The organism is Mesorhizobium sp. (genome assembly GCF_004962245.1).
Taxonomy (GTDB): Bacteria; Pseudomonadota; Alphaproteobacteria; order Rhizobiales; family Rhizobiaceae; genus Mesorhizobium.
Window position 1 is genome coordinate 1 of the sequence record NZ_SUHQ01000022.1, and the last position, 114,278, is coordinate 114,278.

The window sequence follows — 114,278 nt, forward strand, 5'->3', positions numbered from 1 at the left end:
CGGAGAGCACGGCGACCAATGCCGTTACCTACACCACGCCATGGGGCACGATCCTTCCCGCAACGCAAAACCGATCAAGGCAGAGAGTCGTGATCGAGTCAGTAGGTAGGATTTTGATACGCATCAAGGCGCCGGGCGCCGGCCGATGCATTTCATTGTTGCACTCAACCGCTCCATAGAAAGGCGTCCGCAATGTCCTACAAGTCAATCATCATGAACCTCGCCGTGGACGCGCCTCCTGCAGCCATGGTGAACGTGGGGGTTGAGCTTGCCGAACGGTTTGGAGCCCATCTTATCGGCCTGGCGGCAGCGGATGTCCCACCGCTGGTCGCGACAGGCGATGGCATGGTCTATGAAGGCGAGATCATGCAGATCCAGCGAACCGAAATCGAAAAGCGGCTTGCCGAACTGCGTGCAGAATTCGAGAGGCTGGTCCCGGCCTCGATCACGAGCGAATGGAGGCAAGCCATTTGCGGCCCGACTCGCCTCCTCAGCGTTTTCGCCCGGGCAGCCGACCTCATCGTTACCGGCAGCGGGGAAGGAGAAAATATCTATCGCGCGGTGGATATCGGCAGCCTTGCACTCGGCGCCGGCCGGCCGGTCTTGGTCGCGGCGAGCGATATCGAACACGTTCCGGCGAAAACCGTGCTTGTCGCCTGGAAAGACACCAGGGAGGCGCGGCGGGCGATGGCGGATGCACTGCCTTTTCTGGCCAAGGCCAACGAGGTCGTCGTCGCCACGATAGATACCGACCGCGACGGGAGCATTCGCAACAGCCTTGTCGACGTCGCGGTCTATCTTGAACACCACGGCATCAAGGCGCGAACCGAATTGATCTCCGGCGAGGCCGATGGCGACCGGCTGTTGACATTCGCGCGCTCGATTCATGCGGACCTGATCGTCTCCGGTGCCTATGGTCATAGTCGCCTGCGGGAATGGGCATTCGGCGGCGTCACGCGTACGCTGATCGAAGAGAGCGGCATCAGTCGCTTCATGTCGTATTGACGGCTGTCGCATCGCGCTCAGCGAAGTCGAGTCCATGCAGCGGGACGGGCCGATCAAAGGAAACACAATGCAACCCGTTTCCGCATCGATGGGCGTGGTTGGCGAAGACCCCTATTGGTCGATCGAGACCCGCGAACTCCTGCAACGCCTGACGACGTCGCCCTCGGGGCTTACTGTCTCCGAGGCCGCATCAAGGCTTGCAAAATTCGGTCGAAATACACCGGCGTCGCGCTCCGGCACGTCGGCTTTGACCCTGTTTGTCCGACAGTTCCGTAGCCCACTGGTCATCATCCTCATTTTTGCAGCCATTGTGTCGGCTTTCGTCGGTGAGGGCCATGAGGCCATGATCATCGGCGCGATCGTTCTGGCCAGCTGTGTCTTGGGTTTTACCCAGGAGTACGGTGCCTCACGCGCGATGGAAGCGCTGAAACAGCGCATCTCGCGCAAGGCTATCGTCCTGCGCGACGGCGCCGAATGCTCAGTCGATGCCGAAGATATCGTGCCTGGCGACGTAATCCGCCTTTGGGCCGGAAACCTCGTTCCCGCGGACGGCGTCATTTTGGATGCGCGCGATTTCAACGTCAGCGAGGCTGTGCTGACCGGCGAGACTTTCCCTGTTGTGAAGGCGCCGGGCAGATCGGCACCAGAGGCCGTGGTCGCACAGCGCACCAACGCGGTCTTCACCGGCACATCGGTCCGTAGCGGCACCGCGACCGTGCTCGTCGCGGTGACCGGCGCTCGCACCGAGTTTGCATCCATTGCCGCGGCCTTGGAGCGACGCATCCCTGAAACAGAGTTTGCTCGCGGCATCAGACTGTTCGGTTATCTGATGACGGAGATCATGCTGGCGATTGTCATCATGGTGTTCTTCGCCAATCTGATGCTCCATCGACCGCTGATCGAATCGCTGCTGTTTTCGCTGGCGCTCGCGGTTGGCCTCACGCCGGAGCTTCTTCCGGCCGTCATCAGTGTGACCCTGTCTCGAGGCGCCCGGACAATGGCAGCCAGCGGCGTCATAGTGCGCCGCCTCGATGCGATCGAGAATTTGGGCAGCTTGGATCTGCTTTGCACCGACAAGACCGGGACGTTGACAGAAGGCGTCATCCACCTTGATGGATGGCTCGATGTCGACGGCAATCCGTCGACGGACATCTTGCGTTGGGCACGTCTCAACGCAACCATGCAGACCGGGTTGAGGAACCCGCTGGACGAAGCGATAGCGGGTGCTCAAGGCGAGGGCGCAACGTTGACCGCCTTCGCAAAGGTCGATGAGATTCCCTATGATTTCGTCCGCAAACGGCTGTCGGTTGTTGTCCGGACCAGCGCAGAAGACGTCATGATCTGCAAGGGCGCAGTGCAAAATGTCATCGAGGCCTGTGGTTTCGTTCGAACTGCGGACGGACTGGAGCCTCTGAATGACGCGCATCGTGCGGCGATCGATGAGAAATTCCGGCGCTGGAGTGCGGATGGCTATCGCGTTCTGGGCCTGGCAATCCGTCGTTTCGACAACCGGATCGCGTTTGGCAGGAGGGACGAGACGGATCTCGCTTTTGCGGGATTCCTGCTTTTCCTCGATCCGCCGAAGAAGGGCGTCAAGGAGACGCTTTCCGAACTCGCCCAACGCGGCATCGCGGTAAAGGTGATTTCTGGCGACAATCGCTATGTCGCCGCGCATCTCGCTGAGGCCGTGGGTCTGCGCCACGACCGCATCATGACTGGCGAGGACCTGTCGAAATTGACCAAGAGCGCGCTCTTCGCACGCGTGCAGCATACCGATCTCTTTGCCGAGATCGATCCAAACCAGAAGGAACGCATCGTTCAGGCGCTCCGCAGTCGCGGCCATGTCGTCGGCTATCTCGGCGATGGCATCAATGATGCACCGGCCCTCCATGAGGCTGACATTGGTATCTCTGTCGATAGCGCCGTCGATGTCGCCCGCGAGGCTGCGGACATCATCCTTCTCAGGCGGGATCTGGGTGTGCTGGTGCGTGGCGTCGACGACGGTCGCAAGACCTTCGCCAACACGATGAAATACATCTCCATCACCACGAGCGCCAATTTCGGCAACATGATCAGCATGGCTGTCGCCTCGCTGTTTCTGCCTTTCCTTCCGCTGCTGGCAAAGCAGATACTGCTCAACAATTTCCTTTCGGACGTTCCCTCGCTGGCCATCGCAAGCGACAACGTCGACGCAGATCAACTGCGCCGACCCCGCCGCTGGGACATCCGTTTCGTCCGGCGGTTCATGGTCAGCTTTGGCCTGGTCAGCTCACTTTTCGATTTCGCGACCTTCGCCTTTCTGCTGCTCTTCGCGCATGCAACCGCCGCCACGTTCCAGACGGCATGGTTCATCGAATCGCTGCTGACAGAGCTCGCAATCGTGCTCATCGTGCGTACGCGCAAGGCGTTCTGGGCGAGCCGTCCAAGTCCGTTGCTTGCCTGGCTTACCCTGGGTGTAGGGGTCGTCGCGATCATCATCCCCTTCGCGCCCTTCGCAGCATGGTTCGGCTTCGTGCCGCTGCCGCTGCCCATACTTGCCGGGCTCATCGCGATCACCGTGCTCTATCTGGCGGCTTCAGAGGTAACCAAGCGCTGGTTCTTCGGACAGGAGAACCGCCGGTCGCAACGACACAGGGCAGGCCACGTCGCCGACACGGGGAACATGTCCCGTTCAGGACACCCGTATTGACAAGCCGACCACAATGAAATGCAGCATGACGGAGGCGTGAGCGGTGGCGAAAAGAAGTGCGGGCATCCTGCCTTACCGCAGGTCGACGAACGGGTTGCGGGTGTTGCTTGTCCACCCGGGTGGTCCGTTCTGGCAAAACCGCGATCTCGGTGCCTGGTCCATCGCCAAGGGCGAGTATGGTGATGACGAACAGCCGGAAGCTGCGGCGCGGCGCGAATTTGTCGAGGAAACCGGCTGGGAGCTCAAGGGAGGACTATTTCCCTTGGGAGAACTGCGCCAGCGCGGAGGCAAGCTCATTACAGCCTTCGGCGTCGAAGGCGATTTCGACACCGGCACTTTGCGAAGCAATATGTTCGAGATGGAATGGCCGCCGCGCAGCGGCCGCATGCAGTTTTTTCCGGAGATCGATCGCGCAGAGTGGTTCGGCCTCGACGTGGCTCGGGAAAAGATGCTTGTCGGCCAGCGGCCCTTTCTCGACCGGCTTGTGGTGTCTGTCTAGAGACCGGCCCCAAACCCGACAGCTATCGTCGGCTTGGTCGTGTTGATCGCAACACCTAAGAAACCAAGATGACGGACAGCGGCCCGGCGCAGAAGAGATTGTCTTTCACGGCTTTGACGCCCGGCACGTTTTCGGCCGCGACTATGGCTGCCTGGCGCTCGCGTTCGTCGAAGATGGCGCCGCTCAGTTCCACGACCCCTTTGTCCACAGTGACGCTGATCATCTCAGTGCTCGCCCATTTGCGAGCCGCCAGTTCGGTAACAATGTTCTGGCGAATCTGTTCGTCGCCTATGGCCGTCGAGGCCGGGCTCGGCAGGACGCGTAGCAAGGCACGCAGAAGATCGGAGTGGGCGATGATGCCGACAACTTTCCCACCATCGACGACCGGAATGCGTTTGACATGATGGCGCGTCATCAGGTCGACGATCTCTCCGAGCGATGCGCTGGGGGATGCCGTGACGACGTCGTCTGACATCACCTCCTCGACCCGCCGCCCATTGGCGTGGACATATTCATCGGCGACCCTTCCAGGGCTGACGAAAAACTCCAGCCAGCGCGAGCGCTTGCGTTGCGTACCCAGTTCTCCCCGGCGCAGGAAATCGCCCTCGCTGACAATCCCCACCAGTGCGCCGTCATTACGAATGACGGGAAGGCCGCTGATATTTTTCGAAAGCATCAGCCCTGCCGCATCGGCGACCGACGCCGACGGTTCGATCCCGATAACCGGTGTTGTCATTATGGCTTCGGCTTGCACGCCAACCTCCACAGATGTCTTCCGGTTGTTTATCGAGGTCTTGTGCCCGACGTGCCTTGATCTGAGTCATTTCAGGATCGGCCGACGACACAATCAGGCGAGTGGAGGCCGGTCTCACAGGACAGCCTCGCTCCTTAGCTCGGCCTGTCATCCCGGTCGATGAGGATCCGCTCGGCGGCTCCGTCAAGATCCTCGTATTGACCACTCCTCAAGGCCCACAGGAAGCCAAACAGCCCAAGCGCGCCGAGAAACAGAGCCACCGGTATGAGATAGACAAGCGTCGTCATGAGAATTGTGCCAATGAGTTGACGTTGGAGTATCTGTCCTGCGGCGCAATCCTTTCCGGTGCGCTTGGCGCAAAGCCTTGCAGGCGCAGTGCATTTCCGATGACCAGCAGCGACGAGGCGGACATCGCGATCGCGGCGATCAACGGCGTGACATGCCCCAGAATGGCGATCGGCACGGCAACAGCGTTGTAGACGATCGCGATGGCGATGTTCTGGCGGATCAGCCCTCCGGCCTTGCGCGAGACGTCCACGGCAAGGGGTACTGCCAGAAGGCTTTCGCGCAGGAACACGAAATCCGCGGCGTTGCGGCCAATGTCGGCGGCGGTGGCTGGAGCGATGGAGACATGTGCAGCGCCCAGTGCGGGCGTATCGTTTAGCCCGTCGCCAACCATCAGAACCTTGTGCCCGGCTCGCGCCAGCGCTTCGATGCGGTCGACCTTGCCGGAGGGAAGCAGTGCTGGAACAAAGCGGTCGATACCCAATATTTCCGCGACTTCGCCACAGGCGGCCGCGGTGTCGCCCGACAGCATTTCTACCGACACTTGAGCGTCGTTCAACTGCGCCAAGGCGGTCCCGGCATAGGCACGCAGCGCATCCTCGAAAACAAAGGATGCCACAATGATCCCGTCTTTCGTCAGGACTGTTCCGCCATGCCCGCTTTCGCCATCGGTTCGAGCCTTCCATCCAGCCCAGCCGCGCCGGCCAAGCCGCCAAGTGCTACCCGCGGCGGTGGCTTCGATCCCGAAACCGGGGTGCTCGCTGACGGACTCGAGGTTCGGCTGACCGACAAAGCCCGCAGAGCCGGCTATGGCCCTTGAAAACGGGTGGCGGGAATGCGCGGCCATCGCAGCCGCGATTGCCAGCATGGCCGGATCGATGGATGCCACGTTGACGAGCCGGGGCTGTCCGAGCGTAAGCGTTCCTGTCTTGTCGAACACCGCCGTATCGATCGTCGCCAGGCGCTCCATGGCCGAACCGTCCTTGACCATGACGCCGCTTTCGAACAGACGCCGCGCAGCGACCACCTGCACGATCGGCACGGCGAGGCCGAGCGCACATGGGCATGTGATGATGAGAACGGCGATGGCGATCGTCATCGCCCGGTGCCAGTCGCCGGTGGCCATCATCCAGCCAAGGAACGTCACGAAGGCGGTCAGATGGACGACTGGAGCATAGAGCGCTGAAACGCGGTCGGCGATACGGCGATAATGCGCGCGACCGCCTTCGGCGGCTTCCATGAGCCGAACCATTTCGGCCAGGAAGGAATCCTTCGCGGCGGCTGTGGCCTCGATGGTCAGTGGGCCGGTGATATTGAGCGTGCCGGCCTGCACGGTTTCCCCCGACGCCACGGTTCTGGGTGTGCTCTCACCGGAAACCAGGGAACAGTCGAGATCCGAAGTGCCCCGAATGATCTTGCCGTCGACGGGAATCCTTTCGCCGGCCGCGATCAGCAGATGCATGCCCGGTTCGATCTCGTCAACCGGCAGGTAATCGCGCGAACCATCGTCGCGCAGCACCATGGCGCCGCGCGCCGCCAGCCGTGACAGGCCGTTGACCGCGGTCCGGGCACGCTCCCGCATCACGTGATCCAGTGTGCGGCCGATCAACAGGAAGAACAGCAGCGATACCGACGCGTCGAAATAGGCGTGGTCGCCATGGTTGATGGTTTCGTAGAGGCTCATCGTGTAGGCAAGCGAGACTCCAACCGCAATCGGCACGTCCATGTTCATGCGGCCGTGGCTCAACGCATTCCAAGCCGAGCGGAAATAGATGCCGCCGGCGAAGGCGAGCGCCGGGATGGCGATCAGCGCCGAGACCCAGTGGAACAGGTCGCGGGTCGCGCCTTCAGCGCCGGACCAGACCGAGACCGAAAGCAGCATGATGTTGCCTGCCGCAAAGCCGGCGACCGCCACGGCCCGGATCAGCTCCGAAAGCGTTTTATCCTTCTCGCCAATCTCGGGGTCGAACAGATGCGCCGGGTAGCCCAGCCGTCCAAGTGCGGCGACGAATGGCGGAACCTCATCCCCACGCCACCGGACCGATACCCGTTTCGTCGACAGGTTGACACGAGCGCCCTCCACGCGATCAAGCTTCCCAAGAGCCGTCTCGATCGTCTGGATGCAAGCTGCGCAGTGAACCGTCGGTACTGACAGATCGGTCTGGCGAAGGTCGCCGCCAAGCGAGCGGCTTGCCAGCCTGATCTCCTGGCTCGACGGCAGGGCGGATGTAATCCCGTTCAGATCCAGCGCTATTTCAGCGCCCGGCGCACAGCAGCTCATTGCAGCACTCCTTGCGAAATCATGATCCGGCGAACGTCGCGATAGGGCTCTGCCAGACCGGCATCGGCGTCGACTTCGACGATCCAGACGCCATCCCTTGGCAAGTGCTGCGCGGCAAACTCCTGGTCCGAGGCGAGGGCGAGAGTGACGGCCTTGTCCCCGCCCTCGTAGGCGGGATGACGAAACAGTATCTTCACGCCACGCAAGGGGACCGGCTTGCCGGTGGCATCGCTGAGACTGTAGCGGACCTCGCCCGAAGCGATCGTCAGTTTGCCGGTCCAGCCGAGTGCCGCCTGCGCGCGCCCTTCCTCGGCCTTTCGGTTGAATTGCTGGCTGGCCACATAGGTGTTCTCGACGACGAGGCCGGTCCAGCTCGTGCTGGCAAGTGTCGCCATCGTCAGATTGACCGCGATGATCACGCCGAAAAAGGCGAGAATGGTGACCAACATGTGCCTGCCGGTGAATTCGCGGGATTTTTGCGTATTGGCACTCATCTGGCGATCTCCGGCGCGTTGAAAGTGGCTGTGTATTCGTCCGTTTCGAAACTCGCCTTGTCCTCGACGCGGAATTTGAACGTTTGCGTTGCGCCTCCGACCTGGTCCGCCGGCTGGCGCACGAAAACCTTCAGCGTCTTCAGCCGGTCGGGTTCGGCCGCGACGGCGAAGGACCGGTCTGCGGGAAGGTCGACACCAACGACGCTCATTTCGGCTCCCTGCAATCCCTGCATCGTGACGACGATCGTCCTCGGCTCGGGGATCATGTTGAGCAGCTTGACGGTGTAGCCGTTGCGGATCGAACCGTCTGACAGCGTGACGAATTGCGGGTTGCGGTCATGCAGAACATTGACCTCGAGCCGGTCGCGGGTCAGCAGCGAATAGAGCAGCGCAAGGCCGACCGCCGACCATGCGCCCATGTAGATGAAGGTGCGCAGCCGAAATATCTTGCGGATATGGAAATGGGCTAGTTTGTCGGAGAAAGCGCCGCCGTCGGTCCGAACGAGCGACGGGTTCACCGAGCAAGAGCCGCCTGCGGTCGCCACAGCCATGTTGGCGTTGTAATCGGACAGCGTCGCGTAGGAGATCAGCCCGCGCTCCTTGCCGAGTTTGTCCATGACACTGTCGCAGGCATCGATGCAGAGCGCGCAAGTGATGCATTCGAGCTGCTGGCCGTCGCGAATATCGATCCCCATCGGGCAGACGGCGACACAGGCGTTGCAATCGACGCAATCTCCGACCGGCTGCCCCGCGGCCTGTACCTTCTTGGCGTGACGCGACCGAGGTTCGCCGCGCCAGTCATTGTAGGTCACGGTGAGCGAATTTTCGTCGAGCATGGCCGCCTGGATGCGCGGCCATGGGCACATGTAGGTGCAGACCTGCTCGCGCATCAGCCCGCCGAATGTGTAGGTGGTCGCCGTCAGCACCGCGATGGTGAAGTAGGCCACGGGCGCGGCAGTGCCGGTGAAGACCTCGCCAATCAGCGTTGGCGCATCGGCGAAATAGAAGATCCAGGCGCCGCCGGTCGCTACCGCTATGACCAGCCAGATGGTGTGTTTCGATACACGCAGCGCAAGCTTGCGCGCGGTCCATGGTCCGGCGTCGAGCTTCATGCGGGCGTTACGATCTCCCTCGATCGCGCGCTCCACAACCAGAAACAGATCGACCCATACGGTTTGCGGGCAGGTATAGCCGCACCAGGCTCTGCCAACCGTGGATGTGATCAGGAAAAGGCCGATGCCGGCCATGACCAGAAGGCCGGCCACATAATAGAATTCCTGCGGCCAAATCTCGATAAAGAAGAAATAGAAGCGGCGGTTGGCAAGATCGATCAGCACGGCCTGATCGGGAGCAAACGGACCTCGATCCCAGCGCAGCCAGGGCGTCAGATAGTAGATGCCCAGCGTGATCGCCATCACCAGCCACTTGAAGCTGCGAAAACTGCCCGAAGCCCGCTTGGGGAAGATCTTCTTGCGAGGTGCGTACAGCGGCTGGCGGACCTTTGCGGAGTTGACCGCCTCGGCTTCGAGCCGTTCTACCTGCGTGTTGTCCAGCACGAGCATCTCCAGTCGCGCAGCTTATGATTTCGGGGCGCGCAGTCGGATCTTGGCCGGTGCGCGAAATGCTGCGTTGGACAAGCCTTGCCGCAGGGCAGGCTGTCGCGCGTTGATGCAAGTCAATCGCCGACGCCGGAACGCAGTCGAGGCCCGGGCAAGCCGGGCCTCGTCGCCTTCGGTGGTGAAGGGCCGAGAATAGGCCCCCCTTTTTCTATTCTCCACCACCAAGCGAATGAATGTAGACCGCGAGTTCCTTGACCTTGGTTTCGCCGAGACGCTCAATCCAGGCCGGCATCACTCCGTGTTTGGGTGCGCGGATCTGCGCGGCGATGGCTGTTTCGCCGGATCCGTAGAGCCAGATCGCATCGGTCAGATCGGGCGCGCCGAACTCTTTGTTGCCTTTTGCATTATCGCCGTGGCAGGCCACGCAGTTCTCCGCAAAAACCTGAGCCCCGGGCTCAACCAGACTTGCATTTTGAACCGGGCCGGACAGGCTGGTGACATAGGCGCTGACCTGTGCGATCTGGTCGCCGGTGATGACCTCGCCAAAAGCCGGCATTTCCGACAGGCGTGTATCCGGGGCGGATGCGAAGCGGATGCCGTGTGTGATCGTTTGCTGGATCTGCTCGGCCGTGCCGCCCCACAGCCAGTCGTCGTCATTGAGGTTGGGAAAGCCCTTGGATCCTTGGGCTCCGGAGGCGTGGCACTGCACGCAATTGACCTTGTACGCAGCGCTGCCGGCGGCAACAGCGAATTCGCGCAATGCATCGTCGCCGGCAATCTCCGAGACGGTTTTCGACTGTATCGCCGCGGCATATTTGGCCTTGGCGACCTCAGCAGCGGCAAGCTCGGTCTTGACGTCATTGCGGCTCGAATAGCCGAGCACGCCCTTGGTCGCCGAGGTCAGCATCGGCCATGCCGGATAGGCGATAGTGTAGCCGATCGCCCATACAATGGTGATATAGAACGTTATGACCCACCAGCGCGGAAGTGGGTTGTTGAGCTCCCTGATACCATCCCACTCGTGGCCGGTGGTGGAGATGCCCGACACTTCGTCAATATGCTCGTTGCTCATGATCAGTCGTCCTTGAGGGGGATCCGGGCGGCTTCATCGGCCTGCTTGCGGCTCCCGGGGCGGAACGCGAAGGCGACCGTTCCGACGAAGAAAAGTGCCATGGCGAGCAGGCCCCAACTGTCGGCGAACTCCCGCATCAAACTGTAGTCCATCGTCATTCTCCTCAGCGGTAGCCGGCGGCTTCGTCGTAGGTCTTGAAATCGACCAGCGTGCCGAGCATCTGCAGGTAAGCGACCAGGGCGTCCATCTCGGTGACCTGTTGCGGGTTGCCGTCGAAGTCGCCGAGCTTGGCCTTCGGATAGCGGCCCTCCAGGTCGGATGTGTCGGCATTGGGATTGGCCTGCGCCGTCAGGTCATCTCCGGCGCGAGCGATCATGTCATCGGAGTAGGGGACGCCGACGCGCCGGTTTGCGATAAGGTGCGTCGAGAAGTCCTTCACGTCGATCGCCGTATCCTTCAGGAAGGCATAGCTCGGCATGATCGATTCCGGCACCACCGAGCGCGGCTCGACAAGGTGCTGAACGTGCCACTCATTCGAGTAGCGATCGCCAACCCTGGCGAGGTCCGGCCCCGTGCGCTTCGATCCCCACTGGAACGGGTGATCGTACATCGACTCGGCCGCCAGGCTGTAGTGACCATAGCGCTCGACCTCGTCGCGGAACGGCCTGATCATCTGGCTGTGGCAGAGATAGCAGCCCTCACGCACATAGATGTTGCGACCGGCGAGTTCGAGCGGCGAATAGGGCCGCATGCCTTCGACCTTCTCGATCGTGTTGTCGAGATAGAAGAGCGGTGCGATTTCGACGATGCCGCCGACCGTCACCACCAGGAGGGAACCAACGAGAAGAAGCGTGGCGTTCTTCTCGATGATCGCGTGTTTGTCCATCAAGCCCATTCTCTGGCTCCTTATTGTGCAGGCTGAAGGGCGGGGACGGAGCCCGGCATCGGTTCTTCCTCGCGCTGGTAGCCGAGGATGGTCATGGTGATGTTCCAGGCCATGATCACGGCGCCGGCGAGATACATCGCGCCACCCACTGCGCGCATGACGTAGTAGGGATGCATGGCGGCCACGGTCTCGGCGAACGAGTAGACCAGGAAGCCCTGCTCGTCGTATTCGCGCCACATCAGGCCCTGCATGATGCCGGAAACCCACATCACCGCGGCGTAGACGACGATCCCGAGGGTCGCCAGCCAGAAGTGCCAGGTGACGAGCCGCAGCGAATAGAGACGTTCACGGTTCCAGAGCTTAGGCACCATGTAATAGATCGCGCCGAACGAGATCATGCCTACCCAGCCGAGGGCGCCGGAATGGACATGCCCGATGGTCCAGTCCGTGTAGTGCGACAGCGAATTGACTGCCTTGATCGACATCATCGGACCTTCGAAGGTCGACATGCCGTAGAAGGCGATTGCCATCACCATCATGCGGACGATCGGATCGGTGCGCAGCTTGTCCCAGGCGCCGGACAGCGTCATCAGGCCGTTGATCATGCCTCCCCAGGAGGGCATCCAAAGCATGATCGAAAACACCATGCCGAGCGTCTGCGCCCAGTCGGGCAGGGCGGTGTAGTGGAGGTGGTGCGGACCTGCCCAGATGTAGAGGAAGATCAGCGCCCAGAAATGGATGATCGAGAGGCGGTAGGAGTAGACCGGCCGGTTCACCTGCTTGGGCACGAAGTAATACATCATGCCGAGGAAGCCGGCCGTGAGGAAGAAGCCGACCGCATTGTGGCCGTACCACCATTGCGTCAGGGCGTCCTGTACGCCGGAGAAGGCGGAGTAGCTCTTGGAGCCCAGGAGAGAGGCCGGCATCGACAGGTTGTTGATCAGGTGCAGCATCGCGATTGTCACGATGAACGACAGATAGAACCAGTTGGCGACGTAGATATGCGGTTCCTTGCGCTTCAGGATGGTGCCGAGGAACAGCACGAGGTAGGCGACCCAGACGATGGTGAGCCATATATCCACATACCATTCGGGCTCGGCATATTCGCGGCTCTCGGTGATGCCGAGCAGGTAACCGGTCGCGGCCATGACGATGAAAAGCTGATAACCCCAGAACACGAACCAGGCGAGATTGCCGCCGAACAGCCGGGCGCGGCTGGTGCGCTGCACGACGTACATGGACGTGCAGATGAGCGCATTACCGCCGAAGGCAAAAACGACGCCGGACGTATGCAATGGCCGCAGGCGGCCGAGGTTGAACCACGGCTCGATGTTGAGGTCCGGGTAGGCAAGCTGCAGCGCGATGATCACGCCGACGAGCATGCCGACAACACCCCAGAACATGGTGGCGATGGCGCCGTAGCGGACTGGCCCATCCATGTAGGCGGAAGGATCGACCGGTGCCGCCGGCGCAAAGCTGGTGTTGCGCAGAAGGACGATGACAAAGCCAAGCAGCACGAAGAAAAGCACCCACATGTGCTGGCGAAACGGCTCGTCCACACCAAAGCCTGCCGCCACGAGCGCCAGGAAAGTGAAGACGCACATTACGACGATTTCCGTGCCAAATTTCATGACATGTCCCCGACCTCGGATTCCGATGCGCGGACGCCAATCCGCAGTAACACCAATTCCGCGCCCACATCGTCGCCGCCTTGATCCAAATCAAAGATGCACGGTTTTGGATTGGGCAGCGTCGATCTAACGAACGAAAGGGAGGCGGCCATTGAATGAAGAGAAAGAGCGGGGATCGACGCCGGTCGAGGAACGCTGTGAGAATTCGATGCCAGCTGGCCGATCCGGCAGAGCGGCAGTCCCGAGCGTGGTGATGAAGCGCGCGTATGAGGAGAAACTAAAGCTCTGTGATGCTCTGGAGAAAATCGCGGACGCCCTGCCGAACGTCGATCGATTGAAGTGCCTTGGCACAGCCAACGCAATCGTCCCGCTGCTGCGCAATATTCATCAATATGAGGAGACGATTATCTTCCCCGCTTATGAGGCGGCCACGGGCGGCAGCAATGCCAACCTTGCCTCAATCAGGCGATTGCGCGCCGAACACGTGGAAGATGAATGCTTTGCTGGCGAGGTGACTGAGATCCTGCTGGCGATCGGCCACGGCGAGACAGTCGGGAATGCCGAAGCCGTCGGCTTCATGCTGCGCGGTTTTTTCGAAAGCATGCGTCGGCACATCGCGTTCGAACGCGAGCACGTCTTGCCGGCGATCGGAATCACCGATCAGGGCTAAGGCCGGATTTTCCCAAAACCGGTACCCACTTTGTGTCCGATGCTCTAGGTGCCGGAGCGTCGCTCCAGCCGGCTCAGGCTGTCGACCGTCACATGCCGGTTGTTCTCGATCCGGATCACGCCGTCCGTTCTTAGCCTGGTCATCTGGCGGCTCACCGTCTCGATCGTCAGGCCGAGGAAATCGGCGATGTCGGCGCGTGTCAGCGGCAGATCGAAGGTCGCCGACTTGGCGGTGGGATCAGCCGTGGGGTCGATATTCCTGGCGATCATCAGGAGAAAGCTCGCCACCTTTTCCGAAGCGGTCTTGCGTCCCAGCGTCACCATCCACTCGCGTGCTTCGTCGAGTTCGTTCAGCGTTTGCTTGAGCAGACGATGCTCGAGCTCCGGTGATTCCTTCATCATCCGGTCTATGGTCGCTTTCGGAAACGTGCACAGGGAAACGGCGGTCGCGGCCTCCGCATTGATCGCGCTTTCCATCTTGAACGGCCGTCCAAGAAAATCCGGCGCGAACTGCAGTCCGACGATCTGCTGGCGGCCGTCCGAAAGGCTCTTTGTCAGCTTCACCACACCTGAAAGCACGTTCGAATAGCTGTCGACGGCCTCGGCGTCGCCTATCAGCTCTATCCCCGGCTCGATCTTGTGCCTCGACGAGGTCTTGGCGAGTCCGACCAGTTGGTCGGGATCGAGCGCACCGCAGACGCCGCGATGACGTGCCTCGCAAGACTGGCAAAGCACAGGAATGCCGGCGCTGTGAACGTCCTGCCGCACTGTCATCATGATCGTCCCGACGGAGCCAAAGTGCCGGCAAGATAGCATCGGCTGCTGAAAAATCCTTGCGGCAGTTTGTCCGCAGCTCAGGGCTTTGACCGAAATCAAGGTTTCGGGTCGCCAAATGCGACCAAAGTTCCGGCGATGCAAACACAGTGGATGGCGACATGCGACCACAATTAGCTGCAAGGCTTGGCGAGAATGTCCCGCGCTACACCAGCTACCCGACCGCACCGCATTTCCATTCGGGTGTCGACGCCGCCGTTTACCGAGGCTGGTTGGAGGCGCTCGAAAACGGTGACGAGATTTCGCTGTACCTGCACATCCCTTACTGCGACAGGCTCTGCTGGTTCTGTGCCTGCCATACCAAGCAGACGCGTCAGTATGAGCCGGTGACCGCATATCTCCGCTCACTGCATGCGGAAATCGCGACGGTTGCCCGTCTTGTGAACGGCAAGGGCCGTGTCCGCGCCGTCCATTTCGGTGGCGGCTCGCCGACCATGCTGAAGCCCGAGGATATGACGGCGCTGGGCACTGTCTTGCGGGACAGCTTCGATTTTCTTGCGGACGCCAAGATCAGCGTCGAAATCGACCCCAACGACATGGATGAGGCACGCCTCGACGCACTCGCCGAAATCGGCATGACGCGGGCCAGCCTCGGCGTGCAGGATTTCGATCCAAAGGTGCAGAAGGCGATCAACCGCGAGCAGAGCTTTTTGCAGACCAAGGCGGTTGTCGACGGAGTTCGCTCACGCGGCGTAGGGTCCGTGAACCTCGATCTGCTTTACGGCCTGCCGCATCAGACCAGGGAGAGCGTCTGTTCCACCGTGGCGCAGGCGTTGACCCTGGAACCGGATCGGGTGGCGCTTTTCGGCTACGCGCATGTGCCTTGGTTCAAGAAGCATCAGACGATGATCGACGAGGCATGGTTGCCGGGACCGGCCGAACGGTTCGCTCAATCGCAACTTGCCGCCTGCCTGATGTTGAACGCGGGATACGAAGCCGTTGGCTTCGACCATTTTGCCAAGCCGGGCGATGTGCTGGCGGTTGCATCCCGCAGTGGCGCCTTGCATCGCAACTTTCAGGGCTACACCGAGGATCGCTGCGAGACATTGATCGGACTTGGCCCTTCGTCCATCGGCCGTTTTCGCCAAGGCTATGTACAGAACATGCCTTCGACCGCCGAATACGGACGCATGGTCGCAGATGACGGGCTGGCCGCTGTCCGCGGCATCGCGTTCTCCGATGATGATCGCGTTCGCGGCTGGGTCATCGAGCGGCTGATGTGCGATTTCGCCTTTTCCGGCCGCGAGGCGATCGCCCGTTTTGGCAATGCGGCAGTGTCCGTGATTGGTGACGCGGTCGCCGTTGCCCAAGCCGATCAGGATGGGCTGTTTGAGCGTTCCGGCGACGTTTTCCTGGTGACCGACAGCGGCCGTCCGTTAGTCAGGTCGATCGCGGCCAAGTTCGATCATTATCTCGCGGTCGGCCAAGCCAGGCATTCGGCGGCTGTTTGAGCGCGTCTCCGATTCAGAAATGCTCCCCGGCCTTGAACGGGCCGATCCGGGTTCCCGCCGCTACCAGATAGGCGGTCGACCAGCCTATGAGCAGGAAGCCGTTCACGCCCTCGAGGGCCGCCAGCACGCGCCATCCGTGTGCGGGTACGATGTCGCCATAGCCGACGGTCGAGAAGGTAATGGTCGAGAAGTACAGGGCGGTTTCGAAGTCGGCAAAGATATCGAGCGCCAGGTAAAGCCCGGCCCAGAGCCATACCTCCGTTGTCATGACGGCGAAGAGGCCCATCACCACGCTGATCATCGCGACTGTGCGGCTGCGCCGTCCATGCATGCGAAACCGCGCAACAAGAAGCCCCATCACATGCGTGACGGCGATCAGGCCAAAGGTGTGGACCAGGACCGTCAGACTTATGACCACGGTGCCGATGAGCAGGTTGAGAACCATGCACAAAAAGTAGCAATCGCAACAGTGCCTTCCTTGCGCAAAATCAAACCTGGCCGGTGAACGCCGGCGGCCATGCAGCTTTGGCAGGCAGCACCCGACGACCAAAATAAACATATATTGACAATATATCTTTTACATGGGATGCCGGCTGAACCGCGAACAGGACATTCCTCGAAAGCAAGTTCACCGATCGCGGTCGCAGGACTTGACTGCAGGCACATCAGGAGCACGCACATGACCGTGAATGGTCTCAGCAGGAGAACGATCATTGTCGACGGGGGTCCGTTGCCGGACGTGCTTGATGAGACCATGATCCGCTGCGTGGTTCACGGCTTCTATGACGAGATTCGCCGCGACGAACTTCTCGGCCCAATCTTCCACGACAGGATCGAGCCCAACGACTGGCCGCGCCATCTCGCGAAGATGTGCGACTTCTGGTCCGCGACACTGCTCCGGACGTCCCGATATGACGGCCGGCCGTTACCGCCACACCTGGCGATTTCCGGCCTTGGCGAGGCGCATTTCCGGCGTTGGCTGAAGCTGTTTCGCGCAACGGTGCGCCGTATCTGCCCACCCGAGGTTGCGGCGCTGTTCATGGATCGCGCCCTGCGCATCGCGCACAGTTTCCGCCTCGCGGTCGCCTTCAACCGTGGCGAGACCACGATGGGCATAGAACCAATCGTCGAGAAAGACCTGTGATGCCGAAATGGAGTGGCCTCTGTAAAGGCGTCGTGATTCATCGGAGGAACCATTTGTGCGGCTGACCAACTTCTCGGACTACGCCTTGAGGATGCTGATGTATGCGGCCTCTGCCGACAATCGCCTGATCACGATCGAGGAGGTCGCACGCACGTTCAACGTGTCCAAGACGCACCTCAACAAGGTCGCCAATACCCTGACGCGCAGCGGCTACCTGAAAGCGGTCCGCGGCCGTTCGGGCGGGCTTGCCCTCGGGCGTCGGCCCGAGATGATCCGCATAGGCGATATCGTGCGCCTAACCGAGCCGGATTTCGCGCTTGTGGAGTGCTTCGCCACTGGAAACCAATGCGTGGTCACCGGCTCCTGCAAGCTTTCAGGCATGTTTGGCGAAGCGATGACCGCCTTCCAGAACGTCCTCGACGGTTACACGCTGGCCGACATCACCCTGATGCCCCACGACTTTCTCGGCGGGCCGCCCGCGTCCCGCAGTGCCGGCATGGCGCTAAACGGCGGCTAAGGGGGCTCGACCTGCAACCTCAGCGCCACGCGCTTCACCCGCTACCAATCCGCTTTCCTCGAATGGAGACGAGCCATGACTGAGCCGAAGAAGGACGATATGCCGATAACCAACCATTTCGAGTCGGGCATCGACCTGGACAATACGCTGCTCCCGATGCTGATCGGCGGGCTCGTTCTGATTGTCGTCGGGGCGATAGCGGTCATGGCGTTTGTCTAGTCCGCAATCAGCCGCATGCTTCGGGTTCGCAACGAAGGCGACGTCGGGGAGCCATGATGACGCTTGCAATCGAGGAGGCTCGATCGTGAAGGAGCGCGGTTCGATCGATCCCGACATGGTCGTTGACGAGATCATGAGGAAATGGCCGGCAACGGTGGCCGTGGTGCTGAGATACAGGATGCATTGCGTCGGTTGCCCAATCGGTACCTTCCATACGGTGGCTGAGGCGTGCCGCGAACATCAGATCAACGAGACGGATTTCCTGTTGGATCTGGAATCGGCTGTTCGAGCGGGGAGGTGACGGTCAGCCCTTGGTTCGGGGACCACAAGCCGATGCGCATCCTTGACTGTGACTTCTGGCGTCCGCTGACAATTACCCCCATTCTCTTCCCATTTGCTGAGCAAGCGGCTGACGGTGTGCAGGGTCGTTCCCGTCATTTCGGCAATGTCCTGCCGCGAAATCGGGAAGTCGATTTCGACGCCGCTGTCGGTCTTCCGGCCAGTCTGGTTTGCCAACCGCAACAGCGCGTGAGCGACCCGCTGCTCCACCTCCGTCGACATCTCCAGCACCGCGCCTGCGTCGTGCTGAGGCCTTCTTACCCGAGTTTGCGCAAGCGCAAATTCTCCCGGGGCAGATCAGGCTAAATGGCATGGAACGGCCAAATGCCGCGAAGACGCAACAAAGGACAAATCGATGAAACTTTCTATCCTGGCTGCCGCAATCTCCATTCTCGCGCTCTCCGGCGGCGCAAGCGCGGAGGAGCACGTGGTGCAGATGCTCAACAAGGGCGAAAAAGGCGCAATGGTCTTCCAGCCGGCCTTCGTCCAGGCTGCGCCCGGCGACACCGTCAAGTTCGTACCGACCGACAAGACCCACGACGCCCAGTCGATCAAGGGCATGATTCCGGATGGCGCAGAGCCGTTCAAGGGCAAAACGAACGAGGAAATCACCGTCACGCTGACCCAGGAGGGTGTCTACGGCGTCAAATGCGCGCCTCACTACGGCATGGGCATGGTCGCGCTGATCGCTGTCGGCAAGCCGGTCAACCTCGATGCAGCCACGGCGGTCAAGCACACCGGGAAAGCAAAGAAGGTGTTCGCGGATCTGCTCAGCCAGCTTCCGGCCAACTGATCAGTCACCGATATACAGCCATGCCTGCCCGACGTGAGGGTAGGTTCGGGTCGGACGGACCGAGGGCGGCGGTTCATCCGGCCCTTTTTTATCTGGAGTCACAATCATGGGAATTCCACGTCTGCGGGCCTACTCCGGGCCTGCGTTTCTTTCTTACGGGTTCAGGCCTTTCTTTTTCCTCGGGGCCCTTCAGGCCGGGCTCTCCGTCATGCTTTGGCTGCCGATGTATGCTGGTGAGCTCGATGCTCACAGTGCGCTTGTTCCGGTCGACTGGCATGTGCACGAGATGCTGTTCGGCTACCTGCCGGCGATCGTTACCGGGTTCCTGCTGACCGCGATCCCGAACTGGACCGGCCGGCTGCCCGTGCAAGGTCCGCCATTGCTGGCACTGACTATCCTCTGGATTGCCGGGCGCGCTGCTGTCTTCTTCTCGGCGGATATCGGCTGGGCAGCAGCCGCTGTGATCGACGTGGCTTTTCTGCTTGCGGTCACGGCTGCGGCGGCCCGCGAAATCGTCGCGGGAAGGAACTGGCGCAATCTCAAAGTGTTGCTGCCGCTGGCCGTTCTGGCCTGCGCCAACGGTGCGTTCCATATGGAGGCGCATCTTCAGGGCATATCGGACATCAGCCGCAGGCTCGGCATTGCCGCGGCGATCGTCCTCATCTCGCTCATCGGCGGGCGCATCATTCCGAGCTTCACGCGCAACTGGCTCGTCCGCGAAAACCCGGGCAGGCTTCCGGCGCCCTTCGATCGTTTCGACATGGCGTCGATAGCCGTCACCGTCGCTGCGCTGGGAGCATGGACGGTCATCCCGGACAGCAATATCTCCGGACTGCTCATGGCGATCGCCGCAATCTGCCAGGCATGGCGTTTGTCGCGCTGGGCCGGAGAGCGCACCACACGGGATCCGCTCGTGCTCGTGCTCCATGCCGCATACGCCTTTGTGCCGGTCGGTCTTGCCTTGGTCTCGGCGTCGATATTCTTTCCAGGCGCGGTGCCTGCTGCGGCGGGATTCCACGCTCTTGGCGCCGGCGCGATCGGCTCGATGACGCTCGCCGTGATGGCCCGCGCAACGCTCGGACACACTGGGCGAGCGCTCAAGGCTGGAAGAGGAGCGTCGTTTGTCTTCGCAGCCATCCTTCTCGCAGGATCGCTGAGAACCTTGGGCGCCTTCGTTCCCTATGACGGGGTGATCCATCTGGCCGGCGCCGCATGGGTGGCGGCATTTGCCGGCTTCATCCTGGTCTATGGAACCGCGTTGATGACACCAAGGGCGCGGTGAAGCAGGCGGGAAGCAGGCACGGGCGGCCACGATGGAAAAGGCGCGGCCGCCGCTTTCCTATCTGTCAGATAAGCCCTAGGCGGCTGAGAATCCTTTTCGCCCACCCTGGTCGGTCCCGCACCAGCCTGAACCCCAGATTGTCGGGAGGTGTCCCAACGGCGCAGCCCCCGCTTTTGCCGTCGCTGACGAAGTTCGACATGTAGGTCCGGTGAAATCCCTCGACGACATGGACGCCGCAATTGTCGATCGAACTCGCAACACCAATTCCGTCTGCCGCCAACGTCGCGCGGACATAGCATGTCGATGTCCACTCCCAGACGTTGCCGGAAAGATCGGCGAGGCCACGGGAGTTAACGCCGAAGGAGCCTCGGCTCCTCGGCAATGGGTCCGGCCTGCGGTTGAGTGCGACCTCGGCCTTGTAGCTGGTAAGCCAACGCCTGGCGGGATTGTCGGCGTCGTCTTCTACCCCCTCGAATTCGCCCGTGAAGCGCTCCGCCGCGGCAAACGCCCACTCCTCGTCGGATGGCAGCCGCCAGTGATCGCCGGTCGCCTCCGAATACCACCGCGCGTAGGCATTGGCATCGAGATAGCTCACTCCGGTCACCGGAGCATCGTCCGGGATCGCGCGTGCCTCCTGTGGCGGTTGGCATCCGCCAGCCGCCACGCAGTCCGCGTAGTCTGCCGCGCTGACCTGATAGGTCATGATCTCGAGAGGCTTGTTGAACTGTCGGCTGAGGCGGGGATTGCGTTGCGGACGCCCGTCCTTCAGAAACTCGCCCGGCATGGGATAGACGATCGAACCGGGAAGCAGGGAAACGGTCATGGCCGCGGGAGGGGCCGCAGAGTAGGGCTGTCGATCTCCACCCCGATCGCCGACGGCTTGCATCGACAAGCCCACCGGAATCACTGCGGCCGCCATGGCGACCGATGCAAACCTTGGGATGTGGAGTGGCATGGCATTTGTCCATGCCCGGACAGCGTCGCTGTCCGGGCAAATTAGGGCATCGTCAGTTCGTGGCGACGGGCTTCGGCGCCTCGACCTGCGTCATCAGGTCGTCATTCCACTCGCCCTCGACCATGAAATGAGCGGTCGCTCCAAGTTCCACGGCCTCGATTAAATTGTGGTTGACGTAGGCGTAGACGCCCGGCTGCAGGAAAGTGTAGAGCGCCGCGCCCGCCGATCCGCCGCGAATGAACCAGGTTTCCAGATCCTTGGCCGGCGGGTTGGCGAATTTGCCCTCTTCCCAGACGTAGTCGCCGTGTCCGCCGATCAGGTGCGGGCGCGTATCGCGATTGGCCTGCGAATGGACGATCAATACCGTTTCGCCAACCTTCGCCTTCATCGCGTTGTCGCCGGTCAGCGATCCGGCCTTGCCGTTGAACACCACATGCGTCGGGATCAGTCCGCGCATCACTTTAATCACGTCGTCGTAACCGTCGCCGGCCGTTTCATAGCTCTTGAAGTTGCCCTTCTCATCACGCGGGATGTAGAAGTCGTTCTCGCCGATATAGAAGATACTGTCGTATTTGACCGGCTTACCCTTGTCGTCCTTCAGGCCATCTCGCGGCAGGACCATGATCGCGCCGCTCATGCCGGATACGACATGCCAAGGGATCATCGAGCCGCCGGGCGCGCAGTGATAAACGAACGTTCCCGTTCGGGTTGCCTTGAAGCGCAGGGTTACCTGTTCGCCGGGATTGACCAGCGTGAGCTCGCCGCCGCCCAGCGCTCCGGTTGCGGCATGGAAATCGATGTTGTGGGCGAGCGTGTTGGTATCCGGATTGATGAGCGTCAGTTCGACGTAATCGTCCTGGTGCACAACCATGAGCGGGCCAGGAACCGAGCCGTTATAGGTCATCGCATTGAGCGTCGTGCCGTCGGCGTCGATGACAACAGGCTTCTCTTCGATCGTCATGGTGAATTCGATGATCTTCGGGGCCCCTTTGGCAACCTGGTCGTGCGGATGGACGAACGGCGGCGCCACGAGCTTGATCCTTTCGCGGGCAAGCGTGCCGATGTTCGCCTGGGCGGCCGTTGTGGAAAATGCGGGCATCGCCGCCACGGCGGCAGCGCCAATCGCTGCGCCGAAGAGGGCTTCGCGTCGCGTGAGCATTTTAGTCTCCTATCTCTCAATCGTTGCTGATGAGGGGAAACTACCGGACGTGAGGCGCCTTTTCTTTGCGCTGGCGCAAACTGGATGAAGGCATGTCGCAGGACGGCGGGCGCCGTTCGAATTTGCGCCGCGCCTTTGAGGGTTCCAGGTGCGTAGCGAGTTTCGGGAACCGCTAAGTATTTGTTTTTTCTGGTCGGAGTGGCAGGATTTGAACCTGCGACCCCATCGTCCCGAACGATGTGCGCTACCAGGCTGCGCTACACTCCGTGACCAGACCGCGGGCTTATAGCCGCCGCACTTCGTTCCTGCAAGCGCCAATGGCGGTGCTTCTGTCGCATTTCTTGCGCTTTCGCCTTAAGGTCATGCAGGTTTCAGTTTCCCGAGGGATGAACACGGCTTAAAGGCTCGTGTAATACGCATCGGCCACCTGCCTTGAAACACTTGGTTCCAGTCACTTGGAGTTGCTGTCTTGCCCCTGAAGATCGTTAGCGAAGCCCGTCCCAACACCTTCGAGTTTGAAACCTCGGCGCTGATCAAGCCGTCCGGCTTTCGTGAATATGATGCGCGCTGGTGGTTCGGCCATCCGGCCTCGGCGGAGCCGCCAGAGCTCAACCTGATTGGTGTCCAGGCGCTCGGCATGGGGCTCGGCACGCTGATCCGGCGCCTGGGCGCCGGGCCGGATATCGTGACCGGACATGATTTCCGTTCCTATTCGCTGGCGATCAAGCTGGCGCTGGTTTCCGGGCTGATGGCCGCCGGCGCGCGGGTCAGGGATATCGGGCTGGCGCTGTCGCCGATGGCCTATTTCGCCCAGTTCGCGCTCGATGCGCCGTCCGTCGCGATGGTCACCGCCTCGCACAACGAGAACGGCTGGAGCGGCGTCAAGATGGGGGCTGCGCGTCCCCTGACCTTCGGTCCGGAGGAAATGAGCGCATTGAAGACGATCGTGCTTGCGGGCGACTTCGACCTTGTCGGCGGCGGCTCGTATGACTTCATTCCGGATTTCCGCAAAACCTACCTGGACGACCTGACCCGGGACAAGCGCATATCGAGAAAGCTCAGGGTGGTTGCCGCCTGCGGTAACGGCACCGCCGGCGCGTTTGCGCCTGAGGCGCTGGAACGGATCGGCTGCGAGGTGATCCCGCTCGATGTCGAGCTCGATCATACGTTTCCGAACTACAATCCCAACCCCGAAGACATGAAGATGCTGCACGCGATCCGCGACAAGGTGCTGGAAACGGGAGCCGATGTCGGACTCGGCTTCGACGGCGACGGCGACCGCTGCGGCGTGGTCGACAATGAGGGCAACGAGATCTTCGCCGACAAGGTCGGCGTCATGCTCGCACGCGACATTGCGCACCTTTATCCGGGCTCGACCTTCGTCGTCGACGTCAAGTCGACCGGATTGTTCAACACCGACGCCGCGTTGCGCGCCGATGGCGCCGTCACCGACTACTGGAAGACCGGCCACTCATACATAAAGCGGCGCGTGGCCGAGCTCGGCGCCATCGCCGGTTTCGAGAAATCCGGTCATTTCTTCTTCAACCCGCCGATCGGGCGCGGTTATGACGATGGTCTCATCACAGCCATCGCCATCTGCCAGATGCTCGATCGCAGCCCGACAAGCAGCATGGCCGATCTCTATCGCGCTCTGCCGCTGACCTTCGGCACGCCGACCATGTCGCCGCACTGCGCCGACGAGCTGAAGTATGGCGTGGTCGAGCGGGTCGTGTCCGACTTCCAGGCAATGAAGCAGGAAGGCGCCATCTTCGCCGGCCAGAAGATCGCCGAGCTGATCACCGTCAATGGCGTTCGCGTCGTTGCCGAGGACGGCACCTGGGGCCTGGTGCGGGCGTCGTCGAACAAGCCGGAGCTTGTCGTGGTGGTGGAGAGCCCGGTGTCGTCCGAGCGGCGTCGGCAGATGTTCGAAGCCGTCGATGCGGTGCTGCGCCGCAGCCCGGAGGTCGGCGCCTACAATCAGACGTTCTAGATATGCCCTTCGTCGCATCGCGAGGAAAGGCATATGAAAGGCGGACCCAGCATCTGCAGTGCTCAGCCTCCGGATTCCATCGACCCAGTCGCCCAAGTGAACTCAGGTGGCTGACTGCACAAGCACGCTCCAGTCGAACGCTCTCGCCCAGTCGGCAAAACTGTGCCAGCGAACCTCCTGGAAATCGCGGTGCAAGGCGGCGATATCGACGTCGTAACCGACGCGGTCGAACCACTCGAACATGAGTGCTGCATCCTCGCTCTGCTGGCGAGCCGCAGCGATCGGGATTTCGTGGTAGCCGATCGGGCGGCCAATGGCTTGCGACAGGATCTTGGCTTGGTCTTCGCCGGACAATTCGTCCCCGGCGAAGTCGAAGCGCTTGCCGAACACGCGCTCGCGCCGCTCGACCAGGGCGGCAACGAAGGCTCCGATGTCGGCCAGGGCGACCAGCTGGAGGACACGTTTGGCAGGCATCGCAAAGGCATGCGTGCCTCGGCTGAGCGCGCCGATCGACCACGGCGCCACGATATTCTCCATGAAGGCAACCGGCGCGCTGATCGTGTAGGGGATGCCGAGCCCGGCGACATGTTGCTCGACAAGATATTTGCTTTCGAAATGCGGGATGCCGGTATTCTTGTCGGCGTCGGCAACGGATGAATAGATCAAATGCCCGACGCCGGCAGCCTTCGCCGCGTCGGCGGCAAGAATGCCCTGGCGGGTTTCCTCTGCCATGCCAGCCTCGTAGCTGTTGCCCATCAGGAACATGGTGTCGACGTCGCTTGCCGCTTCCACGACGGAAGCCGAGTCACCGAGATCGCCAGCCACGATTTCGACACCCGCCGACGCCAGCTGCCGTGCGCTATCGCTGTCCGGCTTGCGGGTCAGTGCCTTGACGCGATGTCCCTTCGACAGCAAGGCGCGCGCAACCGCGCCGCCCTGCTGGCCCGTGGCACCGGTAACCAGAATGCTTCGCTTGGTGATCATCTTGTTTGCTCCTTTTCGTTTCGCTGGAGCAGAATTAGGCTCTGTCGCATTGGTGCATAATTGCCTATAATTGGAAAACTTTGTCCCAATCTTGGATACAATGATCGACCTCAACGACATCGTCGTGTTCACTCGCGTCGTCGAAGCCGGCAGTTTCACCGCCGCCGCGCGACTGCTCGCCATGCCCAAGACGACGGTCAGCCGCCGCATTGCCGCGCTCGAGCGCGAGGTCGGGGTTCGCCTGCTGCAGCGCACGACACGCAGCCTCAACATGACGGACGCCGGGCGCCTCTATTACGAGCAGAGCAGCCAGGCGCTGCGGACGCTCGAGGACGCAAATCTGCGCCTCGCCGAAGCAAGAGCGGAGCCATCGGGCACGATCCGCATTTCGGCTCCCGTCGGCTTCAGCGGCTATTTCCTCACCCAGGCCGTGGTCGATTTTCTTGCGATGTTTCCGAAAACCAAGGTCGAGCTGCGCCTGACCGACGACAAGCTCAATCTGGTCGAGGACGGTATTGACCTCGCTTTCCGCACTGGGGTCCTTCAGGATTCCACGCTGATCGCCCGCAAACTCGGCTCCACGCACAGGCTGCTCTGCGCCAGCCCAGACTATCTCGCGCGCCACGGGGTACCGGAAGCGCCTGCGGACCTCACCGGCCACCAGTGCGTCATTGCAGGCTCCTCGACATCAGGTGCTCACTGGCTGCTGGACGGGCCGCACGGGCAGGAAACGGTCACGGTGGCCGGACGCTTCGCCGCCAATGAGATGCAGGCGGTTGTCGCCGCTGCTGCTGCAGGCTTCGGCATCGCCCAATTGCCTCATTCGATCGCCGAGACGTTGATCTATGAGCGGCGGTTGCAGCACGTCCTCAAGGATTACGCGACGCCAGCCGGTGGCCTCTACGTTCTCTACCCGAGCAGCCGGCACCTCTCGCCCTTGGTCAAGGCTTTCATCGAGCTGGCGGCCGAGCGGATTTCCAATCGAATAAACGCCGCTTAAAGGCATGCATGGCGCCTAATCCACCAACGTCTGCGCCCTAACGCAGTATCTGGATCTGACTGCCGACGGCTTAGCAGCCAGCCGTCTCAGTACGGGCTCGCCACGTCACCCGTCTCGACATAAACCGACTTCAACTGCGAATAGAGTGCCAGCGCCGCAAGCGAGTTCTCCCGCCCGATGCCCGACTGCTTGAAGCCGCCGAACGGGATCTCGACCGGCGTCAGATTGTAGGCGTTGATCCAGCACGTGCCGGCCTGCAGCTCGGCGATGACGCGGTGTGCGCGCGGCAGGTCGCGCGTGAAGACGCCCGCGGCAAGGCCGAATTCCGTGTTGTTGGCGCGGTCGATCACCTCGTCCTCGCTGTCGAATTTCAGCACGCTCATGACAGGCCCGAAAATCTCCTCGCGCGCGATGCGCATGGTGTCGGTGACGCCGGTGAAGACCGTCGGCTCGATGAAGAAGCCGCCCTGGAAACCCTGCAGCGAAGGCACATTGCCGCCGCAGGCGAGCACGGCACCCTCCTGCTTGCCCGCCTCGATATAGCCGATGACCTTCTCCTGCTGCGCCTTGCTGACCAGCGGCCCCATCTGCGTTTCCTGGTCGAGCGGATCGCCGATGCGGATCTTCTTTGTCCGCTCGACGAGCCGTTCGACGAAGCGGTCATGGATGCCCTTCTGGACGAAGACCCGCGTGCCGTTGGAGCAGATCTGGCCGGTGGAGTAAAAGTTGCCGAGCATGGCGCCGCCAATGGCGTTTTCGAGATCAGCATCCTCGAATACGATCAGCGGCGACTTGCCGCCGAGCTCCATGGTGGCGTGCTTCATCTTCGAGCCGGCGAGCGACAGCACCTTGCGGCCGGTCGGCACCGAGCCGGTCACCGAGACCTTGGCGACGACATCGTGCCCGACGAGGCCGGCACCGACATCGCCATAGCCCTGCACCACGTTGAACAGCCCGTCGGGCAGGCCGGCCTCGGTATAGATCTCGGCCAAGGCCAGCGCTGACAGTGGCGTGTTCTCCGACGGCTTGAACACCATGGCGTTGCCCATGGCCAGTGCCGGTGCCGATTTCCAGCCTGCGATCTGGATCGGGTAGTTCCAGGCGCCGATGCCGACGCAGACACCAAGCGCCTCGCGCCGCGTATAGGCAAAGGGTCCGCCGAGGTCGACGGCCTCGCCATTGTAGGCTGCGACCGCGCCACCGAAATACTCCAGGCAATCCGCGGCCGAGGGGGCATCCGCCACCAGTGTTTCCTGGATCGCCTTGCCGGTATCCAGCGTCTCGATGCGCGCCAGGTCGGCGTTGCGCGCACGCAATATGTCGGCGGCGCGGCGCAGGATGCGTCCGCGCTCGACCGGCTTCAGCCGCGCCCAGGCCGGTTGTGCAGCACGCGCTGCTTCGATCGCGAGTTCCAGCACATTCGGCGTCGCCGAACGCAGCATCGCGATGGTCTCGCCGGTTGCCGGATAGATGACCGGCAGCGGCGCACCCTGCTCGTCGTCGATGTAGCGTCCGTTGACATAGTGCGATGCGGTCGGCTGCGCGCGCATGGCTGTTCTCCAATGTCTTCGCTAGGGCGGAGCAGGCCGCCCGATCATGGCCTATCTGTCCGACACCTGCCAGCGCGGATTGATCCAGGGTTCCTGGTTGGACGGCGCCAGCGGCGTGCGGCCGAGAATGTGGTCGGCGGCCTTTTCGCCGGTCATGATCGACGGCGCGTTGAGATTGCCGTTGGTGACTCGCGGGAAGATCGAGGAATCGGCGACCCGCAGCCCTTCGACGCCGATGACACGGCATTCCGGATCGACGACGCTCATCGGGTCATCGGTGCGGCCCATCTTGCAGGTGCCGCAGGGATGATAGGCGCTTTCGGCATGATCGCGGATGAAGGCGTCGAGATCGTCGTCCGACTGGACGTGCGAGCCCGGCGAAATCTCCCTGCCGCGATAAGGGTCGAATGCCGACTGGCCGAAGATCTCCCGGGTCAGCCGGATGCAGTGGCGGAACTCGGTCCAGTCGTCCGGATGCGACATGTAGTTGAAGCGGATCACCGGCTTCGATTTGGGATCGGGCGAGCGCAGCGTGACGGAACCGCGCGACTTCGATCGCATCGGTCCGACATGCGCCTGGAAACCGTGCGCCTTCGCCGCCGCCTTGCCGTCATAGCGAACCGCAGCCGGGATGAAATGATACTGGATGTCGGGATAGTCGACACCGGCGCGCGAGCGCACGAAGGCAGCCGCCTCGAAATGATTGGTCGCGCCGAGACCCGACTTGAAGAACAGCCATTGCGCGCCGATCATTGCCTTGGAGAAGGGGTTGAGCACCGAATTCAGCGTGATCGGCAGCGTCGATTCCTGCTGGATATAAAGCTCCAAATGGTCCTGCAGGTTGCGGCCGACGCCGGGCCGGTCGGCCACGATGGGGATGCCGTATTCCCTGAGATGTTCGGCCGGGCCGATGCCGGACAGCATCAGGATCTTGGGCGAATTGATCGAGGAGGCGGCAATGATCACCTCACGTCGCGCCTTGACCACCTGAATCCGTTTGCGCGCTTCGATCTCGACGCCGGTGGCGCGTTGATTCTCGATGATCACCCGCCGGGCGAAACCCTTGACCAGGCTAACATTTTTCCGCCTGAGCGCCGGCCTGAGATAGGCGCTCGCCGCCGACCAGCGGCGTCCGCCGCGAATGGTCTGCTCCATCGGCCCAAAGCCTTCCTGCTTCGCGCCGTTGTAGTCGTCGGTCAGTTCGAAGCCGGCCTGACGGCCTGCCTCGACGAAGGCGCCGTAGAGTGGGTTCGTCCTTGAGCCGCGCTGCACGGTCAGCGGGCCGCCGTGGCCGCGCCAGCTATTCTCGCCGCCGTTGCTGTCCTCCATGCGCTTGAAGTAGGGGAGCACGTCGGCAAACCCCCAGCCAGCCGCGCCCTGTTCGGCCCAATGGTCGAAATCGCGTGCGTGGCCACGCACATAGACCATGCCGTTGATCGAGGACGAGCCGCCGATGACCTTGCCGCGCGGCGTCGCCAGCACGCGGCCGCCGAGATGCGGCTCCGGCTCGCTGGCAAAGCCCCAGTCGTAGAGGCTCATGTTGAGCGGGATCGACAGCGCCGACGGCATCTGGATCAGCGGACCGATGTCGCTGCCGCCAAATTCGATGACGATCACCGAATGCTTGCCATCCTCTGAAAGCCGGTAGGCCATGGCCGAGCCGGCCGAGCCGGAGCCGATGATGACGAAATCCGCCTCAAGCATGGTTCACATACGCCATGAAGGTAGCGAGCAAGGGAACACGACCGTCTGCCATCATTCGCCTCGCGGAAAGCGCTTCTGCTCTTCGAGCAGGTCGAGATTCATGTGGTTACGCATGTAGCGTTCCGAGGCCTTCTGCAGCGGCTGGAATTCCCAGGGGTAGTGGGTGCCGTTGCGCAGCGCCGGATAAACCACCCAGCGGCGCGCCTGGCTGGCGCGCACGGCGGCGTCGAAGCCGGCCATGTCCCAGCGCGCCCGGACCTTGCCGGTGAATGCAGCCAGCAGGCAGGCATGCGCCGGATCGGCGGCGAGATTGGTCAGCTCGAGCGGATCCGATTCAAGATCAAACAGTTGCGGCGGATCGATCTCGCAATGGATGAATTTGTAGCGGCCCTCGCGGATCGCTACCATCGGCGCGTTGGAGCCTTCCGCCGCATATTCCATCAGCACAGGTGCGGTGCGTTCCTCGCCGTCGAGCAACGGCAGCAGCGACTGGCCGTCCGTCCACGGCGCAATGGCGCTCATGTCGATGCCGGCGAGGTCGCAAAGCGTCGGCGTCACGTCGAGATTGGAGACCGGCGCCTCGACCAGGGCGGCCGGGATGTCCTTGCCGGCGATCATCAGCGGCACCCGCGCCGAGCCCTCGAAGAAGCACATCTTGAACCACAGGCCGCGCTCGCCGAGCATGTCGCCGTGATCCGAGCAGAACAGGATGGTCGTGTCGTCGAGCATTCGCGTGCGCTCGAGCACCGACAGCAATTCGCCGACCTTGTCGTCGAGATAGGAGATGTTGGCGAAATAGCCGCGCCGCGCGCGGCGGATCTGCTCCGAGGTGATGTCGAAGCTGTCGTAGTCGCTGGCCCGGTAGAGCCGCTGCGAATGCGGATCCTGATCGCTATAGGTGATGAAGCCCACTTCAGGCTCGAGCGCCGGGCAGTTTTCGTAGAGATCCCAATAGCGCCGCCGGGCGACGTAGGGGTCGTGCGGATGGGTGAAGGAAACCGTCAGGCACCAGGGCCGGCGCGCCGCATCGTCGGAGACGCGGGCGAAATCATAGAGCTTCTGCGCCGCATGGAAGGCGACCTCGTCGTCATATTCCATCTGGTTGGTGATCTCGGCGACGCCGGCGCCGCTCACCGAACCGAGATTGTGGTACCACCAGTCGATCCGTTCGCCGGGCTTGCGATAATCCGGCGTCCAGCCGAAATCGGCCGGATAGATGTCGGTGGTCAGCCGTTCTTCGAAGCCATGCAACTGGTCCGGCCCGACGAAATGCATCTTGCCGGACAGGCAGGTGTGGTAGCCGGCGGCGCGCAGATGATGCGCATAGGTCGGGATCGACGACGCGAACTCGGCGGCATTGTCATAGACCTCGGTGCGCGACGGCAACTGGCCGCTCATGAACGAGGCCCGGCCCGGCGCGCAGAGCGGCGAGGCGGTGTAGTTGTTTTTGAAGCGCGCCGAACGCGCGGCCAGCGCCTTCAGATGCGGCGCATGCAGGAAGTCCGCCGGCCCATCCGGAAACAGCGTGCCGTTGAGTTGATCGACCATGACGATCAGGAAATTGGGTCGCTTGGACGTCACTGCGCGCTCCGCCGGCTGAGTTTCGTTTCGAGATAATCCTCGATCAGGGCGATCGCGGTCGCGGCATTGGGCACGCCATCCTTCAGCGCGCGCCTGATATAGAGCCCGTCGATCAGTGCAGCTGTCGCCTCGGCGACGCGGTCGGCTTCGCTTCTCGGCAGGATGCCGGTCAATCCGCTCAACAGATTGGAATGCAGGCGCCGCGCATAGACCTTGAGCAGCCGGCGCAGCGCCGACGATTTCTGCGCCTCGACATAGAAGGCAAGCCAGGCGGCGATCGTTTCCGGCTGGAACTGGGCGTCGGAGAAATTGACGGCGACCACGGCCGAAACGCGCTGGCGTGCCGTGCTGGCCGATCGCAGCGCGCGCCGCATATCGGCGGTCAGCTCGGCCAGGATATGCCGCATCGTCGCCAGCAAAAGCTCGTCCTTGGCGCCGAAATAGTGATGGGCAAGCGCCGAGGACACGCCGGCGCGCCCGGCGATCTCCGACATGGTCACATCAAGCGAGCCGCGCTCGCCGATCGCCGAGATCGTCGCGTCGATGAGCGCCCTGCGGCGCAACGGCTCCATTCCGACTTTCGGCATTCTTGCTCCCGTCTCTCGCGGCGAGTTTATTTTTTATTGACGGATCAATCAACAAAAAATCCAGTCCGATTTCCATGACCCGAGGTCGGCACTGGGGACAAAGGCCGGCCGGATCAACCGATTGTGTGTCTCTGGCCCTTCACAGGATCTGGAAAGCGGTTCATAGTTGAACAATATTGATGGAATGCGCCGTGACGCCACGAACCGGCCGGCGCGGAAGATGGAGATCGCCATGACAGCATGCATCGTCGGCTGGGCGCATTCGCGCTTCGGCAAGCTCGAAGGCGAGACGCTGGAGGGCCTGATCACCAAGGTTGCAGCAGACGCACTCGATCATGCCGGCATCGGTCCGGACGAGGTCGACGAGATCATGCTTGGCCACTTCAATGCCGGCTTTTCCGCGCAGGATTTCACCGCAAGCCTGGTCCTGCAGGCCGACGACCGGCTGCGCTTCAAGCCGGCGACGCGCGTCGAGAACGCCTGCGCCACCGGCTCGGCGGCGGTCAGGCAAGGCATCCGGGCCATAGACGCCAATGCGGCGCGCATCGTGCTGGTGGTCGGCGCCGAGCAGATGACGACGACACCAGGTCCGGAAATCGGCAAGAACCTTCTCAAGGCCTCGTATCTGCCCGAGGAGGGCGATACGCCGGCAGGCTTCGCCGGCGTTTTCGGCAAGATCGCGCAGGCCTATTTCCAGCGCTATGGCGACCAGTCGGACGCGCTGGCGATGATCGCTGCCAAGAACCACAAGAACGGCGTCGACAATCCCTACGCGCAGATGCGCAAGGATTTCGGCTACGAGTTCTGCCGGCACGAGAGCGAGAAGAACCCCTTCGTCGCCGGCCCGCTGAAACGCACCGACTGCTCGCTGGTTTCCGACGGCGCCGCCGCCCTTGTCCTTGCCGACACGGCGACGGCGCTGAAGATGCGCCGCGCCGTCGCCTTCCGCGCCAATGAACATGTGCAGGATTTCCTGCCGATGTCGAAGCGCGACATCCTGGCGTTCGAAGGCTGCGAGCAGGCCTGGAATCAGGCGCTGAAGAATGCCGGTGTGACGCTCGACGATCTGTCCTTCGTCGAGACGCATGACTGCTTCACCATCGCCGAGCTGATCGAATATGAGGCGATGGGGCTGGCCAAACCCGGCGAGGGTGCCAGACTGGCGCTGGACGGCGAGACGGCGAAGGACGGCCGGCTGCCGGTCAATCCGTCCGGCGGGCTGAAGTCGAAGGGGCACCCGATCGGGGCCACCGGCGTGTCGATGCATGTGCTGAGCGCCATGCAGCTTGTCGGCGAGGCCGGTGGCATCCAGGTGCCGGGCGCAAAGCTCGGCGGCATCTTCAACATGGGCGGTGCCGCGGTCGCCAACTACGTTTCCATTCTCGACCGGATCAGATAAAAGCGGCCCGCATTACAGCGCCGCGCGCCCTTGGGCGCGCAAGGACGCTGTAGCACTTTGATTTTGCGCATGATCTTTTTCGAAAATCGATTCCGATTTTCGAGGTCATACGCTAGAGCATTTTTCAGCCAAGTGGAACACTTGGCGTCGCAGAAATGCGGCTAAAAACAAAGAGATAGAGCGGGATGCTAAGTTCCATCAGACGCATCGCGCTCTAGCGGGGAATTCATGACAAATCCGGTTCTGGTCGAGGTTTTGCGCGGCGCGGTGGTCGAGAGCGCCCATCGTGGCGCCATTGCGGTCTTCGATGCCGACGGCAAGCCGTTCCTGGAGATCGGCGATACGGCACGCCCGGTGTTCCCGCGCTCGGCCGTCAAGGCGATCCAGGCGCTGCCGCTGGTCGAAAGCGGTGCCGCCGATGCGTTTGGCTTCGGCGACCGGGAACTGGCGCTGGCCTGCGCTTCGCATTCCGGCGAACCCGCGCATGTCGACTTGGCGCGGGCAATGCTGGCGAAGGCCGGCCTCGACCAGACCGCGCTGGAGTGCGGCGCGCATTGGCCGTCGAGCCATGAAGCGACAATTGCGCTTGCCCGTGCCGGCAACTTGCCAAACGCGCTGCACAACAATTGTTCGGGCAAGCATGCGGGTTTCCTCTGCACCTGCGTCCACGCCGGCATCGCACATCGCGGCTATGTCAAATCAGGCCATGCCCTGCAGGAGATGGTGCGCGATGCGATGCAGGCCGTAACCGGTGCTGCCCATGACGTCCATCATTGCGGCACCGACGGCTGCTCGATCCCAACCTATGCCGTGCCACTGCGCAGCTTCGCGCTCGGCTTTGCCCGCATGGCAACCGGTGTCGGCTTCGAACCGGCACGCGCCAAGGCCGCAAAGCGGCTGCTTTCAGCCTGCATGGCCGAGCCCTTTCTGGTCGCCGGCACGGGCAGGGCCGATGTTGCGCTGATGGAAGCCGCGCCAGGCCGGATTTTTGTGAAGGTGGGGGCCGAGGGCGTCTATTGCGCGGCTCTTCCCGAGCTTGGCCTTGGCATTGCGCTTAAATGCGATGATGGCGCCGGCCGTGCGGCTGAAGTCATGGTCGCGGCATGCATTGCCAGGCTTTTGCACACCGACGAGGCGCTGGCGGCGAAACTGATCGAACAGGCAAATCCGCCCATCGAAAGCCGGATCGGCGCCAAGGTCGGCGCCCTCCGCCTCACCGCCGCCGCGCTGAGCTGAGAGCGGCATTCAGCTCACATGATTGCGCTCGATGGTCAGATGCGCATAGCCGGCATTGCCTGCTGCGGCGAGGTCGCCGGTCACCGGCTCGGCCCAGCGGTGGCCGACGATCGCGCCGTTTTGGGCGCCGTCGATAACATTGTCGGAGATGACCGCCGTCCCGGCGCCCTCGACCACGGTGACGGCGATGCCGGTTCCGGCCTTGCGGATGATGTTTGCGGTGGCGACCACGTTGCGCATGAATGGTCCCCAGCCGATGTGCATGCCGTAGAGCGGCGCATTCTCGACGACATTGCCGGAGACGGTGGTATCCGCCTCGACGCTGATCCCGACGCCGAAACCGGGCGCATCGGCAGGGTAGGGGCCGCTGGTCGAGAGGTTGCGGACGACGTTTCCGGAACACACGCCCATGCGGCCGCCTTCGTTGAAATTGACGAACGAGATGCCGTTGGCGGCGCCATCGACGATGTTGTTGCTGACGATCGCTCCTTCGAAGGAGAATTCGGAATAGAGCGCCGTTTCGCCCGACCGCGAGCAGGTGTTGCCGGTGACGTGCAGATTGCTTGCGCTGTTGGCGCGGATTGCCGAAAACGCGCAGTCCGCGACGATATTGCCCGAGATGATGACATTGCCGGCGCGGAACGTATTGATGCCGTTGCCGTTCTGGCCGGTTCCACCGCTGCGCGCCTGGATGCGCTCGACGCGGTTGCCGCTGACGATGGTGCCGTCCTCGGCGGCCTGCCAGCGGTGCACGAGGATGCCGCCATTGCCGCAGTCGGACACCGTGTTATCTGATATCTCCAGGCCGGCGGCTTCGATCGAATAGATGCCCGCGTCAGCCGCGCCTGATATTTCCGAGCGCTCGATGCGGCCCGAAGCGTGCTCGAGTGCCAGGCCGTTCTTGCCGCTGCCGGTGATCTGGCAATTGTCGATGACGAGATGGTTGACGCGGCGGAGATCGAGCAGGCCTTGCGCGTAGTCGCCCAGCCAGCGGTTGGTGCCGTCGAACACCAGTCCGGTGAATTCGATGTGCTCGGCCTGTTCAGCCATGAGCAGATGGCCGTTGCCGCCATAGACGATCCGCGATGCCCCCGGCACGCCGGAAAGTCTGATACGGCTGGGCAGCGACAGGTTGGATACGACATAGGTTCCCGGCGGCAGGAACACCGGCATGTCGCGGTCGTTTGCATCGCGCAGCAGCCTGGCGAAGGCCTTGCTCTGGTCGTCAAGCGCGCCGGGCTGCACGCCGAGGTCGGCAGCGTTGATCGAGCCGCGCATCGAGGCATTCTCGACGCCGGGCAGGCTGGCCGCCGCTGCCTTGCCGAGCGAGAGGCCCATGACGGCAAAGCCGGCGGTTTGCATAAGCAATTTTCGTCTGTTCAACATCGGCACAGATTCCCAGCGTTCGGCCGTCGTGCCGCAGGAATCGTGCCAGACGGCATCGGCCCCAATTCGGTTTGCCGGCAATGGCTTGTGAAGTCGCCGCGCGAGGCATAAGTTCGACCAATGAGCAGAGCCTTCACGCGCGAAGAGGATAGCGAAAACGCCATCGCCGGCATCGGCGAGCGGCCGATCAGTCCGCACCGCAATCTGGTCACGGAGCGCGGCCTGGCGCTGATCGACGCCGAACTGGCCACCCTGCGCGATGACCTGGCCAGGGCGGAGAAAAGGGCCGACCGCGAGCGCATCGCGCTCATCTCGCGCGACCTGCGCTACTGGACCGCACGGCGTGAAAGCGCAGAGCTTTCCGTGCCGGAACCGGGCAGCGATCTGGTTCGCTTTGGCATGGGTGTCACGCTGGAAGGCGATAACGGCAGGAAGGTACACTGGAAGATCGTCGGCGAGGATGAGGCCGATCCGGCCAAGGGCACAATTTCCCATGTGTCGCCGATGGCCTTGGCCTTGTACGGCAAGAGGGTCGGCGAAATTGCCGTGGTGAACGGCAAGGAATGGGAGATCGTCAAGCTCTCGGACAATTAGTCCTCGACCTTGACGACATGGTCGCGGAAGAATGCCGCCGCGCCGGTCTCGTCGATCTCGCCGGCTGCGACGCCCATGACGAATTCGTAGATCGTGCCGTTGTCAGCGGTCAAAGCATAGCCGTTCACAATCAGAAACGCGCCGGCCGCGACCATTGCCGTGCGTTTATTGCCGTCGACAAAGGCATGGTTTCTGGCAATACCGAAGACATAGGCGGCTGCGAGATTTTCAACTGACGGATCTCCGTAATTGGCCTTGTTCTCGGCGCGGGCGAGCGCCGATTCGAGGGCATTTTCATCCCTCAAACCTTGCGCTCCGCCATGTCGACGCAGCTGCTCGGCGTGCATCGCTTCAATTGCACGCCGCGTCAGGAACTCCCAGCTCATTCGGCGAGCTTCTGAAGCGCGACCTTGTATTTGTCCATGATCTCGCGAGCGGCCTTCATCTGTCGCTCGAAGCTGTCATCCACCGGCTTTAGCGCAAGGCCGTCACCTGTTTCAACGATTTGAAGCTGGTCACCCGCTTTCAGGTTCAGGCGGTCGAGAATTTCCTTGGGCAGGATCACGCCTTCGGAGTTACCGATCTTGCGAATGGTCGTGTTCATGACGGCATATCCTGTTGCAACACCAATTATAAATCGACCTATCAATTGTTGCAACAGATATTATAACGGAGTCACATGGCCTGCAGCAGCCGGTCCATCAGCCGTTCCGCGGCTTCCGGGATGACGGTGCCCGGCGGGAAGATTTCCGCCGCACCCGCCTGCCGCACGGCGTCGTAATCCTGTGGCGGGATGACGCCGCCGGCGACGATCAGCATGTCGCTGCGGCCGAGCTTCTTCAGCGCGTCCTTGAGTTCGGGAATGAGCGTCAGGTGCCCCGCTGCCAGCGACGAAGCGCCGACGATATGCACATTTTGCTCGACCGCGAGCCTGGCGATCTCTTCCGGCGTCTGGAACATCGCCCCGACGGTGACGTCGAAGCCGAGATCGGCAAAGGCGGTGGCGATGACCTTCTGGCCGCGGTCATGGCCGTCCTGTCCCATCTTGGCAACCAGGATGCGCGGCTTGCCGCCGGACTTCTCCTCGAACGCCACGATCTTGTCCTGCAGCCGGTCGACCACCGGATTGTCGCCAAGCGCCTTGCGGTAGACGCCGGAGATCGTCTGCACCGAGGCGACATGGCGGCCGAAGACCTTTTCCAGCGCCAGCGAAATCTCACCGACCGTGGCATTGGCACGCGCGGCGCGGATGGCGAATTCCAGCAGGTTCTCGCCGCTCTCCGCAGCGCGGGTCAGCGCATCGAGCGCGCTTTCGACCGTGGCGACATCGCGCGTGCCTTTCAGCCGTTGCAGCTTCGACAATTGCCGGGCCCTGACTTCGGCATTGTCGATCTTCAGCACGTCGACTTCGATGTCAGTGCCGGGCCGATGAGCGTTGACGCCGACCAGGATCTGCTCGCCGGAATCGATGCGCGCCTGCGTGCGCGCGGCGGCTTCCTCTATGCGCAGTTTGGGTATGCCTTTTTCGATCGCCGCGGCCATGCCGCCGAGGCTCTCGACCTCCTCGATATGGGCAAGCGCCCGCGCCGCCAGATCATGCGTCAGCCGTTCGAGATAGGCTGAGCCGCCCCACGGGTCGATGATGCGCGTGGTGCCGGATTCCTTCTGCAGGATGAGCTGCGTATTGCGGGCGATGCGGGCCGAATGATCGGTCGGCAGTGCCATCGCCTCGTCGAAGGAGTTGGTGTGCAGCGATTGCGTATGACCCTGCGTGGCCGCCATCGCCTCGATCATGGTGCGGATGATGTTGTTGTAAGGGTCCTGCGCCGTCAGCGACCAGCCCGAGGTCTGGCAATGGGTGCGCAGCGACAGCGAGCGCTCGTCCTTCGGCGAAAAATTCTTCCGCATCAGGCTGGTCCACAACAGGCGCGCCGCCCTCAGCTTGGCCACTTCCATGAAGAAGTTCATGCCGATCGCCCAGAAGAACGAAAGGCGCGGTGCGAAACGGTCGATATCGAGACCCGCCGCGACGCCGGCGCGGGCATATTCGATGCCGTCGGCAATCGTGTAGGCAAGCTCGAGGTCTGCGGTCGCTCCTGCCTCCTGCATGTGATAGCCGGAGATCGAAATCGAATTGAACTTCGGCATATGCTGAGAGGTGTAGGAAAAAATGTCCGACACGATCCGCATCGAAGGCTTGGGCGGATAGATGTAGGTGTTACGCACCATGAACTCTTTCAGGATGTCGTTCTGAATGGTTCCAGCGAGATCCTTCTGCGCAACGCCCTGTTCTTCCGCCGCCACGATGTAGAGCGCCATGATCGGCAGCACAGCACCGTTCATGGTCATCGACACCGTCATCTCGCCGAGCGGGATGCCGTCGAACAGCTGGCGCATGTCGAGGATGGAATCGATGGCGACGCCGGCCATGCCGACATCGCCGGCAACACGCGGATGGTCGCTGTCGTAGCCGCGATGCGTGGCGAGGTCGAAAGCGACCGACAGCCCCTTCTGGCCGGCCGCAAGGTTGCGCCGGTAGAAGGCGTTCGACTCTTCCGCCGTCGAGAAGCCGGCATATTGCCGGATCGTCCAGGGCTGCTGGACATACATGGTCGGGTAGGGGCCGCGCACGAACGGCGGCAGGCCCGGATAGGTATCGAGATGCGGCAATCCCTTGAGGTCGCCCTGACTGTACAGGTGCTTGACGGCGATGCCTTCCGGCGTCATCCGCTGCCCCTTGACCTCGACCGGCGCCCGGCGCGGCGGCAACCAGCCGATCTGGCTGAAATCCGGGATCATGGTGCTGCTCCGATCGATTGATCGATGCGGATCGGAAACAGCGGCTCGCACACCGCCACGCTCTCGGTGACGGCGGGCCGCCGCTCCGCCACCAGCGTTTCGACCGGACGTTCGGTCTTCGACGGGTAAAGTGTCGTGCCGATGATGGCCCGCTCGCCGGCCCGATAGGCGGCATTGCGGTGGGCGGAGGCCGCTTGAACCCGTTTCTGGATGTGTCCTTGCTGCAGGCTGGACAGCACGCCGCCTTCCGCCTCGATCCGCTGGAATTCTTCCCAGGCCACTTCGCAAAGGTCCGCAGTCAGCGCTTCGACGGCGCCCGAACCGCAAGCAGGGTCGGCGACATGATCGATATGGCTTTCGTTGGCCATGATCAGTTGCGTATTGCGGGCGACACGGCGGGCAAAGCCCGCTGGCAGACCATGCGCGATCGTATGCGGCAGGATGGAGATCGAATCCGCGCCGCCGGCTGCCGCGGCAAAACCGGCGATCGCGGTGCGCAGGATGTTTGTCTCCGGATCCGCCGAAGTCATCATGCGGAAGGACGTCTCGGCATGGATGTTGGCGGTGGCGGCGGGGATCGAGCAGGCCTCCTGAACACGCGCCCACAGCCTGCGCAAGGCCCTGACCTTGGCCATCGACACGAACTGGTCCTGGTCGATGCTCAGGGCAAAGCCGATATGGGGCGCCGCATAGACAAGCGGCTGGCGCGCCTCCTCGAACATCCGAAGATAGGAGACCGCAGAAGCCATCATGGTGCCCAGCTCCTGCGCTTCGGTGGCGCCGGCATTGTGGAAGACGCGTCCGTCTGCCTCCAGCAGAACCCCGGGCACGCCCATCGAGAAAAAATGCGCCAGGGACTGCGGCATCGACGCCTGCAGGGCCTCGATAGACATGCGCAACCGGCCGGTTCCGGCAAAGATCGCCGCCGGATCGATGCCGAAGGAAAGGTTGAGCTTTGCCGGGTCGGATCGGCGCTTGGTCAGGAACGCTACCAGCCAGTCGGCCACGGCGCGGCTCCATGGATGCGCATCGATGCGCACTTGGATGCGGTTGAGCGGCACGCCGTCCAGCACGGTCTCCAGTGCCTCGGCAGTTCTCGGCAGGCCGTAGCCGAACGCATTCGGCGCGCCTTCGAAGACAAGTGACAATCCGGTGGCGCCCTGTGCGACGTCGTCAAGGGCCTGGGCCTTGGCCCGGCCGACATCCGGATCGTCGATACGCTGGCTGACGATCCACGGCGATCTGGGATTTGCCCGCGCGAGCGGCTCAGCGGTGACCGAACGATCATAGAGCGGTTCGATGCGGATGGCATCGTCCGTATGGGATACGAGCTTTTCCTCGAAGGATCCGCCGGCCAGGGCTTTTTCCACAAGGGCCAGCCACCGCTGCCGGTCAGGGTTTGGAACTTCAGTATCCTGGATCAAGGCACCGGCGCCCATCCGCTTTTCCTCGCCTACAGCGCCGCGCGTCCTTTGGACGGCAAAGGACGCTGTAGCACTTTTGATCTTGTCGGCCGCATCGGCCTGTAACGTCAGTCTACGGTTCCCCGTCCCATATCACAATGCAACACGCGTCCTGCGACGATGAACCGCCAACCGATTGCCAAACACGCGCAAAATCCGCAAGCGCCAAAAACCCATTTTCGGCCATGGCCATTGTCGCTGCGCAATGACGTCATTATACCTGCGGCGAGCCCCGTTACTTTCAATACATCAGGGCTTTCAACACTTCAGGTTTGCGGAGAACCCGACACATGGCTGACGACACCAGTATTTTCTTAGGAGCCAGCCGCAAGCCCGATGACAGCTACCAGCGCGCTGAGAATCTGCTGCTTCAGTACGGCAATCGCCATGGCCTGGTCACCGGCGCGACCGGCACCGGCAAGACCGTGAGCTTGCAGATTCTGGCGGAAGGCTTCTCCAATGCCGGCGTGCCGGTCTTCTGTGCCGACATCAAGGGCGACCTGTCGGGTATCGCCATGATGGGCACGGCGCAGGATTTCCTGGTCAAGCGAGCCGAGCAGGTCAAGCTCGATCCCTACGATTTCCAGGAATTTCCGGTCATCTTCTGGGATCTTTTCGGCGAGCAGGGCCATCCGATCCGCGCCACCGTCTCGGAAATGGGGCCGCTGCTTCTGTCGCGCCTGATGAACCTCTCCGAGGCGCAGGAAGGCATCATGAACATCGCCTTCCGCATCGCCGACGAGGAAGGCTTGTTGCTGCTGGACCTGAAGGACCTGCAAGCGCTTCTTGCCAACATCGCTGAACGCGCCGAAGAAATCGGAGCTCGCTACGGCAATGTCACAAAGCCTTCGGTCGGCGCGATCCAGCGCACGCTGCTGGTTCTGGAGCAGCAGGGAGCGACGAATTTCTTCGGCGAGCCGGCGTTGCGGATCGCCGACATCATGCGCACCACCCGCGACGGACGCGGCGCCATCAGCGTGCTGGCCGCCGACAAGCTGATGATGAATCCCCGGCTCTATGCGACATTCCTCTTGTGGCTGATGTCGGAACTGTTCGAGGAGCTCCCCGAAGTCGGCGACCCCGATAAGCCAAAGCTGGTCTTCTTCTTCGACGAGGCGCACCTTCTGTTCGACGATGCGCCGAAGGTGCTGATCGACCGGGTCGAGCAGGTGGTCCGGCTGATCCGTTCGAAGGGCGTCGGCGTCTACTTCGTCACCCAGAATCCGCTGGATATCCCTGAAACGGTCCTGGCCCAGCTCGGCAACCGGGTGCAGCACGCCCTGCGCGCCTATACGCCGCGGGAGCAGAAGGCAGTGAGAACGGCCGCCGAGACGTTCAGGCCCAATCCCGACTTCGATTGTGCGACCGTGATCACGCAGCTCGGCACCGGCGAGGCGCTGGTCTCGACGCTGGAAGCCAAAGGGGCTCCGTCCATGGTCCAGCGGACGTTGATTCGCCCGCCGTCTTCGCGTCTTGGCCCGATCACGCCCGACGAGCGCCGCAAGCTGATCACCGAAAGCCCGGTTGCGGGACAGTACGACCAGACCATCGATCGTGAATCAGCCTTTGAGATGCTGCAGAAAAAAGCCAAGGCCGCTCAGGACGCGGAGGCGCAGGCACAGCAGGAGAGTGGCCGCTGGACCATCCCCGGCTTCGGCAACGACGATCCGGCTCCGCAGCCCGGCGGCAGGCGCGCACCGGCGCCAAGACCGTCCAATCGCCAGACGGTGGCGGAGGCGGCGATCAAATCGGTGGTTCGTTCGGTCGGCTCGTCCGTGGGACGGGCGATCGTGCGCGGTATTCTCGGCAGCCTGGCAAGGGGACGATAAGGGGCATCAGGCTTAAAGTGGGCACCGATGCTCGGGCGCAAAAATATAGGGCGCCAAAATGGCGCCGGCTCTGGAAAAATCCCGGTACTGTGTAGCAGGTGCACCAGCCTGATTTGAGGTTGCCAATGGTAGCTTTGCGCCGCATCGTTGCCGTTTAGGTCGGTGTTTGCCGATCACGGAAGCTGCTATCCTTGTTGATGCGCGGCCAACCTCCTCTGAACGTCTTCGCCTCGTGGTTTACGGGCGGCTACCGGACCCAAAAGCCAACAAAACTGCCAGTGCCACCGCCCGGCCGTTTTCTTAAATGCCCTTGATGAGGCCATCAGCGCGTCCACGGAGCCGCCATTTCGGCCCTTACTTCACCGTGATGCTCATACCGCTGAGATCGGCATTGACTTGCAGGCCTACCTGCCTGCCTGAGAGTTCGAGTTGGGCGCCCTTGTCATTAGTCATGACGATCACCTGGGCCCCTTTGCCGAGCGCGCCGCCACCCCCCGCTGCACCGTACACCCCCGTCACATCTCGGGCGCGGCGTATGTGGCGCACGGTACCGTGGAAATAGGTCTTAGAGGCCCCGAAGGCGAGGCCGCCCGAGATGCCGCCGACCGAGATGGGATATCGGCGACCATGGAAGGTCAGCGTGCCCTCGCCTCCGGCGCCACCGATGAAGAAGGCCGCCTTGTAGATGGTGAAGCGGATCGTACCGCTGTCGGCATGCGCGGCGCTGGCAAAGCTAACTCCCGCGACGGCGATGACGGCAACCGCGACTGAACGAAATCTGGACAAAATCTTCATCATGAGAGCTCCTCAAGATCGCCGCTTATCAAAGTCATAGCTGAACAGTCTCGCCCGTCATTAGTTCCAAGCACGCGGCCTGAATCCGGCCGCGGGAAGACCGCTACGAAACGAGGCCGGTGGCGAACATAGTCTTGGCTGGTGCCACGACAACGGCGTTCGTGCATTCACGATTTTGGAACAACCCTAACGCCTATTCCTCCGATCGACAGTTGACCGTCTTTAAGGAACGCGATGTCGGCTTTTCGACACCAAGTACGCGCGCGAGGCCGGTGACAACCCGCCAAAGCTTAGGCGAGCTGGCTGGTGGAGCCCGGGGTCCGCTCTCCTTTCTCGGCGCCCGCAACCTTCCGCTTTCGGCCCATATCAACTCGTTCAATACGTCGCTGCTGTGCGTCGGCTCCTGGCGCCAAAGGCGGACGTTCCTCGGCGGGCGGACGAACGGCCGCTTTAGGCCGATGATCAGGCAAGCCGACGGAGCTCTTTTTTGCGTCCTGGATGGTATAAGGGCGCTGAAGGTCGGCCGCGAAACAAAGGTCAAGGCAGTCCAAGCACCAGCCGCGGCAGCGCCATCGACAGGCTTGGGACGAAGGTGGTGAGAAGCACCACCGGCATATAGGCGAAGAACACGAAAACCAGCGTCGGCGTCAGCATCCGCGCCAGCGGCACCTTGCCGATCAGCGCGGCGAAATAGAGGATCGGCGCAGTCGGCGGCGTGATCAGCCCCATACCGAGATTGGTGGCGACGATCGCGGAAAAGTGGATCGGGTCGACGCCGGCTTGCGTCATCACCGGCATCAGCAGCGGCGAGGCGAGTAGTATGCCGCTGACATCTTCCATGAACATGCCGACGATCATCAGGAAGAGATTGGCGAGCAGCAACAGGATGATCGGGTTCTCGCTGATGGTGAGAAAGCCCTCCATGATCTGTTGCGGCACGTTCTCCAGCGTCCAAACCCGGCCGAGCATGGCGGCAAAGAAAATCAAAAGCAGGAGCACGCCCGTCGTCTGGCCGGCTCGCCAGAACACTTCGCCCAAATCGCGCCAATTGATGTCCTTGTAAAGGTAGATCGAAACCGGGATGGCATAGACGACGGCGACTGCCGCGGCTTCGGTCGGCGTGGTGACGCCGCCATAGATGAAGCCGAGGATCAACACCGGCATCACCAGCCCGAGGCTGGCCCGCTTGGTACGCCGCGCAACCTCTCGGGCGAATTGGCGCGCGCCGGTCTTTTCAGGCCCGGCGATCGGCATGCTACGCGTCAGCACGAAATTCCAAAAACCCAGGAAAAGGCAAAGCAGCAGGCCAGGAACCACCGGCGCCAGGAAACAGGCGAGGATCGAGGTGCCGGTGACCCAGCCATACAGGATCATCGAGGCGCTGGGCGGGATGAGCAGCGCCAGCACCGAGGATGCTGAGACCAACGCGGTTGCATAGCCACGGTCGTAGCCGCGCGCCTCCATGCGCGGGATCATGATGGTGCCGATGGCGGCGACCGCCGATGACGCCATTCCGGAAATCGCGCCAAATACGGCGGTCGTCAGGATGACGACGATGCCGAGCCCGCCGCTCATACGCCCGAACAGGCTGTCAGCGAGGTCGACGAGGCGCGCGGCGATGCCGCCCTGGCTCATGATGCCACCGGCGAGGATGTAAAGCGGGATAGCGATGATCACCAGCGACGATATTTTCGAATAGCCAGCGCCGACCAGGAAGGTCGCGGCGCCGAGATCGCCGAACGTCATCAGCAGCAGCACCGCGCCGGCGAAGCAGAATGGAACCGGGACACCGATGACCAGGAGGAACGTAAGCAGCAGCGCGTCGGCGATGATCAGTATGCTCATCTGCCGCCGCCCCTGCCGAAGCGGCGGAGATGGTCGAGGAGTTCGACCGCGAAGTAGACCGTCATCAATGTAAGGCACACCGGCATGACGCCGTGCACCCACACCATCGGAATGCCGGTTTCGAGCGACATCGTCCCGCGCTTCAGCGTGAAGGCCAGATACTGCCAGGCCCACAGCGTCATCCAGCCGCACAGTAGGAGCGTGATGAGGCTTGCGAAGGCCGCGATCGCTTCGCGCGTTCTGCCTTCAGGCACAACGAGTTCGACCAGGCTGGCCGAGATGTGGCCGCGTTCCCAGGCGCCATGCGAGGCGCCTATGAAGTAGAGATAGACGGCGACGAAGCTTGCCAGTTCCTCGATGCCGAAGAGAGAGATGCTCATCACGTAGCGGGTGAAGACCTGGACCGTGATCAATACCGTCAGGACCGCGCCGCACAGGAGCAGCAGGAAGCGCTGCAGCTGCAGCTTGGCGTTCCAGATGGAAAGCGCCGTTCCCGATAGGAAGAGGGGCGTGTTGATTCCGGAATGAATGCTTCCGGGCACTGCCACCGCGACGGTCGTTTCGTCGTCCTTCAACGGATCGCCCTCCCAGCGAAACAACGCGAGCGGAATGGTCCCGGCCGATCGAGCGGCCGGGACCTACCTCGGATCAGTTGATGCCGAGCGAGGACTTGAGCTGGCCGAGCGTCTCGGCGCCGAGCTCGTCGGCGATCTGTGGCCACACATCCTTGCGCGCCACGGTGGCGAGCTTTTCCAGCGTCGCGTCGTCGAACGTCACCACCTCGATGCCGGCGGCCTTCATCGTCTCGAGATGCTTGGCGTCCGCCGCCTTGACCTGCTCGAACCGCTCCGCGCTAACCTCCTGGGCCGCCCCGAGCAGGATCTTCTGATCGGCTTCCGGCAGCGATGCGTATTTCTCAGAATTCACAATGAACCAGTCGCCTTCGAAATGGTCGTTGTACTGGACCCAGGTCTTGGTGATGTCCTTGAACGACTCCAGCGCCATGCCGGCGGTACCTCCGATCTGCCCGTCGACCACGCCGGTCTGCATGCCGGTATAGAGCTCTGCCCATGGCAGTGTCGCGGTGTTGAAGCCGAAGCGTTCCAGAAGCACACGATGCGTCGTGCCGCCCGGCCACACCCGGATCTTCAAATTGCGCTTCAATTCCGGATCGGCCGGATTCTCGACCGGCTTCGCGAAACCGGCGCCGCCCATGCCTTCGCCGTAGACGCCGAGCGGCGTCAAGCCTTTGGAGGAGATTGCCTCGCTGACGATGCCGAACACCGCGCCACCCGGCGACAGCGATTCCTTGGCTGTGTCATAGTTGGTGAAGGCGTACGGGAACCAGGTGATCGCCAGCCGCTTGTCATCGGCGGTCGCCAGCGGCTGCATAGCCATGTCGACCGCGCCTTGCATGACCTGTTCGTAGACCTCGGTCCAGTCACCGAGCTGGCTGGCCGGATAGACCTTGACCTCGATGCGACCTTCTGTGCGTTCGCCGACCAACTTGGCGAACTTCAGCGCGGCTGCTTCGCCTTCCGAGCCAGGCTGTTTCAGCGTTGAAAGCCGCAGCGTTTCGGCGTGGGCGGCGCCGGCGAGCAGGAGAGCCGACGTGATAGTCAGGATTCGTGCCGTCAGTTTCAGGGCATGCAATGTCATCGTCGTTCTCCTCTTTTTGTTGGTCGCTTGGGCTGCGCCCAGCTTCATTTTGTATGACCATACAATTCAATATTCTTACGCTAACACCCATTCGCGAACGTCGTCAACGGCGTTTCTCCCGCATAAAACAACTTATATGTCATACAATATGCAAAATCTGCGTGATTGCATGACGGCGTACCTTGTGGCACTAAATGGCAGACAAAGAGGATTCGCCCCAGCGCATGTTCGAAAAATCGCAGTTCACGACAGGCGACGTGCCGATCTATCGTCAGATCGCTGACCTGATCGCTGACAAGATCGCCGAAGGGAGGCTGGCCGCCGGCGACCGGCTGCCGCCGCAGCGCGACATCGCCCGCATGGCTGGCGTCAACCTGACAACCGTGACACGCGCCTTTGCATCCCTGCAGGAGCGCGGGCTGGTCGAAAGCCGGCCGGGGCGTGGCTCGATCATCGCCGACCCCGCCATGACGGCGAGCTTCCAATCCGCGCCGGTCGACGAGCAAGGTTTCATCGATCTCTCCGTCAATCGCCCTGCAACCACCGGCTATCTGCAGGCGCTGGCGACACTGATGCCCCAACTGCCGGTCGACCGTCGCTACCCGGCGTTGCAGGATTTCCACGCGCCGGAGGGACCTGGCTGGGCGCGCGAGGCGATGGCCGGCTGGTTTTCGGCAATGGCCGGTGTGAACGAACCGGCGCAGATCGTCATGACCAATGGAGCCCAGCACGGCCTGGCTTGCGTACTTGGCGCAGTGGCCCGGCCCGGCGATACCATCCTTGCTGACGCGGTCACCTATCAAGGAATCGGCGCGCTCTGCCGCTCGCTCGACCTTACGCTTAGGCCCGTCGGCATGGATCGCGGCGGCATGCGCCCGGATGTGCTCGAGGCGATGTGCGCAAAACATAAGCCGCGGGCGGTTTTTCTGGTGCCGACACTGCACAATCCAACAACCATCACGCTTGATCCCGGGCGACGCCAGGCCATCGCGGAGATCGCGCGCAAGCATGATGTGCTGATTATCGAGGACGACGTCTATCGCCCGCTGAAGGAACTGTCGCCGCCTGCCTTCGTCGCAACCGATCCCGACATCACCATCCATATCGGCGGTCTGTCCAAATGTGTGGCGCCAGGCTTGCGGCTTGGTGCGGTGCTGGCGCCGAAATCAATGATCGCCGACATCGCGGCGATGCTGCGCATCAATTGCTGGAGCACCAGTCCGCTCAACGCGCTGATCGCCACGCGCATGATCGAGGACGGTCTGGTCGACAGCGTGATCGCCGGCCAGCGCAAAGAGTTCGCGCATAGACAGGCGATTGTCAGGGAGGTCCTGTCAGGCTTCGACGTCATGACCGACGATGTCGCGACCCATGCATGGCTGCAACTGCCGGAACCATGGAACGGCAACGCGTTCTCGCGTGCGGCGCATCAGAGCGGCGTTGGCGTGCTTTCGGGGGAAGCTTTCGCGGTGGGGCGCGATTCGGTACCGCACGCGGTTCGTATCAATGTCGGTGCTGCGCGCTCTCGCGAAGATCTCCGCCGCGCCTTGGAAAGTCTGCGCGCCATCCTTTCGGGCGATCGCCGCCTCTTCGATACGATGATCTGAATCGATGGCACGGGATTCGACCGAGATTGCCATCATAGGTGGCGGCGTCATCGGGCTGGCGACCGCAATGCGGTTGGCGGCTGAAGGACGCGAGGTGACGCTTGTCGAACCAAACGAACCGGGTTCGGGCGCGTCCTACGGCAATGCCGGCACGATTGCCGATTATGCGGTGATCCCGGTCGGCACGCCAGCTGTGCTGCGCAACCTTCCGTCGCTGCTGTTTAAACGCGACAGCCCGCTGTCGATCCGCCGTTCGGCGCTGCCGGCGCTGATGCCGTGGCTCTTGCGCTTTGCCTGGCAGTCGCTGCCACAAAATGCGGAAAAGAACGCTGCGGCGATCGCCGCACTGCTTATGGATTCGCTTTCAGGGTGGCGCGAATTGGCCTCGCAGATCGGCGCCGACGACCTGCTGAAGCAGAACGGCTGCCTTTATCTCTATACCTCGAAACTGGAGTTCGCCTCAGCTTCCGCCGACATCGGCCTGCGCCGGCAGCACGGCATCGCACAGGAATTCATGACCGCCGACGAGGTGGCTGCCCTCGAACCGAAGCTGCCGCCTTTCGAGGGCGGCGGTGTGCTTTTTCCTAACGCCGTCAATCTCACCGATCCGGGCGCGATGATGAAACGCCTGGCCAAAGCCGCGGCAGCAGCGGGCGTCCGTTTCATCACCGCAAGAACTGAGCGGATCGAGCGTGGCGAGCGTCAAGTCCATGTCAAGGGCGCAGCGCTCGATCTCCTGGCTAAAACCATCGTCATTGCCGCCGGAGCGCATTCGAGGATGCTGGCTGCACAGGCCGGCGACCACATAGCGCTCGACACCGAGCGCGGTTACCACGTCGAGTTCGACATGCAGACGCCGCCGCTCTCGCGTCCGGTCTGCCCAACCGCACGCGGCTTCTATCTGGTGCCGATGGCCGGCCGGCTGCGAGTAGCTGGAACCGTCGAGTTGGGCGGGCTGACCGCACCGCTCAATCCGCGTCGGATCGAGCTTCTGGAACGCGGCGCGCAGGCGATCTTTCCGACACTGGGCAAACCGGACCGCACATGGCTCGGCTTTCGGCCTTCCGTGCCTGACTCAGTGCCAGTTATCCGCGCGTCGCGTGGCGGCAGCAACATCATACTTGCTTTCGGCCACGGCCATCTCGGCCTGACGTTGGCACCGGTGACGGCTCGCATGGTCAGCGCCATCATTGATGGGCGTCCAAACGCACTGTCCCACCGTAAGTGACTGGCAAGGACACGATTCGCCGATTCCGGCGGTCTTGGATCAGGACCGTTTGATCGCCTTTCGCCAGATCAGAAGATCGTGTCCGAGATCGTTCTTGCCGCGCCGAGCAGGATCGATCCTTCCGGCACGCCGTCATCGATCGGAATGGCCTTCCGGTTTGCCGGGGCATCCATCGGCTGACCGACGCCGGCGGTAACGATCACCGGCGTCTTGCCGGGCACACGGTCGTAGAGATCGATGATGTCCTGGTTTATCAAGCGAACACAGCCTGATGATACCGATTTGCCTATGGAGTTCCACTCCGGCGAGCCGTGCAGCCGGTAAAGCGTGTCCTGGTTGCCCTGGAAGAGATACAGCGCCCGCGCGCCGAGCGGATTCGTGAGCCCGCCGGGCTGGCCGCCATTGTCGGCGCTGTATTTTGCAAGCTCGGGCTGCCGGGCGATCATATCGTCCGGCGGGGTCCATTTCGGCCATTTCTGCTTCCACTGGACGACGGCGTCTCCCGACCATTCGAAACCGGCGCGACCGAGCCCGACACCATAACGGATGGCCTGTCCGCCCGGACGCACGAGATAGAGGTGGTGGCCGGCCGTATCGACGACGATGGTGCCGGGCTTCTGGCCGGTCGGATCGGGAACGATCTGACGCAGGAATTGCGGGTCAATTTTCTCGAACGGTATGCCCGGGAGGTCGAACCCGCTGTCGCTCATCGGCGCGTACATCGTTGCATAGTCCAGGAGCGGCGGCTCGACATTGGCTGGAGGCGGAGGCTCGAACGGCCGCCGTGCCATCGTGGTGCAGGCGGAAACCGCAATCGAGGCGGCGCCGAGCGCGGCGGCGTTGAGAAAGCCGCGACGGCTCAGGCGACGGGATTCGATTTCGGTTGTGAACATGGTTGCCTTTTTTAAGTCTCAAGTCGAAACAAAACATGAATACGCCGATCGGTACGGCGCCAGCCCTATCAATGCCCGGCGCGATAGGCGGTTCCGATTCTGGCCTGAGGGTGGACAAACAAAGGCAAAGCTGTGACGGCGCCATCGCTGTTGCGCCGGGGCAACAGGCCTATAGCACCGCGCGTCCATTTGGACGCGCAAAGGACGCTGTAGCATTTTTACCTTGCGCATGATTCCTTTCCAAAAATCGATTCCGATTTTTGGGGTCATCGGTCAGCCTCCGGCCAGCAGGCCTTCGAGCGAGGGCAGGATCAGGGCCGGCGGAAAGTCCTGGTATTCCTCGGGCTGGTTGGAGCGGTTGATCCAGACTGTCCGGAAGCCGAATTTGGTGGCGCCGGCGACGTCCCAGCGGTTGGACGACTGAAAGGACACAGCATCCGGATAGAGGCGCCAGCCTGTCGTGACCATGTCGTAGACCGACGGATCGGTCTTGAAGCGCTTGACGGCATCGACGGAATAGATGTCGTCCAGAACCTGGTCGAGCGCCGCGGATTTGACCGCCGCCTCCAGCATTTCAGGCGAGCCGTTGGAGAGGATAGCCAGTTTCGCGCCCGATGCCTTGAGCGCCTTGAGGACGGCCGGCACCTCCGGATAGCAGTCCAGCCGCCAATAGGCGTCGAGCAGCTTGGCCCTGAGCCCCTTGTCCGCGGAGGGAACCTTGCGCAGGGCGAAATCGAGCGCCTGTTCGGTGAGTTGCCAGAAATCGGCATAGGCGCCCATCAGCGTCCTCACCCAGGAATATTCCAATTGCTTGGCGCGCCAGATCTCCGACAGGAGCTGGCCGTCCGGTCCGATCTGGTCCGCATGCCGGCGTACGGCGGCATGCACGTCGAACAGCGTGCCGTAGGCATCGAAAACGTAAGCCGCGTGGTGCATGGTGACAGTTTTGCGGCGCGGCAAGGCAAGGCGCAAGCACAGATTGCAATTCACATGCCGCTGGCCTCAATAAATCTCGGCCATGCCGGTTGACGGCAGACGCCAAAGCATCTTCCAATGGCGATACGGGACAGTTCTAAAAACGCGGAACCAAGCGATGACACTGGCGACTGCGGCGCAATCCGCGACATGGACCTTCGTGGATGGCGATTGGTATGAAGGCAACGTCGCCATTCTGGGGCCGCGCAGCCATGCCATGTGGCTCGGTACCAGCGTGTTCGACGGCGCCCGCTGGTTCGAGGGCGTCGCCCCCGACCTCGACCGCCACGCCGCAAGGGTGAACGCCTCGGCGATCGCGCTTGGTCTCAAGCCGTCCATGAGCACCGAAAAGATCGTCGGACTGACCTGGGACGGTTTGAAGAAGTTCGACGGCAAGACGGCGGTTTACATAAGGCCGATGTACTGGGCCGAGCATGGTGGCTATATGGGCGTGCCGGCAGATCCGGCCTCGACCCGTTTCTGCCTTTGCCTCTACGAATCGCCGATGATCTCGCCGGCGGGCTTTTCGGTCACCGTCTCGCCCTTCCGGCGCCCGACCATCGAAACCATGCCGACCAACGCCAAGGCCGGCTGCCTCTATCCCAACAACGGTCGTGCCATCCTCGAAGCCAAGATGCGTGGCTTCGACAACGCCCTGGTGCTCGACATGCTGGGCAATGTCGCCGAGACCGGAACCTCGAACATTTTCCTGGTCAAGGACGGCCATGTCCTGACGCCGGCGCCGAACGGCACGTTCTTGTCCGGCATCACCCGCTCGCGGACGATGACGCTGCTTGACGAGTATGGGTTCAAGACCACCGAAAAGGCGCTGTCGGTGCGCGAATTCCTCGAAGCGGACGAGATATTCTCGACGGGAAACCATTCGAAAGTCGTGCCGGTCACCCGCATCGAGGACCGCAATCTCCAGCCTGGGCCGGTAGCCAAGAAGGCGCGCGAACTCTATTGGGATTGGGCGCATTCGACTTCGGCCGGCTGACTGGCTAAAAGGGGAACCGGCGCTTCATTCCGGAGTTGTTCCACATCAATCCAGACCTATGTTAGTCCGGTATCGACACCGGATTTTTTTCCACGAGGAGTACGACCGATGGCTTTTGAATTGCCCGCCTTGCCCTATGACTACGAGGCCCTGCAGCCTTACATGTCGAAGGAGACGCTGGAGTACCATCACGACAAGCACCACAAGGCCTATGTCGACAACGGCAATAAGCTGGCTGCCGAAGCTGGCCTGGGCGACTTGTCGGTCGAAGACGTTGTAAAACAGTCCTTCGGCAAAAACGCCGGGCTCTTCAACAACGCCGCCCAGCACTACAATCACGTCCATTTCTGGAAGTGGATGAAGAAGGGCGGCGGCGGCAACAAATTGCCGGGCGCGCTGCAAAAGGCATTCGACAGCGACCTTGGCGGCTACGACAAGTTCAAGGCGGATTTCATCGCCGCCGGAACAACCCAGTTCGGTTCGGGCTGGGCCTGGGTTTCGGTCAAGGACGGCAAGCTGGCGATTTCGAAGACGCCGAACGGCGAGAACCCGCTGGTCCATGGTGCGACGCCGATCCTGGGCGTCGATGTCTGGGAGCACTCCTATTACATCGACTACCGCAACGCCCGGCCGAAATATCTCGAAGCCTTCGTCGACAGTCTCATCAACTGGGACCATGTCCTTGAGCTTTACGAAAAAGCCAGCGTATGACCCCGAAAATCGGAATCGATTTTCGGAAAGGATCATGCGCAAAATCAAAGTGTTACAGCGTCATTTGCGCGCCGGAAAGGCGCGCGGCGCTGTAATCGCTCGATCGAGTTGCAGAAAAGCCCCGGCAAAACCGGGGCTTTTCTTTTGGCTCGAGATCGGCCGCCCTTTTCCAGCACAGAACGACTGTCGCAAAAATTCACACAAGCGTGAGGCGAATTTCCGGAATTTTTAAGCCACCTTTGCCGTTATCGATGAGTTCGGAAATGCCTTCACCCCGAAACATCTTCACCATGGAGCCAATGAATGAGAAAGCTTATCCTCGCCATCTCGATGCTCGCCTTCGCCGGTTCGGCGGCGTTTGCCGATCCGATCCTGGACCGACAGGCCCTGATGAAGGAACGTGGAAAGATCGCCGGCGGATTGTCGAAAGTGGTCAAGGGCGAAAACCCTTTCGATGCCGCAGCTGTGATGACGTCGTTGCAGGCGCTTCAGGCTAATGCCGAAAAACTCGATATCGACGCGCTTTTCCCGGCCGGCAGCGACACCGGCGACACCACGGCTGCTCCCAAGATCTGGCAAGACATGGCCGGTTTCAAGGCAACTCACGACAAGTATCTCGCCGACGTCAAGGCTGCGGTCGCCGCCGCCCCTGCCGACGTCGATGCCTTGAAGGCGCAATTCAACACCATCGGCGGCGATTGCGGCACTTGCCATGAGACCTATCGGATAAAAAAGGACTGATAGCGGGCGATGCGCCTGCTGAAAAGAATCGTCGGCGCCGCCCTCGTTCTGGGGGCCGCCGGCGCGGTTGCCGGTTGGTTCCTGTCGGCGCCGGCCAGGCTCGACGCTGAGACCCTGGCGCAACTCGGCTCCGGTGATGCGGCCAGGGGCAAGCGCATTTTTTATGCTGGCGGCTGCACGTCCTGTCATGCCAAACCAGGTTCGCAAGGCGATGCCCGTCTTCAACTGGCCGGCGGTCTCGAACTCAAGACGCCGTTCGGCACCTTCGTGCCGCCGAACATCTCGCAGGATGCCAAGGACGGTATCGGCGCCTGGTCGGTCGAAGACCTTGCCAACGCCATGCTGAAGGGTGTGTCGCCGAGCGGCGAGCATTTCTATCCGGCGTTTCCCTATGCATCCTACGCGCGCATGAAGCCGGCCGACATTGCCGATCTCCATGCCTTCCTGAAGACACTTCCCGCTGTCGCCGGCAAGACACGCGCGAATTCTCTGAGATTCCCGTTCAACATCCGTCGCGGCATCGGGCTGTGGAAACGTCTCTATCTGGGTGACCAGCCGGTGGTTTCCTTCCCCAATGGCACACCGGATCCGGTGATGGCCGGCCGCTACCTGGTCGAAGGGCCAGGACATTGCGGCGAATGCCACACACCGCGCGCGTTCACCGGCGGCACCAAGAAGAGCGAGTGGCTGGCCGGGGCCACGGCCGCCGAGGGCAGCGGCATCGTGCCGAACATCACCTCGGGCGAAGGCGGGCTCAGTGACTGGTCGGAGGCCGACATCGCCTACTATCTCGAAACCGGCTTCACGCCGGATTTCGATTCCGTGGGTGGCGCCATGGTCGACGTGCAGAGAAATATGGCCGAGCTGACGCCCGGGGACCGGGCGGCGATATCAGCCTATCTGAAGGCCATACCGCCGCATCCCAACGGCTATCCGGCGCGCAAACAGCCTTCGAGCTGAACGCCGGACGCCTCCAATCGATAGCGCATGATCTTCGGTTCGGATCACGCGCCAAGTCAAAGTGCTACAGCGTCCTCTACGCGTCCGAAAGGACGCTTGGCGCTGTGGGGGCAAAGTCGGCCTTGCCCGCCACCTTCAGCGCAAAGGCATAGGTGAAAGCGATTTCCTCGAGCCTGGAAAATCGGCCGGATGCGCCGGCATGGCCGGAGTCCATATTGATCTTGAACAGCACCGGATTGTCGCCTCGCTTGCGGTCGCGCAGCCGCGCCACCCATTTGGCCGGCTCCCAATAGGTGACGCGCGGGTCGGTAAGGCCGGCAAGCGCCAGGATCGGCGGATAGTCGAGCGCTGCGACATTGTCATAGGGCGAGTAGGCGGCGATCGTCTGGTAGTCTTCCTCCGAGGCGATCGGATTGCCCCATTCAGGCCATTCCGGGGGCGTCAGCGGCAAGGTCGCATCCAGCATGGTGGTGAGCACGTCGACGAACGGAACCTCGGCGACGATGCCGCCGAAGCATTCCGGCGCCATGTTGGCGATCGCGCCCATCAGCATGCCGCCAGCCGAGCCGCCCTGAGCGACGATGCGGTCATGGGCCGTGTAGCGCTCGGCGACGAGGTGGTGTGCGACTGCGATGAAATCGGTGAACGTGTTCATCTTGTGCGCCCGCTTGCCGTCGTCATACCAGCCATAGCCCTTGTCCTTGCCGCCGCGGACATGGGCGATGGCGTAGACGAAGCCGCGATCGACCAGTGAAAGGCAATTGGTGTTGAACGCGGCCGGCACCGTGATGCCATAGGATCCATAGCCGTAGAGCAGGCAAGGCGCTGTTCCGTCGAGCGGCGTTTCGCGGTGGTGGATGAGCGAGATCGGCACCAACTCGCCGTCGCTGGCAGGCGCCATCAGCCGCCGGGTGACGTAGTGGTCCGGGTCGTGACCGGACGGAACTTCCTGGGTCTTCAGCAGCACGCGCTCGCGGGTGCGCATATTGTAGTCGAAGACCTGCGCCGGCGTCGTCATCGACGAGTAGGAAAAGCGCATGATCTCGGTGTCGTATTCATACGATCCCGACAGGCCAAGCGAGAAGGCTTCCTCGTCGAAAGAGATGAGGTGTTCCTCGCCGCTCTTGCGGTCGCGCACGACGATGCGCGGCAGGCCTTCCTTGCGTTCAAGCCTGACCATATGGTCCTTGAAACCGATCACCGAGAGGATCAGCCGGCCCGCTTCGTGCGGCACCAGTTCCTGCCAGTTGGCGCGCACCGGGTCGCTCGCCGGCGCCGTCATGATCTTGAAATCCTTGGCGCCGTCGGCGTTGGTGAGAATGAAGAAGATGTCGCCGCCTTCTTCGAGGTCGTATTGCAGGCCGGTCTCGCGCGGCGAAACCAGCTTTGGTTCAGCGAACGGCTCGCTGGCGCTCATCAGGCGGTATTCCGAGGTTTCGTGATCGTTGATGCCGATCATGATCCACTCGTTGGAGCGCGTGCCGCCGACATTCATGAAGAAGCCGGGATCGGTTTCCTCATAGATCAGCCGGTCATTCTGCGGGTTGTCGCCAAGGGCGTGGAACAGCACCTTGGAGGGGCGATGGTTGGAATCGAGGCGGGTGTAGAAGAACCCGTCATTGCCGGCATCCCACACGCCGCCGCCACCTGTGTCCGGAATCTGGTCCGTCAACTCGTTGCCGCTGGCGAGATCGCGCACACGAAGCGTGAAGAATTCGGAGCCCTTGTCGTCGAACGCCCACAGCAGCTTGCCGTGATCGGCCGAATGGTCGACGCCACCGAGGCGGAAATAGGCCTTGCCCTCGGCTTCGAGGTCGCCATCGAGCAGGATCTGTTGGTCGCCGCCATCGCGCGGCATGCGGAAATAACGCGGCTGCTCGCCGCCAAGCTTGAAGGATGACCCATAGGCATAGGGCCCATCCTTCATCGGCACGGAAGAATCGTCTTCCTTGATGCGGCCTTTCATCTCCTTGAAAAGCTGCTTCCGCAACTGGGCGGTGTCGGCCATCAGCGCCGCCTGATAGGCGTTCTCGGCTTCGAGATGGGTGCGGATCCGGCTGTCGAGCAGGGATGGATCCCTGAACACCTCTTGCCAATTGTCGGCTCGCAGCCAGGCATAGTCGTCCGTCCGGGTTACTCCATGATGTATGTCGAAAACCGGTCGCTTCTCTGGCTGCGGTGGGCTGACAGTTGGAAATACTGGGGTTCTGGTCATTGCGCCTCGCTGTGGAAGTTATTTGAACGGCGAATGAACACGCCGATCAGCGCGGGTTCAAGAGCCGGAACGTATGTTTCGCCGGGCTCTACCGCATCGGCCCGAAAATCGGGATCGATTTTCGGAAAGCACGATGCGTCAATCAAAAGTGCTGGAGCGTCCTTTTGCACGTCCAAAAGGACGCGCGGCGCTCCAGAAGATGAGCCGGAGGAGAGAGAAAGATGAAATTCCGTTTTCACGCTGCCGCGGCTCTCGCCGTCGCTTCGACAGTTTTGGTCTTTACCGGCCAGTCTCATGCAACCGTGTTCGCAGCTTGGCAAGTGACCAACGTGCCGTTTGGCGACACGCTCAACGTGCGCAAGTATCCGGCGGGGTCATCCCAGAAGCAGGCCGCCTATCCCAACGGTGCCGTTTTGCAGATGACCGGGAAATGCACCGGCGGCACAAACCTGCTCGACATCGCCAATCAGCCAGCCTGGAAGCAGAAACAGAAAATCCGCTATCGCTGGTGCGAAGTCTGGCACGATCCGGCACGGAACGGCGATTTCGTTACCGGCTGGGTTTATGGAAAATACATCACTCCATATTGATGGATCGGTGCCTATCCGCAGCGCTGATTTCTGGCTTGCTCGCAGACGAGAGATAAGCCGCAACCTATGGTTTCGCGGATTGTGAAAACAACCAGATAGCCTGCGTCGCAACCAAGCATAGCCAAGCATTGAGATCTTTTTACTGGCCATCACGGATGTAACGGAAGCGTGACGCAGCGTCAGCCGTTGCTGGTCTGACCAGAAAATATCGCAAAGTTACAGAGTGCACGAAAGATTGAAGCTGATCGTGGAATATTTGATTAACATCGATGAATATAGCGCAAGAAGCGAATTGACTTACTTGGTTCACTGCCTCATTAGGATACCGCGACGCGAATCGCAGAGGCTCTTTCCTGCAAAAATTTCGCGCAATGCCCGACCTATCAAAAATAGGGCGCAGATAGAAACAACTCTCGTTGGGGCCATGAAGCCATGGATATTGTCGAAACACCTTCCAGAAATAGTGATGCGCTGATCGAATTGACGGCCGACGTCGTCGCCGCCTATGTCAGCAACAATCCGGTGCCGGTCGGCGAGCTGCCGAGCCTTATCGCCGATGTCCATGCTGCCCTCGGGCGCGTGGGCGGCGCCAGTGAACAACCTCCAGCCGACAAGCAGAAGCCGGCTGTAAACCCGAAACGCTCCGTCCATGACGACTACATCGTCTGCCTTGAGGACGGCAAGAAGTTCAAGTCGCTGAAGCGTCATTTGATGACCCACTACGGTCTGACGCCCGACGAGTACCGTGAAAAATGGGGCCTGGACGCGAGCTATCCGATGGTTGCTCCCAACTATGCTGCTGCCCGCTCGCAGCTTGCCAAGAAGATGGGTCTCGGCCGCAAGCGCAAGGGGCGCTGATACCGGCTCTCGTCCCAACCTGGGTCAAACAACAACCTGGGTCAAACAATAAACGGCGCCTCCGGGCGCCGTTTTGCGTTTGGGCATTGCTGGAGCAATCGATATGCGTTGCGCCATATGCAAGATTCCGCAGTGCGGGGGCAATCGCGCGCAGGTCGTCTAATCAGGCGGTCTGCCTCAAGGCCGCCTCGGCGTCGCGCTTGATGCGCTTGACCATCGAACGAAGACCATTGGCGCGTTGCGGCGACAGGTGTTCGTCGAGGCCGAGTGCCTTCAGCGTGGCTTCCGCGTCGATTTTCTGGATCTCGCTGGCGGGTCGTCTCGAAAACAGCGCCAGCATGATGGCGACAAGGCCGCGCACGATATGGGCGTCCGAATCACCGGCGAAGGTGACGACCGGGTCGGCACCTGGCCCATAGTCAGTGGTCAGCCAGACCTGGCTGACGCAGCCAGGCACCTTGTTGGTGGGGGTGCGTTCCTCATCGGGAAACGGCGGCAGGGCCTCGCCCAACTCGATTACATAGCGATAGCGGTCTTCCCACTCGTCAAGCAGGGAGAAGTCGTCGCGGATCGTTTGGATCGTCGTGGTCATCACCTCGGATATAGTCATCCGGCGGCGCCGCGTCACGGAAAAAGAGGAAAAACACCATAGGCGTCGAAAGCGCGGGCGCCCTGCGGTGCATTGACAGACACAGCTGAAAATAGCTCAGTTTTTCACCGGCAAGTCGACTTTCATCGGCAAGTCGACTTTCGCGGGCAACACGACGGCCTCGGGCACGCTGCCGGTCGTTGTCGCCGTGTCGGGTTCGGCGGTCTTGTCGTCCAGCATGGCGGCCGCGATCTTGGCGGTCTCCCTGGCGCGGGCGGTGATCGTGTGCATTGCGGATTTGCCGGTCTCGCAGACATCGGGCTTGCGCTCGCATATGCCGGCAATGTCGCCGACCGCTTCGCGTGCCGCAAACAAGGCCTGGATCGGCCCGACGCTTTGGTGGCCTGCCTCGTCGGAGCCGACATTCAGCGGCAGCGCCAGAAGCACCAGCGAAAACCAGAAAGCCATCCTTGTCAGAAAGCCCATCTGTATGCCCTCTCATCCGTGACCGGATCATGCATTCGTGCGGCATGACCTCTTTATGGATACGATAGTGGCATGACCGCGCAAAGGACGGCTTGCCCGGTCAGTGAAAATTTTCCTCAATTTTTAGGCAAATTCGAAACGAAGCATTTTGCAATGGATCTGCCTTAAATCCAGTGGATTTTCTTCACGTAAGGTTAACCATCCATCTAACTGTTTTCTATAGTAATTTCCCCGAAGCGCGGCGCGTCGATGGCGATTGTTACAGGCGCAGGGTCGGTCCGCTCGGATAACCCTCCATTTACTATGGCTGCAATTGCCCAGCTTTCGCCGCGCCGGCCTCCCAATATTTTGCTTCAGACCGGGCATCGGTCGGCCCCGCCTTATTCATTCCTTAAACGCTGGATGCGAGTTTCAGACCAACAAGAAGCGACCTTCGAAGCGGGGCCGTTCACGACCGGGTGCGAGTGCGTTGAGTTGAGTTCGATCAGGGCCAGATACGTTGAGTTGCCCGGCGCGATGGCGGCCGGTTGCGAACGTATGGTTCATCCGTCCATCCTCGGACAGAACGACCGCTTGCGCCAGCGCCGGTTTATCGGTGTCATGCTGGCCGCTCCGTTCTTCGCCGCGGGGGCAGCAGTCACGCTGGTCACCTCGGGCCTGGGCGCGGCGGTGACGATGGCTGCGATCTTTGCGACTTTCGGCCTTTGCTGGTTTACCGCTTTGCTGGTGGCGGCATCGGGCAAGATGACGTTCGCTGGCCAGGCCGCCCTGGCGATGGGCAGTCTTGCTCTTGCCGGTGTCATTGCCGCAGCGGGAGGTCTGGCCTCGCCGGTCGCCATGCTTGTCGTGGCACTGCCGTTCGAGGCCTGGTGGATCGGCGCGTCTCGTCGCGCCGCACTGTGGGGTTCCGTATCCGCATGTGTCGCTATCCTGTTGCAGTTTTTTGCCGGATCTGTCTTCCCGTTCGGCGCGGCGGAAATCGCCGCGTGGCATTGGCTGCTGCCGCTGGCCTGGGCGTTCACTCTGGTTCCGCGCGTCGCAGCACTTGGCAACCCGGCCGGCGCGCAGCTTGATCCGATGACCGATGATCGGCTCGAGACCGTCATCGACGCCGTTGTCCTGCGGGTCGGCAGGCATGGCGAGGTTGTCGATGCGTCGGCAAAGGCGCGCACGATCCTGAAGCTGCAGCCGGAGCTGCTGTTCGGCACCGGCCTGTTCGACCGTATCCATCTGTCCGACCGCGTCGCATACCTCAGCGCGCTGGCCGACATGCGCGATGGCGCGTCGGCGCGCCGGCTCGATCTTCGCGTCCGGCTGCCGCAAAACGGCAACGGCCCGACGGCGGACAATTACCGGCCGTTTTCCCTTGAGCTGACGCGGGCGCAAGAGCAGGAGGACGTCTTCACATTCGTCCTGCGCGAGAACGACGAAGTCGCCGGATTGCGCGAAGAGCTTGCCGCTGCGAAAGAGGCGGCCGCGTCTGCCGAAGTGGCGAAGGGACGGTTTCTGGCGGTCGTCAGCCACGAGCTTCGCACGCCGTTGAACGCCATCATCGGTTTTTCCGACATGCTGCTGCATGAGATGTTCGGCACCTTCAAGGATCCGCGCCAGAAGGAATATGTCGGCCTGGTCAAGGAGTCCGGCCAGCATTTGCTTGCCGTCGTCACCTCGATACTCGATGTGTCGAGGATCGAGGCCGGTGCCTACGCAACCGAGCCGGAACCATTCCGCTTCCTGGAAGCGGTCGAAATGTGCCAGTCGATGATGCGCTTGCAGGCTGAGGCAAAGAACATCGATCTGCAGGCGCAGATCGCGCCCGACGCAGGCGAGATAAACGCCGATCGCCGTGCCGTGCAGCAGATCCTCATCAACCTCGTCTCCAACGCGATCAAGTTCACGCCCGATGGCGGCGATGTCGTTATCGGCGCCAAGCGGATCGGCTCGCGACTGCATTTCTGGGTCAGGGACACCGGCATCGGCATCGCCGAGGAAGACTTTGCCAACCTCGGCAAGCCGTTCATGCAGATCCAGAACGACTATACGCGCCGCTTCGAGGGAACCGGGCTCGGCCTGTCGCTGGTGAAGGGCCTGGTGGCGCTGCACGAGGGCACGATGTCGATCGAAAGCATGCCGGGCGAGGGCACCACGGTCACGATCAGCTTGCCGGTGAACGGACCGAAAGGACGTTCGACGGACAAGCCCGGCGTGCTGCCGATGCCTGCGGCCAAGACGGAAGGGGAGACGAAAGGGGACAGGGATGGCTCGCTCCGCAAAACGGCCTAAGGCGGTGAAGCGCCGCGGCAATGCCTTCCAGGGTGGCGCGGTCGCGATCGGCAGCCTGATTTCACGCAATCCGGTTCTGGTCGGCGGTTCGACCGCCTTCCTGGTGACGCTGTTCTACGTCTCGGCGAACGCTCTGTGGTACCAGCCTTTTCCTCATGCCGGCGCGTTTTTCGCGACCAGGAGCATGGAGGGCTTTCCTCGAGCGGGCGCCGACGAGCCCGAAACCACCATCAACATCGTGCGGCCGGGTCCGGCCCCGGCGCCGATCAAGAGCGACCCGGTTGTCGAGCAGGTCCAGGGCATCTTGAAGGACCTGGATTTCTATTCCGGCACCGTCGACGGTATTTCCGGCCCCAACACGCGCAAGGCCATACAAGCCTATCAGCAGAAGGTCGGGCTCAACGCTTCCGGCGAGATCGACAGCGTTCTGCTCGACCAACTGGGCGCCACGCCAACCGCCTCGACGGTCGTGCCGCATCCGGCACCCCGCCCGGACGAGACGGCCGCGGTTCCCGTTTCCGCTTCGGCGCCGGAAAATGCGTCAACGCCGGCACCCGACGCCCGCATCATCAAGATCCAGGCCGGGTTGAAGGCATTCGGCAATGACGACATGCAGCTCGATGGCGTGGTCGGCGCGCGCACCAAGGCGGCGATCAAGGAGTTCCAGTCGCTGTTCGGGCTGCCGGAGACCGGCGAGCCCGACGAGGTCGTCTACGTCAAGATGCGCGAGATCGGCCTGACCAACTAGCGCTGCAGATCGGCGCGCGGCATCTTGCGCGGCTCTCCCTGATCGGTTCAGCTCGCGCTCGAACTTCGCGAGCGCCGCGAAAAAAACCGAAAGCTACGCTAATCGCTTCTTGCACGATGTTTGGAGTTGGCGGATGGCGGGTTTGGAGAAAATCGGCCCGGTCAATCAAAAAAGGCGCCTTCTCGCGATCCAGGTTGGAGCGGTTTGCGTTGCGGCATTAATTCTGCTTACCGCTCCCGCATGGGAGGAGGAAACGGGCACTCTTGAGATCGTCGAAGATACCATCGAAGTCATCGGCGTCCTCCTGCTGTTGTTTTGTATCTTTGGCCGCCTATATCGGTGGCAGGAAGAATGCCGAACTCGTGACCGTTGGTCCGTACTCGATTACGCGCAATCCGCTTTATTTCTTCTCCACCATTGGCGCGATTGGCATCGGATTGATGTTCGGCTCGCTGGTTTTGGCCGCGACTTCCGGGGCGTTCATCTATTCCATTCTCATGATGACGGCTCTCAAGGAGGCGGCGTTTCTGCGCACGGCCTTCGGACAAGACTACGACGAATATGCCAGTCGTACGCCGCTGTTGTGGCCCAATCCGTCCCGATACCGCGACCATTCCAACGGCAATTTCTCGCAACGCACCCTGAAGCGAACCTTTCTTGACGGACTTTATTTTCTGGCGATCTTTCCAGCTGTCGAACTGGTCGAATATCTGCACGATGCGGCAATATTGCCGATCCTTTGGAGACTGTACTAAGGGGCGGCTGGAAAAAGCCGCCACTCGCGAATGAGCGAGAATCTCGATAATACAGCCCCGATGTTGAACAGCACCTTGCCATGCGCGTAACCACCGATCTGTGGGTGTCGGCCCTGTTGCGCCGGGTTTTCGGCGACGGCGGCTTTGCCGCTGTCGTCAAGCGCGGCGCGACCGAGGCCGGCGCGGTCTTCGTGCTGGCGCGGGGCCGCATGGGTGAGGTTGCCTTGTTTGGGCCGGCGCCGCAGACGAGCTACGATTCAGCCAGGCCCGACGACCGGTTTTTCAGCCTGCTCGGCGCCGGCGACGATGCCGCCGTCTTTGACGCACGACTGGAAAAGGAGAAGAGATTCGATCCCGACATCTGGGTGGTCGAGATCGAGGCCGGCGCTGTTCCCGTCGAGGAGCTTATTTCCGTCAAGTCGCTCTAAGGTCTGTTGATATTCAGGTCAGGCCCAAATCGGAGACGGCGCAAGCAACCACTGGATCGCTGCACTCCACGGCCACTGTAACGGCATGGATCCTAGGGTCTGCGCCGCGTCGCAGCCTTCGCTGAATATCAACACACCCCAGCGATATGCATGAAAAAACAAAAGTTTAATGCGTTCGCTTGAACCTCTTCAGAGGCGACTGAATCACTTCAGAGGCGACGCGCTTTAGGGCTGGCGGCAGCATTGTCGCTGTCGGCCTTGCGGATGTCGGCGTTTGCCGCAATGGGTCCGGCATTGCGAATGGCCTTCGACAGTGTCTCGGCTTTCCAGCCGCGCAGCCTGTCCAGCGCTGCGTCGCGATGCAGCAGTCGGTACCGGTCGAGGAAAATGCGGATGGCCTGCGGATGCGGAAACTCTTTGGGATAGACGGCGACGGTGATCAGGAACGCCCTGTCTTCGCCGAGATCGAGCGCGCGCAGGGCGGCCAGCAGCGACGTGTAATTCTGGTTCGCGGTGAGCGACCGCGCCGTTGAAAAATCGATTTCGAGCGCGTCGGCGAGTGCTGTCTGGAAGAATGCGGCGTTGCCGGTCAGCGCCGTCTCGCGCAGCTTGACATAGGTTTCGGCGCCAGCGAGCGGACTGATGGTCGCGCCGCCGCTCTCCGCGTCGGCCCGCATCATCGACCGCAGCCGGCGCCGTGCATTTTCGGCGGCGGCGCCGGGCGCCTGCTGCCTGTCGGGACCGGGCACAACGACTTCGGCGCTTTCGGGCACCGTCCTGGCAATCGCCTCCGGCTGCCGCACGCTCACCAGCGTCGGCTTTTCAAGCGCCCTGATCAGGTGGGCGATGGTAGGGTTCAGATCCTTGCGGCGTGCGATGGCGCGCGCATGCGGCAGGCCGTGCCGTCCGATCAGCGCGATGAGGTCGATATCGCTGAGCGCGCGCGAGCGGATGAGCAGCGGGGCGGCGATGTCGACCGGCCCCTCGCAAAGCCGCCGGACCAGCGCGGCGGGCGCATATTCGCATTCGGAAAGGGCGGCGGCGACGTAGCGGCGCGATTCGACCGATATATTGGCGAAAAGCGGAAGTGTCAGATCCTCAAGTTGCGCGATCTCCCGGCGCGAAGGGCGGGTGAGCGAACAGAACGCAGACACCGCGGCGCGGAAGAGCCTTTCGGCCTTTCCCGATTCAGCCCGTATAGCGATTTGCCTGAAATCCGCAGATGACACGAAGGATACGCCTGACACTCGACACGATCTGGAACCATGCTCGACCGGGACTGTGTCGGTTTCGCATCTGCCTCGGGCCAGGACGTCCCGACCTCTAGACAAAGATCAAGTTAGAGGCGATCCGTTAGCGTTCCGTTAACCTACTGCCGTCCTTAATCAGATTGGAGGCGTTGCGTTGTGCTCCGGGGCAACCGAGAGGAATGCACGAACCATGGGCATGGTACTGTCTTTCGTGCCGCGAGCGGCGGCAACCAATCGAGCAGGACGAAACACCGGAACGCCGGCGGCGGTGATCATTTTTCCCGGCGTCCGCTATGAGCAACGGCAGCTGACGGGCGAGACGCGGCCGGGCGCCGGTCCGGACAAACCGGGCTCGTCGGGGTCGTCTGGGACGATGCCTGTTCCGCATCACTAGAGCGGCCGTGCGTCCCATTTGGACGCGCAAAGGACACTCTAGCGCTTTGAAAACGCGCCGCGCCGCCGCCTATTTCGGCTGACGTCAGTAATCCTGCAGCTCGCAGGAACTCTGCTCGAGAAACCGTGACACGACCGGCTTCCAGCTGTCGTCTGGCACGAAGGAGCGGACGACGAACATGCCTTCGTCGATGGGCGCCTCGACGAAGATCGCCCCTTGCAATTCCTCGGGAAGGTCCTTGCGGATCTCGATCATCTGCGCCGGCGTCAGTACGATCGTGTCGAGGACCTTTCCGGTCGCAGTGTGGTCGTTGAAGGAGTAGATGTTGTGGCCGCCGCGGTCATAGACCGATGCAGACCAGAACGGGACGTTTCCCGGCGCCTTGACCCGCACCATCCCCTCGGACAGATCGAACCGGCAAGCCGCCGCATAAAACAGCGGATCGACGGACTTCACCACCGGCGCCCCGCCGGCCTCCGCGTCCAGCCTGGTCATCCTGTAAAGGTCCGAGGCCATGGCCAGGCGCGACCAGGCATCGCGTTCGGAAAATCCCGGGACGAGCAACAGTACGACGACGTGCACGATACCGGCGCCAAGCAGGCCAAGCAGGATCGCGTGCAGCAGCTTACGCATTGCAGCCGACCTTCGCGATCTGCGGCAGCGTGACATCCGAAAGACCCGTGCTGCTGGCGATCGGCGTGTCGTAGAATGTCAGCACGAAATACATCCGCCCGACGCCGTCGGAAAACAGCCAGTTGCCGGGGGCGGGACGGTTGCCGACGGAAATCACCACCGAATTGTCGGGCTGGCGCAGCACCTGGTAGGATTGAAGTGCCGCAGGCCTTGGCTTGCCGGTCTCGACCACCCCGAGCGACTGATCGGCCGCATAGAGGGTCCAGAACCGCGCCGTGGGAAATCCGCCTTCGATTTCATAGGCGCATTGGCGTTTCAACAGTTCGCCGCCGGAATCGCGTTCGGCGACAAAGGACAGGCCTTCTGCCTGCCCGAGTGCGAGGACCCCCTCGCGCGCCACGCGGGCTTTCGAATAAGGGTCCGCCGCCTGCGTGCCGATATCGGGGAATGCCGTCCATTGGCCGATCCTGATCGCACCGATGCCATCCTGCGTCTTGAGAGCGTACCAGACGCTGCCGCCGCCGCCGCCGATGGCTATGGCAAGCGCGAGGAGCGTCAGGAATGCGTTCTTGAGCATGAAGAGCCGCGGGAAAGAGGAGTGCCGCTCGGGGATATCGCGGGGCAGGGGGCCATGGCAAGCGGACCTCTGTGGATTGCTGGCATGAGGATGGCCTGGCCCGTCGTGTCGGCATCAAAGCGCCGACAGGGTCTCCGGCGTCGCAGGTGTCTGGAGGACGGGCGCCGACTGGAACAGCTTCGTGATGTCCCTGAGCGCCCGCGTGGTCTGGCTGGACAGCACCGGTGGGCGCTCGGCGGCGTTGACTGCTGCCTGCTCGGCATTCTTCTTTTCCGCCTCCTCAGCCTTGGCCGCGATCTTTTCGTCGACGAACGGATGATCGAGACCGGGGATCGGCTTGAGGTCGATATTCTGGTGCGCATAGACCATCAGCCGCTGCCACACCATCGCCGGCAACGAGCCGCCGGTCATGTTGTTGGTCGGGGTGAAGTCGTCATTGCCAAGCCACACGGCGGCCGTGTAGTTGCCGGTGAAGCCGACATACCAGGCGTCGCGGTAAGACTGCGTGGTGCCGGTCTTGCCGGCCGAAACGATGTTGGGAAGGGCGGCGCGCCGCGCCGTGCCTATCACCGGCACCGCCGCCAGCACGGTGTTCATAGATTTCAGCGCCTGTTCCGAAAGCACACGGTGCGGCGGCGGCGCATCCTTGGCGAAATCGTAAACCACCTCGCCGGTACGGGTGACGAGCTGGGTGATGCCATGCCGGGAGCCGACAAAGCCGTTCTGGGCGAACACGCTATAGCCTGTCGCCTGGTCCATCACGGTCATGCCCGATGTGCCGAGCACCATCGTCTTGTGCGATTCGAGCGGCGATTCGACGCCCATGGCTTCAGCCATCGCCTTGATTGGCTTGATGCCGAGATAATTCTTGGCCAGCCGCACCGGTACGGTGTTGATCGATTTGGCAACCGCCGTGATCAGCGTGACATTGCCGGCCGATCCGCCATTGTAATTGTGAGGCGACCAGTTGCCCCAGGAGATCGGCGCGCCGGAAACGACGGAGTCCGGTGTGAAGCCATGCTCCATTGCCGTTGCATAGACGTAGGGTTTGAACGACGAGCCGCTCTGGCGCAGCGCCTTGGTGGCGCGGTTGAACTGGCTGGCACCGTAGTCGCGGCCGCCGACGATCGCCCTGACCGAGCCATTGGTTTCGATGACGACCATGGCACCTTCGGTGACGTTGTATTCCTTGCCGAACTGACGGAGATGGAACTCCATCGATTCTTCCGCCGCCTTCTGGATGTTGGCGTCGAAAGTGGTGTGAGCGACCAGCGAATGCTGGCCGGACTTTGCCGCGATCTTCTTGACCTCGTCGAATGCCCAGTCGAGGTAATAGTCTGGGCTCTTCTGCTCGCCGCGATCGACGATTTCGGCCGGATGCAGCCGCGCCTGCAGCACCTGGCCCTCGCTCATGAAGCCGGCGTCGACGAGATTGGACAGCACCACATTGGCCCGCGCCCTGGCAGCAGGCAGGTTGATGTGCGGCGCGTATTTGGTGGGCGCCTTGAACAGACCGGCCAGCATCGCCGCTTCGGCGAGGTTCAGATCCTTGACGCTTTTGCCGAAATAGAAATCGGCCGCCGCTTCGATGCCGAAGGTGCCGCCGCCCATATAGACGCGGTCGAGATAGAGCTGCAGGATCTCCTTCTTCGACAGATTGGCCTCGAGCCACAGCGACAGGAAGGCTTCCTTGATCTTGCGCTCCAATGTCCGTTCATTGGTCAGGAACAGGTTCTTGGCCAGCTGCTGGGTGATGCTCGAGCCGCCCTGCACCACGGAATTCGCCCGCACGTTCTCAAAGATCGCGCGCGAAAGGCCGAGCGCATCGATGCCGTGGTGATCGAAGAAACGGCGATCCTCCGTGGCCAGCACCGCCTTGATGACCTGGTCGGGCATCTCGTCGACCGGCACCGAGTCACGCTGGATGATGCCGCGCTGGCCGATCTCGTTGCCGTAGCGGTCGAGGAAGGTGACGGCGAAGTCGCCCTGGGCGCGCCAGTCACCGGCGGTTTCCTGGAAGGCCGGCAAGGCGAGCGCCAGCATGACGACGATGCCGCCGGCACCGAGCGTGAAGCCCTCGCTCAAAAGTTCGATGATGCCGCGGCGCCAGCCGGAGACGCGGAAGCGCCGGAAAAAAATCGTGGCCGCTTCCCAGAACCGGCGCGCCTTGAAGCCGATGTCGTAGAGCGAGGAATCGAACCACGCATCCGCCGCGAGCAACCTTGCGGCGATCGGACCTCTTCTCTTGCGTGGTTCCAAAGGACTGCCCATTCCAGGAATCCGGCTGCGGCGGCGGCGTGAGCTGAGAAACTGCATGCGGGCAATTTCAGGCTGCGCCCCAGCCAAGATTATTCGTCCATTTTTGCGTCGCTCACAAGGGCGAGGGAGGTTTATGCGGTTCGGTTCGTCGATGCCAAGGGCAGGGCCTAATGCATGTCGCCCCAAAAGTACGCAGCGGTTTTGGGATGATAACGACGTGCATCAAAACAAAGACTTAAAGCAGGTCGCGTGAATTTTATCGAACGCGACATGCTTTAAAGTCGCCGCACCGCCCTTGCGGGCTCGGTTTGGCGTCCGAAGTCACCGCGCAGCCATAAAGCGCAGGAAATGCGCCACGTCGGCTTCGCTGGGCTCCTGGCCGGTGAAACTGCGCAGATAGGCAGCGAGATGGCTGACCCTCGCCTCGACCGGTTCCTTGAGGTCGAGCACATAATAGCCGATCTGCATGTAGTAGAGCACGCGGGCGCGGATGAAGGCGTCCTCTTCATCATAGCCGTGACGGCGATACATGTCGCGTATTGCGCCCAGGCGGTCATTGTCGGCCTGGTCGATGGCCCGGCGCACGTCATCGGAGCGACGCGCCCATTCCCGGATGGCGAAGTCGAGCCGCGGATCGAACAGACGCTCGTCCGCCCAGCATTCGAACACGTTCATGACGCCCATGATGATGCTTTCGGCCGGCCGCATCGCGCGTTCGACGATCGCCTTGGTATTGGTGTTGCGCCAATGGGCAAGCAACTGGTCGAGCAGATCCTGGCGGCTCTCGAAATACCAGTAAAAGCTTGAGCGCGAAACGCCGAGCTTCTGGCCGAGCGGCAGCACCCGCACGCTTTCGATGCCGTCTGAAATCAGTGTCTGGAGTGCAAGATTGATCCAGTCCCAGCGCGTCACCTTGATGTTGCCGGGCGCCGGCTCGTCCTGCGGAGCAATCATGATCATGGCCTCACAATAGGCATGAGCGCCAGCCTCGCGCAAGACTTATGGACATATATGTCTACAGTCTAGACATATATGTACAGTGCATATATGGTGAACTCTCCAACAAGGGGAAGGCCGTGAAGTCGCATTACCGCGCAGTCGTCATTGGGGGTGGCGTGGTCGGGCATCGGTGCTCTACCATCTGGCGCGGTTCGGCTGGACCGACGTGGCACTGATCGAGCGCGCCGAGCTGACGGCCGGTTCGACCTGGCACGCGGCGGCCGGGTTCCATGCACTCAATGCCGACCCCAATGTCGCGGCGCTGCAGGACTACACGATCAAGCTCTATCGCGAGATCGAGGCCGAATCCGGCCAGGACGTCGGCCTGCACATGACCGGCGGCGTCAACATCGCCAGTGATCCTTCCCGTTGGGAGTGGCTGAAATCTGCCTGGGCGGTGTTCCAGTCGGTCGGCATCGAAACGGCCCGGCTCGTAACGCCGGAAGAAATCAAGGCGATCTGCCCGATCGTCGATGTCAGCGATGTACTGGGCGGCCTCTACGATTCCAACGAAGGCCATCTCGACCCCTATGGAACGACGCATGCCTATGCGGGTGCTGCGAAAAAGCGCGGCGCCGATGTCATCCTGCGTAACCGCGTGCTCGACCTGAAGCTGCGCGCCGACCGCGGCTGGGACGTCCTCACCGAGCAAGGGACCATCGTTGCCGAGCATGTCGTCAATGCCGGCGGGCTGTGGGCAAAGCAGCTCGGCCGCATGGCCGGCGTCGACCTGCCGGTGACGCCGATGGAGCACCATTACTTCGTCACCGAGGACATCCCCGAGGTCGCGGCACTCGACAAGGAAATCGGCATCATCGTCGACCTCGAAGGTTTTTCCTATCTGCGACAGGAGCGAAAGGGCATCCTGCTCGGCGTTTACGAGCAGGACCCAAGGCACTGGAACATGGACGGCGCGCCGTGGGACTATGGCATCGAGCTGATCCCGGAAGACATCGAGCGGATCAGCCCTGAACTTTCCAGGGCCTACGGGCGCTTTCCCTGCCTGGCGACTGCCGGTATCCGCAAATGGGTCAACGGCGCGTTCACCTTCACGCCGGACGGCAACCCGATCGTCGGCCCGGTGCGCGGCTTGAAGAACTACTGGGTCGCCTGCGGCGTCATGGCCGGCTTCAGCCAGGGCGGCGGCGTCGGCAAGTCGCTGGCCGAGTGGATGGTCCATGGCGAACCGCAGGCCGATATCTTCGGCATGGACATCGCCCGCTATGGGGCGTTTGCCGCCAATCGTGAATATCTCAGGCAGACGACGCGTCAGTTCTATTCGCGCCGCTTCGTCATGACCTTTCCCAATGAGCGCCTACCGGCCGGCCGGCCGCTGAAGCGGCCCGGCGGCTATGACGGCATGACGGCGGCAGGATGCCAATGGACTGCTTCATGGGGGCTGGAAATCCCGGCCTATTTCGCGCCGATGGGCTTTCGCGAAAACACCACGCTGAAACGCTCCAACGCCTTCGACATTGTCGGCAAGGAGGCGCTGCGGGTCCGGCGCGCCGCCGGCATCGTCGATACCTCGGCCTTTTCGCGCTATGCGGTGTCCGGCCCGGGTGCGCAAGCCTGGCTCGACCGGCTGCTCGCCTCAAGGCTGCCGGAACCGGGGCGGGCGAGGCTCGCGCCGATGCTGGGCCATGACGGCCGGGTGAAAGGCGATCTCACCGTCTTCAATTGGGGGAACGGCCACTACTGGCTCATGGGCTCCTACTATCTGCGCGAATTCCACATGCGCTGGTTCGAGGCCCATGCGGCGGACGGCGTCGCCGTCAGCGACCTGTCCGACACGATGGCCGGGTTCCTCGTCACCGGGCCGAATGCAAGGTCCATCGTGGCGCGCGCGACGCATCAGGATATCTCCGCAAGCGCCCTGCCGTTCATGGCCTGCGGCGAATTCGACATCGGCATAGTGCGCTCGCGCGTCGCGCGGCTGTCGATATCGGGCGAGCTCGGCTTCGAGATCAATTGCCCCTCTGCCATGCATGCCAGCCTGCGCGAAACGCTGCTCGCCGCCGGCCAGGATCTCGGACTCGCCGAAGTCGGCTTCCACGCGCTGAACGCGCTCAGGCTGGAAAAGAGTTTTGGCATCTGGTCGCGCGAATTCACGCAAGGCTACACACCTGGCCAGACCGGCCTCGACCGTTTCATCGCCTTCGACAAGGGCGATTTCATCGGCCGCGAGGCGGCGTTGAAGGAGCGAAATGACGGCGTCCAGCAACGTCTGGTGACGCTGGAGGTCGACGCTGTCGACGCCGACGCCAGCGGCTTCGAGCCGGTCTGGCATCAGGGCCGGCGCATTGGCTTCGTTACCTCCGGCGGCTATGGCTACACAGTCGGCAAGAGCCTGGCGCTGGCACTCGTCGACCGCGATTTCGCGGGGGAAGGCACGGTCCTGTCGGCGCACATTGTCGGCGTCGAGCGGTCGGCGCGCGTCATCGCGGCCTCCCCCTACGATCCCCAGGGCAAGGCAATACGGCAATGAGGAGCATTCGCCATGGTCGATGACGCCGCACGCAACCTCAGGCGCGAACGCCGGCGCGGACGAAGCGGCGAGGCCGGCAGCGAGACCAGTCGCCGGCCGGACTATCGTTCGCTGAAGAATCCGTTTCTGCCGCAGCCGGTCTTTTCGGCCGATCAGGTCGCCGCGATCCATGACACGGCGTTGCGCGTGCTCGAGGAACTCGGCGTCAAGGTGCTGCTGCCTGAGGCGCGCGCTCGCTTGGCCCGTGCCGGCGCTTTGGTCGACGAAGACAGCCAGATGGTGCGCATCGGCCGCGACGTCGTTGCGGCGGCGCTGGCTTCGGCGCCGAAATCGATCCTGGCGCATGCCGGCGACCGTGCCCGCGACCTGACGCTCGAGCTCGGCTCGATGACATTCCTGGCGGGATCCGGGGCGCCCAACGTCACCGATCTCGAACGCGGCCGGCGACCGGGCACGCTTGCCGCTTTCGAGGATCTCATCCGGCTGGTGCAGCATTTCGACGTGCTGCATATGCTCGGTCCCTGTATCGAACCGCAGGACGTCGACAACCGCTTCCGCCACTATGCCGTCAACCGTGCTCAGCTGACGCTGTCGGACAAATTCCCGTTCGTCTTCGCGCGCGGCACGCCGCAGGTCGAGGACGGGTTCGAGATGCTGCGGCTGGCGCGCGGCCTGTCCGAGGACGAATTCCGTTCGGGCGCTCATTGCTACACCGTCATCAACACCAACTCGCCACGTCAGCTCGACATTCCGATGGCGCAAGGTATCATCGACTTCGCCAAGGCGGGGCAGGTGTTGATCATCACGCCCTTCTGCCTGGCTGGCGCCATGGCGCCGATCACCGTCGCCGGCGCGCTGACCCTGCAGCACGCCGAGGCGCTGGCCGGGCTGACGCTGGCCCAGATGGTGCGGCCGGGCGCGCCGGTCGTCTATGGCTCTTTCTCGTCCAACGTCGACATGAAGTCGGGGGCGCCGGCCTTCGGCACGCCCGAGCACGTCAAGGCGACGCTTGGCGCCGGCCAGCTTGCGCGCTTCACCGGTCTTCCCTGGCGGTCCGGCGGCGGCAGCGCCGCCAACATTTCGGACGCGCAGGCGGCCCACGAAACGCAGTTTGCGCTGTGGGGCTCGGTGCTTGCTGGCGCCACGGTCTGCATCCATGCCGCGGGCTGGCTCGAAGGTGGCTTAAGCGTGTCCTTCGAAAAGCTGATCACCGATATCGAGGCGCTGCAGACGGTCGCGGAGCTGTGCGCGGCGACGCCGGGCGACGAGGACGCGATCGGTTTCGAGGCCATCGCCGAAGTGCCGCCGGGCGGGCACTTCTTCTCGGCCGGACACACCATGGCGCGCTACCGCACCGCTTTCTACGAGCCGCTGGTGGCCGACTGGTCGAATTTCGGCAACTGGACGCAGGCCGGGTCAAAAACCGCGACAGAGCGCGCCACCGGTGTCTGGAAACGGCTGCTTGCCGACTTCCGGCCGCCGGCTTCCGCCGCTGCCACATCAGATGTCCTCGACGAATTCATAGCGCGGCGCACCGAGCAGGGCGGCGCGGCACCGGTTTCGTGACGTAGTTCAGCAGGCGCTCAGATGGGGCGCTTATTGCCGGTCTTTTGCGGCTCCCGGCGTATCGTGCCGGCATCGGATTTTCCTGTGTGCTTGTCGGCGGCAAGTCTGCGAATGCGATCGAAGCGGCTTTCCTCGGCCACTTTGGTCTTCGCCGCAGCACTTGGCTTCGGGACGAATGCAATCATGGATAGATTTCCTTGCCAGCGGCCACGCGCCGGGGAAGATGCCCCGGCGGCTGTCATTCAGGCTTTCTCGCTTCTCTGGGAGAATTCGAGGATCAGGCGGCGAGAGCGACCGCGCAGCTTTGCGCACCCAGCCTGTCGGGCGCGGTTTTCCCGGGCATGGTCGCCCAGCCGCCCGTCTCGATGAACTGCCGCTTCTTGTAGCTGTCGGTCAGGGCTTTGAACTCGACGAGTTTGGCGGCAGCGTCAGGTGCCGTATTGAAGCGATCGACGCAGACCGCCGAGGCCAGTTCGCCGCGCGCCACGTCGCCGGCGGTTACCGCCAGTGCGCGTGAGGTGCCACCGGTCACCCAGCCACCCCAGTTGAAACCGATGATCAGCGTGGCGGCGACGGTTGCCGCACATGCCCACAAGAGCGTGGATTTGGCCGGCTGGTAATCTTCCCATCGACGCGCGAGAGACGGCTTGCTGCTTGGTGTGGCCACGGAACAGTTCCTTCCTGGTTGGTATTAGGATCGGTCGCCCGGCCTTGCCGGCCGGGCGCTGCAGGCTTGTCTAGGCGATGGTCAGTAGCCCATGCCGCCGCCAGCCGCAGGCGCGGCATCCTTGGCTGGAATGTCGGTGATCATGGCTTCCGCAGTTATCAGCAATGCCGCGATCGAACCGGCGTCCTGGAGCGCGGTCCGCACCACCTTTGCCGGGTCGACGATGCCGGCCTTGATCATGTCGACATAGATCTCGTTCTGGGCATCGAAGCCCTGGTTGTGATCCTTGCTGTCCATGAGCTTGCCGACAACGATCGAACCTTCAACGCCGGAGTTTTCGGCGATCTGGCGGATCGGCGCTTCGAGCGCTCTCAACACGATCGAAATGCCCGCCGTCACATCGGCATTGGCTCCGGTCAGCCCGTTCAGGACGGCCTTGGCGCGCAGCAGCGCGACGCCGCCGCCGGGAACGATGCCTTCCTCCACGGCCGCGCGCGTGGCGTTCAGCGCATCGTCGATACGGTCCTTCTTTTCCTTGACCTCGGACTCGGTCGCACCGCCGACGCGAATGACCGCGACGCCACCGGCGAGCTTCGCCAGCCGCTCCTGCAGCTTCTCCTTGTCGTAGTCGGAAGTGGTTTCCTCGATCTGCCCCTTGATCTGCTGGACGCGCGCCTGGATGGTCGCTTTCTCTCCGGCACCATCGATGATCGTCGTCGTGTCCTTTTCGATCAGCACGCGCTTGGCGCGGCCGAGCATGTCGATCGTGATGTTTTCGAGCTTGATGCCGAGGTCTTCCGAGATCATCTGGCCGGCGGTGAGCACGGCGATGTCTTCCAGCATCGCCTTGCGGCGGTCACCGAAGCCCGGCGCCTTGACGGCTGCAACCTTGAGGCCGCCGCGCAATTTGTTGACGACCAGCGTCGCCAGCGCTTCGCCTTCGACGTCCTCGGAGATGATCACCAGCGGCTTGCCGCTTTGCACCACGGCTTCGAGGATCGGCAGCATCGCCTGCAGATTGCCGAGCTTCTTTTCATGGATGAGGATGTAAGGGTCCTCCAGCTCGGCGCGCATCTTTTCGGCATTGGTGACGAAATAGGGGCTGAGATAGCCACGGTCGAATTGCATGCCCTCGACAACGTCGAGTTCGGTGTCGGCGGTCTTGGCTTCCTCGACGGTGATCACGCCATCATTGCCGACCTTGTCCATCGCCTTGGCGATCATGGTGCCGACGGTGGCATCGCCATTGGCGGCAATGGTCCCGACCTGCGCGATTTCACCGGAGGATTTGACCTTCTTGGCGCGTGCCTGGATTTCCTTGACGACAGCGGTAACAGCAAGGTCGATGCCGCGCTTGAGGTCCATCGGGTTCATGCCGGCGGCAACGAATTTGGCGCCCTCGCGCAGAATGGAAGCGGCAAGCACCGTGGCGGTGGTAGTGCCGTCGCCGGCGAGGTCGTTGGTCTTGGAGGCCACTTCGCGCACCATCTGCGCGCCCATGTTCTCGAACTTGTCGGAGAGCTCGATTTCCTTGGCCACCGTCACCCCGTCCTTGGTGATGCGCGGCGCGCCATAGGCCTTGTCGATGATGACGTTGCGGCCCTTGGGGCCGAGCGTCACTTTGACCGCGTTGTTGAGGATTTCGACTCCGCGCAACATCCGGTCACGCGCATCGGTGGAGAACTTGATTTCTTTGGCAGACATGATTTTTTCCAGTTCGATTGGTTGTGGCGAAGCGCTGGCAGCGCCGCCTGAATGAAAACTTGAAGCGTCCTTTGCGCGTCCAAGAGGACGCGCAGCGCTCCAATCAGGCGGCTTTCTTGGCAGCCACGGTCTTTTCAATGATGCCCATGATGTCGGCCTCCTTCATGATCAGAAGGTCCTCGCCGTCTATCTTGACCTCGGTTCCCGACCATTTGCCGAACAGGATGAGGTCGCCGGCCTTGACGTCGAGCGCGATCAAGGTGCCGCTTTCATCGCGCCCGCCCGGCCCGACGGCGATCACTTCGCCCTCCTGTGGCTTTTCCTTGGCATTGTCGGGGATGATGATGCCGCCCTTGGATTTGGTGTCGCTTTCGGCGCGCCGAATGACGACGCGATCGTGGAGTGGCCGGAATTTCATGGGAACTCTTTCTAGGGCCGGCTTAGGCGGCCGCTCCCCTTTTATAGGCGCGTTGGCACTCGATTGATAGGAGTGCCAAAAAATATTAATTGGCCGTTGTAAAACATTTAATAGTATTATTTCGCCATTTCATTTTCAGAAATTTATCAATCAAAAAATAGACCAGAAATTGATTTTTCGACTCCGAGCTACTATTTTAAGTAGGGAAACTCGCTTTCATCATTTCAGCAAAAAGGAAATTTTACCGATGGCAGAAGTCAATCAGAGTATCATGGAAAAAGCTGAAGCGCGCTTCATGGAAAAGCAGAAGAAAACCGCGGAGCGAAACCAGGCAACGGCCGAATATGTTTCCGAGGCGAAGGCCAGGGACATCAAGACGGCAAGATTGCGGGCGCTGCGGCTGGCCAAGGAAGAGGCCGATCGCGCCGCGGAGGCCCTCAATCCCGTCGCCCCCAAGAAAAAGCGGGCGTCGCGAGCGGCCAAGAAAGCAGACGTTGCATCAACGGAGGTCAAGTCATGAGCCTGACATTTCCCAATCCAAGCCGCAGCTATGACGAGGCGGGCAAACGCATCCGCTTCGTCGGCCATGACGGCATGTTTCAGATTTCTTTCTCTGTCGCCACGGATGCCATCTCGAAGGCATCATCAGAGGCACCAACTGCCGAAGCCACCTTTCTGGCAGCGTTCGATACGGCGTCCAGTTCCATCCACGAGATCGCCAGGAATGCCTATGCCCGGACCCGCAAGAGCATATATGTGCTGACGGCAGCCGATTTTCGCTAGGCCCAAATGTGCCTCGGTGAGGTTGGCTCAGGACTTGCGGTCCGCTTTGGCCCGCCGCTTGACGTCTCGGCTATTCAGCTGATCGACCATCGCGTCCGCATCGCGTGTGTTCATGCCGACCAAGACTTGGCGCTTGAGTTCAACGGGCTGGCCGGTGAAGACATCGAAGACGGTCCAGCTGTGCGGATGCTCCATGCGCAGCGCGTAACGGTTTGCCATTCCGGCATCCTTTCGTTTTCCGCCTCCGATCGATGAATGTCGATTGGTCAGGCCTGCGTAATGAAGAAAACCGCCGCAAGGACAAGGATCGTCCACACGACGACGAACAGCTTCAAGGCCATGCCCCCGTGTGAAGATAGAACCTCCCTCATGCGGGTCGCCATGCTCTTCACGCTCCTCGACATGGTCGGGGCTGCCGCGGTTACAACCGGTGCCTTGACCCCAAGCTTTCCAAAAACAGGCAGCAGCGATGGCTCGCGCACGAAAACGACCTCGAATGTCCGGAGAAACAATCACCTCCATAGCACCGTTTTTCAAACGCCTTGCATGCCAAATGAGAAGGCGCGGCGTTGGCCACCGACATTCCTGATGCGAAGGGGCCGCGGTACTGGAGATCCCGTGATCTGGCGCAGGAACTTCAACGCGGTTACGCTGCAGGCAGGAATCGCTGACGGCGCAAAGGCCTGTTCAGCCGTGACGGGCGGGGGAGAGGACGATGACCGCACCGGCTGCCGCGTTGCAGAAGGCCTTGTTCGAAGCGCTGAACGGTGACGGTTCCCTGTCAGCGGCGTTGGGCGGCGCAAAACTGTTCGACCATGTCCCCGAAAATGTCCCGTTTCCCTATGTGACCTTCGGCCGGACCAGCGTCTACGACTGGGCAACAGGCATGGAGAATCCCGCCGAGCAGCTTTTCACGCTGCATTTCTGGTCGAAGTCCGAGGCCAGGCAAGAAATGCTCGATATGATGGATCTGGTCAGCGCCCGCCTCCGGGATGCGGTGCTCGCGCTCGACGAGCATCACCACGTCAATATCAGGCTCGAATTCACCGAAGCCCGTTACGACGAGGATCTTTCGGCCTACCACGGGCTGCTGCGCTTTCGTGCCGTGACGGAAGAAAACGACTGACGCGCTTTCAATATGCCTGCAAGACAGTCTAGACTGAGGCTTGGGATGATTTTGCCGGGTTGGGGCGGCGAAATCATAAGGTCGGTTGTCTCGCGGTTCAGGGGGTGAGATAGGCATGGATTGCAGGCGTTCACTGTTCATTTCACGTTCAGCACCGATGCGTTAGAACGCTGATCATGAAAACGCTTCGCTCCCATTTCCGAACCGCGACACTGGCGCTCTGCGCTGCCGGTCTGTTCGCGTCGCAGGCGACGGCGCTGCCGGTCGTCGTGCCCGAGCATGTCCAGCCGATCGTCATGGCTGCGGCCGACTGCTACGCGATCGGTCAGCAGGTTGCCGAGCAGAATGGCGGCACGCTGGCCAAGGCGTCGCAGTCGACGCGCGGTGGCCAGCCGGTCTGCGTCATAGTCGTGCTGGTCCCGGGCAAGGACGGTCAGCGTCCGCGTCGTTCCGAGATCGTCGTTCCGCTGAACTGATCCCTGCCGTTTCCCAGGCCGCTGGAATCGGCCTATATCTGACACCGGACCCGTCAACAGGCTTAACGCGTCGACAGGCCGAGCTCTTCAACAGGTAGTGATCCCCGCATGCGCGTACTCGTTGTCGAAGATGACAAGGATCTCAACCGGCAGATATCGGACGCGCTGGTCGATGCCGGCTATGTCGTCGACCGGGCCTTCGACGGCGAGGAAGGGCATTTCCTCGGCGATACCGAACCCTATGACGCCGTGGTGCTCGACATCGGCCTGCCGCAGATGGACGGCATCAGCGTGGTCGAACGCTGGCGGCGCGGCGGCCGCAAGATGCCGGTTCTGATCCTGACGGCGCGGGATCGCTGGAGCGACAAGGTATCGGGCATCGACGCCGGCGCGGACGATTATGTCACCAAGCCGTTTCACATCGAAGAGGTGCTGGCCAGGGTCCGGGCGCTCATCCGGCGCGCGGCCGGCCATGCGTCGTCCGAGCTGACCTGTGGGCCGCTGCGGCTCGACACCAAGGCCTCCAAGGCCGATGTCGACGGCGTGCCGCTGAAGCTGACGTCGCACGAATTTCGCCTGCTTGCTTATCTGATGCACCATATGGGCGAGGTCGTGTCCCGGACCGAGCTGGTCGAGCATCTCTACGATCAGGATTTCGACCGCGATTCCAACACAATCGAGGTCTTTGTCGGACGGCTTCGCAAGAAGATGGGCATCGACATGATAGAGACCGTTCGCGGCATGGGCTATCGGATGCGTGAGCCGGAGGCGTAAGGCGGAACCGCTCAAACAGACTACAGGGACGTCGCTTTCGCGGTTCTGGCCGCGTTCGCTGGCGTTTCGGGTGATCGCCTTTTCCACGGTCTGGGCGATCCTGACCCTCGTCGTCATCTTCACCCTCATCACAACGCTGTATCGCCAGGCGAACGAGCGCGGTTTCGACAGCTTGTTGTCGGCGCATCTGTTCAACCTGATCGGCTCGGTCGGCGTGTCCGAAGGCGGCTCGCTGACAGGTGCTCCCGACCTTGGCGATCTCCGGTTCTCGGAGCCGAACTCCGGCTGGTACTGGTCGGTGGAACCTGCGTCGGAGGGCGTGCGCGGTGATCTGCACTCCTCCTCGATGACGAAGGCGATCCCGTCGCCAAGCGTCGCCGAGGTCCCTTTCAACGCCAGCTTCCAGCGCAGCTACGCGACGGAAGGCATCGATGGCGAGGAGCTGGAAGTGTTCGAGAGCGAATTCGTTCTCGACGCGAAAAATCGTGCGGCGCGCTTCCGTGTCATGGGCAACCAGACCGAGCTCGAACAGGAGATCGGCGCCTTCCAGCGCCGCCTGCTGACCTATCTGTCCCTGTTCGGCGTCGGCATGATCGCCATCAACGCCATTGCCATCCTGCTGGGTCTGCAGCCATTGCGCCGGGTCCGGAACGCCCTCGCCATGGTGCGCGAAGGAACCGCGCAAAGGCTCGATGGCCGCTTCCCGGCCGAGATCGAACCGCTCGCCAACGAGACCAACGCGCTGATCGAAAACAACAGGCGTATCGTTGAGCGCTCGCGCACGCAGGTCGGCAATCTCGCCCATTCGCTGAAGACGCCGCTGGCGGTGCTGATCAACGAGGGACGGGCGCTCGGTGGCGCCAAGGGCAAGCTCATAGCCGAGCAGGCCGCCTCGATGCAGAAGCAGGTCGACCATTATCTGCAGCGCGCACGCGTCGCGGCGCAACGCGACAGCGTCGTCTACCGCACGCCAGTGGCGCCGCTGGTCCGGCGCATGGTGCGGGTGCTGCAAAAACTCAACCCGCGGACCGATCTCTCGCTTTCGCTGCCGGCAGTCGATGTCGTCTTTGCCGGCGAACGCGAGGATCTGGAAGAACTGCTTGGCAATTTGCTCGACAACGCCATGAAATGGGCAAAGAGCGCGGTCGCCGTGTCGGTGACACCAATCTCCGGCAAGAAGGGTGGCGCCGGCAAGGAAAGTGCTGTCAATCTGTTCGAGATCAGCATCGAGGATGACGGCCCGGGCATTCCCGAAGACAAGGCACGCGAGGCGTTGAAGCGCGGACGGCGCCTCGACGAGACAAAGCCGGGGACCGGGCTTGGACTTGCCATTGTCGCCGACCTCGTCAACGAGTATGGAGGCGTTCTGGCTCTCGAACGGTCCGGCATGGGCGGATTGAAGGCGGTGGTTCGATTGCGGAGCCTCCAGTGACACTTTTGCCCCATCGACAATTAATCGACGGTGCGTGATATGGCGGCGTGCCGATTGGTCCCGGATCCGTCGGCCATGGCCAAATTTCCGACAAACATCAACACTATGGCCACGCCGACTTCCCCGATGGCGCGGCTTCCAGCCCTAACTCAAGAAAACCGGTTGTCTGCATGAAGATTCGCGTCGCGCTCGTTTCCGCACTGCTGGCCGTTTCCGGCTGCACGACGCTGGGCAAGAGCCCGGGCGCTACAGTCGCGCCGCAGCCGGCCGCCACGCCGCCAAGCGGCGGCAGGATCGCGACGACAGTCATTTCCGCCATGGGGGGCGGCCTCGTCAGCGGATCGATCGGTACCGGCTTGAGCGATGCCGAGAAGCGCAAGGCGCTGGAGGCGGAATACAAGGCGCTCGAATACACGACGAGCGGCCAGAAGGTGACGTGGAAGAGCGATCGGTCGGCGCATTACGGTGAAGTCGTGCCCGCCCAGCCCTATCGTGTCGGCTCGCAGGACTGCCGGCAATACACCCATACGGTCTTTACCGGCGCCGCCGGCGCCACCGCGCGCGGAACCGCTTGCCGCAACGCCGACGGCAGCTGGACGCCGCTGACCTGATATCTGGCTGGATATCGACCTCGGTCCGGTTGATATTGATCAAGGACATGCGACGCGCCTACCGTCAAAGCGTCGCAGGATGCCTGTGTTGGCAGGGCAGGGCTCTGCCGTTATTGGAAGAAGCATGCTGTTCTGGGTCATAGCTGCCGTTCTCACGCTGGGTGCAAGCCTGGCGGTGCTGCTGCCGCTGGCCGGCGGCCCGAAGGGTGGTTCGGCGAGCAGCGATCATGACCTTGAAGTCTATCGCGACCAGCTGTCCGAGCTTGACCGCGACGTCGCGCGCGGCTTGATCCAGCCGGCTGAGGCCGAAGAGGCACGTGCCGAGATCGCCCGCCGCATCCTTCGCCTGGACAATGCCGGGGCCGGGGCCGATCCGGCCGGCAAGGCTGCGGCGCGGCAGCCGTCGATGGCGACCAGGCTGGTTGCGACGGCCGCCGTCCTGGCGGTTCCGCTGGTCAGTTGGGGCTTGTACAGCCAGCTCGGCTCGCCCGATCTGCCGTCGCAGCCGCTCAGCGAGCGGCTGGCCAAGAATCCCGCCGACAGTTCGGTGGACGAGCTGGTGGCGCGCGCCGAGGCCCATCTTGCCGCCAACCCGACCGATGGCCGTGGCTGGGACGTTCTGGCGCCGGTCTATCTGCGCATGCAGCGGTTCTCCGATGCGGTGACGGCCTATCGCAACGCCATTCGCCTCGACGGCGACAGTGCCGCCCGCCAGGCCGGCCTCGGCGAGGCGATCGCCAACGCGGCGGGCGGCATTGTTTCGGCCGACGCTGAGGCCGCTTTCGAGGCGGCGTTGAAGCTCGATCCGGCAAATCCGAAGGCCAGCTTTTATCTCGCGATGGGCATGGCGCAGGAAGGCCGCATTGAGGAGGCGACAGCGGCCTGGCAGAAAATGCTTGGCGCCTTGCCGCAGGACTCAGCTTGGCGCGAACCTGTCGAGCAGGCACTGGCCGAAGCCGCCCAGCGGAGCGCCGCTTCGGGAGAGCCTGCGAAAGGCCCGGACGCCGGGGATGTCGATGCGGCCGCGTCGATGTCGCCGCAGGACAGGGAGGCTATGATCAACACCATGGTTGCGGGACTTGATGAAAAACTTCGGCAAAACCCGCGCGATGCGGAACGATGGATGCAGCTTATTCGTTCCTATGTCGTGCTGGGCAAGGCCGATCAGGCACGCGACGCGCTCAATCGCGGTATCGCCGTTTTTGGCTCCGATAGTGACGAAGCGAAGAAATTCACCGCCTTTGCTGTCTCGCTTGGCCTGACGGCGACGGAGTAAAAAATGACGCGCAAGCAGAAAAGACTGTCGGTGATCGCCGGAGGGTTGGCCTTTCTCGGTGCCGCTACCGCTCTGACCTTCTACGCGCTCGGCCAGAAGGCCTCCTACTTCTACATGCCCGCCGATCTGACCACCGCCAGCCTGCAGCCCGGGCAGCGCATCAGGCTCGGCGGCCTCGTCGAAAAAGGCACGATCGAGCGCGATCAGGGAGCCACTGTCGCCTTTTCGGTGACCGACAACCAGAAGCAGGTCAAGGTCACCTACACCGGCATTCTTCCCGACCTTTTCCGCGAGGAGCAGGGCGTTATCACTGAAGGCACGTTTCGCCCGGACGGCGTCTTCGCCGCCGACAGCGTGCTGGCCAAGCACGACGAGAACTACATGCCCAAGGAGGTGGCCGACGGCCTTAAGGCCAAGGGCGTGTGGCAGGAGAGCAAAAGTGACTAAGCAGGTTCCGCAAAAGCCTGCCCTCGGGCTCGACCCGAGGGTGTCCACGGTTTTGCGGCGAGGACCTGCGGCAAGACAAAAGCCTGGCGGGGTTGGCCACAATGGTTGAAACCGGACATTTCGCGCTGGTCCTGGCGTTCGCGCTGGCGTTGGTACAGACGCTGGTGCCGCTGTTCGGCGCGCGGATGAACAACCAGAAGATGATGGCCGTCGGCGGTCCGGTCGCGGTGGCCGGCTTTGCCTTGACCGCGCTGTCTTTCGCGGCGCTGACGACAGCCTATGCAAGCTCCGATTTTTCGGTGGCCAACGTCTGGGAGAATTCGCATTCGCTGCAGCCGCTGATCTACAAGATCACCAGCACCTGGGGCAATCACGAGGGCTCAATGCTGCTCTGGGTGCTGATCCTGACCTTCTTCGGCGCGCTCATCGCTGTCTTCGGCGGCAATCTTCCCGCGACGCTTCGAGCCAATGTGCTGGCCGTGCAAGGCGCCATCGGCGCCACCTTCTTCCTGTTCGTCCTGGCGACGTCCAACCCGTTCACCAGGCTCAATCCGGCGCCGATCGAGGGCCGCGATCTCAATCCGATCCTGCAGGATCTCGGCCTCGCCATCCATCCGCCGCTGCTCTATCTCGGCTATGTCGGCTTTTCGATCTGCTTTTCCTTCTCGGTCGCCGCCCTCATCGAAGGCCGCATCGACGCGTCCTGGGCGCGCTGGGTGCGGCCATGGACGCTGGTCGCCTGGATGTTCCTGACCGGCGGCATCGCCATGGGCTCCTACTGGGCCTATTACGAGCTCGGCTGGGGTGGTTTCTGGTTCTGGGATCCGGTCGAAAGTGCCTCCTTCATGCCATGGCTGGCGGGCACGGCGCTGCTCCATTCGGCGATCGTCATGGAAAAGCGCTCGGCTCTGAAAATCTGGACGCTGCTGCTGGCGATCCTGACCTTCTCTCTGTCGCTACTCGGCACCTTCCTGGTGCGCTCCGGCGTGCTGACTTCTGTCCACGCCTTCGCCACCGATCCGACGCGCGGCGTGTTCATTCTCTGTATCCTGACGCTGTTCATCGGCGGATCGCTGGCGCTGTTTGCCTTTCGCGCTTCGAGGTTGACGGCCGGCGGCCTGTTTCATCCGATCTCGCGCGAAGGGGCGCTGGTTCTCAACAATCTGTTCCTGACCACGGCCACCGCCACCGTGCTGGTCGGCACATTGTATCCGCTGGTGGTCGAGGCAGTTTCAGCCGACAAGATTTCGGTTGGCGCGCCGTTCTTCAACCTGACATTCGGCCCGCTGATGGTGCCGCTTCTGGTCGTGGTCCCGTTCGGGCCACTGCTGGCCTGGAAGCGCGGTGACATTTTCGCCGTCGCCCAGCGCCTGATGGCGGCCTTCGCCGCAGCGCTTCTGGCCGTGCTGGTGACGGCCTTGTTCATCGACGGCGCGTCGGTGTTCGCCGCACTTGGCGTCGGCCTGGCCGTCTGGCTGATCTGCGGCGCGCTCACCGATATTGCCGTCAAGTCCGGCTTTGGCTCTGTCGCGCCCGGCATCATGCTCAGGCGCTTTGCCGGCCTGCCGCGTTCGGTCTTCGGCACCGCGCTCGCCCATCTCGGCCTCGGGCTGACGACGCTGGGCATTGTCGGCACGCTTTGCTTCGGCACCGAGAATATCCTGTCCATGCATGCGGGCGAGACCGTGCAACTGTCCGGCCACAAATTGCGTTTCGAAGGGCTCTATCCGGCCCAGGGGCCCAATTACAGCGAGGATCGTGGCCGCTTCGCCCTGCTCGGCGCTGATGGAAGCCCTACCGCCCTAATCACCTCGGCCAAGCGCTCCTATCCGGTCCGACAGATGACGACGACCGAGTCCGGTATCAAGACGATCGGGTTCAGCCAGCTCTACCTCTCGCTTGGCGACGAGGGGACCGACGGCTCCGTCGTGGTGCGGCTGTGGTGGAAGCCGCTGGTGACGCTGATCTGGGGTGGCGGCCTTGTCATGATGGCAGGTGCTGCGATGTCGCTCATGGACCGGCGCCTGCGCGTCGGGGCGCCGTCCCGCCGCCGCAAGTCGACGGGCGCTGTGCCTTCCGCGAGCCTGCCATGACCGCAAGATCTTCTACCGCAAGATTTTCGCTGGCCTCGCTGATCCTGCTGCTGACGCTGTTGTTTGCCGGCGCCGCACTTGCGGTGAAGCCCGACGAGGTTCTGGCCGACCCGGCGCTCGAGGCGAGGGCGCGGACGCTTTCGGAAGAATTGCGCTGCATGGTTTGCCAGAACCAGTCGATCGACGAATCTGATGCCGAGCTTGCCCGCGACCTGCGCGTGCTGGTGCGACAGCGTCTCGTCGCCGGCGACACCGACCAGCAGGTGATCGACTACATCGTTTCCCGCTATGGCGAGTTCGTGCTGTTGAAGCCGCGCTTCAGCCTGCGCAATGCGTTGCTGTGGGGCACGCCGGTCCTTCTGCTCCTTGCCGGCGGGATTTTCATCGTGCTGGCCGCCCGGTCGCGCCGTGCGACGGCAACCAATGCGTTGACCGCCGAGGAGCAGGCGGAACTGGACACCATTTTGCACCGCGACTGAAGGCGACGCGGCCCCGCAAACATTACCAAAGTTTCATGCACCGGAAATGGTGCCGTAATGTGCGCCTCTCTATTTCTCTTGGCCGAGGATGCCGACCGAAGCGCATCCCTTGAAAGAGGATACGAGACCCATGAATACTGCCCCCAATTCATATCCCCGCACCCGCAAACGCCTGATGGCGGCCGCCGCTTCAGTGGCCATTGCCGGCGCGATCGGCTTCGGCGCCGTTGCCACGGGCACAGTCCCGGTCCTGGCCGAGGCCGTGCGTGTCGAGGCGCCGCAGGTCCCGAGCTTCGCCGATGTGGTCGAGCGCGTTTCGCCGGCGGTCGTCAGTGTCCGTGTCAAGGCCAAGATCGAATCGACCGCCGACGACGGCTCCGACATGCCCGACGGCTTCGGCAATCTTCCCGACGATCCGCAATTGCGCCGCTTCTTCAGGGAGTTCCGCGGCTTTGGCGATCAGGACGGCCGGGATGGAATGCGGCGTTTCGGACGCCGTGACCACAACCGCCAGCCGCGGCCGGTGGCGCAAGGATCCGGCTTCTTCATTTCGGAGGATGGCTACCTCGTCACCAACAACCACGTCGTCGGAGAAGGCTCGTCCTTCACCGTGGTGATGCATGACGGCAAGGAACTTGACGCCAAACTGGTCGGCACCGATCCGCGCACTGATCTCGCCGTGCTCAAGGTCGAAGGCGACGGCAAGTTCACCTATGTCGACTTCGCCGATGATTCCAAGGTTCGCGTCGGCGACTGGGTCGTGGCCGTCGGCAACCCGTTCGGCCTCGGCGGCACGGTCACCGCCGGCATCGTCTCGGCCCGTGGCCGCGATATCGGCGCCGGTCCCTATGACGATTTCATCCAGATCGATGCGTCGGTGAACCGCGGCAGTTCGGGTGGCCCGACCTTCAATCTCAACGGCCAGGTCGTCGGCATCAACACCGCGATCTTCTCGCCGTCCGGCGGCAATGTCGGCATTGCTTTCGACATTCCTGCCTCGACGGCAAAGCAGGTTGTGCAGGATCTGATGAAGAACGGCACCGTCCAGCGCGGCTGGCTTGGCGTCGAGATCCAGCCGGTCACCTCCGAAATCGCCGAATCGCTCGGGCTGAAGTCCGACAAGGGTGCGCTCGTTTCCAGTGCCCAGGACGATGGTCCCGGCAAGAAGGCCGGTATATCAGCTGGTGACGTCATCACTCAGGTGGACGGCAAGGATGTCGCTTCGCCGAAGGAACTCGCCCGTCTGATCGGCTCCTACCAGCCCGGCAAGCCGGTCGACGTCACGCTGTGGCGTGACGGCAAGAGTGAGACCGTCAAGGTCGATCTCGGCACGCTGCCCTCGAACGACAAGCAGGCCTCGGCCGAGCAGCAGCCTTCCGCTCCGCCAGCGGCCGACACGCTGGCCGATCTCGGCCTCACCGTCGCCAGGTCCGACGATGGCAAGGGGCTGGTGGTAACCGATGTCGACCCCGACAGCGATGCCGCCGATCGCGGCATCCAGCCCGGCGACATCATCACCTCGGTCAATTCGACCGAAGTGAATGGCACCGACGACGTCGCCAAGGCCATGGCCGACGCCGTGAAGTCCGGCCGCAAGGCGGTGCTGATGCAGATCAGCCGCGACGACAGCAACCGCTTCGTCGCGCTGCCTGTCGCCAAAGGCTGACGTCCCGGACTTTTCCGGTGCGGTGGTTTCAAACACCCCCGGGCCGCCGCATGGGAAAGCACGGGGACGGAACACGTTAGTCAGTCATCGTGTTCCGCTCCCGCGGCAGCGGGCTCCCATCGCCCGCTGCCGCGTCAACCCGGAGCATGTCGTCCAAAAAGTGCCCAGCGGTTTTGGGGCAACGACATGCTCACGTCGCCCAAAAGCTTGCCCTCTAGGCTTGACCCGAGGGTGCCTTCCGGTTTTGGGCGCTATGCCAAAACAAAGACTTATTGCGTATCCTTGAATCACTTTGTTCGCGATACGCCTGATGAAGGCCATGATGCATATGCCGGCCACTCAATCTTCCAGCGAAATCGCGTATAACGGCTCCATGAAGATTCTCGTCATAGAAGACGATCGCGAAGCGGCCGATTACCTCCAGAAAGCCTTCACCGAGGCTGGACACACCGCGCATGTCGCCGGCGACGGCGAAACCGGCTTCGCACTCGCCGATGCCGGCGATTATGACGTGATGGTCGTCGACCGCATGTTGCCGCGCCGCGATGGCCTGTCGGTCATCGCCGGTCTGCGCTCCAGGGGCAACACGACGCCGGTGCTGATCCTTTCGGCGCTCGGCGAAGTCGACGACCGGGTCACCGGCTTGCGCGCCGGTGGCGACGATTATCTGACCAAGCCCTATGCCTTCTCCGAGCTCTTGGCCCGCGTCGAGGTGCTGAACCGCCGCGCCAGCGCCAGAGAAGCCGAAACCGTCTACCGGGTCGGCGATCTCGAACTCGACAGGCTCTCCCATTCGGTGCGGCGCGGGGGGCGCGAGATCACACTGCAGCCGCGCGAGTTCCGCCTGCTCGAATATCTGATGCGCCATGCCGGCCAGGTAGTAACGCGCACCATGCTGCTGGAAAATGTCTGGGACTACCACTTCGATCCGCAGACCAACGTCATCGACGTTCACGTCTCGCGGTTGCGCGGCAAGATCGAGAAGGGCTTCGACAAGCCGATCCTGCACACGGTTCGCGGCGCCGGCTATATGCTCAAGAGCGGGTAGCATGGCTCTTTCCGTGCCGGCCATCATGAGGACGACGGCAGCGCGGCTTTCGGCGCTCTATTTCCTGCTGTTCGCTATCTGTGCGGTACTGCTCGTCTTCTACATGACCTCGCTGTCGGCGCGCATGCTGACCGCGCAGACGCAGGAGACCATCAACGATGAAGTGCTCGGCCTCGCCCGGGCCTATCAGCGCGGCGGCCTGCCGGTGCTGGTACGTGTGGTCGAACAGCGCTCCCGCCAGCCGGGAGCCAATCTCTACCTGATCGCCGACGTCAACGGCCAGATCCTGACCGGAAACGTGCAAAGCCTGGAGCCGGGCGTTCTCGAGGCGGAGGGCTGGACCACTCGTCCGTTCTCCTACCGGCGCTTCGGCGAGGGCGAGCTCGAGCGGCAACGCAACCCGGCGTCCGATCAGAGCGAAATGCAATCCGGCGAGAGTGAAGTGCAGGCGGAAGGCGAGAAGGGCCATAACGCTATCGCACTGGTGCTGCGCCTGCCGAACCAGATGATCATGCTGGTCGGTCGCGACCTTGGCGAGCCGGAACGGTTCCGCGCCGTCATCCGCCGCGCCTTGATGCTGGCGCTGGGCATGATGGGGCTTGGCGGGCTTCTGATCTGGTTCTTTGTCGGACGCGCGGCGCTGAAGCGCATCGATTCGGTATCGGAGGCCAGCCGCCGCATCATGGGCGGCGATCTTTCCGGCCGGCTGCCGGTCACCGGGGCAGGCGACGAGTTCGATCGGCTCTCCGAAAATCTTAATTCCATGCTGGCCAGGATCGCCACGCTCAACGAGGGGCTGAAGCAGGTCTCCGACAACATCGCCCACGATCTGAAGACACCGCTGACCAGACTGCGCAACCGTGCCGAGGCGACGCTTTCCGGCAAGCAGAAGACCACCGACTACCGGCAGGCGCTGGAGGGGACCATCGCCGAGTCCGACCAGCTGATAAAAACCTTCAACGCCATCCTGATGATCTCCAGGCTGGAAGCGGGCTATTCTTCCGAAAGCACCAGCCGCGTCGATCTGGCTGCGTCGGTGCGCGATGTCGTCGAGCTCTACGAGCCGGTGGCGGAGGAGGCTGACGTGACACTCGAGACCTCGGTGAAGGATGCCTTCGTCGTCGAAGGCAATCGCGAGTTGATCGGCCAGGCGCTGTCGAACATCGTCGACAACGCGATCAAATATTCAACCGACTCGACAGCCAAGCCGACCGTGCGCGTGGAGCTCGATCGCGTTGGCAGGGAAATCAGGCTTTCCGTCTCGGACAACGGCCAGGGCATTCCCGACGATGCCGATCGCGCCAGGGCGACCGAACGTTTCGTGCGGCTGGAAAAAAGCCGCTCGCAGCCGGGTTCCGGCCTGGGTCTCAGCCTCGCCAAGGCGATCATGAAGTTCCACAACGGGCGGCTTGATCTTCTGCCCGGCGACCCCGGATTGTCCGTGGTCATGAGTTTTCCCGAACCGGAGGATCACTGATGGCGGTGAAGGCGGCTACGGAGCGGGTCGAAACCAGCTGGCTCTTGAAGCCGAAGGCAAAGCTACTTCCTTTGGATCAGAGCCGAGCCCGGCGGGAATTGTCGGAGATCGCTTCCGCCGCGCAGGAAGAGGGGCTTGCCCGGTTGGCGAAATTCCTGGCCGGCAAGGGGGTTGCTCAGGACTTCCTCGCTGCAATATTCGACCTGTCGCCATTCCTGCGCGACAAGGTGCGTCGCCGCCCGCGGATCCTCGATGCGCTTTTCGATGAGACCGTCGAGGCCCGGCTGATTGCGATCGGCGGGGCGATCGACAAGGCCGCGTGGGCGGAAGCCACCTCCGAAAGCAGCCTGATGATGGAGTTGCGGCAATGGAAAGCTGAAGCACATGTCCTGATCGCGTTGGCCGACCTTGCAGGCGAGGCTGAGACCGCCGTCACGGTACGGCGGCTGAGCGATCTTGCCGAGGGCTGCATCCGCGCTGCGGTCGACTTCCTGCTTCGCGACGCGCATGGGCAAGGCAAACTCAAACTGCCGGACGCCGAGGATCCGGCGCGCCAGTCGGGCTGGATCCTGCTCGGCATGGGTAAGCTTGGCGCGCATGAGCTGAACTTTTCCTCTGACATCGACCTTGTCGTGTTCTTCGATCCGCAAGCGCCCGCCGTGGTCGATCCGCTCGATGCGACGGAGCTGTTTTCGCGCCTGACGCGCAGGCTGGCCCGCATTCTCCAGGACCGCACCGAACACGGCTATGTTTTCCGCACCGACCTCCGGCTTCGTCCCGATCCCGGTTCGACGCCGCTGGCGATCCCGGTCGAGGCCGCACTCAACTACTACGAGGCGCGCGGCCAGAACTGGGAGCGCGCCGCCATGATCAAGGCGCGTCCGGTGGCCGGCGATCTCGCGGCCGGTGCTGCGTTCCTGAAGGATCTCCAGCCCTATATCTGGCGCAAATACATGGACTACGCGGCGATTGCCGACGTTCATTCGATCAAACGCCAGATCCACGCCCACAAGGGCCATGGCGAGGTCGCGGTGAAGGGCCACAACGTCAAGCTCGGCCGCGGCGGCATTCGCGAGATCGAATTTTTCGTCCAGACGCAGCAGCTCATCGCCGGCGGACGCTTCCCCGAATTGCGCGGCCGCGAGACCGTGCCGGTGCTTGACCAGCTTGCGGCACGCGGCTGGATCACGGCCGAAGCGCGCGACGCGCTCGTCCGGCAATACTGGTTCCTGCGCCGCGTCGAGCATGCTGTCCAGATGGTCGCTGACGAGCAGATCCATGTACTGCCCGAAGATGACGAAGGGCTCGAACGCATTGCCCGCATGCTGGGTTTTGCCGATGCGGCGACCTTTGCCGAGGCGTTCCGCGCCGCGCTCCATCAGGTCGAACGCCATTACGCGGCACTTTTCGAAACCGCGCCCGAGCTTTCGGCGGGCATTGGCAATTTGGTCTTTACCGGCGATGTCGATGATCCCGATACGTTGCGAACCTTGCGGGGCCTCGGTTTCCAGCGGGCGAGCGACATCTGCCGTGTTATCCGCGGCTGGCACTTCGGCCGTTATCGCGTCACCCAGTCGGCAGAGGCGCGCGAGCGGTTGACCGAATTGACGCCGGCGTTGCTGCAATCCTTCGGCCAGACGCGCCGCGCGGACGAGGCGCTGATACGCTTCGACGAGTTCCTCGCCGGCCTGCCCGCCGGCATTCAGCTGTTCTCGCTGCTCCAGTCCAATCCGGCTCTGCTGAAGCTGCTGGCGACGATCATGGGCGCGGCCCCGAGGCTGGCCGCCATCATCACGCGCCGGCCGCACGTCTTCGACGGCCTGCTTGATCCGGCCCTTTTGACCGAACTTCCCGACCGCGCCTATCTGTCGGCGCGTCTCGCCGCCTTCCTTGAAGGCGACAGGGCCTATGAGGACGTGCTCGACCGCTTGCGCATCTTTGCGTCCGAGCAAAAATTCCTGATCGGCGTCAGGCTGCTTGCCGGCTCGATCGATCCGGCCCGCGCCGGCCGCGCCTTTTCCGACCTGGCCGATCTGACCATCGGCGCGGCGCTGCAGGCGGTCATCGCCGAGTTCTCGGCGCGCCATGGCCGCATCGCCGGCGGCAGGGTTGCGCTGCTCGGCATGGGCAAGCTCGGCAGCCGCGAATTGACGGCCGGCTCCGACGTCGACCTCATCCTGCTCTATGATCACGACGCCGATGCCGAAGAGTCCCGCGGCGACAAGCCGCTCGCTCCCTCCCACTACTACAGTCGGATGACGCAGCGGCTGATTGCCGCCGTATCTGCGCCGACGGCCGAAGGCGTTCTCTATGAGCTCGACCTTCGCCTGCGGCCGTCCGGCAACAAGGGGCCGGTGGCCACCCATGTCGACGCCTTCAAGAAGTATCAGCGCCAGGACGCCTGGACATGGGAGCATATGGCGCTGTCCAGGGCTCGCGCGATCGGTGGCGATCAAGCGCTGTGCGCCGAGGTTGAAACCGAGGTGGCGGCGGTGCTTGCCCTGCCGCGCGACAGCGCCAAGGTGATAGCCGAGGCGTCCGAGATGCGCGCGATGATTGAGAAGGAGAAGCCGCCACATGATCTCTGGGACATCAAGCTGATCCCGGGCGGTCTCATCGACCTGGAATTCATCGCGCAAGTGGCGGTAATCGCGGGGAAGGTCGAAGCAGGGCGCCGGGTCACCGGGACAGCGGAGATCCTGTCGCGGCTGTCGCCGGATTTCGCCGATACGCAGGTCAGGCAGGAGCTTTGCGATGCCTATGTGCTCTATCTGGCGCTGACTCAGATGACGCGGCTCTGCCTCACCGGCGTATTCGAGCGGCACGACGTGCCCCCCGGGCTTTCGGATCTGCTTCTGGCGGTCACCGACCTGCCGGATTTCGGTGTGCTGGAAGCACACCTCAAGGAGACGTCGCAAAAGGTCAGAAAGGATTTCGACCTTTTGCTTCGTGCGAAATGACCATGAAGGCGTAATGCCAAGCGGCCGTTTCGGCGAGAAGGGCCGCGGTTTTGGCCGTCATCTTCAGTGGAGCGATGGCGACGACAGCATGCAGTAAAAGTCACGCCGGCGCCGGCGGCATGACTCGCCGGAGCAAATCCTGATCGTTCCTCAGGCGGCGGCCCTGACCGGCTGCGTCGGTTTTTTGATCGGAATGCGCACCGACACGATCGTGCCGGCGCCTTCGGTGGAGCGGATTTTCAAGGCGCCGCCCTGAAGCTCCGCCAACGAGCGTGAGATGGCAAGGCCAAGGCCGGAACCGGTATGGCTCTTGGAAAACTGGTTCTGCACCTGTTCGAACGGCCGCCCGAGCTTGCTCAGCGCCTCCTTCGGAATGCCGCAGCCATTGTCTTCGATCGTCAGGACCAGAGCGCTGGACGTGTTGCGGGCCCTTACCGCAATACGGCCGCCCTGGCCGGTGAATTTCACTGCATTCGACAGAAGATTGATAACGATCTGCTTGATCGCCCGGCGGTCGGCGAACAGCGTCAGTGAATCGGGGATACGTGTTTCGACGGTGATCGACTTTTCCGCTGCCTGCAGCGAGATGACGCGCACTGTTTCCCTGATCAGCGGGCAAAGATCGATTTCTTCCTGATCCATCGAGAACTGGCCGGCCTCGATCTTCGACATGTCGAGGATGTCGTTGATGACGCCCAGAAGATACTTGCCGCTGCCATTGATGTCGGTGGCATATTCCTCGTAGCGGGGCGAACCCAAAGGCCCAAACAGAGCCTGCTCCATCAGCTCCGAGAAGCCGATGATCGCGTTGAGCGGCGTGCGCAATTCATGCGACATGTTGGCCAGGAACTCGGACTTGGCCCGGTTCGCTGCCTCGGCGCGCTCGGTTTCCTTCATGTATTTGCGGTTGAGTTCGACCAGTTCGCGCGACCGTTCTTCCTCCGCCCGGCGGGCAAGGCTGAGGTCGTGGATCGTCGCCATCAGCCGACGCTCGCTGTCGACCAGCTTCTCCTGGTGCAGCTTGATCTGGGTGATGTCGGAGCCCACCGAGACGGTACCGCCGTCCCTGGTCCGCAACTCGTTCACCTGCAGCCAGCGGCCATCGGCAAGCTGCCGCTCGAAGGTCACGCCGCCTTGCTGCCCGTTGGTGTTGGCAAGCCGGCGCTCCGAGGCGAAGGCAAGCATGCGTTCTTCCAGAACGGCGCGCGAGGCACCCGGCATCACGTCGCGATCCGACAGGCCGTTGTCCTGCTGGTATTTGGAATTGCACATGATCAGACGCTGGGCGGAATCCCAGAGCACGAAGGATTCGTTGATGTTTTCGATAGCTGTTCGCAGACGAAGATCCGCGGCCTCGGAGCGCAACGCCAGGTGCCGTTGCTCGGTGACGTCGACGGCGATGCCGATCAGCTGGATCTCAGGCGCTTCCGGGTCGATCACCTGCGCCCTTGCGCGCATCCACACCCATTGTCCGTCGGCATGGCGCATCCGGAACACCTGGTCGATGTGATCGATCTCGCGTGCGACGATCATGTTGGCGAGCTGGAACAGGTCGCCGTCCTCGGGATGGATGATCTCGTCGACCTCGCCGAACGACAGCATCGTGTCGCAGGGCTCATAGCCCAGCATGTCGTACATCGAGCGTGACCAGTACATCTTGCCGCGCACCATGTCCCAGTCCCACAGGCCGCAGCGGCCGCGCACCAGCGCCATGTCGATGCGCTGGTGCGCTTCCAGATAGATGCGGTCGGCGGCCTGGGCGCGCGCCGCCTGGCCGAAATAGGCATAAAGGATGATGATCAGCACGCCGGCTGTCAGCACGAACAGCGTGACGTTGAGCGAAACGGTCTTGCGCCACGTGTCGAAGACCGCTTCTCGCGGGACGAGTGCCGCGGCAGCACTGTTCCTGCCATTTGTCAGGCTCACCGCCGCATACCAGTCCTGGCCGCCGATGCTGACCTCCATGACGCCGGCGCGGTCGCCGAACATGAACAGCGGTTGACCGCCCTGGGCGATGACGTCGAGCGACCGTCCCTCCCAACGGGTCGATTGAGGGGTCACGGCAACGATCTTGAACGCTCCGTCTGTGACCGCAAGCACGTGGCTTCGGCCCATGCCGCCCTGACGGCTGATACCTTCCAGAAGGTCCTGCGTCGCGCCCGGCGTTGAGGCAATGTTCGCGTCGGCGGCAATCGAGCTGGCCAGTTGGCCCGCCGCGAGCGAGAGGATAGCCTTGGCGTCGCGTTCCACGTCGTCGCGCTCGTTCATCAGTGACAGGAACCGCAGCGCGGCGATGACGAGCAGGAAAATGATGATGAGGGCCGGTATCGATCGGCGCAACAATGGTTCGGCTGCCAGGAGCCGTCGGTAGGCGGGTTCGGCGATGAGCCGCGCGTTGCCGGCGAGACCGTCGCTTCTCGCCTCACGTCGCTCAAAAGCCGTCCCTCCGGGCGCGCCCCACGCGTCCGCCTTTGCCATAAATGGCTCTCCCCGGGTTCAAATCTGCTAGATGATCCGGCGACGCCGCACTTCCGAATCGTCAGTAAAGAATCAAAGGTGATTCGCCTTGTCCAGAGGCGCTGCGAAAAAAGATTAAAAATAGACTAAAATAATGCCAAAGCCGCCGATATCCCTCCTCCTTGAGGGGAGGGGAACTCCTCATGCCAGAGTACGCTCGACAATATCGCGCAAATCGGCCGACAGGTTCTCGGCATTGGCAATCGCTAGCAGCGCTTCCCTTGCCTTGGCTTGCCGGGCAGGTTCGAGCGAGCGCCATGATCTGAGTGCGGTCGCCAGCCTGGCGGCCACCTGCGGGTTGCGCTTTTCGACCTGCAGGACCGTTTCGACGAAAAACCGGTAACCTTCGCCGTCGGCGCGATGGAAGCCGGTCTGGTTGGCGCTGGAAAACGTACCGACGAGCGAGCGCACCCGGTTCGGGTTGGCCATCGAGAAGGCCGGGTGGCCGGTCAGCGCGCGCACCGCGTCGACGGTTCGCGGGCCGGGCACGTTGGCCTGGATCTGGAACCATTTGTCCATCACCAGCGGGTCGGCCGCATATTTCGTTTCGAAGTCAGCCAGCGCCTTGACCGTCTCGGGCGAACCGCTGTGGCGGAGCGCAAGCACGGTCAGTGCGGCGGCGCGGTCCGTCATGTTGGTTGCCGACTGGAAATGCCGGGCCGCAAGCACGGCGCCTCCCGGCAGCAGCGAGAGATAGTCGAGCAAGGTGTTGCGCTGCGCCCTGCGTCCTGCGCTCGCCGCGTCCGGACTGAACGGACCATTGTCGCCGAGGCGATCGTAGAGGCGGGGAAATATCTCCCGGTTGGCCTCTGCGATCGCGACCGCCAGCGCCTCACGGCCCGAAAAAATCGCATCGGGATCGATGTTCTTGCCGATGTCACGGGCGATATCGGCTTCGCTCGGAAGCGCCAGGGCCAGCGCCCGATAGGCCGGTTCGAGTGTCTCGTCGCCGGCTATCTTGCCGGCAAGATCTGTCAGCCGCGATGCGAAACCGGGCTGCTTGCCGCCAAGGACCTGACGGAAGGCTGATATCAGCGCGTCGGTCAAAAGCGTGTTGAACGCCTGCCAGCGCGCGAAGGCGTCGCTGTCATGGCCGGCAAGGAAGAACTGATCGTCGGCCTTCTGCTCGACCGAAAGCGTCACCGGCGCGGAGAAGCCGCGGTTGAGTGACATCGCCGGGCGCTCGGCGACGCCCGAAAAGCGCACCATGTGCCGGCGCTTGCGAATATGGATGACGCCATCCTCGACGCTGGCGCCCTCGACGCCGCTATAGGCTATCGCTTTGCCATCGGTACCGACCAGGCCGAAGGCAAGCGGAATGTGCATCAGCCGCTTGCGGCTTTCGGATGGCGTCGGCGGCACCGACTGCTCGATCTCGAGCGTGAATTCCTGCGCTGCCGGATTGTGCGTCGAACTGACCGTCAGATTGGGCGTGCCCGCCTGATGGTACCAGAGCGAAAATTGCGACAGATCGCGGCCGGATACATCCTCGAACACCCTGATGAAGTCCTCGATCGTCGCTGCCTGGCCGTCATGGCGCTCGAAATAGAGATCCATGCCGGCCCGGAACGCCTCGGCGCCGAGAATGGTGCGGATCATGCGCACCACTTCCGAGCCCTTTTCGTAGACTGTCGCCGTGTAGAAATTGTTGATCTCGCGGTAGCGGCGCGGCCGCACCGGATGCGCCAACGGTCCCTGGTCTTCGGGAAACTGATGCGCCCTGAGCGTGCGCACTTCGGCAATGCGTTTCACCGCCCGCGAGCGCTGGTCGGCGGAGAATTCATGATCGCGGAAGACCGTCAGCCCTTCCTTCAGGCAAAGCTGGAACCAGTCGCGGCAAGTGATTCTGTTGCCAGTCCAATTGTGGAAATACTCATGCGCGATGATCGCCTCGATGTTGGCGAAATCGGCGTCCGTGGCGGTCTCCTGGTCGGCCAGCACATATTTGTCGTTGAAGATGTTGAGGCCCTTGTTCTCCATCGCGCCCATGTTGAAATCGGACACGGCGACGATGTTGAAGACGTCGAGGTCGTATTCGCGGCCAAACGCATCCTCGTCCCATTTCATCGACCGTTTCAGGGCATCCATGGCGTAGCCGGCGAGCCGCTCCTTGCCCGGCTCGACATAGATGCCGAGCTCGACCCTGCGGCCGGACAGCGTGACGAAGCTGTCGGCGACCTTGCCGAGCGCGCCCGCCACCAGGGCGAACAGATAGGACGGCTTGGGGAAGGGGTCGTGCCAGACTGCATAGTGCCAGCCGTCGGCAAGTTCGCCGCTGCCCGCCGGGTTGCCGTTCGAAAGAAGCAGTGACGCCTCGCTGTGCGGCGCCTCGATGCGCACCGTATAGACCGACAGGATATCCGGGCGGTCGAGAAAATAGGTGATGCGTCGAAAGCCCTCGGCCTCGCATTGCGTGCAATAGACGTTGCTGGAGCGATAGAGGCCCATCAGGGCTTCGTTTCGTGCCGGCGCCAGCTCGGTTTCGATCAGGAGCTGGAAGCGGATTGCCGCGGGCGGCGCGGTGATCGTCAGTTGATCGGGCGTGGCAAAAAAATCCGCCGGCGCGAGTGTCTGGCCGTCGATTGCGATGCGGTTGAGCGTCAGGCCATCGCCGTCCAGCACCAGCGGCACTGACGCCGCTACGCCATCGCGGCGTTCGACTGTCAGCACCGCGGTGACGCGTGTGGCTTCTGGCGACAGGCGGAAAGTCAGGCTGGTTTCCGGAATGAGATAGTCGTTGGGGCGATAGTCTTCGAGCTTGAAGACCTGGCCGGTGTCAGTGCGCATTCCGTGGGGTTTCCTGTCGATTCCCGCAGCGGCAGGTGGGGCCGCTGGTCCAAAAAATTCGAAGCCCGCGCTCTTTACACGAAACCGTCACTCGACAAAACTGGCGCAACGCCTATTTCAGGCACTCGTTCTCCAATCATCATCGCGAGGTATCCATGACCGTCGTCACACCGAAATTCGGCATGGGCGCCTCTGTGTTACGTCGCGAGGATCAGGCCTTCATCAAGGGTCTCGGTCGCTATACGGACGACATCCAGCCGGCCGGCATCCTGCACGGCTATGTCCTGCGCTCGCCGGTAGCAAAGGCAAGCTTCACCGTCGGTTCGACCGAGGCGGCCAAAGCAGCACCTGGTGTCCATCTGGTGCTGACCGGTGCGGACCTTGCTCATCTCGGCGATCTGAAATCCGGCGTCATGCAGAGGCAGCCGGATGGCACCAAGGCGCCGACGCGCGACATTCCAATCCTTTGTCGCGACCGGGTCAATTACGTCGGCGATGCCGTCGCATTCATCGTCGCCGACAGCCGCGCTCTGGCACAGGACGCGGCCGAGCTGATCGAGGTCGACTACGATGACGAGGATGCCGCGTCCGGCACCGCCACGGCGCTTGACGAAGGCACGCCGCTGGTGTGGCCGGAACTCGGCTCCAACCGCGCCTTCAGCTACCACGTCGGCGACAAGGCGAAGACGGCGGCGGCATTCGCCAGGGCCGCGCATGTCACCCGCATCGAATTCATCAACAACCGGCTGGTCTGCAACTACATGGAGCCGCGCTCGGCGATCGGCGAGTGGAATACGCAAGAGAACCGCTTCGTGCTGACGACGGGCTCGCAGGGCGTGCATTCCATGCAGTCGATCCTCGCTGACGTTTTCAAGATCAAGAAGGACCAGCTGCGCATCATCACGCCGGATGTCGGCGGTGGCTTCGGGCCGAAGAGCTTCGTCTATCGCGAGCATCCGCTGGTGCTCGAGGCCGCCAGGCGCCTTGGCCGTCCGGTGAAATGGGCCGGCGACCGCACCGAGCATTTCCTCACCGATGCGCAAGGCCGCGACAATGTCGTGACGGCAGAAATGGCGATGGACAAGGACGGCCGTTTCCTCGGCATGAAGGTCGATCTTCTCGCCAATATCGGCGCCTATGTCTCGCAATACGGCCCGTTCATCCCCTACATCGGCGTCACCATGTCGACCGGCGTCTACGACATCCAGGCGCTCGACGTTTCGGTGACCGGCCTCTACACCAACACCTGCCCGGTCGATGCCTATCGCGGCGCCGGCCGTCCGGAAGCGGCATTCCTGCTGGAAAAGCTCGTCGACGCCTGCGCTCACGATCTGGGCCTTCCCGTCGAAGAGATCCGCCGGCGCAATTTCATTCGGCCAAACCAGTTTCCCTACCGCACGCAGACCGGCCGCCTTTACGATACCGGCGAATTCGCAGGCCATATGGACCGCGCCATCGAACAGGCGGAATGGGCGGCGTTCCCGGAGCGGCTGGCGCAGTCGAAGGCTGAAGGAAAGATCCGCGGCATCGGCATGGCGACCTATATCGAGGCCTGTGCCTTTCCGGGCTCTGAACCGGCCTTTGTCGAATTGAATGGCGACGGCACGGTGACGCTGAAGATCGGCACCCAGACCAACGGGCAGGGACACGCGACCGCCTATGCGCAGTTCCTTTCGGAAAAGCTTCATCTCGACATCGACAAGATCCATGTCCGTCAGGGCGATACCGACGAACTGAAGGCCGGTGGCGGCACCGGCGGCTCGCGTTCCATCCCGCTCGGCGGCGTATCAGCTTCTCGCGCCGGCGAGGATCTGGCCAACAAGATCAAGCGCATCGCCGCGGATGAACTGGAAGCCTCGGCCGGCGACATCGAATTGTCCAACGGCGTTGCCCGCATCGTCGGCACCGACCGCACCATCGATTTTTCCAGCATCGCCAAGGCCGCCAAGGACCCGGACGATCTCAAAGGTTTTGGTGAGTTCGTGCAGGACGAATGCACCTATCCGAACGGCCCCCATATCTGCGAGGTCGAGATCGATCCCGATACCGGCACGACGGAGATTGTCCGCTACACGATCGTCGACGATTTCGGCGTCACCGTGAATCCGATCCTGCTGGCCGGCCAGGTGCATGGCGGCGTCGTCCAGGGTATCGGCCAGGCGCTGACCGAGAACACGGTTTATGGCGAGGACGGGCAGCTGTTGACGGCGAGCTTCATGGACTATGCCATGCCGCGCGCCGACGATTTCCCGTTCTTCCATTTCGAGACCCGCAACGTGCCATCGACCACCAATGCTCTGGGCATCAAGGGCGCCGGTGAGGCCGGCACGATCGGGGCGACGCCGGCCGCGCTCAATGCGGTGACCGATGCGCTCTATCGCGCCTATGGCATCAAACACATCGACATGCCGGCGACGCCGGCACGCATCTGGGCGACAATACAGGCAACTGCCAGACCATGATTCCGAACCGAAGCTCCGCGTCAACGAAAAGTGGAATCCGGTTTTCGGAAAAGATCGTGATCAAACAACAGGTTAGAACCCTATCTCGATTCTGTCGGGATGGATCAGGCTCGAAGTGACAACAGCAGACCATCCGGGCGGCCACAATACGCTCACCGGGATCATGCTCAAGATCGTGTCGGTGGCGGTCTTTGTCGGCATGTCGTCCTGCATCAAGGCGGCGGGCACGGTGCCGGTGGGCCAGATCGCCTTCTTCCGCTCCTTCTTCGCCATCTTTCCGATCGTCATCTTCCTCGCCTTCCAGGGGAAGCTTGGCACCGCGTTCTCGACCAAGCGCCCGCTCAACCACATTGCGCGCGGGGTTGTCGGCGTCTGCGCCATGGGCCTCAGCTTCTTCGCGCTGACACGGCTGCCGCTGCCCGAGGCGATCACGCTGAACTACGCACAGCCGCTGCTGGTGGTGGTGTTCAGTTCGATCTTCCTCGGCGAAGCGATCCGCGTCTATCGCTGGAGCGCGGTTGCGGTCGGACTGGTCGGCGTGCTGATCATCTCGTGGCCGGAACTGACGCTGCTGAGTTCGGGCGCGGCACTCGGCGATCAGGAGGTGCTTGGCGTCATCGCAGCCCTGGCCGGGGCAGCGACCTCGGCCGTCGCCATGCTGCTCGTGCGCAATCTCGTCCAGAGCGAGCCGACGGCAACCATCGTGCTGTGGTTTTCGGTGACGGCGAGCGTCTTGGCGCTGCTTTCGCTGCCGTTCGGCTGGCAGGCGCTGACACCGCTGCAGGCGGGTCTTCTCGTTGCCGCAGGCTTTTGCGGCGGGCTCGCCCAGATTCTGATGACGGCAGCCTATCGCCATGCCGAAGCCTCGGTCGTGGCGCCCTTCGAATACACGTCGATGATACTTGGCATCGTCGTCGGCTATCTCGCCTTCGGCGACGTCCCGACGGTTCATATGCTCATCGGCGGCCTGATCGTCGTCGCCGCCGGCATCTTCATCATCTGGCGCGAGCGCCAGCTTGGCCTCGAACGTGCCCGCACCCGCCAGGCGGTCCCGCCGCAGGGGTGATGATCAGGACGGCTCGGCCCGCTCCTTTGCCAATCGCACCAGCACCGTCCTTGTCTGCTCGTCGGAGGGGAAAAAGGATTCGATCGCCAGTTCCGACAGCGTCACGTCGAGCGGCGTGCCGAACACGGTGATCGTGCTGATGAACGACAGCACGGCATCGCCATGGGCGAGCCGCAGCGGGTGCACGATCGCGTTCGGCTCGACCGGTACCGGCCGTCCGCCTTTCAGGCCTGACGGATAGGTGCGAAGCTCGCGTTCCAGTTCGACCAGAACCGGGTCGCCCGAGGCGTCGTTCTGGTGTTTCAGCCGGTCAAGAAGATGCGCGCGCCATTCGGCGAGGTTGACGATGCGCGGCGCAACGCCACCCGGGTGCAGGCTAAGCCGCAGCACGTTGACCGGGGGCTTCAGCAAGGAGGGCTCGGCGACGTTGGCCAGGAACGGGCCGATGGCGGCATTCGCCGACACCAGGTTCCAGTGCCGGTCGACAGCGAGCGCCGGGAAGGGTTCGTGTCCCTTGAGCACGATCTCGACGGCGGCCATTGCGGGCGCCAGCGCCGTGTCGGTGAGTGAACGCTCGCTGAAACTCGGAGCAAAGCCCGCGGCCAGCAGGAGCTGGTTGCGCTGCCTCAGCGGGATCGACAGCTGCTCGGCTAGATGCAGAACCATGTCGCGCGAGGGTGCGGCACGCCCGCTTTCCACGAAGCTCAGATGCCGTTGCGAGATTTCGGCTTCCATGGCGAGGTCAAGCTGGCTCATGCGCCGGCGCGTGCGCCATTCGCGAATGAGGCTGCCGGCGGAAGTCTGTGCTGAAGTCATGGCGGTATGACTAGGCCGCCAGGGGATGCATTTCAATTACCTTGGAGGTTATCGGTACAGCATCTACGTCGGAGATTGGCGAAAGCGATGATGCAGCCAATCTCTCCCACAAGGGGGGAGATTGGCAATCACCCCAATTCCTTCAGCTTCGCCTTCACCTCAAGAAAATCCCGCCACGCCAGCTTCTTGTGCGCGGGGGTTCTCAAGAGGTAGGCGGGGTGCAAGGTCGGCATGGCGGGAATGGCAACGCCGGAGGCGGTCGTGTGGACGCGCCAATTGCCGCGCAGCCGCAGGATACCCTCGGTGGTGTTGAGCAGGGTCTTTGCCGAGGGGCCGCCCAGATTGACCAACACCTTCGGATTGACCAGTTCGATCTGTCGTTCGATGAACGGCCGGCAGATCTCGGTCTCGTGCGGTGTCGGGGTGCGGTTGCCCGGTGGCCGCCAGGGGATCACATTGGCGATGTAGGCCGACGTCCGGTCGAGGCCGATCGCGGCCAGCATCCGGTCGAGCAGCCGGCCGGAGCGGCCGACGAACGGCAATCCCTCGATGTCCTCGTCGCGGCCAGGCGCCTCGCCGACCAGCATGACAGCAGCGTTCGGATTGCCGTCGGCGAACACCAGGTTCTTGGCGGTGAATTTGAGGTTGCAGCCGTCGAATGCCGCCATGTGCTGGCGAAGCTCGTCCAGGGTCGTCGCCGTCGTCGCCAGTTGGCGCGCCAACGCCGCTTGCGCCTCGTCGGGCACCGTCGCGGAGGCGGAAGGCGGGCGCGCTGGTGGAGCGTCCGGCAACCGGCTCATGTCGGGGCGCGGCGGTTGGGCAGGAGGCCTTGGCGCCAGGGTTTTGCCGGCAGGCACCGTCGCCTCCGGCATACGCTCCGGCGGCTTCGGCGCCGTCTCGGCAAACCGGTTTACCGGCGCCTCTTCGAGCGCTTCATCGACGCCGGCACTGGCGTAGAAGGCGAGCAAATCCGCGAGATCGGATCTGTTCATGGGGGAGGCGGCAGACATGGCGCCACCATCGTCCGCGCGACCACGATTTGCAAGTTGGTGATTGGCGAAAGCGATGGTGACAGCCAATCTCCCTCCTCGAGGGGAAGATCGGCGCGCGCTCGGCCGCCTTCGCCAATCGTAAAGGCAACATTGCCCCCGCGTCTTCCGTTCAGATCACGACCTAACCGGTCGGAATACGCGGATCCTGAACCAGATAAAACGTCCAGCGCGGCGTGTAGTCGGTGATCAGGAAAATGAAGTTCGCCGTCTTCAGTGGGTCGATCTTGCCGTTCCTGAACAGCAGCTGGTCATACGGTTCGAAATCGCGGTCGAAATCGGGAAAGCTGCTCGACCAGATATTATCAGGCTTCTTGTTGCGCTGGTCGAACGACAGGCCGTCGCCGAACACGCTCGGCTGGTCGAGCACCTCCTGGAGCTCGAACTGGAATTCGACCCAGGCCTGGCCGCTGTTGTTGAGCACGTCGATGCGCATATACATGAGGCCGTTGGCGAATTCCCCTGCCTTGCCGAAGGGCTGGATCGGCTTTGTCGTGCGGATGGTCAGCGTCACTGGCGTTGCCGAATTCAGTTCTTCGGTGATGACGAGCGGGTCGTCCTTGGTTCCGGTGCCAGAAGCGCCGGTGATGCGGAAGCCGCCGAGCTCGTCGGAAAAGGAATAGGCCCCGGCCGCCCAGGCTTTTTGTGGGTCGGCACTGGCGTCAATCGGCGCCAGCGGCGAAAAGACCAAAAGGAGCGCCCGGCAAGTCCGTCCGGGCGAGGAAAAAAAGCGCGTCAATGAAAAGCCGGTTGGCCCGTATATGCGCATGGCTCGAAGTATGGCCGATAAGCAAGCCGTCGAACAATTAAAAACGTGAGGGCGGCGGCTCTCCTCGGAATGGACCCGGCCCGCATCGATGTTCCGGAGGACTCCAAAACGCGATCTTGTAGTACGATGCGCGACTTTTTGACGAAATCGGCATTGTCACGTCAGCGCCGGTTTCGCGTCGCGAATTGATGCGCTATGCAGCGGATAAGCCAGCAAGATGCGTAAATGCGGCAGCCAGTGAGGGGTTGATGAGCGATATCGAACGCGAAAGCATGGAATTTGACGTGGTCATCGTCGGCGCCGGTCCGGCCGGCCTCGCCGCCGCGATCCGTCTCAAGCAGGTCAATCCCGAGCTTTCCGTCGTCGTGCTGGAAAAGGGCGGCGAAGTCGGCGCCCACATCCTGTCTGGCGCCGTCGTCGATCCGATCGGCATCGACCGGCTGTTGCCGGGCTGGCGTGACGAAGAGGGACATCCCTTCAAGACGCCGGTCACGGCAGACCATTTCCTGGTCCTCGGCCCCGCCGGTTCGTTCCGGTTGCCCAACATCCTGATGCCGCCGCTGATGAACAATCACGGCAATTACATCGTTTCGCTCGGCAATGTCTGCCGTTGGCTGGCGACCAAGGCCGAGGCGCTGGGCGTCGAGATCTATCCGGGCTTCGCCGCGGCCGGCCTGCTCTACAATGAGGCTGGCGCGGTCACCGGCGTTGTCACCGGCGATATGGGCGTCGAGAAGGATGGCACGCACGGCCCGGGCTTCGCGCCGGGCATGGCGCTGATGGGCAAATATGTGCTGATCGGCGAGGGCGCGCGCGGCTCGCTGGCCAAGCAGCTGATCGCCAAGTACAATCTTTCCGATGGTCGCGAGCCCGGCAAATACGGCATCGGCCTCAAGGAACTCTGGCAGGTCAAGCCGGAAAACCACAAGCCAGGCCTGGTCCAGCATTCTTTCGGCTGGCCGCTCGACATGAAGACCGGCGGCGGCTCCTTCCTCTATCATCTGGAGGACAACCAGGTGGCGGTCGGCTTCGTCGTCCACCTCAACTACAAGAACCCCTGGCTGTCGCCGTTCGACGAATTCCAGCGCTTCAAGACCCACCCGGCGATCAAAGGCACGTTCGAGGGCGCGAAGCGGCTGGGTTATGGCGCCCGTGCCATCACAGAGGGTGGCTGGCAGTCGGTGCCGAAACTGTCCTTCCCCGGTGGCGCGCTGATGGGTTGCGCTGCCGGCTTTGTCAACGTGCCGCGCATCAAGGGCTCGCACAATGCCGTGCTCTCCGGAATGCTGGCGGCCGAGCATGTCTGTGATGCGATTGCCGCCGGCCGCGCCAATGATGAACTGGCTTCCTACGAGGCCGCATGGCGGGCGACCGACATCGGCAAGGATTTGAAGAAGGTGCGCAACGTCAAGCCGCTGTGGTCGCGTTTCGGCACTATCGTCGGTGTCGGCATTGGTGGTCTCGACATGTGGCTGAACACGCTGTTCGGCTTCTCGCCCTTCGGCACGCTGAAGCACGGCAAGGCCGACTATGCGACGCTGGAACCGGCTGCCAAGCACAAGAAGATCGCCTATCCCAAGTCGGACGGCGTTCTGACTTTCGATCGCCTGTCCTCGGTGTTTCTGTCGAACACCAACCACGAGGAAAACGAGCCTGTCCATCTGCTGGTCGCGGATATGGATCTGCAGCAGCGTTCCGAACACGATGTCTATGCCGGACCCTCGACACGCTACTGCCCGGCCGGCGTCTACGAATGGGTCGACAAGGACGGCAACGCCGCCGCCGATCCTGCGGCGAAGGACGTGCGCTTCGTCATCAACGCGCAGAACTGCGTCCACTGCAAGACTTGCGACATCAAGGACCCGAACCGAAACATCACCTGGGTGCCGCCACAAGGTGGCGAAGGCCCAGTTTACCAGAACATGTAGTCTACCAAGACATGGTAGCCGCCGCGCCGGCCGTCTCGACCGTCGACCAAAATGAAAGCCGGAGAAGGCCCGCTATATTTGCGGCGTCTAAAAAACGTTGAAGTGGCGCGGCGCTTGTGGTTCCCTTTTCTCTCCTAACCCGGAGAGATGACCATGCGCCTGGCGGTTCTGACGTGCCTTGCGGCGATCGGCGCCTTGTGCGGCTTCGCACCGTCGGCATCGGCTGACACCAAGGTGCTGATCAAGACGCGGACCTACAACATATCAGGTACCACGGGCGCCGCCCTGATCGAGGCCATGGACCGCAATGGTCCGAAGAGGCACGGCTTCATGACGCATGCCATCGCGCTGACCGCCTACACCGTAAATTGGGACCTTGACATCAGCAGGGACGGTGGCGTCTGCCGACTGCAGCAGGCCAACGGAACACTCGATCTCACCTATACCTTACCCCACCTGGCCTCAGCCGCGACGCCGGCGCTTCAGAAACGCTGGAAGCGGTTTTTCGCGGGCGTTCGTGCCCACGAGCATAGCCACGGCCGCATCGCCAAGACAATGATGCGGGTCACCGAGAAATCGATTACGGGACTGGAGTTCGCCGACAACTGGTTTTGCAGCAAGACGCACCGCGAGGCGAGACGCCGGATCAAGGCTGTCTATGCCGAATACGAGGCGAAACAGAACGCCTTCGACGCGCGCGAGCATCGCGACGGCGGCCATGTCGAGCACCTCGTCGATGCCCTGTCGCGCAAGCAATAGGCCGCTTAGCTTCGCGTGTTGCCGTTCCGTGTCACGGATGCGGTCGCGGTTTCACGGTCGTCGACCGGCTTTTTCTCTTCCGGCCTCAGCGAGAATTCCACCATCACCGGAAGATGGTCGGAGCCTGTGTCTTCCAGCCTCGACACCGAATGGATGAGAACCGCGCCCTTGCTGAAAACCTGGTCGATCGGCAGTCCGGTGAAGCGCAGGAAATCCGGTAGCTTGTCGTAGAGCCACGTCGGCCCCGGCGAAGGCCCCACGGTCAGCTTGCCAAGATCTGCGACGCGCCGGACAGCGGCACTCCAGGGTACTGCATTGCAGTCACCTGCCATGATCGCGGTCTCGCCGAGCGAGGCGAACTCCTGCGACAATCCGCCGATCTGACGTGATTGGTTGCGCGGCCACGGCCAAGTGAGATGGACAGCGGCGACATCGACGCTGGTTTGGCCGAAGTCGACGGTCGCGATGGCCATCGCACCGCGGCCATCGCAGCGCGGTTGCGTGCCGGCGGCAAACGGCCGTCTGGACAGCAGCGCAACGCCGAACACGCCATTGGGGTAGGGGCAGAGGATCCGGTAGGGATAGTCGCTGGCGAGAAGGCCAAGCTTCGCCTCCCACATTTCGGACACCTCGTCGAGGGTGATCACGTCAGGCTGGGTCCGGCCGATCAGTGGCAGCACCTTTTCAGGCGTCGGATTGTCAAACCGCAGGTTCATTTGCAGCAGGTGGTAGATCTTCTGGTCACCAGGGTAGATCGCCGTCTGATCTCCGGGCTTGGCTTCGTAGGCTGCCTGGACTGGCCACAGGCGGGTTACCGGCAGGGCGTTCGACGTGGTAGCAAAGGCAGCTACAGCAAAGAGCAGCGCTGTGGCCGCCTGCAAGCGAAACGAGGTCGCGAGCAGCGGCAGCGCGCAAAGCGCCATCAGCACGGCAAGATGGACGCGAAAATGGGCGAAGGAATCGAAGGCCGGATGCAGCGTTCCGAAAAACCCGGCCACCAGCGGGACCGAGAAGACAAGCATTGCGACGAACGCCACCGAAGCCATCATGTTTCGAATTCGTGCCATCTGCTTTGCCTACCGGCAGAAATGCGGCCCAATCAAGATGACGAAATGCCCTGCCGCGCTCTTACCGTACTCCGGCCATGCTCCGGTCGATGAAGGTCGATTGGCGCTACTGGAACGCCGTCTCCGAAAAGCTCCTGAGCTTGCGCGAATGCAACCGCTCCATCGGCATCTCGGCCAGCTTCTCCATCGCCCTGATGCCGATCTTCAAGTGCTGCGCCACCTGCCGCTTGTAGAACTCGGTCGCCATGCCGGGCAACTTCAATTCGCCATGCAGAGGCTTGTCGGAGACGCAAAGCAGCGTGCCATAGGGCACGCGGAAACGGAAGCCATTGGCTGCGATCGTCGCCGATTCCATGTCGAGCGCGATCGCCCTTGACTGCGACAGCCGCTGCACCGGCCCGCGCTGGTCGCGCAGTTCCCAGTTGCGGTTGTCGATTGTGGCGACGGTGCCGGTGCGCATGATACGCTTGAGGTCGTAGCCGGAAAGGCCGGTGATTTCGGCGACCGCCTCCTGCAGCGCCACCTGGATTTCAGCCAGCGGCGGGATCGGCACCCAGACTGGAAGATCGTCGTCCAGAACATGGTCTTCCCGCACATAGGCATGCGCCAGCACATAGTCGCCGAGCGCCTGGGTGTTGCGCAGCCCGGCGCAATGGCCGAGCATCACCCACGCATGGGGCCTGAGCACCGCAATATGGTCGGTGATCGTCTTGGCATTGGAGGGGCCGACGCCGATATTGACCATGGTGATGCCGCCATGGTTCGGCTTCTTCAGATGATAGGCCGGCATCTGCGGCAGGCGCGGCGGCGCCACGCCACCGGCGGGCGCGCTTTGTCCAGCCTTGGTGACGACGTTTCCCGGCTCGATGAATTCGACGTATCCGCCGCCGCCATTCGCCATCAGCTCGTGCGCGCGGGCGACGAATTCATCGATGTAGAACTGGTAGTTGGTGAACAGCACGAAATTCTGGAAATGCTGGGGACTGGTCGCCGTGTAGTGAGACATCCGGTGCAGCGAGTAGTCGATGCGTTGCGCCGTGAACGCTGCCAGCGGCCTGGCTTCGCCCAACGCCACTTCGAACGTGCCGTTGGCGATCTGGTCGTCGGTGCCGTCGAGGTCCGGCACGTCGAACAGGTCACGGATCGGCCGCCTGATGCGTTCGGCTGCCGCGCCGTCGACATGGGAGCCTTCCAGGAATGCGAAATGCAGCGGGATGGGCGTCGTCGATTCCGAAACCGTGACCGGAACGCCGTGATTGCGCATGATCAGCTGAAGCTGTTCGATGAGATAGCGTTCGAACAGGGCAGGCTGGGTGACGGTGGTGGAGAAATGCCCAGGCGTCGGCATATGGCCGTAGGCCTGCCGCGAGTCGATCTGGGTGAACGAACTCGTGGTGACGCCAATCTCGGGATAGAAGGCTCGGTAGCGCTTGTTGTTGTCACTGCCTGCGGCGAGCGCCGTGAACGAATCGCGCAGGAATTTGGTGTTGCGATCGTAAAGGACCTGCAAGGCCGCGACGGCCTTTTCGGCATCGTTGAAACTCTGCCGGCCAAATGGCTCCGGCATCACGACCGATTCGATAGCCTGGGGGTAGATTCGCTTTTCCATGACCCAATATAGAGGCTTGGCCATGCGGTTGGGAGGGGTATGCCGGCCCGAACGCGGTCAAAAACGTCGTTTTTCTTATTGAATGGTTTCGATGAAGATCGATTGATCCTAACCGCGCTGCAGGCTGACCAGCAACACAAAGCCGACGCCGTTCTTCCTCAACGCTGGCGCTTCGATCGTCGAACCCGCATCAGCGCGCATCGTGGGTACGGCCAGAACCGGCGCGGCAAGAACCATCAGGATGAGCGTCGCCCGCGGCAAAAGCCGAAGGGTCCTGAGTGCGTTGGCGACGATGCGGTTCATGGTGTTTGCTTCTTTCTAGGTGTCTGTCGGTTCAGGGACGAAAATGGTTCAGGCAATCGAACCGGCAGGAATTGGCCTGGTCCCCGGAGCGGGCCGGGCGGCCGGCCTCGGCAACGAGGATGGCGAACAACATGCCGAACAGGCTCAGCAGCAGGCAGACGATGGTGAAGCGGCGGACGAGCATTGCGTGGTGTCTCCTTCAACACGCATGAGAATGCCCGAGCGCGACTGAACCGGCTCTGATGCCGGCGTTCATCTGCGGTTCAAATTCATTGACGGAGTTTTACGAGCGCCGGGCGCGCGTGAGCCGGCATGCCTGATCTATCGGCCGCAACAGCTGGCCAAACAAAAACGGAGCCCGCCAAGGCCCCCCGTCTTCATTCCGTCAGAATGCAACGATCAGAGCTTGTGCCAGATCTGGCTCTCGCAGAGAACGGCCAGGACGCATCCGGTCATTTTCAGCGAATTTCCGGCTAGGGTCCCGCTACCCGAATAAGTCTTTCCGTTCGACGGCTTGGTGATCGAGCCGACATATTTGCCGCCACCGCTCGCCTTCATGCTGCCGATCGATTTTCCGGCATATTGACCGGTCTTCAGCTTGATGCAGAATGAGCCGCCGCAGGCACTGATGGCTGCCGTGTCGCCGTTCTTGGTTTTCCAGTTGCCCTCGATCGGATCGGCCCAAGCCGTGCCGGCCATGATCAATGTTGCCGCGAGGGCGATGCTGATTTTGGTTGCCGCGAGGGCGATGCTGATTTTGCGAACCATGTTTTTCCTCCCTGTGGGCATCCGGTCGGATGTTCCGCCCCACCGTCTGCCCTTTACGCAAACGTAAGCTAATTCACCTCCCGGCAAAACAAAAGCGGTGCCGCTGCGGAAGACTTCAGGATTTTGACCGCCTGAAGCGGTCCCGTCGACCGGAAATGAAACGATCGCAACTCCGTCTTTGTCTCCCTTGGTTAGCGGAGTCTTGATCCGCGCCTCGCAAACTTTCGTCAAATTGAGCGCGAACCGGCGAAATTGCTGGCTTTGTATCCTTAACGAATTTCCGCGTTTACCTCTTGTTTTAGCTTTGTTTTCCTCAAATTAAGCACGCCATTTAACGACGGATTCAAGCCTCCGCGTCATTCTCGAAAGCATCGAAAGAGCGGCCACCCCAAGGGATATCAACGGATACCAAGGGACAGAAGGAGGCGGCTCTCGGGAGCCTGACAGGGGCTAGAACAGGGGATTGAAATGGCACGTTTTGAAATGCCTGAAGCCGGCTTCGGCGCCATGGGGGCAACCGCCCAGGCCGACATTCTTTTCGAACTGGGCATGATGTATGCGACCGGCCGCGATTGCGAGACCGATGTCGTCGCCGCCCACAAATGGTTCAACATTGCCGCGATCAAGGGCTCGGTCCGCGCCGCGGAACTGCGCTCGGAATTGTCGGCGGCCATGTCGAAGGTCGAGATCGCCAGGGCGCTGCGCGAAGCCCGCGAATGGATGACGATGCACTGAGTTCATGGGGCCTCTGAATTCATCAGGCACCGAGATCACCGACAGGGATGCTTCAGGTCAAGGCCGCGCAAGACGGCCGGACCGGCAAGAACAAGGCCGCGCAAGACGGTCGCACCAACAATGACAAGAACGCGGCAGGCCGGATACGGCCAAGCTGCGCGACGGACAGGGAAGGCGAGCGGTTTTCGGCGCGGGAGCGTTGGGGGCTGGTTCGACCGACAAAAGCCGCGACCGGCCGAAACAAGGCTGGCGCGGCTTTTGCGTTTTCAGACCATGATCCCAAAAAGTGGAACCGGTTTTTGGAAGAGATCATGGTCAAACAGAAACGTTGCAGGCCCAATCGAGTGCCGCCGATGCGCCTAGACAGGCCTGGCGAAGGGTGAAATTCTCCCGCCCACTCTGGAAGAGGCGCGACCGGGGCGGCCGCGCGAGAGTGGAGGAGTGTATCACCATGAAAAAGTTGGGTATTTTGAGCGCGGCCATCGTGGGCCTGATGATGAGTGCGCCGATTGCCTTCGCCGACGACATCACCTTTTCGGTGGTTGGACCGATGACCGGTCAGCTTGCCACCATCGGCGATCAGTTCAAGCAGGGCGCGCAAGCCGCCGCCGACGCGATCAACGCGGCCGGCGGTGTCGACGGCCGTCAGATCAAGCTCGACGTCCAGGATGACCAGTGCGACCCGAAACAGGCGGTTTCGGTCGCCAACCGCATCGTCGCCAACGGGGTCAAGTTCATCGATGGCCATGCCTGCTCGGGCTCGAGCATCCCGGCCTCCGCCGTCTACGCCGAAGCCGGCGCGCTGATGATGAGCCCGGCTTCGTCGAACCCGGTGCTGACCGACGCGGCGGCGAAGGCCGGTTGGCCGACGATCATGCGCCTCTATACGCGCGACGATGCGCAGGGCGCTTTCATCGGTCCATGGATCGCCAAGAAATATGCCGGCAAGAACGTCGTCATCATGCACGACAAGAGCGCCTATGGGCAGGGCGTAGCCGATGCCGTCAAGGCAACAATGAACCAGAACGGCCTCAACGAGATCCTCTACGAGGGCATCAACGCCGGTGAAAAGGACTACGCCGCGCTCGTCACCAAGCTGAAGGACCTGAAGGCTGACGTCGTCTATTTCGGCGGCTATCACCCCGAAGCCGGCCTCATCCTGCGCCAGTCGGCGGAACAGAACCTGAAGTATCAGCTGATCATGCCGGACTCGATTGCCACGCCGGAATTCTGGCAGGTTGCCGGTCCGGCCGGTGAAGGCACCATGTTCGTGTTCCCATCGGATCCGCAAGCGAAGCCGGAAGCCAAGGAAGCGATCGAAAAGATCAAGGCCGGCGGCTTCGTTCCCGAGGGCTTCACGCTCTTCTCCTATGCCGTGATCCAGACGTTTGCCGAGGGTATCAAGCGCGCCGGCAGCGACGATCCGGCCAAGGTTGCCGAAGCCTTGAAGAACGGCGAGCCGATCAGCACCGTCGTCGGCCAGGTCACCTTCGACGAGAAGGGCGACCTCAAGAACGCCAGCTACGACATCAACCAGTGGCATGACGGCAAATACGCGCCGATCCAGCCGTAACAACTTGCGGCGCCTGGCGACAATCGAAGATGGCTGGGGCAGACAGACCCGGCCATTTTCATTCTGTCATACGTTTTGGGGCAGGTGTTTCGACATCGCCTCGCGGATGAACGAACAGCGGTCATCCGTGGGTTTCCTCGGCAAAACGCACCAGCACCGTCCCGTCGGTGACCTGCGCGCCTTCTGTGGCGATCTCGGCGATCGTGCCGTCATGCGTGGCGGAAATCGTGTGCTCCATCTTCATCGCTTCCACAATCAACAGCGGCTGGCCCTTGATGACGGTCTCGCCTCTTGCCGCGCGCACCATCTTGACCAGACCCGGCATCGGCGCGCGCAGGCTGTCTGAACCGGCGGCGATTTCGTCGGCCCTCGCCAGCGGATCCGGCACCGCGAAGCTGTAGCCGACGGCGCCTTCGAACACAGTGACGTGGCCGAGCCAGCGGGCGAGGCGAGGGGCGGCGCGAAGATCAAACAGATTGGCGCTG

At 62.4% G+C, this 114,278-nt stretch carries 105 protein-coding genes, 1 tRNA gene and 2 pseudogenes (1 of these 108 running past the window's edge); 52 read left to right on the plus strand and 56 right to left on the minus strand.

All coding sequences use genetic code 11. From position 1 onward, the window contains the following. Positions 1-192: 192 nt before the first annotated feature. The 3 genes from E5X88_RS22125 to E5X88_RS22135 all read left to right on the plus strand — a co-directional run bounded on the left by E5X88_RS22125 (position 193) and on the right by E5X88_RS22135 (position 4,193). Positions 193-1,005 (plus strand): universal stress protein, encoded by an 813-nt coding sequence (locus E5X88_RS22125; protein WP_292165107.1) that lies wholly within the window; start codon positions 193-195, stop codon positions 1,003-1,005. 67 nt (positions 1,006-1,072) lie between these two features. Then, complete coding sequence (gene mgtA, locus E5X88_RS22130; protein ID WP_292165109.1) at positions 1,073-3,694, plus strand: magnesium-translocating P-type ATPase; 2,622 nt, start codon at positions 1,073-1,075, stop codon at positions 3,692-3,694. Between the two features lie 43 nt (positions 3,695-3,737). Then, entirely contained in the window at positions 3,738-4,193 is a 456-nt protein-coding gene (locus E5X88_RS22135; protein WP_292165111.1) for an NUDIX domain-containing protein, read from the plus strand. A 55-nt stretch (positions 4,194-4,248) separates the two neighbouring features. Here E5X88_RS22135 and E5X88_RS22140 read toward each other — a convergent pair whose 3' ends face one another. From E5X88_RS22140 to ccoN, 9 genes are all read right to left on the minus strand, one after another. Beyond that, on the minus strand, positions 4,249-4,947 hold the full coding sequence (locus tag E5X88_RS22140) for a CBS domain-containing protein (protein WP_292165114.1): 699 nt from the start codon (positions 4,945-4,947) through the stop codon (positions 4,249-4,251). A 134-nt stretch (positions 4,948-5,081) separates the two neighbouring features. Continuing rightward, a complete protein-coding gene (ccoS, locus tag E5X88_RS22145) occupies positions 5,082-5,234 on the minus strand; it encodes a cbb3-type cytochrome oxidase assembly protein CcoS (protein WP_292165117.1) in 153 nt (50 codons plus the stop codon). Then, the gene (locus E5X88_RS22150) at positions 5,231-7,513 is read right to left on the minus strand and encodes a cation-translocating P-type ATPase (protein WP_292165120.1); all 2,283 of its coding nucleotides are present in this window, start codon (positions 7,511-7,513) and stop codon (positions 5,231-5,233) included. The genes ccoS and E5X88_RS22150 overlap by 4 nt, the downstream gene beginning before the upstream one ends. After that, positions 7,510-8,007, minus strand: a complete 498-nt coding sequence (locus E5X88_RS22155) for a FixH family protein (protein WP_292165123.1) — start codon at positions 8,005-8,007, stop codon at positions 7,510-7,512. Before E5X88_RS22155 ends, E5X88_RS22150 begins: the two co-directional genes overlap by 4 nt. Further along, positions 8,004-9,563, minus strand: a complete 1,560-nt coding sequence (gene ccoG / locus E5X88_RS22160; RefSeq protein ID WP_292165125.1) for a cytochrome c oxidase accessory protein CcoG — start codon at positions 9,561-9,563, stop codon at positions 8,004-8,006. Before ccoG ends, E5X88_RS22155 begins: the two co-directional genes overlap by 4 nt. 211 nt (positions 9,564-9,774) lie before the next feature. Next, entirely contained in the window at positions 9,775-10,638 is an 864-nt protein-coding gene (gene ccoP / locus E5X88_RS22165) for a cytochrome-c oxidase, cbb3-type subunit III (RefSeq protein ID WP_292165128.1), read from the minus strand. Positions 10,639-10,640: 2 nt separating this feature from the next. Next, a complete protein-coding gene (locus E5X88_RS22170) occupies positions 10,641-10,790 on the minus strand; it encodes a cbb3-type cytochrome c oxidase subunit 3 (RefSeq protein ID WP_292165130.1) in 150 nt (49 codons plus the stop codon). Positions 10,791-10,801: 11 nt separating this feature from the next. Next, a complete protein-coding gene (gene ccoO, locus E5X88_RS22175; RefSeq protein WP_292165132.1) occupies positions 10,802-11,533 on the minus strand; it encodes a cytochrome-c oxidase, cbb3-type subunit II in 732 nt (243 codons plus the stop codon). An 11-nt stretch (positions 11,534-11,544) separates the two neighbouring features. Next, a complete protein-coding gene (ccoN, locus tag E5X88_RS22180) occupies positions 11,545-13,155 on the minus strand; it encodes a cytochrome-c oxidase, cbb3-type subunit I (RefSeq protein ID WP_292165134.1) in 1,611 nt (536 codons plus the stop codon). A gap of 253 nt (positions 13,156-13,408) precedes the next feature. Between ccoN and E5X88_RS22185 the strand changes: the two genes are divergently transcribed. After that, complete coding sequence (locus tag E5X88_RS22185) at positions 13,409-13,825, plus strand: hemerythrin domain-containing protein (RefSeq protein ID WP_292165299.1); 417 nt, start codon at positions 13,409-13,411, stop codon at positions 13,823-13,825. A gap of 44 nt (positions 13,826-13,869) precedes the next feature. Here the strand turns inward: E5X88_RS22185 and E5X88_RS22190 are convergent, their stop codons facing one another. Further along, positions 13,870-14,598: a Crp/Fnr family transcriptional regulator gene (locus tag E5X88_RS22190; RefSeq protein WP_292165301.1), complete on the minus strand. Its 729-nt coding sequence runs from the start codon at positions 14,596-14,598 to the stop codon at positions 13,870-13,872. 161 nt (positions 14,599-14,759) lie between these two features. Between E5X88_RS22190 and hemN the strand changes: the two genes are divergently transcribed. After that, positions 14,760-16,109: an oxygen-independent coproporphyrinogen III oxidase gene (gene hemN / locus E5X88_RS22195; protein WP_292165135.1), complete on the plus strand. Its 1,350-nt coding sequence runs from the start codon at positions 14,760-14,762 to the stop codon at positions 16,107-16,109. Positions 16,110-16,122: 13 nt separating this feature from the next. Here the strand turns inward: hemN and E5X88_RS22200 are convergent, their stop codons facing one another. Beyond that, complete coding sequence (locus tag E5X88_RS22200; RefSeq protein WP_292165137.1) at positions 16,123-16,554, minus strand: ion channel; 432 nt, start codon at positions 16,552-16,554, stop codon at positions 16,123-16,125. A 234-nt stretch (positions 16,555-16,788) separates the two neighbouring features. Here E5X88_RS22200 and E5X88_RS22205 point away from each other — a divergent pair, with 234 nt between their 5' ends. From E5X88_RS22205 to E5X88_RS22220, 4 genes are all read left to right on the plus strand, one after another. Then, positions 16,789-17,253, plus strand: coding sequence for a group III truncated hemoglobin (locus E5X88_RS22205; RefSeq protein WP_292165139.1), 465 nt, complete (start codon positions 16,789-16,791; stop codon positions 17,251-17,253). Between the two features lie 55 nt (positions 17,254-17,308). After that, complete coding sequence (locus E5X88_RS22210) at positions 17,309-17,770, plus strand: Rrf2 family transcriptional regulator (protein WP_292165141.1); 462 nt, start codon at positions 17,309-17,311, stop codon at positions 17,768-17,770. Between the two features lie 75 nt (positions 17,771-17,845). Beyond that, entirely contained in the window at positions 17,846-17,989 is a 144-nt protein-coding gene (locus E5X88_RS22215; protein WP_292165143.1) for a hypothetical protein, read from the plus strand. An 85-nt stretch (positions 17,990-18,074) separates the two neighbouring features. Next, positions 18,075-18,290 carry a DUF1858 domain-containing protein gene (locus tag E5X88_RS22220; protein ID WP_292165145.1) on the plus strand — a complete coding sequence of 72 codons (216 nt, stop codon included), beginning with the start codon at positions 18,075-18,077 and terminating at the stop codon, positions 18,288-18,290. On the opposite strand, the pseudogene E5X88_RS22225 reads toward E5X88_RS22220, so the two are convergent. Then, positions 18,230-18,559 (minus strand): annotated as a pseudogene (locus E5X88_RS22225) (Crp/Fnr family transcriptional regulator); the annotation flags it as partial. The gene E5X88_RS22220 and the pseudogene E5X88_RS22225 sit on opposite strands and share 61 nt — an antisense overlap. A 124-nt stretch (positions 18,560-18,683) precedes the next feature. On the opposite strand from E5X88_RS22225, the gene E5X88_RS22230 reads away from it, so the two are divergent. Together E5X88_RS22230 and E5X88_RS22235 are read left to right on the plus strand one after the other, a co-directional pair. Beyond that, a complete protein-coding gene (locus E5X88_RS22230; protein WP_292165147.1) occupies positions 18,684-19,121 on the plus strand; it encodes a pseudoazurin in 438 nt (145 codons plus the stop codon). Between the two features lie 106 nt (positions 19,122-19,227). Further along, on the plus strand, positions 19,228-20,403 hold the full coding sequence (locus tag E5X88_RS22235; protein ID WP_292165149.1) for an NnrS family protein: 1,176 nt from the start codon (positions 19,228-19,230) through the stop codon (positions 20,401-20,403). 64 nt (positions 20,404-20,467) lie between these two features. Here E5X88_RS22235 and E5X88_RS22240 read toward each other — a convergent pair whose 3' ends face one another. The 3 genes from E5X88_RS22240 to E5X88_RS22250 all read right to left on the minus strand — a co-directional run bounded on the left by E5X88_RS22240 (position 20,468) and on the right by E5X88_RS22250 (position 22,784). Next, entirely contained in the window at positions 20,468-21,226 is a 759-nt protein-coding gene (locus E5X88_RS22240) for an SUMF1/EgtB/PvdO family nonheme iron enzyme (protein ID WP_366664795.1), read from the minus strand. A gap of 184 nt (positions 21,227-21,410) precedes the next feature. Continuing rightward, on the minus strand, positions 21,411-22,517 hold the full coding sequence (gene nirK, locus E5X88_RS22245; protein ID WP_292165153.1) for a copper-containing nitrite reductase: 1,107 nt from the start codon (positions 22,515-22,517) through the stop codon (positions 21,411-21,413). Positions 22,518-22,707: 190 nt separating this feature from the next. Beyond that, positions 22,708-22,784 (minus strand) — tRNA-Pro (locus tag E5X88_RS22250). A gap of 202 nt (positions 22,785-22,986) precedes the next feature. On the opposite strand from E5X88_RS22250, the gene E5X88_RS22255 reads away from it, so the two are divergent. Then, entirely contained in the window at positions 22,987-24,507 is a 1,521-nt protein-coding gene (locus tag E5X88_RS22255; RefSeq protein ID WP_292165155.1) for a phosphomannomutase/phosphoglucomutase, read from the plus strand. 102 nt (positions 24,508-24,609) lie between these two features. Here E5X88_RS22255 and E5X88_RS22260 read toward each other — a convergent pair whose 3' ends face one another. Beyond that, complete coding sequence (locus E5X88_RS22260; protein ID WP_292165157.1) at positions 24,610-25,491, minus strand: NmrA/HSCARG family protein; 882 nt, start codon at positions 25,489-25,491, stop codon at positions 24,610-24,612. 100 nt (positions 25,492-25,591) lie between these two features. Here E5X88_RS22260 and E5X88_RS22265 point away from each other — a divergent pair, with 100 nt between their 5' ends. Then, complete coding sequence (locus E5X88_RS22265) at positions 25,592-26,491, plus strand: LysR family transcriptional regulator (protein WP_292165159.1); 900 nt, start codon at positions 25,592-25,594, stop codon at positions 26,489-26,491. Between the two features lie 86 nt (positions 26,492-26,577). Here the strand turns inward: E5X88_RS22265 and betB are convergent, their stop codons facing one another. The 4 genes from betB to betI are packed head-to-tail and all read right to left on the minus strand — an operon-like array spanning position 26,578 to position 31,913. After that, positions 26,578-28,041, minus strand: coding sequence for a betaine-aldehyde dehydrogenase (betB, locus tag E5X88_RS22270; RefSeq protein ID WP_292165160.1), 1,464 nt, complete (start codon positions 28,039-28,041; stop codon positions 26,578-26,580). Between the two features lie 51 nt (positions 28,042-28,092). Next, positions 28,093-29,745 (minus strand): choline dehydrogenase, encoded by a 1,653-nt coding sequence (gene betA, locus E5X88_RS22275; RefSeq protein ID WP_292165162.1) that lies wholly within the window; start codon positions 29,743-29,745, stop codon positions 28,093-28,095. Between the two features lie 51 nt (positions 29,746-29,796). Beyond that, positions 29,797-31,326: a choline-sulfatase gene (gene betC, locus E5X88_RS22280; protein WP_292165164.1), complete on the minus strand. Its 1,530-nt coding sequence runs from the start codon at positions 31,324-31,326 to the stop codon at positions 29,797-29,799. Continuing rightward, positions 31,323-31,913: a transcriptional regulator BetI gene (gene betI / locus E5X88_RS22285; protein WP_292165165.1), complete on the minus strand. Its 591-nt coding sequence runs from the start codon at positions 31,911-31,913 to the stop codon at positions 31,323-31,325. Before betI ends, betC begins: the two co-directional genes overlap by 4 nt. 232 nt (positions 31,914-32,145) lie before the next feature. Here betI and E5X88_RS22290 point away from each other — a divergent pair, with 232 nt between their 5' ends. Both E5X88_RS22290 and E5X88_RS22295 read left to right on the plus strand, forming a co-directional pair. Continuing rightward, positions 32,146-33,312: an acetyl-CoA acetyltransferase gene (locus E5X88_RS22290; protein ID WP_292165166.1), complete on the plus strand. Its 1,167-nt coding sequence runs from the start codon at positions 32,146-32,148 to the stop codon at positions 33,310-33,312. A gap of 228 nt (positions 33,313-33,540) precedes the next feature. After that, positions 33,541-34,548, plus strand: a complete 1,008-nt coding sequence (locus E5X88_RS22295) for an asparaginase (RefSeq protein ID WP_292165167.1) — start codon at positions 33,541-33,543, stop codon at positions 34,546-34,548. A 9-nt stretch (positions 34,549-34,557) separates the two neighbouring features. Here the strand turns inward: E5X88_RS22295 and E5X88_RS22300 are convergent, their stop codons facing one another. Then, positions 34,558-35,934, minus strand: a complete 1,377-nt coding sequence (locus E5X88_RS22300) for a TIGR03808 family TAT-translocated repetitive protein (RefSeq protein WP_292165169.1) — start codon at positions 35,932-35,934, stop codon at positions 34,558-34,560. Between the two features lie 120 nt (positions 35,935-36,054). On the opposite strand from E5X88_RS22300, the gene greA reads away from it, so the two are divergent. After that, a complete protein-coding gene (gene greA, locus E5X88_RS22305; RefSeq protein ID WP_292165171.1) occupies positions 36,055-36,528 on the plus strand; it encodes a transcription elongation factor GreA in 474 nt (157 codons plus the stop codon). Here greA and E5X88_RS22310 read toward each other — a convergent pair. The 4 genes from E5X88_RS22310 to E5X88_RS22325 form a co-directional block, all read right to left on the minus strand. Further along, positions 36,525-36,914, minus strand: a complete 390-nt coding sequence (locus tag E5X88_RS22310; protein WP_292165173.1) for a type II toxin-antitoxin system death-on-curing family toxin — start codon at positions 36,912-36,914, stop codon at positions 36,525-36,527. The two genes, greA and E5X88_RS22310, sit on opposite strands and share 4 nt — an antisense overlap. Further along, a complete protein-coding gene (locus tag E5X88_RS22315; RefSeq protein WP_292165175.1) occupies positions 36,911-37,132 on the minus strand; it encodes an AbrB/MazE/SpoVT family DNA-binding domain-containing protein in 222 nt (73 codons plus the stop codon). Before E5X88_RS22315 ends, E5X88_RS22310 begins: the two co-directional genes overlap by 4 nt. Before the next feature lie 71 nt (positions 37,133-37,203). After that, the gene (scpA, locus tag E5X88_RS22320) at positions 37,204-39,327 is read right to left on the minus strand and encodes a methylmalonyl-CoA mutase (RefSeq protein ID WP_292165177.1); all 2,124 of its coding nucleotides are present in this window, start codon (positions 39,325-39,327) and stop codon (positions 37,204-37,206) included. Continuing rightward, positions 39,324-40,766, minus strand: a complete 1,443-nt coding sequence (locus tag E5X88_RS22325; protein WP_292165179.1) for a methylmalonyl-CoA mutase subunit beta — start codon at positions 40,764-40,766, stop codon at positions 39,324-39,326. The genes scpA and E5X88_RS22325 overlap by 4 nt, the downstream gene beginning before the upstream one ends. 314 nt (positions 40,767-41,080) lie before the next feature. Between E5X88_RS22325 and E5X88_RS22330 the strand changes: the two genes are divergently transcribed. Beyond that, positions 41,081-42,619 (plus strand): helicase HerA-like C-terminal domain-containing protein, encoded by a 1,539-nt coding sequence (locus E5X88_RS22330; RefSeq protein ID WP_292165181.1) that lies wholly within the window; start codon positions 41,081-41,083, stop codon positions 42,617-42,619. Positions 42,620-42,973: 354 nt separating this feature from the next. Here E5X88_RS22330 and E5X88_RS22335 read toward each other — a convergent pair whose 3' ends face one another. The 4 genes from E5X88_RS22335 to dctP form a co-directional block, all read right to left on the minus strand. Then, positions 42,974-43,414 (minus strand): hypothetical protein, encoded by a 441-nt coding sequence (locus E5X88_RS22335; RefSeq protein ID WP_292165304.1) that lies wholly within the window; start codon positions 43,412-43,414, stop codon positions 42,974-42,976. A 537-nt stretch (positions 43,415-43,951) separates the two neighbouring features. Continuing rightward, positions 43,952-45,259: a TRAP transporter large permease gene (locus E5X88_RS22340; RefSeq protein WP_292165183.1), complete on the minus strand. Its 1,308-nt coding sequence runs from the start codon at positions 45,257-45,259 to the stop codon at positions 43,952-43,954. Next, complete coding sequence (locus tag E5X88_RS22345) at positions 45,256-45,834, minus strand: TRAP transporter small permease subunit (RefSeq protein WP_292165185.1); 579 nt, start codon at positions 45,832-45,834, stop codon at positions 45,256-45,258. The genes E5X88_RS22340 and E5X88_RS22345 overlap by 4 nt, the downstream gene beginning before the upstream one ends. A gap of 73 nt (positions 45,835-45,907) precedes the next feature. Then, complete coding sequence (gene dctP, locus E5X88_RS22350; RefSeq protein ID WP_292165186.1) at positions 45,908-46,918, minus strand: TRAP transporter substrate-binding protein DctP; 1,011 nt, start codon at positions 46,916-46,918, stop codon at positions 45,908-45,910. Between the two features lie 224 nt (positions 46,919-47,142). Between dctP and E5X88_RS22355 the strand changes: the two genes are divergently transcribed. Together E5X88_RS22355 and E5X88_RS22360 are read left to right on the plus strand one after the other, a co-directional pair. Continuing rightward, positions 47,143-48,525, plus strand: coding sequence for a PLP-dependent aminotransferase family protein (locus tag E5X88_RS22355; protein ID WP_292165188.1), 1,383 nt, complete (start codon positions 47,143-47,145; stop codon positions 48,523-48,525). 4 nt (positions 48,526-48,529) lie between these two features. Next, positions 48,530-49,753: an FAD-dependent oxidoreductase gene (locus E5X88_RS22360; RefSeq protein WP_292165189.1), complete on the plus strand. Its 1,224-nt coding sequence runs from the start codon at positions 48,530-48,532 to the stop codon at positions 49,751-49,753. Positions 49,754-49,821: 68 nt separating this feature from the next. On the opposite strand, the gene E5X88_RS22365 is transcribed toward E5X88_RS22360, so the two are convergent. Continuing rightward, on the minus strand, positions 49,822-50,646 hold the full coding sequence (locus tag E5X88_RS22365; protein ID WP_292165191.1) for a L,D-transpeptidase: 825 nt from the start codon (positions 50,644-50,646) through the stop codon (positions 49,822-49,824). 273 nt (positions 50,647-50,919) lie between these two features. Next, positions 50,920-51,582: a haloacid dehalogenase type II gene (locus E5X88_RS22370; protein WP_292165306.1), complete on the minus strand. Its 663-nt coding sequence runs from the start codon at positions 51,580-51,582 to the stop codon at positions 50,920-50,922. A gap of 157 nt (positions 51,583-51,739) precedes the next feature. On the opposite strand from E5X88_RS22370, the gene E5X88_RS22375 reads away from it, so the two are divergent. The 4 genes from E5X88_RS22375 (at position 51,740) to E5X88_RS22390 (ending at position 55,030) form a co-directional block, all read left to right on the plus strand. Beyond that, the gene (locus E5X88_RS22375) at positions 51,740-52,618 is read left to right on the plus strand and encodes a branched-chain amino acid aminotransferase (protein WP_292165194.1); all 879 of its coding nucleotides are present in this window, start codon (positions 51,740-51,742) and stop codon (positions 52,616-52,618) included. A gap of 108 nt (positions 52,619-52,726) precedes the next feature. Further along, a complete protein-coding gene (locus E5X88_RS22380) occupies positions 52,727-53,329 on the plus strand; it encodes a superoxide dismutase (RefSeq protein WP_292165196.1) in 603 nt (200 codons plus the stop codon). A 303-nt stretch (positions 53,330-53,632) separates the two neighbouring features. After that, positions 53,633-54,070 (plus strand): cytochrome c, encoded by a 438-nt coding sequence (locus E5X88_RS22385; RefSeq protein WP_292165198.1) that lies wholly within the window; start codon positions 53,633-53,635, stop codon positions 54,068-54,070. A 9-nt stretch (positions 54,071-54,079) separates the two neighbouring features. After that, positions 54,080-55,030 (plus strand): cytochrome c, encoded by a 951-nt coding sequence (locus E5X88_RS22390; RefSeq protein WP_292165199.1) that lies wholly within the window; start codon positions 54,080-54,082, stop codon positions 55,028-55,030. Positions 55,031-55,106: 76 nt separating this feature from the next. Here E5X88_RS22390 and E5X88_RS22395 read toward each other — a convergent pair whose 3' ends face one another. Together E5X88_RS22395 and E5X88_RS22400 are read right to left on the minus strand one after the other, a co-directional pair. Further along, positions 55,107-57,245 carry a S9 family peptidase gene (locus E5X88_RS22395; protein WP_292165201.1) on the minus strand — a complete coding sequence of 713 codons (2,139 nt, stop codon included), beginning with the start codon at positions 57,243-57,245 and terminating at the stop codon, positions 55,107-55,109. Beyond that, a complete protein-coding gene (locus E5X88_RS22400) occupies positions 57,242-57,484 on the minus strand; it encodes a hypothetical protein (protein WP_292165202.1) in 243 nt (80 codons plus the stop codon). Before E5X88_RS22400 ends, E5X88_RS22395 begins: the two co-directional genes overlap by 4 nt. Between E5X88_RS22400 and E5X88_RS22405 the strand changes: the two genes are divergently transcribed. Next, positions 57,467-57,835, plus strand: a complete 369-nt coding sequence (locus E5X88_RS22405; RefSeq protein ID WP_292165203.1) for an SH3 domain-containing protein — start codon at positions 57,467-57,469, stop codon at positions 57,833-57,835. The two genes, E5X88_RS22400 and E5X88_RS22405, sit on opposite strands and share 18 nt — an antisense overlap. 432 nt (positions 57,836-58,267) lie before the next feature. Then, a complete protein-coding gene (locus tag E5X88_RS22410; protein WP_287244296.1) occupies positions 58,268-58,693 on the plus strand; it encodes a MucR family transcriptional regulator in 426 nt (141 codons plus the stop codon). 163 nt (positions 58,694-58,856) lie between these two features. On the opposite strand, the gene E5X88_RS22415 is transcribed toward E5X88_RS22410, so the two are convergent. Together E5X88_RS22415 and E5X88_RS22420 are read right to left on the minus strand one after the other, a co-directional pair. Beyond that, positions 58,857-59,285 carry a SufE family protein gene (locus tag E5X88_RS22415; RefSeq protein WP_292165308.1) on the minus strand — a complete coding sequence of 143 codons (429 nt, stop codon included), beginning with the start codon at positions 59,283-59,285 and terminating at the stop codon, positions 58,857-58,859. Positions 59,286-59,399: 114 nt separating this feature from the next. Beyond that, positions 59,400-59,768, minus strand: coding sequence for a DUF5330 domain-containing protein (locus tag E5X88_RS22420; RefSeq protein WP_292165207.1), 369 nt, complete (start codon positions 59,766-59,768; stop codon positions 59,400-59,402). A gap of 537 nt (positions 59,769-60,305) precedes the next feature. Between E5X88_RS22420 and E5X88_RS22425 the strand changes: the two genes are divergently transcribed. The 4 genes from E5X88_RS22425 (at position 60,306) to E5X88_RS22440 (ending at position 63,982) form a co-directional block, all read left to right on the plus strand. Further along, positions 60,306-62,051, plus strand: coding sequence for a HAMP domain-containing sensor histidine kinase (locus tag E5X88_RS22425; protein ID WP_292165209.1), 1,746 nt, complete (start codon positions 60,306-60,308; stop codon positions 62,049-62,051). Beyond that, positions 62,026-62,799 carry a peptidoglycan-binding protein gene (locus E5X88_RS22430; RefSeq protein WP_292165211.1) on the plus strand — a complete coding sequence of 258 codons (774 nt, stop codon included), beginning with the start codon at positions 62,026-62,028 and terminating at the stop codon, positions 62,797-62,799. The genes E5X88_RS22425 and E5X88_RS22430 overlap by 26 nt, the downstream gene beginning before the upstream one ends. A 323-nt stretch (positions 62,800-63,122) precedes the next feature. Further along, positions 63,123-63,554 (plus strand): isoprenylcysteine carboxylmethyltransferase family protein, encoded by a 432-nt coding sequence (locus tag E5X88_RS22435; RefSeq protein WP_292165213.1) that lies wholly within the window; start codon positions 63,123-63,125, stop codon positions 63,552-63,554. An 80-nt stretch (positions 63,555-63,634) separates the two neighbouring features. Next, positions 63,635-63,982 carry a DUF1491 family protein gene (locus E5X88_RS22440; protein WP_292165214.1) on the plus strand — a complete coding sequence of 116 codons (348 nt, stop codon included), beginning with the start codon at positions 63,635-63,637 and terminating at the stop codon, positions 63,980-63,982. A 209-nt stretch (positions 63,983-64,191) separates the two neighbouring features. Here E5X88_RS22440 and E5X88_RS22445 read toward each other — a convergent pair whose 3' ends face one another. The 5 genes from E5X88_RS22445 to E5X88_RS22465 all read right to left on the minus strand — a co-directional run bounded on the left by E5X88_RS22445 (position 64,192) and on the right by E5X88_RS22465 (position 70,055). Next, positions 64,192-65,211 (minus strand): hypothetical protein, encoded by a 1,020-nt coding sequence (locus E5X88_RS22445; protein ID WP_292165218.1) that lies wholly within the window; start codon positions 65,209-65,211, stop codon positions 64,192-64,194. Positions 65,212-65,710: 499 nt separating this feature from the next. Then, positions 65,711-66,259: a DUF1254 domain-containing protein gene (locus E5X88_RS22450; protein ID WP_292165220.1), complete on the minus strand. Its 549-nt coding sequence runs from the start codon at positions 66,257-66,259 to the stop codon at positions 65,711-65,713. Next, complete coding sequence (locus E5X88_RS22455) at positions 66,252-66,836, minus strand: DUF1214 domain-containing protein (RefSeq protein WP_292165222.1); 585 nt, start codon at positions 66,834-66,836, stop codon at positions 66,252-66,254. The genes E5X88_RS22450 and E5X88_RS22455 overlap by 8 nt, the downstream gene beginning before the upstream one ends. 114 nt (positions 66,837-66,950) lie before the next feature. Then, complete coding sequence (locus tag E5X88_RS22460) at positions 66,951-69,107, minus strand: transglycosylase domain-containing protein (RefSeq protein WP_292165224.1); 2,157 nt, start codon at positions 69,105-69,107, stop codon at positions 66,951-66,953. Positions 69,108-69,416: 309 nt separating this feature from the next. Then, entirely contained in the window at positions 69,417-70,055 is a 639-nt protein-coding gene (locus tag E5X88_RS22465) for a TetR/AcrR family transcriptional regulator (RefSeq protein WP_292165225.1), read from the minus strand. Between the two features lie 116 nt (positions 70,056-70,171). Here E5X88_RS22465 and E5X88_RS22470 point away from each other — a divergent pair. Beyond that, a pseudogene (locus E5X88_RS22470) lies at positions 70,172-72,582 on the plus strand (FAD-dependent oxidoreductase). A 12-nt stretch (positions 72,583-72,594) separates the two neighbouring features. After that, on the plus strand, positions 72,595-74,148 hold the full coding sequence (locus E5X88_RS22475) for a trimethylamine methyltransferase family protein (RefSeq protein WP_292165229.1): 1,554 nt from the start codon (positions 72,595-72,597) through the stop codon (positions 74,146-74,148). A 17-nt stretch (positions 74,149-74,165) separates the two neighbouring features. Here the strand turns inward: E5X88_RS22475 and E5X88_RS22480 are convergent, their stop codons facing one another. The 4 genes from E5X88_RS22480 to E5X88_RS22495 form a co-directional block, all read right to left on the minus strand. Next, the gene (locus tag E5X88_RS22480; protein WP_292165230.1) at positions 74,166-74,333 is read right to left on the minus strand and encodes a hypothetical protein; all 168 of its coding nucleotides are present in this window, start codon (positions 74,331-74,333) and stop codon (positions 74,166-74,168) included. A 92-nt stretch (positions 74,334-74,425) separates the two neighbouring features. Continuing rightward, on the minus strand, positions 74,426-74,815 hold the full coding sequence (locus tag E5X88_RS22485) for a hypothetical protein (RefSeq protein WP_292165232.1): 390 nt from the start codon (positions 74,813-74,815) through the stop codon (positions 74,426-74,428). 81 nt (positions 74,816-74,896) lie between these two features. Next, positions 74,897-76,519, minus strand: coding sequence for a chaperonin GroEL (gene groL / locus E5X88_RS22490; RefSeq protein ID WP_292165233.1), 1,623 nt, complete (start codon positions 76,517-76,519; stop codon positions 74,897-74,899). Positions 76,520-76,622: 103 nt separating this feature from the next. Further along, positions 76,623-76,937, minus strand: a complete 315-nt coding sequence (locus tag E5X88_RS22495) for a co-chaperone GroES (protein ID WP_292165235.1) — start codon at positions 76,935-76,937, stop codon at positions 76,623-76,625. Positions 76,938-77,106: 169 nt separating this feature from the next. On the opposite strand from E5X88_RS22495, the gene E5X88_RS22500 reads away from it, so the two are divergent. Both E5X88_RS22500 and E5X88_RS22505 read left to right on the plus strand, forming a co-directional pair. Continuing rightward, on the plus strand, positions 77,107-77,457 hold the full coding sequence (locus tag E5X88_RS22500) for a hypothetical protein (protein WP_292165237.1): 351 nt from the start codon (positions 77,107-77,109) through the stop codon (positions 77,455-77,457). Next, positions 77,454-77,720: a DUF1488 domain-containing protein gene (locus tag E5X88_RS22505; protein WP_292165238.1), complete on the plus strand. Its 267-nt coding sequence runs from the start codon at positions 77,454-77,456 to the stop codon at positions 77,718-77,720. Before E5X88_RS22500 ends, E5X88_RS22505 begins: the two co-directional genes overlap by 4 nt. A 27-nt stretch (positions 77,721-77,747) precedes the next feature. Here the strand turns inward: E5X88_RS22505 and E5X88_RS33675 are convergent, their stop codons facing one another. After that, the gene (locus tag E5X88_RS33675) at positions 77,748-78,242 is read right to left on the minus strand and encodes a hypothetical protein (RefSeq protein ID WP_366664794.1); all 495 of its coding nucleotides are present in this window, start codon (positions 78,240-78,242) and stop codon (positions 77,748-77,750) included. Positions 78,243-78,435: 193 nt separating this feature from the next. On the opposite strand from E5X88_RS33675, the gene E5X88_RS22515 reads away from it, so the two are divergent. The 13 genes from E5X88_RS22515 to E5X88_RS22575 all read left to right on the plus strand — a co-directional run bounded on the left by E5X88_RS22515 (position 78,436) and on the right by E5X88_RS22575 (position 93,585). After that, on the plus strand, positions 78,436-78,846 hold the full coding sequence (locus E5X88_RS22515) for a DUF3168 domain-containing protein (RefSeq protein WP_292165239.1): 411 nt from the start codon (positions 78,436-78,438) through the stop codon (positions 78,844-78,846). A 176-nt stretch (positions 78,847-79,022) separates the two neighbouring features. Further along, the gene (locus tag E5X88_RS22520; protein WP_292165240.1) at positions 79,023-79,322 is read left to right on the plus strand and encodes a hypothetical protein; all 300 of its coding nucleotides are present in this window, start codon (positions 79,023-79,025) and stop codon (positions 79,320-79,322) included. Between the two features lie 108 nt (positions 79,323-79,430). Then, positions 79,431-80,096 carry a response regulator transcription factor gene (locus E5X88_RS22525; RefSeq protein WP_023800820.1) on the plus strand — a complete coding sequence of 222 codons (666 nt, stop codon included), beginning with the start codon at positions 79,431-79,433 and terminating at the stop codon, positions 80,094-80,096. Then, on the plus strand, positions 80,080-81,528 hold the full coding sequence (locus tag E5X88_RS22530) for an ATP-binding protein (RefSeq protein WP_292165242.1): 1,449 nt from the start codon (positions 80,080-80,082) through the stop codon (positions 81,526-81,528). The genes E5X88_RS22525 and E5X88_RS22530 overlap by 17 nt, the downstream gene beginning before the upstream one ends. A gap of 170 nt (positions 81,529-81,698) precedes the next feature. After that, a complete protein-coding gene (locus E5X88_RS22535) occupies positions 81,699-82,139 on the plus strand; it encodes a hypothetical protein (protein WP_292165243.1) in 441 nt (146 codons plus the stop codon). Between the two features lie 124 nt (positions 82,140-82,263). Continuing rightward, positions 82,264-83,415 carry a c-type cytochrome biogenesis protein CcmI gene (ccmI, locus tag E5X88_RS22540; RefSeq protein WP_292165244.1) on the plus strand — a complete coding sequence of 384 codons (1,152 nt, stop codon included), beginning with the start codon at positions 82,264-82,266 and terminating at the stop codon, positions 83,413-83,415. Positions 83,416-83,418: 3 nt separating this feature from the next. Further along, entirely contained in the window at positions 83,419-83,862 is a 444-nt protein-coding gene (gene ccmE, locus E5X88_RS22545; RefSeq protein WP_292165246.1) for a cytochrome c maturation protein CcmE, read from the plus strand. Positions 83,863-83,963: 101 nt separating this feature from the next. Beyond that, positions 83,964-85,955, plus strand: coding sequence for a heme lyase CcmF/NrfE family subunit (locus E5X88_RS22550; RefSeq protein WP_292165247.1), 1,992 nt, complete (start codon positions 83,964-83,966; stop codon positions 85,953-85,955). After that, positions 85,952-86,434 (plus strand): cytochrome c-type biogenesis protein, encoded by a 483-nt coding sequence (locus E5X88_RS22555; protein WP_292165249.1) that lies wholly within the window; start codon positions 85,952-85,954, stop codon positions 86,432-86,434. Before E5X88_RS22550 ends, E5X88_RS22555 begins: the two co-directional genes overlap by 4 nt. 130 nt (positions 86,435-86,564) lie before the next feature. Beyond that, complete coding sequence (locus tag E5X88_RS22560; RefSeq protein WP_292165250.1) at positions 86,565-88,100, plus strand: Do family serine endopeptidase; 1,536 nt, start codon at positions 86,565-86,567, stop codon at positions 88,098-88,100. 373 nt (positions 88,101-88,473) lie between these two features. Then, on the plus strand, positions 88,474-89,148 hold the full coding sequence (locus E5X88_RS22565; RefSeq protein WP_292165311.1) for a response regulator transcription factor: 675 nt from the start codon (positions 88,474-88,476) through the stop codon (positions 89,146-89,148). Between the two features lies 1 nt (position 89,149). Beyond that, positions 89,150-90,625 (plus strand): ATP-binding protein, encoded by a 1,476-nt coding sequence (locus E5X88_RS22570; RefSeq protein ID WP_292165252.1) that lies wholly within the window; start codon positions 89,150-89,152, stop codon positions 90,623-90,625. Continuing rightward, the gene (locus E5X88_RS22575) at positions 90,625-93,585 is read left to right on the plus strand and encodes a bifunctional [glutamine synthetase] adenylyltransferase/[glutamine synthetase]-adenylyl-L-tyrosine phosphorylase (RefSeq protein ID WP_292165254.1); all 2,961 of its coding nucleotides are present in this window, start codon (positions 90,625-90,627) and stop codon (positions 93,583-93,585) included. Before E5X88_RS22570 ends, E5X88_RS22575 begins: the two co-directional genes overlap by 1 nt. A 150-nt stretch (positions 93,586-93,735) precedes the next feature. Here E5X88_RS22575 and E5X88_RS22580 read toward each other — a convergent pair whose 3' ends face one another. Next, a complete protein-coding gene (locus E5X88_RS22580; protein ID WP_292165255.1) occupies positions 93,736-96,063 on the minus strand; it encodes a PAS domain-containing sensor histidine kinase in 2,328 nt (775 codons plus the stop codon). A gap of 180 nt (positions 96,064-96,243) precedes the next feature. Beyond that, on the minus strand, positions 96,244-98,889 hold the full coding sequence (gene pepN / locus E5X88_RS22585; protein ID WP_292165256.1) for an aminopeptidase N: 2,646 nt from the start codon (positions 98,887-98,889) through the stop codon (positions 96,244-96,246). Between the two features lie 155 nt (positions 98,890-99,044). On the opposite strand from pepN, the gene E5X88_RS22590 reads away from it, so the two are divergent. Next, a complete protein-coding gene (locus E5X88_RS22590) occupies positions 99,045-101,351 on the plus strand; it encodes a xanthine dehydrogenase family protein molybdopterin-binding subunit (RefSeq protein ID WP_292165258.1) in 2,307 nt (768 codons plus the stop codon). A gap of 163 nt (positions 101,352-101,514) precedes the next feature. Further along, positions 101,515-102,417, plus strand: a complete 903-nt coding sequence (locus E5X88_RS22595) for a DMT family transporter (RefSeq protein ID WP_292165313.1) — start codon at positions 101,515-101,517, stop codon at positions 102,415-102,417. Positions 102,418-102,420: 3 nt separating this feature from the next. Here the strand turns inward: E5X88_RS22595 and E5X88_RS22600 are convergent, their stop codons facing one another. The 3 genes from E5X88_RS22600 to E5X88_RS22610 all read right to left on the minus strand — a co-directional run bounded on the left by E5X88_RS22600 (position 102,421) and on the right by E5X88_RS22610 (position 105,051). Further along, positions 102,421-103,233, minus strand: coding sequence for a helix-turn-helix transcriptional regulator (locus E5X88_RS22600; protein ID WP_292165260.1), 813 nt, complete (start codon positions 103,231-103,233; stop codon positions 102,421-102,423). 128 nt (positions 103,234-103,361) lie between these two features. Further along, complete coding sequence (locus E5X88_RS22605) at positions 103,362-104,243, minus strand: uracil-DNA glycosylase (RefSeq protein WP_292165262.1); 882 nt, start codon at positions 104,241-104,243, stop codon at positions 103,362-103,364. A gap of 163 nt (positions 104,244-104,406) precedes the next feature. Continuing rightward, on the minus strand, positions 104,407-105,051 hold the full coding sequence (locus tag E5X88_RS22610) for a hypothetical protein (RefSeq protein ID WP_292165264.1): 645 nt from the start codon (positions 105,049-105,051) through the stop codon (positions 104,407-104,409). Between the two features lie 248 nt (positions 105,052-105,299). Here E5X88_RS22610 and E5X88_RS22615 point away from each other — a divergent pair, with 248 nt between their 5' ends. Next, on the plus strand, positions 105,300-106,979 hold the full coding sequence (locus tag E5X88_RS22615; RefSeq protein WP_292165266.1) for an electron transfer flavoprotein-ubiquinone oxidoreductase: 1,680 nt from the start codon (positions 105,300-105,302) through the stop codon (positions 106,977-106,979). Positions 106,980-107,132: 153 nt separating this feature from the next. Further along, entirely contained in the window at positions 107,133-107,738 is a 606-nt protein-coding gene (locus E5X88_RS22620; RefSeq protein WP_292165268.1) for a DUF922 domain-containing protein, read from the plus strand. Positions 107,739-107,743: 5 nt separating this feature from the next. Here the strand turns inward: E5X88_RS22620 and E5X88_RS22625 are convergent, their stop codons facing one another. The 5 genes from E5X88_RS22625 to E5X88_RS22645 all read right to left on the minus strand — a co-directional run bounded on the left by E5X88_RS22625 (position 107,744) and on the right by E5X88_RS22645 (position 111,485). Beyond that, positions 107,744-108,805: an endonuclease/exonuclease/phosphatase family protein gene (locus E5X88_RS22625; RefSeq protein ID WP_292165270.1), complete on the minus strand. Its 1,062-nt coding sequence runs from the start codon at positions 108,803-108,805 to the stop codon at positions 107,744-107,746. Positions 108,806-108,911: 106 nt separating this feature from the next. Then, complete coding sequence (locus tag E5X88_RS22630; RefSeq protein WP_292165272.1) at positions 108,912-110,372, minus strand: AMP nucleosidase; 1,461 nt, start codon at positions 110,370-110,372, stop codon at positions 108,912-108,914. A 150-nt stretch (positions 110,373-110,522) separates the two neighbouring features. Next, entirely contained in the window at positions 110,523-110,717 is a 195-nt protein-coding gene (locus tag E5X88_RS22635) for a hypothetical protein (protein ID WP_292165274.1), read from the minus strand. 31 nt (positions 110,718-110,748) lie between these two features. Further along, positions 110,749-110,901: a hypothetical protein gene (locus tag E5X88_RS22640; protein WP_292165276.1), complete on the minus strand. Its 153-nt coding sequence runs from the start codon at positions 110,899-110,901 to the stop codon at positions 110,749-110,751. Between the two features lie 215 nt (positions 110,902-111,116). Then, the gene (locus E5X88_RS22645) at positions 111,117-111,485 is read right to left on the minus strand and encodes a DUF2147 domain-containing protein (protein ID WP_292165315.1); all 369 of its coding nucleotides are present in this window, start codon (positions 111,483-111,485) and stop codon (positions 111,117-111,119) included. Between the two features lie 468 nt (positions 111,486-111,953). Here E5X88_RS22645 and E5X88_RS22650 point away from each other — a divergent pair, with 468 nt between their 5' ends. Together E5X88_RS22650 and E5X88_RS22655 are read left to right on the plus strand one after the other, a co-directional pair. Further along, positions 111,954-112,220, plus strand: coding sequence for a sel1 repeat family protein (locus E5X88_RS22650; RefSeq protein ID WP_027152750.1), 267 nt, complete (start codon positions 111,954-111,956; stop codon positions 112,218-112,220). A gap of 451 nt (positions 112,221-112,671) precedes the next feature. Next, on the plus strand, positions 112,672-113,793 hold the full coding sequence (locus E5X88_RS22655; protein WP_292165278.1) for a branched-chain amino acid ABC transporter substrate-binding protein: 1,122 nt from the start codon (positions 112,672-112,674) through the stop codon (positions 113,791-113,793). Between the two features lie 121 nt (positions 113,794-113,914). On the opposite strand, the gene E5X88_RS22660 is transcribed toward E5X88_RS22655, so the two are convergent. Continuing rightward, positions 113,915-114,278, minus strand: partial view of an acetyl/propionyl/methylcrotonyl-CoA carboxylase subunit alpha gene (locus tag E5X88_RS22660; protein WP_292165280.1) — the 3' end only. The gene runs 1,601 nt beyond the window's last position; the window shows 364 of its 1,965 coding nt (coding positions 1,602-1,965); the start codon falls outside the window, past its right edge; the stop codon is at positions 113,915-113,917.

Bases quoted from the DNA above. Each gene is read 5' to 3' on its own strand.
- E5X88_RS22580 (WP_292165255.1), bottom strand. From the start codon at position 96,063: ATGGCAAAGGCGGACGCGTGGGGCGCGCCCGGAGGGACGGCTTTTGAG.
- E5X88_RS22415 (WP_292165308.1), bottom strand. From the start codon at position 59,285: ATGACCACGACGATCCAAACGATCCGCGACGACTTCTCCCTGCTTGAC.
- scpA (WP_292165177.1), bottom strand. From the start codon at position 39,327: ATGATCCCGGATTTCAGCCAGATCGGCTGGTTGCCGCCGCGCCGGGCG.
- E5X88_RS22620 (WP_292165268.1), top strand. From the start codon at position 107,133: ATGCGCCTGGCGGTTCTGACGTGCCTTGCGGCGATCGGCGCCTTGTGC.
- E5X88_RS22440 (WP_292165214.1), top strand. From the start codon at position 63,635: ATGCGCGTAACCACCGATCTGTGGGTGTCGGCCCTGTTGCGCCGGGTT.
- E5X88_RS22340 (WP_292165183.1), bottom strand. From the start codon at position 45,259: ATGAGCATACTGATCATCGCCGACGCGCTGCTGCTTACGTTCCTCCTG.
- E5X88_RS22390 (WP_292165199.1), top strand. From the start codon at position 54,080: ATGCGCCTGCTGAAAAGAATCGTCGGCGCCGCCCTCGTTCTGGGGGCC.
- E5X88_RS22480 (WP_292165230.1), bottom strand. From the start codon at position 74,333: ATGATTGCATTCGTCCCGAAGCCAAGTGCTGCGGCGAAGACCAAAGTG.
- E5X88_RS22370 (WP_292165306.1), bottom strand. From the start codon at position 51,582: ATGCACCACGCGGCTTACGTTTTCGATGCCTACGGCACGCTGTTCGAC.
- E5X88_RS22300 (WP_292165169.1), bottom strand. From the start codon at position 35,934: ATGTTGAACAGACGAAAATTGCTTATGCAAACCGCCGGCTTTGCCGTC.
- E5X88_RS22385 (WP_292165198.1), top strand. From the start codon at position 53,633: ATGAGAAAGCTTATCCTCGCCATCTCGATGCTCGCCTTCGCCGGTTCG.
- E5X88_RS33675 (WP_366664794.1), bottom strand. From the start codon at position 78,242: ATGGAGGTGATTGTTTCTCCGGACATTCGAGGTCGTTTTCGTGCGCGA.
- E5X88_RS22455 (WP_292165222.1), bottom strand. From the start codon at position 66,836: ATGCTCAAGAACGCATTCCTGACGCTCCTCGCGCTTGCCATAGCCATC.
- E5X88_RS22420 (WP_292165207.1), bottom strand. From the start codon at position 59,768: ATGGGCTTTCTGACAAGGATGGCTTTCTGGTTTTCGCTGGTGCTTCTG.
- dctP (WP_292165186.1), bottom strand. From the start codon at position 46,918: ATGACATTGCATGCCCTGAAACTGACGGCACGAATCCTGACTATCACG.
- E5X88_RS22290 (WP_292165166.1), top strand. From the start codon at position 32,146: ATGACAGCATGCATCGTCGGCTGGGCGCATTCGCGCTTCGGCAAGCTC.
- E5X88_RS22645 (WP_292165315.1), bottom strand. From the start codon at position 111,485: ATGGTTCGCAAAATCAGCATCGCCCTCGCGGCAACCAAAATCAGCATC.
- E5X88_RS22550 (WP_292165247.1), top strand. From the start codon at position 83,964: ATGGTTGAAACCGGACATTTCGCGCTGGTCCTGGCGTTCGCGCTGGCG.
- E5X88_RS22515 (WP_292165239.1), top strand. From the start codon at position 78,436: ATGACCGCACCGGCTGCCGCGTTGCAGAAGGCCTTGTTCGAAGCGCTG.
- E5X88_RS22560 (WP_292165250.1), top strand. From the start codon at position 86,565: ATGAATACTGCCCCCAATTCATATCCCCGCACCCGCAAACGCCTGATG.
- E5X88_RS22330 (WP_292165181.1), top strand. From the start codon at position 41,081: ATGGCTGACGACACCAGTATTTTCTTAGGAGCCAGCCGCAAGCCCGAT.
- E5X88_RS22240 (WP_366664795.1), bottom strand. From the start codon at position 21,226: ATGACCGTTTCCCTGCTTCCCGGTTCGATCGTCTATCCCATGCCGGGC.
- E5X88_RS22375 (WP_292165194.1), top strand. From the start codon at position 51,740: ATGACACTGGCGACTGCGGCGCAATCCGCGACATGGACCTTCGTGGAT.
- E5X88_RS22325 (WP_292165179.1), bottom strand. From the start codon at position 40,766: ATGGGCGCCGGTGCCTTGATCCAGGATACTGAAGTTCCAAACCCTGAC.
- betA (WP_292165162.1), bottom strand. From the start codon at position 29,745: ATGCTTGAGGCGGATTTCGTCATCATCGGCTCCGGCTCGGCCGGCTCG.
- E5X88_RS22355 (WP_292165188.1), top strand. From the start codon at position 47,143: ATGTTCGAAAAATCGCAGTTCACGACAGGCGACGTGCCGATCTATCGT.
- E5X88_RS22520 (WP_292165240.1), top strand. From the start codon at position 79,023: ATGAAAACGCTTCGCTCCCATTTCCGAACCGCGACACTGGCGCTCTGC.
- E5X88_RS22575 (WP_292165254.1), top strand. From the start codon at position 90,625: ATGGCGGTGAAGGCGGCTACGGAGCGGGTCGAAACCAGCTGGCTCTTG.
- betI (WP_292165165.1), bottom strand. From the start codon at position 31,913: ATGCCGAAAGTCGGAATGGAGCCGTTGCGCCGCAGGGCGCTCATCGAC.
- ccoP (WP_292165128.1), bottom strand. From the start codon at position 10,638: ATGAGCAACGAGCATATTGACGAAGTGTCGGGCATCTCCACCACCGGC.
- E5X88_RS22460 (WP_292165224.1), bottom strand. From the start codon at position 69,107: ATGGGCAGTCCTTTGGAACCACGCAAGAGAAGAGGTCCGATCGCCGCA.
- E5X88_RS22295 (WP_292165167.1), top strand. From the start codon at position 33,541: ATGACAAATCCGGTTCTGGTCGAGGTTTTGCGCGGCGCGGTGGTCGAG.
- E5X88_RS22335 (WP_292165304.1), bottom strand. From the start codon at position 43,414: ATGAAGATTTTGTCCAGATTTCGTTCAGTCGCGGTTGCCGTCATCGCC.
- E5X88_RS22185 (WP_292165299.1), top strand. From the start codon at position 13,409: ATGAAGCGCGCGTATGAGGAGAAACTAAAGCTCTGTGATGCTCTGGAG.
- greA (WP_292165171.1), top strand. From the start codon at position 36,055: ATGAGCAGAGCCTTCACGCGCGAAGAGGATAGCGAAAACGCCATCGCC.
- E5X88_RS22625 (WP_292165270.1), bottom strand. From the start codon at position 108,805: ATGGCACGAATTCGAAACATGATGGCTTCGGTGGCGTTCGTCGCAATG.
- hemN (WP_292165135.1), top strand. From the start codon at position 14,760: ATGCGACCACAATTAGCTGCAAGGCTTGGCGAGAATGTCCCGCGCTAC.
- ccmI (WP_292165244.1), top strand. From the start codon at position 82,264: ATGCTGTTCTGGGTCATAGCTGCCGTTCTCACGCTGGGTGCAAGCCTG.
- E5X88_RS22265 (WP_292165159.1), top strand. From the start codon at position 25,592: ATGATCGACCTCAACGACATCGTCGTGTTCACTCGCGTCGTCGAAGCC.
- mgtA (WP_292165109.1), top strand. From the start codon at position 1,073: ATGCAACCCGTTTCCGCATCGATGGGCGTGGTTGGCGAAGACCCCTAT.
- E5X88_RS22475 (WP_292165229.1), top strand. From the start codon at position 72,595: ATGGTCGATGACGCCGCACGCAACCTCAGGCGCGAACGCCGGCGCGGA.
- E5X88_RS22360 (WP_292165189.1), top strand. From the start codon at position 48,530: ATGGCACGGGATTCGACCGAGATTGCCATCATAGGTGGCGGCGTCATC.
- E5X88_RS22155 (WP_292165123.1), bottom strand. From the start codon at position 8,007: ATGAGTGCCAATACGCAAAAATCCCGCGAATTCACCGGCAGGCACATG.
- E5X88_RS22630 (WP_292165272.1), bottom strand. From the start codon at position 110,372: ATGCCGGAGCCATTTGGCCGGCAGAGTTTCAACGATGCCGAAAAGGCC.
- E5X88_RS22190 (WP_292165301.1), bottom strand. From the start codon at position 14,598: ATGACAGTGCGGCAGGACGTTCACAGCGCCGGCATTCCTGTGCTTTGC.
- groL (WP_292165233.1), bottom strand. From the start codon at position 76,519: ATGTCTGCCAAAGAAATCAAGTTCTCCACCGATGCGCGTGACCGGATG.
- E5X88_RS22310 (WP_292165173.1), bottom strand. From the start codon at position 36,914: ATGAGCTGGGAGTTCCTGACGCGGCGTGCAATTGAAGCGATGCACGCC.
- E5X88_RS22260 (WP_292165157.1), bottom strand. From the start codon at position 25,491: ATGATCACCAAGCGAAGCATTCTGGTTACCGGTGCCACGGGCCAGCAG.
- E5X88_RS22395 (WP_292165201.1), bottom strand. From the start codon at position 57,245: ATGACCAGAACCCCAGTATTTCCAACTGTCAGCCCACCGCAGCCAGAG.
- E5X88_RS22380 (WP_292165196.1), top strand. From the start codon at position 52,727: ATGGCTTTTGAATTGCCCGCCTTGCCCTATGACTACGAGGCCCTGCAG.
- E5X88_RS22655 (WP_292165278.1), top strand. From the start codon at position 112,672: ATGAAAAAGTTGGGTATTTTGAGCGCGGCCATCGTGGGCCTGATGATG.
- E5X88_RS22170 (WP_292165130.1), bottom strand. From the start codon at position 10,790: ATGGACTACAGTTTGATGCGGGAGTTCGCCGACAGTTGGGGCCTGCTC.
- E5X88_RS22610 (WP_292165264.1), bottom strand. From the start codon at position 105,051: ATGCGCATATACGGGCCAACCGGCTTTTCATTGACGCGCTTTTTTTCC.
- E5X88_RS22615 (WP_292165266.1), top strand. From the start codon at position 105,300: ATGAGCGATATCGAACGCGAAAGCATGGAATTTGACGTGGTCATCGTC.
- E5X88_RS22600 (WP_292165260.1), bottom strand. From the start codon at position 103,233: ATGACTTCAGCACAGACTTCCGCCGGCAGCCTCATTCGCGAATGGCGC.
- E5X88_RS22200 (WP_292165137.1), bottom strand. From the start codon at position 16,554: ATGGTTCTCAACCTGCTCATCGGCACCGTGGTCATAAGTCTGACGGTC.
- E5X88_RS22635 (WP_292165274.1), bottom strand. From the start codon at position 110,717: ATGAACCGCATCGTCGCCAACGCACTCAGGACCCTTCGGCTTTTGCCG.
- ccmE (WP_292165246.1), top strand. From the start codon at position 83,419: ATGACGCGCAAGCAGAAAAGACTGTCGGTGATCGCCGGAGGGTTGGCC.
- E5X88_RS22650 (WP_027152750.1), top strand. From the start codon at position 111,954: ATGGCACGTTTTGAAATGCCTGAAGCCGGCTTCGGCGCCATGGGGGCA.
- E5X88_RS22425 (WP_292165209.1), top strand. From the start codon at position 60,306: ATGGTTCATCCGTCCATCCTCGGACAGAACGACCGCTTGCGCCAGCGC.
- E5X88_RS22595 (WP_292165313.1), top strand. From the start codon at position 101,515: ATGCTCAAGATCGTGTCGGTGGCGGTCTTTGTCGGCATGTCGTCCTGC.
- E5X88_RS22495 (WP_292165235.1), bottom strand. From the start codon at position 76,937: ATGAAATTCCGGCCACTCCACGATCGCGTCGTCATTCGGCGCGCCGAA.
- E5X88_RS22465 (WP_292165225.1), bottom strand. From the start codon at position 70,055: ATGATCATGATTGCTCCGCAGGACGAGCCGGCGCCCGGCAACATCAAG.
- betB (WP_292165160.1), bottom strand. From the start codon at position 28,041: ATGCGCGCGCAGCCGACCGCATCGCACTATGTCAACGGACGCTACATC.
- E5X88_RS22230 (WP_292165147.1), top strand. From the start codon at position 18,684: ATGAAACTTTCTATCCTGGCTGCCGCAATCTCCATTCTCGCGCTCTCC.
- E5X88_RS22570 (WP_292165252.1), top strand. From the start codon at position 89,150: ATGGCTCTTTCCGTGCCGGCCATCATGAGGACGACGGCAGCGCGGCTT.
- E5X88_RS22590 (WP_292165258.1), top strand. From the start codon at position 99,045: ATGACCGTCGTCACACCGAAATTCGGCATGGGCGCCTCTGTGTTACGT.
- E5X88_RS22525 (WP_023800820.1), top strand. From the start codon at position 79,431: ATGCGCGTACTCGTTGTCGAAGATGACAAGGATCTCAACCGGCAGATA.
- E5X88_RS22235 (WP_292165149.1), top strand. From the start codon at position 19,228: ATGGGAATTCCACGTCTGCGGGCCTACTCCGGGCCTGCGTTTCTTTCT.
- E5X88_RS22430 (WP_292165211.1), top strand. From the start codon at position 62,026: ATGGCTCGCTCCGCAAAACGGCCTAAGGCGGTGAAGCGCCGCGGCAAT.
- E5X88_RS22565 (WP_292165311.1), top strand. From the start codon at position 88,474: ATGAAGATTCTCGTCATAGAAGACGATCGCGAAGCGGCCGATTACCTC.
- ccoO (WP_292165132.1), bottom strand. From the start codon at position 11,533: ATGGGCTTGATGGACAAACACGCGATCATCGAGAAGAACGCCACGCTT.
- E5X88_RS22410 (WP_287244296.1), top strand. From the start codon at position 58,268: ATGGATATTGTCGAAACACCTTCCAGAAATAGTGATGCGCTGATCGAA.
- E5X88_RS22555 (WP_292165249.1), top strand. From the start codon at position 85,952: ATGACCGCAAGATCTTCTACCGCAAGATTTTCGCTGGCCTCGCTGATC.
- nirK (WP_292165153.1), bottom strand. From the start codon at position 22,517: ATGCTCACGCGACGCGAAGCCCTCTTCGGCGCAGCGATTGGCGCTGCC.
- pepN (WP_292165256.1), bottom strand. From the start codon at position 98,889: ATGCGCACTGACACCGGCCAGGTCTTCAAGCTCGAAGACTATCGCCCC.
- ccoS (WP_292165117.1), bottom strand. From the start codon at position 5,234: ATGACGACGCTTGTCTATCTCATACCGGTGGCTCTGTTTCTCGGCGCG.
- E5X88_RS22535 (WP_292165243.1), top strand. From the start codon at position 81,699: ATGAAGATTCGCGTCGCGCTCGTTTCCGCACTGCTGGCCGTTTCCGGC.
- E5X88_RS22205 (WP_292165139.1), top strand. From the start codon at position 16,789: ATGACCGTGAATGGTCTCAGCAGGAGAACGATCATTGTCGACGGGGGT.
- E5X88_RS22125 (WP_292165107.1), top strand. From the start codon at position 193: ATGTCCTACAAGTCAATCATCATGAACCTCGCCGTGGACGCGCCTCCT.
- E5X88_RS22450 (WP_292165220.1), bottom strand. From the start codon at position 66,259: ATGCGTAAGCTGCTGCACGCGATCCTGCTTGGCCTGCTTGGCGCCGGT.
- E5X88_RS22505 (WP_292165238.1), top strand. From the start codon at position 77,454: ATGAGCCTGACATTTCCCAATCCAAGCCGCAGCTATGACGAGGCGGGC.
- E5X88_RS22365 (WP_292165191.1), bottom strand. From the start codon at position 50,646: ATGTTCACAACCGAAATCGAATCCCGTCGCCTGAGCCGTCGCGGCTTT.
- ccoN (WP_292165134.1), bottom strand. From the start codon at position 13,155: ATGAAATTTGGCACGGAAATCGTCGTAATGTGCGTCTTCACTTTCCTG.
- E5X88_RS22405 (WP_292165203.1), top strand. From the start codon at position 57,467: ATGAAATTCCGTTTTCACGCTGCCGCGGCTCTCGCCGTCGCTTCGACA.
- E5X88_RS22605 (WP_292165262.1), bottom strand. From the start codon at position 104,243: ATGTCTGCCGCCTCCCCCATGAACAGATCCGATCTCGCGGATTTGCTC.
- E5X88_RS22150 (WP_292165120.1), bottom strand. From the start codon at position 7,513: ATGAGCTGCTGTGCGCCGGGCGCTGAAATAGCGCTGGATCTGAACGGG.
- E5X88_RS22215 (WP_292165143.1), top strand. From the start codon at position 17,846: ATGACTGAGCCGAAGAAGGACGATATGCCGATAACCAACCATTTCGAG.
- E5X88_RS22315 (WP_292165175.1), bottom strand. From the start codon at position 37,132: ATGAACACGACCATTCGCAAGATCGGTAACTCCGAAGGCGTGATCCTG.
- E5X88_RS22640 (WP_292165276.1), bottom strand. From the start codon at position 110,901: ATGCTCGTCCGCCGCTTCACCATCGTCTGCCTGCTGCTGAGCCTGTTC.